108 protein-coding genes, 1 tRNA gene, 1 pseudogene and 1 riboswitch (2 of these 111 only partly in view) are annotated in these 113,351 nt (G+C 72.0%); of the genes and pseudogenes, 41 read left to right on the top strand and 69 right to left on the bottom strand.

What is annotated here, in order from left to right:
* The 6 genes from AC1DPN_RS08120 to AC1DPN_RS08095 form a co-directional block, all read right to left on the bottom strand.
* Positions 1 to 765, bottom strand: the start of a protein-coding gene (locus AC1DPN_RS08120) for a carboxypeptidase regulatory-like domain-containing protein (RefSeq protein WP_477084225.1). 5,337 nt of this gene lie to the left of the window's left edge; only the first 765 of its 6,102 coding nucleotides appear in the window; its start codon is at positions 763 to 765; its stop codon lies beyond the left edge, outside the window.
* An 88-nt stretch (positions 766 to 853) separates the two neighbouring features.
* Positions 854 to 3,382, bottom strand: a complete 2,529-nt coding sequence (locus AC1DPN_RS08115) for a carboxypeptidase regulatory-like domain-containing protein (protein WP_477084224.1) — start codon at positions 3,380 to 3,382, stop codon at positions 854 to 856.
* A 1-nt stretch (position 3,383) separates the two neighbouring features.
* Positions 3,384 to 5,609 (bottom strand): carboxypeptidase regulatory-like domain-containing protein, encoded by a 2,226-nt coding sequence (locus tag AC1DPN_RS08110; protein ID WP_477084223.1) that lies wholly within the window; start codon positions 5,607 to 5,609, stop codon positions 3,384 to 3,386.
* Positions 5,606 to 6,184, bottom strand: a complete 579-nt coding sequence (locus AC1DPN_RS08105; RefSeq protein ID WP_477084222.1) for a Pvc16 family protein — start codon at positions 6,182 to 6,184, stop codon at positions 5,606 to 5,608. The genes AC1DPN_RS08110 and AC1DPN_RS08105 overlap by 4 nt, the downstream gene beginning before the upstream one ends.
* 205 nt (positions 6,185 to 6,389) lie before the next feature.
* Positions 6,390 to 6,782 carry a DUF4280 domain-containing protein gene (locus tag AC1DPN_RS08100; protein WP_477084221.1) on the bottom strand — a complete coding sequence of 131 codons (393 nt, stop codon included), beginning with the start codon at positions 6,780 to 6,782 and terminating at the stop codon, positions 6,390 to 6,392.
* 24 nt (positions 6,783 to 6,806) lie between these two features.
* Entirely contained in the window at positions 6,807 to 7,298 is a 492-nt protein-coding gene (locus AC1DPN_RS08095; RefSeq protein ID WP_477084220.1) for a septum formation family protein, read from the bottom strand.
* 132 nt (positions 7,299 to 7,430) lie between these two features.
* Here AC1DPN_RS08095 and AC1DPN_RS08090 point away from each other — a divergent pair, with 132 nt between their 5' ends.
* Positions 7,431 to 7,907, top strand: a complete 477-nt coding sequence (locus AC1DPN_RS08090) for an OsmC family protein (RefSeq protein WP_477084219.1) — start codon at positions 7,431 to 7,433, stop codon at positions 7,905 to 7,907.
* Positions 7,908 to 7,911: 4 nt separating this feature from the next.
* The gene (locus tag AC1DPN_RS08085) at positions 7,912 to 8,703 is read left to right on the top strand and encodes a hypothetical protein (RefSeq protein WP_477084218.1); all 792 of its coding nucleotides are present in this window, start codon (positions 7,912 to 7,914) and stop codon (positions 8,701 to 8,703) included.
* A 1-nt stretch (position 8,704) separates the two neighbouring features.
* On the opposite strand, the gene AC1DPN_RS08080 is transcribed toward AC1DPN_RS08085, so the two are convergent.
* Complete coding sequence (locus AC1DPN_RS08080) at positions 8,705 to 9,700, bottom strand: aldo/keto reductase (RefSeq protein WP_477084217.1); 996 nt, start codon at positions 9,698 to 9,700, stop codon at positions 8,705 to 8,707.
* A 71-nt stretch (positions 9,701 to 9,771) separates the two neighbouring features.
* On the opposite strand from AC1DPN_RS08080, the gene AC1DPN_RS08075 reads away from it, so the two are divergent.
* The 3 genes from AC1DPN_RS08075 (at position 9,772) to rocD (ending at position 12,438) form a co-directional block, all read left to right on the top strand.
* Entirely contained in the window at positions 9,772 to 10,245 is a 474-nt protein-coding gene (locus AC1DPN_RS08075; protein WP_477084216.1) for an SRPBCC family protein, read from the top strand.
* A 112-nt stretch (positions 10,246 to 10,357) separates the two neighbouring features.
* Positions 10,358 to 11,191, top strand: a complete 834-nt coding sequence (gene ddaH / locus AC1DPN_RS08070; RefSeq protein ID WP_477084215.1) for a dimethylargininase — start codon at positions 10,358 to 10,360, stop codon at positions 11,189 to 11,191.
* A gap of 5 nt (positions 11,192 to 11,196) precedes the next feature.
* Positions 11,197 to 12,438: an ornithine--oxo-acid transaminase gene (gene rocD, locus AC1DPN_RS08065; RefSeq protein WP_477084590.1), complete on the top strand. Its 1,242-nt coding sequence runs from the start codon at positions 11,197 to 11,199 to the stop codon at positions 12,436 to 12,438.
* Between the two features lie 159 nt (positions 12,439 to 12,597).
* Here the strand turns inward: rocD and AC1DPN_RS08060 are convergent, their stop codons facing one another.
* A complete protein-coding gene (locus AC1DPN_RS08060) occupies positions 12,598 to 13,848 on the bottom strand; it encodes a CAP domain-containing protein (RefSeq protein WP_477084214.1) in 1,251 nt (416 codons plus the stop codon).
* 150 nt (positions 13,849 to 13,998) lie between these two features.
* Here AC1DPN_RS08060 and AC1DPN_RS08055 point away from each other — a divergent pair, with 150 nt between their 5' ends.
* A complete protein-coding gene (locus AC1DPN_RS08055) occupies positions 13,999 to 14,472 on the top strand; it encodes an Lrp/AsnC family transcriptional regulator (RefSeq protein WP_477084213.1) in 474 nt (157 codons plus the stop codon).
* Here the strand turns inward: AC1DPN_RS08055 and AC1DPN_RS08050 are convergent.
* The 4 genes from AC1DPN_RS08050 to AC1DPN_RS08035 form a co-directional block, all read right to left on the bottom strand.
* Positions 14,469 to 15,407, bottom strand: a complete 939-nt coding sequence (locus tag AC1DPN_RS08050; protein WP_477084212.1) for a universal stress protein — start codon at positions 15,405 to 15,407, stop codon at positions 14,469 to 14,471. The two genes, AC1DPN_RS08055 and AC1DPN_RS08050, sit on opposite strands and share 4 nt — an antisense overlap.
* 32 nt (positions 15,408 to 15,439) lie before the next feature.
* Positions 15,440 to 15,922 carry an HNH endonuclease gene (locus tag AC1DPN_RS08045; RefSeq protein ID WP_477084589.1) on the bottom strand — a complete coding sequence of 161 codons (483 nt, stop codon included), beginning with the start codon at positions 15,920 to 15,922 and terminating at the stop codon, positions 15,440 to 15,442.
* 306 nt (positions 15,923 to 16,228) lie between these two features.
* Positions 16,229 to 16,984, bottom strand: a complete 756-nt coding sequence (locus AC1DPN_RS08040) for a C40 family peptidase (RefSeq protein WP_477084211.1) — start codon at positions 16,982 to 16,984, stop codon at positions 16,229 to 16,231.
* A 2-nt stretch (positions 16,985 to 16,986) separates the two neighbouring features.
* A riboswitch (cyclic di-AMP (ydaO/yuaA leader) is annotated at positions 16,987 to 17,153 on the bottom strand.
* 312 nt (positions 17,154 to 17,465) lie between these two features.
* Positions 17,466 to 18,170 (bottom strand): iron-dependent transcriptional repressor DtxR, encoded by a 705-nt coding sequence (locus AC1DPN_RS08035; protein WP_477084210.1) that lies wholly within the window; start codon positions 18,168 to 18,170, stop codon positions 17,466 to 17,468.
* A gap of 93 nt (positions 18,171 to 18,263) precedes the next feature.
* Here AC1DPN_RS08035 and serC point away from each other — a divergent pair, with 93 nt between their 5' ends.
* Positions 18,264 to 19,400, top strand: a complete 1,137-nt coding sequence (gene serC / locus AC1DPN_RS08030; protein WP_477084209.1) for a phosphoserine transaminase — start codon at positions 18,264 to 18,266, stop codon at positions 19,398 to 19,400.
* A gap of 125 nt (positions 19,401 to 19,525) precedes the next feature.
* Here serC and AC1DPN_RS08025 read toward each other — a convergent pair whose 3' ends face one another.
* From AC1DPN_RS08025 to AC1DPN_RS08005, 5 genes are all read right to left on the bottom strand, one after another.
* On the bottom strand, positions 19,526 to 20,248 hold the full coding sequence (locus AC1DPN_RS08025; RefSeq protein ID WP_477084208.1) for a peptidase: 723 nt from the start codon (positions 20,246 to 20,248) through the stop codon (positions 19,526 to 19,528).
* 202 nt (positions 20,249 to 20,450) lie between these two features.
* Positions 20,451 to 22,280: a DUF4012 domain-containing protein gene (locus tag AC1DPN_RS08020; protein ID WP_477084207.1), complete on the bottom strand. Its 1,830-nt coding sequence runs from the start codon at positions 22,278 to 22,280 to the stop codon at positions 20,451 to 20,453.
* Positions 22,281 to 22,371: 91 nt separating this feature from the next.
* Positions 22,372 to 23,697, bottom strand: a complete 1,326-nt coding sequence (locus AC1DPN_RS08015; protein WP_477084206.1) for an MFS transporter — start codon at positions 23,695 to 23,697, stop codon at positions 22,372 to 22,374.
* A complete protein-coding gene (locus tag AC1DPN_RS08010; protein WP_477084205.1) occupies positions 23,694 to 24,116 on the bottom strand; it encodes a MarR family winged helix-turn-helix transcriptional regulator in 423 nt (140 codons plus the stop codon). The genes AC1DPN_RS08015 and AC1DPN_RS08010 overlap by 4 nt, the downstream gene beginning before the upstream one ends.
* Positions 24,117 to 24,395: 279 nt before the next feature.
* Complete coding sequence (locus AC1DPN_RS08005) at positions 24,396 to 25,721, bottom strand: UDP-glucose dehydrogenase family protein (RefSeq protein ID WP_477084204.1); 1,326 nt, start codon at positions 25,719 to 25,721, stop codon at positions 24,396 to 24,398.
* Between the two features lie 100 nt (positions 25,722 to 25,821).
* Between AC1DPN_RS08005 and AC1DPN_RS08000 the strand changes: the two genes are divergently transcribed.
* Together AC1DPN_RS08000 and AC1DPN_RS07995 are read left to right on the top strand one after the other, a co-directional pair.
* The gene (locus tag AC1DPN_RS08000) at positions 25,822 to 26,265 is read left to right on the top strand and encodes a VanZ family protein (RefSeq protein ID WP_477084203.1); all 444 of its coding nucleotides are present in this window, start codon (positions 25,822 to 25,824) and stop codon (positions 26,263 to 26,265) included.
* A gap of 63 nt (positions 26,266 to 26,328) precedes the next feature.
* Positions 26,329 to 26,946, top strand: a complete 618-nt coding sequence (locus tag AC1DPN_RS07995) for an arsenate reductase/protein-tyrosine-phosphatase family protein (RefSeq protein WP_477084202.1) — start codon at positions 26,329 to 26,331, stop codon at positions 26,944 to 26,946.
* Positions 26,947 to 26,961: 15 nt separating this feature from the next.
* On the opposite strand, the gene AC1DPN_RS07990 is transcribed toward AC1DPN_RS07995, so the two are convergent.
* Together AC1DPN_RS07990 and AC1DPN_RS07985 are read right to left on the bottom strand one after the other, a co-directional pair.
* Positions 26,962 to 28,437 (bottom strand): NCS2 family permease, encoded by a 1,476-nt coding sequence (locus AC1DPN_RS07990; RefSeq protein WP_477084201.1) that lies wholly within the window; start codon positions 28,435 to 28,437, stop codon positions 26,962 to 26,964.
* A gap of 189 nt (positions 28,438 to 28,626) precedes the next feature.
* Complete coding sequence (locus tag AC1DPN_RS07985) at positions 28,627 to 29,529, bottom strand: sigma-70 family RNA polymerase sigma factor (RefSeq protein ID WP_477084200.1); 903 nt, start codon at positions 29,527 to 29,529, stop codon at positions 28,627 to 28,629.
* A 385-nt stretch (positions 29,530 to 29,914) separates the two neighbouring features.
* On the opposite strand from AC1DPN_RS07985, the gene AC1DPN_RS07980 reads away from it, so the two are divergent.
* Entirely contained in the window at positions 29,915 to 30,076 is a 162-nt protein-coding gene (locus AC1DPN_RS07980) for a hypothetical protein (RefSeq protein WP_477084199.1), read from the top strand.
* A gap of 40 nt (positions 30,077 to 30,116) precedes the next feature.
* Positions 30,117 to 30,359: a DUF2530 domain-containing protein gene (locus AC1DPN_RS07975; RefSeq protein ID WP_477084198.1), complete on the top strand. Its 243-nt coding sequence runs from the start codon at positions 30,117 to 30,119 to the stop codon at positions 30,357 to 30,359.
* Positions 30,360 to 30,375: 16 nt separating this feature from the next.
* Here AC1DPN_RS07975 and AC1DPN_RS07970 read toward each other — a convergent pair whose 3' ends face one another.
* From AC1DPN_RS07970 to AC1DPN_RS07960, 3 genes are read right to left on the bottom strand one after another with little or no spacing between them, the layout of a single operon-like run.
* The gene (locus AC1DPN_RS07970; protein WP_477084197.1) at positions 30,376 to 33,621 is read right to left on the bottom strand and encodes a sacsin N-terminal ATP-binding-like domain-containing protein; all 3,246 of its coding nucleotides are present in this window, start codon (positions 33,619 to 33,621) and stop codon (positions 30,376 to 30,378) included.
* Positions 33,618 to 34,628 (bottom strand): DUF3027 domain-containing protein, encoded by a 1,011-nt coding sequence (locus AC1DPN_RS07965; protein WP_477084196.1) that lies wholly within the window; start codon positions 34,626 to 34,628, stop codon positions 33,618 to 33,620. The genes AC1DPN_RS07970 and AC1DPN_RS07965 overlap by 4 nt, the downstream gene beginning before the upstream one ends.
* A gap of 1 nt (position 34,629) precedes the next feature.
* Positions 34,630 to 35,013 (bottom strand): cold-shock protein, encoded by a 384-nt coding sequence (locus tag AC1DPN_RS07960; protein WP_477084195.1) that lies wholly within the window; start codon positions 35,011 to 35,013, stop codon positions 34,630 to 34,632.
* Positions 35,014 to 35,150: 137 nt separating this feature from the next.
* Between AC1DPN_RS07960 and AC1DPN_RS07955 the strand changes: the two genes are divergently transcribed.
* Genes AC1DPN_RS07955 through AC1DPN_RS07940 form a run of 4 tightly spaced genes read left to right on the top strand, consistent with a single transcriptional unit; the run spans position 35,151 to position 40,980 of the window.
* Entirely contained in the window at positions 35,151 to 35,501 is a 351-nt protein-coding gene (locus AC1DPN_RS07955; protein ID WP_477084194.1) for a TraR/DksA family transcriptional regulator, read from the top strand.
* A 46-nt stretch (positions 35,502 to 35,547) separates the two neighbouring features.
* Complete coding sequence (locus AC1DPN_RS07950) at positions 35,548 to 36,759, top strand: epoxide hydrolase family protein (RefSeq protein WP_477084193.1); 1,212 nt, start codon at positions 35,548 to 35,550, stop codon at positions 36,757 to 36,759.
* A gap of 40 nt (positions 36,760 to 36,799) precedes the next feature.
* Positions 36,800 to 39,325: a helicase-associated domain-containing protein gene (locus AC1DPN_RS07945; RefSeq protein ID WP_477084192.1), complete on the top strand. Its 2,526-nt coding sequence runs from the start codon at positions 36,800 to 36,802 to the stop codon at positions 39,323 to 39,325.
* Complete coding sequence (locus AC1DPN_RS07940; RefSeq protein WP_477084191.1) at positions 39,322 to 40,980, top strand: DNA repair helicase XPB; 1,659 nt, start codon at positions 39,322 to 39,324, stop codon at positions 40,978 to 40,980. Before AC1DPN_RS07945 ends, AC1DPN_RS07940 begins: the two co-directional genes overlap by 4 nt.
* Positions 40,981 to 41,043: 63 nt before the next feature.
* On the opposite strand, the gene AC1DPN_RS07935 is transcribed toward AC1DPN_RS07940, so the two are convergent.
* Entirely contained in the window at positions 41,044 to 41,811 is a 768-nt protein-coding gene (locus AC1DPN_RS07935) for a type 1 glutamine amidotransferase (protein WP_477084190.1), read from the bottom strand.
* Positions 41,812 to 41,991: 180 nt separating this feature from the next.
* On the opposite strand from AC1DPN_RS07935, the gene AC1DPN_RS07930 reads away from it, so the two are divergent.
* The 5 genes from AC1DPN_RS07930 to AC1DPN_RS07910 all read left to right on the top strand — a co-directional run bounded on the left by AC1DPN_RS07930 (position 41,992) and on the right by AC1DPN_RS07910 (position 45,962).
* Positions 41,992 to 42,753 (top strand): response regulator transcription factor, encoded by a 762-nt coding sequence (locus tag AC1DPN_RS07930; protein WP_477084189.1) that lies wholly within the window; start codon positions 41,992 to 41,994, stop codon positions 42,751 to 42,753.
* Positions 42,750 to 44,399 carry a sensor histidine kinase gene (locus AC1DPN_RS07925; RefSeq protein ID WP_477084188.1) on the top strand — a complete coding sequence of 550 codons (1,650 nt, stop codon included), beginning with the start codon at positions 42,750 to 42,752 and terminating at the stop codon, positions 44,397 to 44,399. The genes AC1DPN_RS07930 and AC1DPN_RS07925 overlap by 4 nt, the downstream gene beginning before the upstream one ends.
* A gap of 45 nt (positions 44,400 to 44,444) precedes the next feature.
* A complete protein-coding gene (locus tag AC1DPN_RS07920) occupies positions 44,445 to 45,179 on the top strand; it encodes an HD domain-containing protein (protein ID WP_477084588.1) in 735 nt (244 codons plus the stop codon).
* A 161-nt stretch (positions 45,180 to 45,340) separates the two neighbouring features.
* Positions 45,341 to 45,631 carry a WXG100 family type VII secretion target gene (locus AC1DPN_RS07915; RefSeq protein WP_477084187.1) on the top strand — a complete coding sequence of 97 codons (291 nt, stop codon included), beginning with the start codon at positions 45,341 to 45,343 and terminating at the stop codon, positions 45,629 to 45,631.
* A gap of 55 nt (positions 45,632 to 45,686) precedes the next feature.
* On the top strand, positions 45,687 to 45,962 hold the full coding sequence (locus AC1DPN_RS07910; RefSeq protein ID WP_477084186.1) for a DUF4031 domain-containing protein: 276 nt from the start codon (positions 45,687 to 45,689) through the stop codon (positions 45,960 to 45,962).
* 49 nt (positions 45,963 to 46,011) lie between these two features.
* Here AC1DPN_RS07910 and atzF read toward each other — a convergent pair whose 3' ends face one another.
* Together atzF and AC1DPN_RS07900 are read right to left on the bottom strand one after the other, a co-directional pair.
* Entirely contained in the window at positions 46,012 to 47,775 is a 1,764-nt protein-coding gene (gene atzF, locus AC1DPN_RS07905) for an allophanate hydrolase (RefSeq protein WP_477084185.1), read from the bottom strand.
* 174 nt (positions 47,776 to 47,949) lie between these two features.
* On the bottom strand, positions 47,950 to 48,708 hold the full coding sequence (locus AC1DPN_RS07900; RefSeq protein WP_477084184.1) for a GntR family transcriptional regulator: 759 nt from the start codon (positions 48,706 to 48,708) through the stop codon (positions 47,950 to 47,952).
* Between the two features lie 238 nt (positions 48,709 to 48,946).
* Between AC1DPN_RS07900 and AC1DPN_RS07895 the strand changes: the two genes are divergently transcribed.
* Positions 48,947 to 50,173: a pyridoxal phosphate-dependent aminotransferase gene (locus AC1DPN_RS07895; protein ID WP_477084183.1), complete on the top strand. Its 1,227-nt coding sequence runs from the start codon at positions 48,947 to 48,949 to the stop codon at positions 50,171 to 50,173.
* 108 nt (positions 50,174 to 50,281) lie between these two features.
* Here AC1DPN_RS07895 and groL read toward each other — a convergent pair whose 3' ends face one another.
* From groL to AC1DPN_RS07870, 5 genes are all read right to left on the bottom strand, one after another.
* Positions 50,282 to 51,910, bottom strand: a complete 1,629-nt coding sequence (gene groL / locus AC1DPN_RS07890) for a chaperonin GroEL (protein WP_477084182.1) — start codon at positions 51,908 to 51,910, stop codon at positions 50,282 to 50,284.
* A gap of 246 nt (positions 51,911 to 52,156) precedes the next feature.
* Entirely contained in the window at positions 52,157 to 53,641 is a 1,485-nt protein-coding gene (locus AC1DPN_RS07885; RefSeq protein WP_477084181.1) for a phytoene desaturase family protein, read from the bottom strand.
* A gap of 73 nt (positions 53,642 to 53,714) precedes the next feature.
* Positions 53,715 to 53,918, bottom strand: a complete 204-nt coding sequence (locus tag AC1DPN_RS07880) for a cold-shock protein (protein ID WP_477084180.1) — start codon at positions 53,916 to 53,918, stop codon at positions 53,715 to 53,717.
* A gap of 172 nt (positions 53,919 to 54,090) precedes the next feature.
* Positions 54,091 to 54,681, bottom strand: a complete 591-nt coding sequence (locus AC1DPN_RS07875) for a LytR C-terminal domain-containing protein (protein ID WP_477084179.1) — start codon at positions 54,679 to 54,681, stop codon at positions 54,091 to 54,093.
* Between the two features lie 103 nt (positions 54,682 to 54,784).
* Positions 54,785 to 55,096: a DUF3263 domain-containing protein gene (locus AC1DPN_RS07870; RefSeq protein WP_477084178.1), complete on the bottom strand. Its 312-nt coding sequence runs from the start codon at positions 55,094 to 55,096 to the stop codon at positions 54,785 to 54,787.
* A 190-nt stretch (positions 55,097 to 55,286) separates the two neighbouring features.
* Between AC1DPN_RS07870 and AC1DPN_RS07865 the strand changes: the two genes are divergently transcribed.
* Together AC1DPN_RS07865 and AC1DPN_RS07860 are read left to right on the top strand one after the other, a co-directional pair.
* Positions 55,287 to 55,964, top strand: coding sequence for a uracil-DNA glycosylase (locus AC1DPN_RS07865; protein ID WP_477084177.1), 678 nt, complete (start codon positions 55,287 to 55,289; stop codon positions 55,962 to 55,964).
* A gap of 52 nt (positions 55,965 to 56,016) precedes the next feature.
* Positions 56,017 to 56,832 (top strand): SGNH/GDSL hydrolase family protein, encoded by an 816-nt coding sequence (locus AC1DPN_RS07860; RefSeq protein ID WP_477084176.1) that lies wholly within the window; start codon positions 56,017 to 56,019, stop codon positions 56,830 to 56,832.
* 73 nt (positions 56,833 to 56,905) lie between these two features.
* Here AC1DPN_RS07860 and AC1DPN_RS07855 read toward each other — a convergent pair whose 3' ends face one another.
* The 4 genes from AC1DPN_RS07855 to AC1DPN_RS07840 all read right to left on the bottom strand — a co-directional run bounded on the left by AC1DPN_RS07855 (position 56,906) and on the right by AC1DPN_RS07840 (position 60,240).
* Entirely contained in the window at positions 56,906 to 57,757 is an 852-nt protein-coding gene (locus AC1DPN_RS07855; protein ID WP_477084175.1) for a hypothetical protein, read from the bottom strand.
* Positions 57,754 to 58,407 (bottom strand): signal peptidase I, encoded by a 654-nt coding sequence (locus AC1DPN_RS07850; RefSeq protein ID WP_477084174.1) that lies wholly within the window; start codon positions 58,405 to 58,407, stop codon positions 57,754 to 57,756. Before AC1DPN_RS07850 ends, AC1DPN_RS07855 begins: the two co-directional genes overlap by 4 nt.
* A gap of 25 nt (positions 58,408 to 58,432) precedes the next feature.
* The gene (locus AC1DPN_RS07845; protein WP_477084173.1) at positions 58,433 to 58,855 is read right to left on the bottom strand and encodes a hypothetical protein; all 423 of its coding nucleotides are present in this window, start codon (positions 58,853 to 58,855) and stop codon (positions 58,433 to 58,435) included.
* Between the two features lie 212 nt (positions 58,856 to 59,067).
* The gene (locus AC1DPN_RS07840) at positions 59,068 to 60,240 is read right to left on the bottom strand and encodes a sensor histidine kinase (protein WP_477084172.1); all 1,173 of its coding nucleotides are present in this window, start codon (positions 60,238 to 60,240) and stop codon (positions 59,068 to 59,070) included.
* A gap of 101 nt (positions 60,241 to 60,341) precedes the next feature.
* Between AC1DPN_RS07840 and AC1DPN_RS07835 the strand changes: the two genes are divergently transcribed.
* The 3 genes from AC1DPN_RS07835 (at position 60,342) to AC1DPN_RS07825 (ending at position 64,607) form a co-directional block, all read left to right on the top strand.
* Complete coding sequence (locus tag AC1DPN_RS07835; protein WP_477084171.1) at positions 60,342 to 61,013, top strand: response regulator; 672 nt, start codon at positions 60,342 to 60,344, stop codon at positions 61,011 to 61,013.
* A 29-nt stretch (positions 61,014 to 61,042) separates the two neighbouring features.
* Positions 61,043 to 61,663: a pentapeptide repeat-containing protein gene (locus AC1DPN_RS07830; RefSeq protein ID WP_477084170.1), complete on the top strand. Its 621-nt coding sequence runs from the start codon at positions 61,043 to 61,045 to the stop codon at positions 61,661 to 61,663.
* Positions 61,664 to 61,766: 103 nt separating this feature from the next.
* The gene (locus tag AC1DPN_RS07825; RefSeq protein ID WP_477084169.1) at positions 61,767 to 64,607 is read left to right on the top strand and encodes a hypothetical protein; all 2,841 of its coding nucleotides are present in this window, start codon (positions 61,767 to 61,769) and stop codon (positions 64,605 to 64,607) included.
* 11 nt (positions 64,608 to 64,618) lie between these two features.
* Here AC1DPN_RS07825 and AC1DPN_RS07820 read toward each other — a convergent pair whose 3' ends face one another.
* Entirely contained in the window at positions 64,619 to 65,461 is an 843-nt protein-coding gene (locus tag AC1DPN_RS07820; RefSeq protein ID WP_477084168.1) for an NmrA family NAD(P)-binding protein, read from the bottom strand.
* 114 nt (positions 65,462 to 65,575) lie between these two features.
* Between AC1DPN_RS07820 and AC1DPN_RS07815 the strand changes: the two genes are divergently transcribed.
* A complete protein-coding gene (locus AC1DPN_RS07815) occupies positions 65,576 to 66,577 on the top strand; it encodes an AraC family transcriptional regulator (protein WP_477084167.1) in 1,002 nt (333 codons plus the stop codon).
* Positions 66,578 to 66,694: 117 nt separating this feature from the next.
* Positions 66,695 to 67,432: an MIP/aquaporin family protein gene (locus AC1DPN_RS07810; protein WP_477084166.1), complete on the top strand. Its 738-nt coding sequence runs from the start codon at positions 66,695 to 66,697 to the stop codon at positions 67,430 to 67,432.
* Positions 67,433 to 67,573: 141 nt separating this feature from the next.
* Here AC1DPN_RS07810 and AC1DPN_RS07805 read toward each other — a convergent pair.
* The 6 genes from AC1DPN_RS07805 to AC1DPN_RS07780 all read right to left on the bottom strand — a co-directional run bounded on the left by AC1DPN_RS07805 (position 67,574) and on the right by AC1DPN_RS07780 (position 71,758).
* Positions 67,574 to 67,647 (bottom strand) — tRNA-Thr (locus tag AC1DPN_RS07805).
* A gap of 70 nt (positions 67,648 to 67,717) precedes the next feature.
* Positions 67,718 to 68,632, bottom strand: coding sequence for a DsbA family protein (locus AC1DPN_RS07800; protein ID WP_477084165.1), 915 nt, complete (start codon positions 68,630 to 68,632; stop codon positions 67,718 to 67,720).
* A 46-nt stretch (positions 68,633 to 68,678) separates the two neighbouring features.
* The gene (locus tag AC1DPN_RS07795; RefSeq protein WP_477084164.1) at positions 68,679 to 69,188 is read right to left on the bottom strand and encodes a hypothetical protein; all 510 of its coding nucleotides are present in this window, start codon (positions 69,186 to 69,188) and stop codon (positions 68,679 to 68,681) included.
* 57 nt (positions 69,189 to 69,245) lie between these two features.
* A complete protein-coding gene (locus AC1DPN_RS07790) occupies positions 69,246 to 69,659 on the bottom strand; it encodes a hypothetical protein (protein ID WP_477084163.1) in 414 nt (137 codons plus the stop codon).
* Positions 69,656 to 69,832 carry a hypothetical protein gene (locus AC1DPN_RS07785; protein ID WP_477084162.1) on the bottom strand — a complete coding sequence of 59 codons (177 nt, stop codon included), beginning with the start codon at positions 69,830 to 69,832 and terminating at the stop codon, positions 69,656 to 69,658. The genes AC1DPN_RS07790 and AC1DPN_RS07785 overlap by 4 nt, the downstream gene beginning before the upstream one ends.
* 156 nt (positions 69,833 to 69,988) lie before the next feature.
* Entirely contained in the window at positions 69,989 to 71,758 is a 1,770-nt protein-coding gene (locus AC1DPN_RS07780) for a protein kinase domain-containing protein (protein WP_477084161.1), read from the bottom strand.
* Between the two features lie 95 nt (positions 71,759 to 71,853).
* On the opposite strand from AC1DPN_RS07780, the gene AC1DPN_RS07775 reads away from it, so the two are divergent.
* The 6 genes from AC1DPN_RS07775 (at position 71,854) to AC1DPN_RS07750 (ending at position 79,881) form a co-directional block, all read left to right on the top strand.
* A complete protein-coding gene (locus AC1DPN_RS07775; RefSeq protein WP_477084160.1) occupies positions 71,854 to 73,287 on the top strand; it encodes an alpha,alpha-trehalose-phosphate synthase (UDP-forming) in 1,434 nt (477 codons plus the stop codon).
* Positions 73,284 to 74,060, top strand: a complete 777-nt coding sequence (otsB, locus tag AC1DPN_RS07770) for a trehalose-phosphatase (RefSeq protein WP_477084159.1) — start codon at positions 73,284 to 73,286, stop codon at positions 74,058 to 74,060. Before AC1DPN_RS07775 ends, otsB begins: the two co-directional genes overlap by 4 nt.
* A gap of 75 nt (positions 74,061 to 74,135) precedes the next feature.
* On the top strand, positions 74,136 to 75,695 hold the full coding sequence (locus AC1DPN_RS07765) for an outer membrane protein assembly factor BamB family protein (protein ID WP_477084158.1): 1,560 nt from the start codon (positions 74,136 to 74,138) through the stop codon (positions 75,693 to 75,695).
* Between the two features lie 10 nt (positions 75,696 to 75,705).
* Complete coding sequence (locus AC1DPN_RS07760; protein ID WP_477084157.1) at positions 75,706 to 77,187, top strand: outer membrane protein assembly factor BamB family protein; 1,482 nt, start codon at positions 75,706 to 75,708, stop codon at positions 77,185 to 77,187.
* Positions 77,188 to 77,378: 191 nt separating this feature from the next.
* Positions 77,379 to 78,506, top strand: coding sequence for an ABC transporter ATP-binding protein (locus AC1DPN_RS07755; RefSeq protein ID WP_477084156.1), 1,128 nt, complete (start codon positions 77,379 to 77,381; stop codon positions 78,504 to 78,506).
* A 94-nt stretch (positions 78,507 to 78,600) separates the two neighbouring features.
* Positions 78,601 to 79,881, top strand: a complete 1,281-nt coding sequence (locus tag AC1DPN_RS07750) for a DUF4032 domain-containing protein (protein ID WP_477084155.1) — start codon at positions 78,601 to 78,603, stop codon at positions 79,879 to 79,881.
* Between the two features lie 13 nt (positions 79,882 to 79,894).
* Here the strand turns inward: AC1DPN_RS07750 and rlmB are convergent, their stop codons facing one another.
* The 5 genes from rlmB to AC1DPN_RS07725 all read right to left on the bottom strand — a co-directional run bounded on the left by rlmB (position 79,895) and on the right by AC1DPN_RS07725 (position 85,588).
* Complete coding sequence (rlmB, locus tag AC1DPN_RS07745; protein WP_477084154.1) at positions 79,895 to 80,902, bottom strand: 23S rRNA (guanosine(2251)-2'-O)-methyltransferase RlmB; 1,008 nt, start codon at positions 80,900 to 80,902, stop codon at positions 79,895 to 79,897.
* A 101-nt stretch (positions 80,903 to 81,003) separates the two neighbouring features.
* On the bottom strand, positions 81,004 to 82,437 hold the full coding sequence (gene cysS, locus AC1DPN_RS07740; protein ID WP_477084153.1) for a cysteine--tRNA ligase: 1,434 nt from the start codon (positions 82,435 to 82,437) through the stop codon (positions 81,004 to 81,006).
* 78 nt (positions 82,438 to 82,515) lie between these two features.
* Complete coding sequence (locus tag AC1DPN_RS07735) at positions 82,516 to 83,700, bottom strand: alanine racemase (protein ID WP_477084152.1); 1,185 nt, start codon at positions 83,698 to 83,700, stop codon at positions 82,516 to 82,518.
* Positions 83,697 to 84,941, bottom strand: coding sequence for an MFS transporter (locus AC1DPN_RS07730; protein ID WP_477084151.1), 1,245 nt, complete (start codon positions 84,939 to 84,941; stop codon positions 83,697 to 83,699). Before AC1DPN_RS07730 ends, AC1DPN_RS07735 begins: the two co-directional genes overlap by 4 nt.
* A complete protein-coding gene (locus AC1DPN_RS07725; protein ID WP_477084150.1) occupies positions 84,938 to 85,588 on the bottom strand; it encodes a TetR/AcrR family transcriptional regulator in 651 nt (216 codons plus the stop codon). The genes AC1DPN_RS07730 and AC1DPN_RS07725 overlap by 4 nt, the downstream gene beginning before the upstream one ends.
* A gap of 158 nt (positions 85,589 to 85,746) precedes the next feature.
* Between AC1DPN_RS07725 and AC1DPN_RS07720 the strand changes: the two genes are divergently transcribed.
* Positions 85,747 to 87,081, top strand: a complete 1,335-nt coding sequence (locus tag AC1DPN_RS07720; RefSeq protein WP_477084149.1) for a D-arabinono-1,4-lactone oxidase — start codon at positions 85,747 to 85,749, stop codon at positions 87,079 to 87,081.
* Positions 87,082 to 87,139: 58 nt separating this feature from the next.
* Positions 87,140 to 88,090 carry an NADP-dependent oxidoreductase gene (locus tag AC1DPN_RS07715; RefSeq protein ID WP_477084148.1) on the top strand — a complete coding sequence of 317 codons (951 nt, stop codon included), beginning with the start codon at positions 87,140 to 87,142 and terminating at the stop codon, positions 88,088 to 88,090.
* A gap of 36 nt (positions 88,091 to 88,126) precedes the next feature.
* Here AC1DPN_RS07715 and AC1DPN_RS07710 read toward each other — a convergent pair whose 3' ends face one another.
* Both AC1DPN_RS07710 and AC1DPN_RS07705 read right to left on the bottom strand, forming a co-directional pair.
* Entirely contained in the window at positions 88,127 to 88,345 is a 219-nt protein-coding gene (locus AC1DPN_RS07710) for a hypothetical protein (RefSeq protein WP_477084147.1), read from the bottom strand.
* Between the two features lie 99 nt (positions 88,346 to 88,444).
* The gene (locus AC1DPN_RS07705) at positions 88,445 to 89,335 is read right to left on the bottom strand and encodes a LysR family transcriptional regulator (protein ID WP_477084146.1); all 891 of its coding nucleotides are present in this window, start codon (positions 89,333 to 89,335) and stop codon (positions 88,445 to 88,447) included.
* A gap of 72 nt (positions 89,336 to 89,407) precedes the next feature.
* Here AC1DPN_RS07705 and AC1DPN_RS07700 point away from each other — a divergent pair, with 72 nt between their 5' ends.
* Positions 89,408 to 90,463 carry an EamA family transporter gene (locus tag AC1DPN_RS07700; RefSeq protein ID WP_477084145.1) on the top strand — a complete coding sequence of 352 codons (1,056 nt, stop codon included), beginning with the start codon at positions 89,408 to 89,410 and terminating at the stop codon, positions 90,461 to 90,463.
* Here AC1DPN_RS07700 and AC1DPN_RS07695 read toward each other — a convergent pair.
* The 3 genes and pseudogenes from AC1DPN_RS07695 to AC1DPN_RS07685 all read right to left on the bottom strand — a co-directional run.
* Positions 90,385 to 90,774, bottom strand: a pseudogene (locus AC1DPN_RS07695) (2-C-methyl-D-erythritol 2,4-cyclodiphosphate synthase); the annotation flags it as partial. The gene AC1DPN_RS07700 and the pseudogene AC1DPN_RS07695 sit on opposite strands and share 79 nt — an antisense overlap.
* Before the next feature lie 69 nt (positions 90,775 to 90,843).
* Positions 90,844 to 91,572, bottom strand: coding sequence for a 2-C-methyl-D-erythritol 4-phosphate cytidylyltransferase (gene ispD / locus AC1DPN_RS07690; RefSeq protein WP_477084144.1), 729 nt, complete (start codon positions 91,570 to 91,572; stop codon positions 90,844 to 90,846).
* A 6-nt stretch (positions 91,573 to 91,578) separates the two neighbouring features.
* Positions 91,579 to 92,061 carry a CarD family transcriptional regulator gene (locus AC1DPN_RS07685; protein ID WP_028046210.1) on the bottom strand — a complete coding sequence of 161 codons (483 nt, stop codon included), beginning with the start codon at positions 92,059 to 92,061 and terminating at the stop codon, positions 91,579 to 91,581.
* 241 nt (positions 92,062 to 92,302) lie between these two features.
* Here AC1DPN_RS07685 and AC1DPN_RS07680 point away from each other — a divergent pair, with 241 nt between their 5' ends.
* Positions 92,303 to 92,815: a copper chaperone PCu(A)C gene (locus AC1DPN_RS07680; protein ID WP_477084143.1), complete on the top strand. Its 513-nt coding sequence runs from the start codon at positions 92,303 to 92,305 to the stop codon at positions 92,813 to 92,815.
* Between the two features lie 63 nt (positions 92,816 to 92,878).
* Here the strand turns inward: AC1DPN_RS07680 and pstB are convergent, their stop codons facing one another.
* The 8 genes from pstB to AC1DPN_RS07640 all read right to left on the bottom strand — a co-directional run bounded on the left by pstB (position 92,879) and on the right by AC1DPN_RS07640 (position 100,001).
* Entirely contained in the window at positions 92,879 to 93,658 is a 780-nt protein-coding gene (gene pstB / locus AC1DPN_RS07675) for a phosphate ABC transporter ATP-binding protein PstB (protein WP_477084142.1), read from the bottom strand.
* 21 nt (positions 93,659 to 93,679) lie between these two features.
* Positions 93,680 to 94,630: a phosphate ABC transporter permease PstA gene (gene pstA, locus AC1DPN_RS07670; RefSeq protein WP_477084141.1), complete on the bottom strand. Its 951-nt coding sequence runs from the start codon at positions 94,628 to 94,630 to the stop codon at positions 93,680 to 93,682.
* A gap of 1 nt (position 94,631) precedes the next feature.
* Entirely contained in the window at positions 94,632 to 95,621 is a 990-nt protein-coding gene (gene pstC / locus AC1DPN_RS07665; protein ID WP_477084140.1) for a phosphate ABC transporter permease subunit PstC, read from the bottom strand.
* Between the two features lie 100 nt (positions 95,622 to 95,721).
* Entirely contained in the window at positions 95,722 to 96,837 is a 1,116-nt protein-coding gene (locus tag AC1DPN_RS07660) for a phosphate ABC transporter substrate-binding protein PstS (protein WP_477084139.1), read from the bottom strand.
* Between the two features lie 215 nt (positions 96,838 to 97,052).
* A complete protein-coding gene (locus AC1DPN_RS07655; protein ID WP_477084138.1) occupies positions 97,053 to 97,784 on the bottom strand; it encodes a response regulator in 732 nt (243 codons plus the stop codon).
* Positions 97,781 to 98,968 (bottom strand): sensor histidine kinase, encoded by a 1,188-nt coding sequence (locus AC1DPN_RS07650; RefSeq protein ID WP_477084587.1) that lies wholly within the window; start codon positions 98,966 to 98,968, stop codon positions 97,781 to 97,783. The genes AC1DPN_RS07655 and AC1DPN_RS07650 overlap by 4 nt, the downstream gene beginning before the upstream one ends.
* Positions 98,969 to 99,081: 113 nt before the next feature.
* Complete coding sequence (locus AC1DPN_RS07645) at positions 99,082 to 99,564, bottom strand: DUF1269 domain-containing protein (protein ID WP_477084137.1); 483 nt, start codon at positions 99,562 to 99,564, stop codon at positions 99,082 to 99,084.
* 35 nt (positions 99,565 to 99,599) lie between these two features.
* On the bottom strand, positions 99,600 to 100,001 hold the full coding sequence (locus AC1DPN_RS07640; protein WP_477084136.1) for a DUF7144 family membrane protein: 402 nt from the start codon (positions 99,999 to 100,001) through the stop codon (positions 99,600 to 99,602).
* A 223-nt stretch (positions 100,002 to 100,224) separates the two neighbouring features.
* Between AC1DPN_RS07640 and phoU the strand changes: the two genes are divergently transcribed.
* Entirely contained in the window at positions 100,225 to 100,890 is a 666-nt protein-coding gene (gene phoU, locus AC1DPN_RS07635) for a phosphate signaling complex protein PhoU (protein WP_477084135.1), read from the top strand.
* Between the two features lie 244 nt (positions 100,891 to 101,134).
* Here phoU and AC1DPN_RS07630 read toward each other — a convergent pair whose 3' ends face one another.
* The 6 genes from AC1DPN_RS07630 to AC1DPN_RS07605 form a co-directional block, all read right to left on the bottom strand.
* Entirely contained in the window at positions 101,135 to 102,946 is a 1,812-nt protein-coding gene (locus tag AC1DPN_RS07630) for an alkyl/aryl-sulfatase (protein ID WP_477084134.1), read from the bottom strand.
* Between the two features lie 129 nt (positions 102,947 to 103,075).
* The gene (locus tag AC1DPN_RS07625; protein ID WP_477084133.1) at positions 103,076 to 103,816 is read right to left on the bottom strand and encodes a phosphoglyceromutase; all 741 of its coding nucleotides are present in this window, start codon (positions 103,814 to 103,816) and stop codon (positions 103,076 to 103,078) included.
* Between the two features lie 43 nt (positions 103,817 to 103,859).
* Positions 103,860 to 105,164: a glycosyltransferase gene (locus AC1DPN_RS07620; protein ID WP_477084586.1), complete on the bottom strand. Its 1,305-nt coding sequence runs from the start codon at positions 105,162 to 105,164 to the stop codon at positions 103,860 to 103,862.
* A 79-nt stretch (positions 105,165 to 105,243) separates the two neighbouring features.
* Positions 105,244 to 106,041, bottom strand: coding sequence for an Ig-like domain-containing protein (locus AC1DPN_RS07615; RefSeq protein ID WP_477084132.1), 798 nt, complete (start codon positions 106,039 to 106,041; stop codon positions 105,244 to 105,246).
* A gap of 127 nt (positions 106,042 to 106,168) precedes the next feature.
* Entirely contained in the window at positions 106,169 to 107,182 is a 1,014-nt protein-coding gene (locus AC1DPN_RS07610) for a lactonase family protein (protein WP_477084131.1), read from the bottom strand.
* 11 nt (positions 107,183 to 107,193) lie between these two features.
* Positions 107,194 to 108,321 (bottom strand): ROK family protein, encoded by a 1,128-nt coding sequence (locus AC1DPN_RS07605; protein WP_477084130.1) that lies wholly within the window; start codon positions 108,319 to 108,321, stop codon positions 107,194 to 107,196.
* Positions 108,322 to 108,388: 67 nt separating this feature from the next.
* Between AC1DPN_RS07605 and xylA the strand changes: the two genes are divergently transcribed.
* Together xylA and xylB are read left to right on the top strand one after the other, a co-directional pair.
* A complete protein-coding gene (gene xylA / locus AC1DPN_RS07600; RefSeq protein WP_477084129.1) occupies positions 108,389 to 109,576 on the top strand; it encodes a xylose isomerase in 1,188 nt (395 codons plus the stop codon).
* A 139-nt stretch (positions 109,577 to 109,715) separates the two neighbouring features.
* Positions 109,716 to 111,110, top strand: coding sequence for a xylulokinase (xylB, locus tag AC1DPN_RS07595; protein WP_477084128.1), 1,395 nt, complete (start codon positions 109,716 to 109,718; stop codon positions 111,108 to 111,110).
* A gap of 126 nt (positions 111,111 to 111,236) precedes the next feature.
* On the opposite strand, the gene AC1DPN_RS07590 is transcribed toward xylB, so the two are convergent.
* The 4 genes from AC1DPN_RS07590 to nadC form a co-directional block, all read right to left on the bottom strand.
* Positions 111,237 to 111,569 (bottom strand): histone-like nucleoid-structuring protein Lsr2, encoded by a 333-nt coding sequence (locus AC1DPN_RS07590; RefSeq protein WP_477084127.1) that lies wholly within the window; start codon positions 111,567 to 111,569, stop codon positions 111,237 to 111,239.
* Positions 111,570 to 111,635: 66 nt separating this feature from the next.
* Entirely contained in the window at positions 111,636 to 111,836 is a 201-nt protein-coding gene (locus tag AC1DPN_RS07585) for a hypothetical protein (RefSeq protein WP_477084126.1), read from the bottom strand.
* A gap of 1 nt (position 111,837) precedes the next feature.
* The gene (gene lysS / locus AC1DPN_RS07580) at positions 111,838 to 113,340 is read right to left on the bottom strand and encodes a lysine--tRNA ligase (protein ID WP_477084125.1); all 1,503 of its coding nucleotides are present in this window, start codon (positions 113,338 to 113,340) and stop codon (positions 111,838 to 111,840) included.
* Positions 113,341 to 113,349: 9 nt separating this feature from the next.
* Positions 113,350 to 113,351, bottom strand: a 2-nt sliver of a protein-coding gene (gene nadC, locus AC1DPN_RS07575) for a carboxylating nicotinate-nucleotide diphosphorylase (protein WP_477084124.1). Its footprint extends 901 nt past the window's final position; only 2 of the gene's 903 nt are visible here; its start codon lies beyond the right edge, outside the window; only part of the stop codon is in view: it crosses the right edge, with 2 bases visible at positions 113,350 to 113,351.

The following is a 113,351-nucleotide window of genomic DNA, read 5'->3' as shown; positions in this document are numbered from 1 at the left end:
CCAGGGCAGGACCGCGAGCACCCCGACCACCCAGAGCACCGCGACCATGGTGAGCGCGACGAACCGCAGGAGCGCAGGGGTGAACACGGCTCGCAGCGACACGGTTCCGTCGAACCGCTGCGGCGCCCGGGCCCCCGTCGCTGTGACGTGGAAGGCCGTCCGGCGCGCGTGGCCGACGATGCGCGGACGCGTCGCACGGAGGCTGCCCGGGATCCGCACCGTCTGGTGCGGACCCACGTCGAGGTCGCCGTCCTCGAGGTCGACCATGAGCTCGGAGTCGCCTGCCGCGTCCAGCCGGACCCGCACCGGCTGGTCGCCGGTGTTGGCCAGGACGACCTGGACCTTGCGGCGCCGGAGCGCCTGGGAGTCCGCGGGCTCGACCGTCAGCACGAGGTCGCTCACGCCGTCGATGCGCAGGCTGCCGTCGGCGATCGTGGTGGCGGGAGCGCCTGCCGTGGTGGAGGGCGCGGTGCTCGCCTCGACGGACACGACGAACGGGTAGTCGCCCGGCGCCGCCCCGACGGGAGGCATCAGGGTCAGCTCGAAGGTCGCCGTGGCGTCCGCAGGCACGCCCGGGACGGCGACAGGGGTGGGGAGCCACGAACCCTCGAGGCCGACGACGGACACCCGGAAGTCCTGGGCCTGCCCGGAGATGTTGCGGGCGTGCACCCGGAGGACGGCGTCCTGACCTGCGGACGCGTGCGAGCCAGGCTCGACGAGCACGCTCGGCGAGCCCTGCGCGGTGCGTTGCGGAGCGACGGCCACTGGTCCGGTCCTCTCAGGGGTTCTCTATGTAGTCGGTACGCCAAGGCCCATTGCTGAGCCGGGACGCGAGTTCGTCAGCAGCGTCACATCACCCCGGGCTGCCCGTCGTCAGGTTGACCTGCAGCTGCTCGCTCGCGGACAGGGACAACGGGTCGGAGACCACCATGACGGTGCCGTTGGGCGACGTGCGGACCTCGATCACGTAGTTCTCGGGCGCGTTGACGTCCTCGAGGATGTACGACCCGTCCGTCCCCGTGGTCGTCGTCTTGACCGCAAGTGCGCCGGTGCCGTACTCCGTGGCGAGGTACAGCGCCACGGTGCGGCCCTCCTCGGCCGCGTCGGTCTGGGACGTGACCGTTCCGTAGATCCGAGCCGGGGCGACGAGGACGGGGCTGAGGTCCTTGTCCTGCGCTGCCGCCAGGATCACGATCGTCGACGTGGGTCGCGTCCCGGGACGGGAAAACGTGACCGTGTAGGTGCCGGGCGGGAGCTGTTCGACGATGTAGCTGCCCACCTTCGACGCAGGCGTCGAGGCCGTGGTCACCGTGCGCTGCGTGACGCCCGAGCTGACGGTGACGGTGACGTTGCCGACCGGGACGGCCTCCCCCTGGGTCCCGGCCTGGCTGACGATCCCGGAGATGCTCGCCTCCGCCGCGCGCATCGTCACGTCGACCTGCGTCGCGCTCGGCGCCCCGGACGTCACGTTGCCGAACCCGTCGACGCCGACGGAGAGCACCTGCGACTCGAGGTCCACGCGCGAGAACGTCACCGTGTACGTGCTCGGGACCCGCAGACCGGTGACCTCCCAGTGCCCGACCGGGGCGGTCGACTGGGTCACCGTCTGGGCGGTGGCGGCGCCGTCCGTCACCGTCACCGTCACGCCCGCTGCGCTGCCGCCCGGCACCGTGACCAGCCCGGCCAGCGTCGCCTCGTCGCGTCCGAGCACGACGGACACCCCCGTGAGCTGCTGGGCCGCCGTGAGCGTGAGGTTCAGGGTCGCCGGCGAGTACCCGTCCGCCGACACGACGACCGTGTAGGTGCCGGGCGTCGGCAGCCCGCGCAGCACGAACGAGCCCACCGCGTCCTGGGTGAGCGAGACGGTCTCGACCGTGATCTGGCCGGTCGTCGCCACCACCGTCGCACCGCCGACGGGTCCGTTGAACCCGGACACCGACCCGGCGATCGACCCGTCGCCCGTGAGCAGCGACAGCTCGATGTCGGACCGGTCCTCCCCCGCCGCGACGTCGACGCGCTGCACCGTGCTGGCGAACCCTGACTTGGAGACGACAAGGTCGTAGATCGCCGGCGACGGCAGGCCTTCGACCTCGAACGTGCCGTCGGCACCGATCGGGACGGTACGGACCACCGCACCCGACCCGACGGGAGGCTCGGCCTCACCCGCCTCGGGCTGGACCTCACCGGCGAGGGGCGGGGTGTCGAGCGGCATCTCGACGGTGAGGACCGCACCGGCCACGTCGTCGCCCCGCACGGTTCCCGCGATCGTGGCAGGGACGCCGCCGACGACGACGGTCAGACCGGACGCCGTCTGGCCGGCCGTGACCGTGATCGCGGTCGCGTCGGCCTGGGTGGCGGCGGCCGCGTACCAGACCTCCGTCAGCCCGGCTCCCGTGACCCGCAGCGTGTACTCGCCGGCCGGGAGGCGGCTGATCGTGAACGTGCCCTGCTGGCCGGTCGCCGTGGTCACGAACGGGTCCGACGGGTCGTCGGCGGTGAACAGCGCGACGCTGACGTTCGGCACCGCCGCCCCGGTGGACAGGTCGACCACCGTGCCGCTGATCGCGCTCGTGCCGGTCTGCGCCGCGGCCTGCCGGGCCTGGGCGACCTGCAGGGCGAGGTCGCGGTCAGCGGCGGACCGCCCGACCACCGAGCTGAGGGCCAGCGTGATGATGACCGCGAACAGCGTGAGCGCCAGCAGCAGGCCCAGCAGGCCGAGCAGCCCCCGCGACAACCGGGACTTCTGGACGAACACGCCCGCTGCCGAGGGCGGGGTCTCGGCCGAGGCGGGCATCGCCGTGGTGTCGACGCGCAGCTCGAACGGACGCAGGATCGGGTCGCCCACCCACGGGCGCTTCGCCGCCGCCTGCAGCGCGACCGTCGTGCTCTCCCCGGGGGACAGGCTGAACGTGGGCGGCGCGAACGTGTAGGTGGTCTTCGCCTCGGCGTCGCCTGCGACCAGGCTGCCGTGCTGCACCGTGTTGCCCTCGTTGTGCACGAGGACGGAGAACGCGGCGGCCTTGCCGGCCGTCACGGTGGTCGGCTCGAGCTTCACCGACGTCCGAGGCTGCGCGGGGACGTCGAGGGTCACGTCCTCGATGGCGATCGCGGCCTCGTCCGTGACGTCGCGCACCTGGATCGCGACGCGACGCTCGCCGGCGGGCACCCCGACCGGAAGCGTGATCAGCACCGCGACCGACACGGACTCGCCCGGGAACAGGCGGGGCGACGGGTCCTCGATCTCGACCCACGTGGGGTCCGCACCCAGGACCCGCAGGACGTACCCGGCGATGAGGTCCGAGGCGTTGGTGACGACCACGCCCACCAGCGTCGGGACGCCAGGGGTCGCGGTCACCCGCTGCGGCTCGACCGTCAGGCGCACGTCACGAACCACCGATCGGCAGGTCCTGCGTCACGACGCCACCCGGCTGGATGGTGATGACGGCCGTCGCCAGCACCGGGCCACCGGTGTTCACCGAGATCGTGTACGTGCCGGCGGGCAGGTCGGCGAGCAGGAAGGTCCCGGCGCCCAGCGCCCCCGCGGCGGTCGACGTGGTGGTGCGGACGAGGACCCCGTCCGTCGCCTGGACGGTCGCACCGCCCACGCCCACGTTGTTCTGCAGGACCCGGCCCGTGACCGACCCCAGCGCCGAGCTCATCGTGACCGTCACCGGCGCGGTCGGGCCCGCGTCGGTGATCGTCACGGGCACGCTCGCTGACGTGAACCCGGGCTTGGTGAAGGTCAGCGTCACGGAGCCGGGGGTCAGTCCGGTCAGCGTGAAGCTGCCGACCGCTCCGGAGGTCAGGGTGGTGGTGCTGAGCGTCGTCGCCGACCCGCCGGCCGTCACCGTGACCCCGCCCAGGCCCGCGCCGGCCGGGTCGAGCACCGTCCCGGTCACCACACCGGCTCCCCCGGACATGACGATGCGGAGATCGCCGCGCACCTCCCCGGCGCGCAGGTCCACGACCACCGTGCGCGTGCTGAACCCGCTCTTGGCGAAGGTCAGGACGTACGTGGCCGGGGTCGGCAGGTTCGGGAGCACGAACGCTCCCACCTGGCCCACGGTCGGGGTGCCGACGACGAGCGCCTTCCCGCCCGAGGTCGTGCTCACCTTGACCCCGCCGAGCGGGGACGTGCCGTCGGTGACCGTGCCCGAGATCTGCCCCGTGCCCGCGCCCAGCCGCACGTCGAGCGCGAACCGGTTCTGCCCGCCGAGCACCCGTTCCGTCACGGTGGACGGCTGGTAACCCTCCGCGACGAAGCTCAGCTCGTAGGTCCCCGGTGCGGGCAGGCCCGCGAACGTGTAGGCGCCTGATGCGTCCGTGCTGGTCGTGTAGGCGGTCGCCGGGTCCGCGCCGTCCCACGCGGGCTTCGCCGTCACCGTCACGGCGACGACTCCCGGCGCCTCGCCGGTCTCCACGCTCCCGCTGATCGACGCCGGGAACCCCGTGATCGCCTGGTTCACGCCTGCCTTGACCTGCTGTGCGGGCGCGGCCACGAGGGTCGACGACTGCGGCGTCGTCCCGCCGCCGAGGTAGACCGTGTCGTAGCCGTCGGCGGTGAAACGGACGATGTAGCTGCCCGGGAACACACCGGCCATCGAGTACGTGCCGTCGGCCTGGGTGGCCGCCGACGAGACCACGACGAGCGTGCCGTCCTTCTTCTCCCGCAGGGCGTCGACCGTGATCCGCCCGACCCCCTGCTCGTCGGACGCTCCCGTGACGACGCCGGTGAGCGTCGCGCCGACGCCCGCGGGCACCGGCCCGTCCTTGGCCAGCGCGCCGGCCGGCGCACCGTTCGGGCTCTCGTCGGTCCCCGTCAGACCGTCCTCGCTGGGCGTCGCGGCGAAGAACGACGCGGGCGCGACCTTGGTGAACGGGTCGGTGCCGAACACCTGCTGCATCCCCAGCAGGAACGCGAGCGCCCAGGCGGCCAGGATCGCGAGCAGGATCAGCGCGGTGAGCAGGCCGCGGCTGATGGTCGAGCGCTGCCGCAGCACGAGGTCGACCTCGGCCTGCGTGTCGGTGGCCTGCGCGGCGACCTTGAGCGGACGGTCGCGGTCGGAGCCGAGGAGCTGGCGCGGGCCCTTGACCAGGACGGTGCTCGACCGCACGGCGCCCGTCGCGACGGAGAGCGTCGACGGTGTGAGCGACGTGCGCAGGGTCCGGTCGCTGTCGACCGCGCGCAGTGCGACGTCGAGCGGCACGTTGCCGTCGTTGCGGACCTCGACGACGAACGCGGCGCGCCCGCGCGTGCGCACCCGTGACGGTGTGGCCGTGAGCGCCAGGTGCGGATGGGGCGGCACGACGAGGTCGAGGTCGTGGAACGCCTCGCGCGCACCCGGAGCGCTGCCCGTGACGACGAGCGTCACCGGGTAGGTGCCGGCGGGGAACGCGGGCGGGAGCGCGAGGGTCATGGTCAGCGCGCCGGACGCCTCCGGGAAGAGCGCGAGCGCCGTGGGCTCGGACCGGAACAGCTCGTCCGGGAGCCCGATCACCCGCACCGACAGGGACTCGATGACCGACGAGGTGTTGATGACCTGGAGAGGCACGATGCCACTCCCGCCGGGCGGCACGTCGAGCCGCTCGACGGTGCTGCTGACTCTCACGGACGCGAGCCGGCCGGCATGGGGACCGCCGTGCCGACGACGGAGGTGACCTGCGGCGCCTCGGCCTCCCAGTCGTACGCGTCCGCTGCGACGGTCACCAGCAGCGTGAACGAGGCCTTGAGCGTGCCGCCGAGCCCACCCCAGACGTCGCGCGGGCGTACCTTCTCGTCGTCCGCGAGCGAGAGCTGGACCGACGACTGCAGGACGGGCGACGCGTGCTGCGCGGGCAGGACCTGGTGCGCGAGCAACCTCGCGAGCGCGTCACCGAGCAGCAGGTGCTCGTCGCGCGTGGAACCCGCCCACGCGCTGACCATGTACGACAGCTCGACCATCGGCAGGGCATGGCGCCGCTCGGCGACGCCCGCGGCGTTCGTCCGGACGGCTGGCCCACGGTTCGGCTGCCCGCTGCGGGAGACGCCGTACAGGAAGAGGTTCACGGTGAGCCGGTTGACCTGCGCCGACCACGTGTTGTTGGGCGAGTCGAACGAGATGTCACCCTGCTCGACCGGCAAGGGGAGCGTGCTGCGCAGGAGCTTCTCCAAGCCGTCCTCGACCGCGGGGATCAGCACGCTCACTGCCTCCTCATGCGATCGCGGGTGTCGTGCCGAGGTCGGCCCGGGGCCTCGTCACGCGCGCACTGCTCCACGCGGATCTCCCCGCGCGCGCGAACCTGGGCCGGGATACCGGCAGGACATCGGAAGGCTATGCAGGACCCTCTGTCCGGAGCATCGGTAATCGCTACCGATGTTGATCCTGTGGATCCCTCGGCACCCCGCCGCCTCAGCCCTCGAGCGTCTTCACCGCCCCCGGGTTGACGATCTGGATGACCCCGCCGAACGCGCACGTGCACATCGCGCCCATGGTCAGCGCGGGTATCCCGCCGATGATCGTCTTGGCGGCAGGCGGGCTCCACGGTGCGACGACCGTGGGCACGCAGGGCATCGGTGTCAGCACCCCGAGAGCCGCCGCGGTCGCGGCCGCGACAGTCGGGTTCGCGAGGCTCATGCACATGCCGAACGGCGGGATGTTGGCCCCCGGCAGGATGTCGGTGATCGTCGCCGCGGGCCTGCCCTCGATGACGACCTTGCTGATCGGGATGACGTTGAGCGTGGACGGTGCCATACCGAAGCTGCACTGCAGTGCTGCGGTCGAGACCGCGGCGGGCTTGCCCATGATTCCTCCTGACTGCACGCCGAGCTACATGCCGGTGCCGGCCACCGACTTGGTGAGCGTCTGACCGGTGGTCGTGACGAAGCAGATCACCGTGGTGTCGTCGTCCTGCTCCCAGCTGCGCGCCGACGGCACGAGATACGTGAAGTACAGGCTCGAGTCCCGGTAGTCGACGCCGACGTAGCCCTCGAACTCCTCCGCGCAGGTGCCGTCGGCGAAGGACTTCAGGGCCGCGTCGCCCGGGAAGGTCGTGGGTGTGTCGTCCGTGCCCGGGTCGGTGTACTTGGGCAGTGCGTACGACTCCTGCTGGTGCGGCGTCTCGCACGTCACGCGCGACAGCTCCGTGAGCTCGACGGTGATCTCGTCGGGCGCCAGGAAGCAGTCTCCGACCTTGGCCTCGAACACCGAGATCGACTCCGGCTTGTCGTCGTCGCGACCGAACCACGAGCACCCCGAGACCGCGAGCGCGACGACGACCCCGAGCGCGCCGAGACCCACCCAGCGCCTCACGATCGTCACCACCACGGACCTCCACCCGGGAAGCGGCCAGGGTCGACCGCGGCTGCAGCCTAACCAGCGGGCCTGGGCCACCCCATCCGTAGTCGCTGCGCAACTTCAGCCTGATCGTGCGTCGCGTGGCAGGATCGCCGGATGACGAAGGACGAAGCGGCAACCCTGGCGCCTCAGGAGGCGCCCGACGTGACGAGCAACGCCCAGGACACCCGGCTGTGGGTCGAGCGCACCGGCGTGCGCCGCTACACGGGTCGCAACTCGCGCGGCGCCGAGGTGCTGATCGGGAGCGTGGGCGACGAGAGCGCGTTCAGCCCCGGCGAGCTGCTGAAGATCGCCCTGGCCGGCTGCAGCGGGCTCGCGTCGGACTCGGCCCTGCGGCACCGGCTCGGCGACGACGTCGAGGTGACCATCGAGGTGTCGGGCATGAGCGACGACGAGCACGACCGTTACCCCGCGCTCCTCGAGGAGCTCGTCGTGGACCTCAGCTCGCTCGACCCGACCGCCCGCGAGCGCCTCCTGACCGTGGTGCACCGCGCGATCGACCAGCACTGCACGGTGGGCCGCACCCTCGAGGCCGGCGCGACCGTCCAGCTGACGGTCACCGGGGAGCGCTGAGCCCGTGGTCGCCGTCGTCGATGCGGCCCTCGCCAAGGCGGTGACGATCCCGTCGTCGACCATCCACGCGCACGTGGACGCGCTGCGACGACGCAACCCGGAGGCGAGCCCCGAGCAGATCGTGCGGCTGCTCGAGAAGGAGTACCTGCGGGTCGTCCAGAGCACGGGTGGCGCCGTCGGCGCTGTCGCGGCGGCCCCCGCGGTCGGCACCGGCGTCGCTCTGGCCCTCACGGCGAGCGACATCGCGACGTTCTTCGGTGCGTCCGCCGCCTTCTCGCTGGCGGTCGCCTCCGTGCACGGCATCGAGGTCGAGGACGCGGACCGGCGCACCGCCCTGCTCCTGGCGACGATCCTCGGCGAGAACAAGGCCATGATCGCCGCCGACGGTGCCGAGCTGACGTCGGTCAGCGTCGCACGCGCGCTGCTGACGCGGATGCCGATGGCGACCGTGCGCAAGGTCAACTCGACCATGACGCGTCGGCTCGTGCGGACGCAGGTGGGCAAGCAGACCGGGCTGGCGATCGGCCGCATCATCCCGTTCGGCATCGGCATCGTCATCGGAGTCGCGGGTGCGCGCTCGCTCGGACGCACCGTCATCGACGGCGCGCGCAAGGCGTTCGGCCCCGCGCCGACGTCGTTCCCGCGCGTCTTCGAGCTCGCGGGTGCCGACGACACCGTGCTGACCTTGCCGGCCCCGCCCCGTCGGCTGCCGTCAGGGCTGCGCGGGCGCAAGGCACGGCGTGCACTGACCTCCGTGCCCCACCAGGCTGCGCCCCCGCCTGCCGAGGACCTCTAGCTCACCAGCGCGCGTGAACGTGCGCGCGGATGCGTCCGTCGTACACCCCGCGCAGCCCGTCGAGCGTCTCCTCGTCGACCGGGGGCACCTGCGCGGCCGCCGCGTTCGCGCGCGCCTGCTCCGGCGTGCGTGCACCCGGGATCACCACCGAGACGCCGGGCTGGTCGACCACCCACCGCAGCGCGAGCTGCGCGGTCGTGGTGCCGGCGGGCGTCAGGGACGCGACCTCGCGCGCTGCCGCCACACCCACGTCGAACGGCACGCCCGCGAACGTCTCGCCCACGTCGAACGCCTCGCCGTGCCGGTTGTAGGTGCGGTGGTCGTCGTCGGCGAACCGCGTGCTCTCGTCGTACTTCCCGGACAGCAGGCCGCTGGCCAGGGGCACGCGCGCGATGATGCCGACCCCGTGCTCGCGCGCGGTGGGCAGCACCTCCTCGAGCGGCTTGCGGCGGAAGATGTTGAGGATGATCTGCACGGTGGCCACCCGGGGCCGGATGATCGCGTCGAGCGCCTCGTCGACCGTCTCCACCGAGACGCCGTACGCGGCGATCCGCCCCTCCTGCACCAGCGTGTCCAGGGCGTCGTACGTGGACTCGCGTCGGTACACCTCGCTCGGCGGGCAGTGCAGCTGGACGAGGTCGAGCGTGTCGACGCCGAGGTTCTGCCGGGAGCGGTCCGTCCAGGCGCGGAACGCGTCGAGCGTGTAGGCCTCCGCCGTGTGCGGGTCCGCGCGGCGGCCCATCTTCGTCGCGACGGTCAGACCGGTCCCCCCGGCGGCGGACCTCTCGACGAGGAACCGACCGATCAGCCGCTCCGAGCGCCCGTCGCCGTAGACGTCCGCGGTGTCCAGGAACGTCACGCCCGCATCGACCGCCGCACCCAACACCCCGAGGGCCACGTCGTCGTCGACCGAGCCCCAGTCCGCGCCGAGCTGCCAGCACCCCAGCCCGACCACGCCGACCGACCGACCCGTGCGTCCCAGCTGCCTGCTCTCCATGGGTGCGACGCTACCGGGCATCCGGCGTCCGCCGGGCTGTGCCCCGGGCCGGACAGGTCCACGATGGGTCCATGACCACCGACGCCGTCGTGCGCGCCTTCCCGGTCGACGCCGTCACCGCGTGGGCCCTCGTCGCCGACCCGCGCAACCACGACCGGTGGGTGCCGTTGACCCGGGTCGGACTGGACACCGACGAGCCCGACGTCGGCTCGGTGTTCACGGCGGTGTCCGGACCGTTCGCACGCCGGGGCGCTCCGGGGCTCGCCGACGTCATGCGCATCGACCGCTACGACCCGCCGACGCAGACCCGGACCGGCGTCGCGGAGCTCACGAAGATCGGGCACGTGCTCAAAGGGACGGCGAGCATCGTCGTCGTGCCGGCAGGCCCGTCGTCGTGCCGGGTGCTGTGGACCGAGCACGTCTGGCTGGCAGGCCCCCTGCCGCGTCGACTCACCGAGCTCGCCATGCGTCCGTTCCTCGGCGGCATGGTCCGGTATGCACTGTTGCGCGCCCAGAGCGAGGTCCGCGCAACGGATCACCGCTAGATCACGGTCCGACGCAACACATCGCGCCCCAGTGCGCAATCCGGGATGCGACCGCGGAACCCTACCGACTCGTACCCTCGTGGGAACGACACGCCACGAGGAGCCCACCCCCATGCCCCCCACCGCCCCCGGACGTACCGACCGCCACTACCTGATGTGCGAGCCCGTGCACTACACGGTCTCGTACGAGATCAACCCGTGGATGGACAAGACCAAGCACACCGACGCCGACCTCGCGGTCCAGCAGTGGCGGCGCCTGCGGGACACCTACGTCGACCTCGGCCACACGGTCGAGACGATCGACCCCATCGAGGGCCTCCCGGACATGGTCTACGCAGCCAACGGCGCGACCGTGCTCGACGGCGTCGTCTACTCGGCACGCTTCCGGTACGCCGAGCGCGCCGCCGAGGGCCCCGCGTACCAGAAGTGGTTCGCGGACCGCGGCTACGTGACGCACACCGCTGCCGAGACCAACGAGGGCGAGGGCGACCTGCTCGTCGTCGGCGACCTGATCCTGGCCGGCACGGGCTTCCGCACCGACCGGGCCGCGCACGCCGAGGCCCAGGAGCTGTTCGGCCGCCCGGTCGTCTCGCTCGAGCTGGTGTCCCCGCACTACTACCACCTCGACACCGCGCTGGCCGTCCTGTCGAGCTCGCCCGAGGACCCCCAGATCGCGTACTACCCGCCCGCGTTCTCCGCCGGGTCGCGCGCCGTCCTGGAGCAGCTGTTCCCCGACGCCGTGCACGCCACCTCCGAGGACGCCCGCGCCCTCGGACTGAACGCGGTGTCCGACGGGCACAACGTCGTCGTCGCCCCGGGCGCGGTGGACCTGGCAGCGGCCCTCACCGACCGCGGCTACAACCCCATCCCCGTGGACACGAGCGAGCTGCTCAAGGGCGGTGGCGGCGCCAAGTGCTGCACGCTCGAGATCCGCGCACGGCGATGACCCTCATGTCGGCCGTCGCGGCGCCTGCGCCCCTGTCGTCGTCCGAGGCGTCGGCGGTGCTCGCGCACAACTACCACCCGCTGCCCGTCACGCTCGTCGACGGGCTCGGGTCGTGGGTGACGGACACCGAGGGCAAGCGCTACCTCGACCTGCTGTCGGGGTACTCCGCGCTGAACTTCGGGCACCGCCACCCTGCGCTGACCGCAGCGGCGCACGCGCAGATCGACCGGCTCACGCTCACGTCCCGCGCGTTCGACCACGACCTGCTCGTCCCGTTCGCGGAGGCGCTCGCGGGGCTCGTCGGACCCCTCGTGGCCGGACCGCCGATGGTCCTGCCGATGAACACGGGCGCCGAGGCCGTCGAGACCGCCATCAAGGCCGCACGCAAGTGGGGCTACGACGTCAAGGGCGTACCCGACGGGCAGGCGACGATCGTCGTGGCCGACGGCAACTTCCACGGCCGCACGACGACGATCGTGTCCTTCTCGACCGACCCTGACGCCCGCCGCGGCTTCGGGCCCTACACGCCCGGGTTCCGGATCGTGCCGTACGGCGACGCCGAGGCGTTGGCCGCGGCGATCGACGAGACGACGGTCGCTGTCCTGATCGAGCCGATCCAGGGCGAGCAGGGCGTCGTCATCCCGCCCGCCACGTACCTGCCGGCGGTCCGGGCCGTGTGCACGGCCGCGGACGTCCTGCTGATCTGCGACGAGATCCAGTCGGGACTCGGTCGCACGGGCACGACGCTCGCCTCCGAGCTGTGGGGTGTGAGACCCGACCTGGTCACCCTCGGCAAGGCTCTCGGCGGCGGCGTGCTGCCGGTGTCCGCCGTGGTCGGCCGGTCCGACGTGCTCGGCGTGCTCACCGCGGGGACGCACGGCTCGACGTTCGGGGGCAACCCGCTCGCGTGCGCGGTCGGACTCGCGGTCGTCGACCTGCTCTCCGACGGTTCGTTGCAGGCGTCCGCCGCTGCCCTGGGAGCGGCCTGGGGCGTCCGGCTGGACGCTCTCGTCGACGACGGTCTGCTGGGCTCGGTGCGCCGCGCGGGGCTGTGGGCGGGCCTCGACGTGGCGCCTGGCCGCTCGTCGGGACCCGTGAGCGGCCGCGACCTGTGCGAGCGGCTCCTGAGCCTCGGCGTGCTGGCCAAGGACACCCACGGCTCGACGATCCGCCTGGCTCCCCCGCTGACGATCAGCACCGAGGACCTCGACCTGGCCACCGACCGCCTCGAGTCCGCCCTCCGCTGAGCTTTGAGGGCGGACTCCGACCGTCCGCGCCCGTGCGGCCCCTGACCCGTACGGGCGCGGACCTTGGCGCCTGGGCGCCTTCGTATCCGGCGCACCCGCAGTGACAGCAGACGTCCGCACCCGTGGGGCTACGGCCCCACGAGTGCGGACGTCGGCGGTTCAGTTGAACTTGACGGCGCCGAAGAGCCAGCCGCCGAGGCTCGCCCCGCCCACGCTCATGCTCGAGACGTCGGTGCGACGCATCTGCGCGTCGTGACCCGGCGAACGCGACCAGGCGCTGACCAGCGACGACGCGGAGCCGCTGCTGACGCACCCGACGATGTTGTCGCGGCCGCTGTGCCAGATCCCGCCCGTGTTCGCCATGGTGATGGCGTGCGAGGTCAGGCTGCCGCTCGTGGACACCGACAGCGCGGGCAGGCCGCGGCTCGCGCGGTAGCTGTTGATCGCACTCCCGATCGCGCCCGCACCGGACGCACTGGCACCCGATCCGCCGGAACCGGAGCAGACCTTGCCGCCGGCCGGAACGCCCGACGATGCTGCGACCGGCGCCTGGGCGCCGCCGCCCGAGCTGCCCGGCGCGTAGTAGCTGGTGCTCCGCCAGGAGCGAGTGGTACCTCCTGCGGCGGCCTGGGCAGCGGCGGCCTGCTCGGCGGCGATCCGTGCGTTCTCGGCAGCCTGCCAGGCCGCCTGAGCGTCGACGGCGGCCTTCTGCGGTGCAGCGACGCCGGCGGCCGCCTTGCGCAGCGACGCGGGGCTCGTCGCGGGAGCGGTGAGCGCGGAGGACACCTTGGTCGCCGCCGCCGCGAGGGCATCGCGGGACGCACCGGCATTGGGGGTTGCCGCGAGGGCCGCGGCCGCGTGGTCGACGACGCTCTGCGCCTGCGCAGCGGTGCGCGCACGGGCGCTCAGGTAGGTCGCGTTCACCATCGCGGCCTCGGCCGCGTCGGCGACAGCGGCGTCACGCCTGCCTGCGACGACCGACTCGCCGACACGAAGCGAGGCGGCGAGCGCGGCTTCCTTGGCCTCCAGCTTGCCGCGCTCGGAGGCGTAGACCGCACTGCCCGCGGCGAGGGCGACGACGAGAGCCGCGGCGGCGCCGACCCAGACCGCGCCGCGAACGCGGCGGACCGGGGCCTTGGCGGGAACGGGGGCGGCAGAGACGAGAGGCGACGGAGCGGCGGGCTGGGTGGGGACCTCGACCTCGCGCGGTGCCGTCGTCGTCGGCCGGAAGGCGGTGGGACCCCGGCGCGGCTTCTCGGTGGTCGTGTCACCGGCCGTCGCGGATCCCGCTGCTGCTGCCGCGCTCACGGACGCGAGCTCACCGACCGACACGCCGACGATGTCAGCGTCCGTCGTCGACGCGCGTGGCGTCGGTACGGTATCGATGCGGTTCTTCGTGTCTTTAGCCACGACGCCTCCTTCACGAACCTGGGACGCCCTGGACGGGGCACCTCTAGTCCTCTCGGCATGCCCGCTGTCCGACTTGAGGCCAGATGCGGCATTGGCATTCGGGGGAACGCTAGCCATTCCCTGCCCCCCGCGCTCGGCGAAGATGGACGGATGACGGACGACACCGGGCTGGATCCGCTCGACACCGCGATCCTGCACGCCCTCGGTCTGGACGCCCGCGCGACGTTCGCGCAGGTGGGCGAGAAGGTGTCGTTGTCGGCCCCAGCGGTCAAGCGACGCGTGGACCGGCTGCGCGAGCGCGGCGTGATCCGAGGCTTCACCGTCCGGCTGGACCCGGCCGCCATGGGCTGGCAGACGGAGGCGTTCGTCGAGCTGTTCTGCCAGGGGTCGACGAGCCCCGCCACGATGCAGGCCGCCGTCGAGCAGTACCCCGAGGTCGTCGCCGCGAGCACCGTGACCGGTGACGTCGACCTGATGGTCCAGGTGCGCGCGCGCGACATGCGCCACCTCGAGCGCGTGGTCGAGCGCCTGGCGTCCGAGCCGTTCGTCTCCCGGACGCGCTCCACCGTCGTCCTGTCACCGCTGGTCCGACGGCCCGACGTCCCACCGGGACCGGAGACCTAGCTCGCTTCAGCGGCGTCCTGCGCGCAGCGGTTGGTGACCACCATGACCGGGCAGTCGGCGTGGTGCAGCACGGCCTGGCTCGTGGAGCCGAGCAGCAGCCCGGCGAAACCGCCGCGCCCGCGTGAGCCGACGACGAGCAGGTCCGTCGCGACGGAGAACTCGGTGAGCAGCTCGGCGCCCGTGCCGTCGAGCGCGTGCCGCTTCACGGTCAGGCCGGGGTGGTCCGCCAGCGCCCGGTCGACGACGACGTGCAGACCCTCCTCGACGTCGCGCAGCACCTGTTCACGGTCCACCGCCGCGGGCAGCCACGCGAGCACACCGGTCATCGACCCGACCGGGACCCCCGCGACCGCGGTGAGCTCGGCACCCCACGCCTCCGCCTCGGCGATCGCGAACCGCAGCGCGTACTCCGCGGCGGGCGACCCGTCGACGCCGACCACGATGCGCCGCAACGGCCGCACGGGGGGCATCGCGACGTCGTCGGGCAGCGGCTTGCCACCCTTGCGCAACGGCACGACCACCGTCGGGCAGTACGCGTGCGCAGGGAGGGCGGACGAGACCGTGCCGAGCAGCCGGTCGGCGAAGCCGCCGCGTCCCCGGGTCCCGACCACGACGGCACGGACGGTGTGCGACATGTCGATCAGGACGCCCGCGGCGTCGCCCGTGACGACGCTGGCGCTGACCGCGAGCCCGTGGCCCGCGACGCGTGCCGTCGCCTCGGCCAGGACGGCCCGCGCGCCCTGCTGGATCGTGGTGTCGTCGAGCGCGGCGTACCCACCGTCGAGCGAGGCCGCCGTGAACGAGGGCAAGGAGTAGCTGCAGACCACGCGCAGGCCCCAGCCGTGCGTCCGCGCCTGCGCGGCCGCCCAGTCGAGCGCGTGCATGCTCGCCGACGACCCGTCGACCCCTACGAGGACCACATCGTCTCTCGTCATGGCGGACCTCCTGCCTCTACGTCCTCATGCCGCTACGCCCTGGCCCACATGTCCTCTGCCACCACGTACTGCGACCAGAGCGGCTCGGTGCGAACCGAGGTGGTCCCGAAGGCTACCGACCATCGGGGCGCCCGGGGGACGAACGGCAGCTCCCACCCGATCTCGTGCAGGAGCCGGTCTGCCTTGCGGTGGTTGCACCGGACGCACGCGGCCACGACGTTGGTCCACTCGTGCCGTCCTCCCCGGGAGCGCGGGTGCACGTGGTCGACGGTGTCCGCTCCCCCGCCGCAGTACGCGCACCGGTGGTTGTCCCGTTGCAGCACGGTGCGACGCGTGGGAGGCACCGGCCGTCGCACGGGCACGTGCACGTACCGCGTCAGGCACAGGACGACCGGCAGCGGTACAGCCACGTGCTCGGAGTGCAGCAGGCGCCCGTCCGACTCCAGCACGGTCGCCTTGCCCGTCATGACGAGCACGACGGCACGGCGCAGGCTCACGATGCAGAGGGGCTCCATGCTCGCGTTGAGCAGCAGGGTCCGGGCGGCGGAGCCGGCGAGTGGCGCGGGGCTCTCGGCACCGCCGGTCGTCTCGGCGGTCAGCGTGTCGGCGTTCACGAGCACGGCGTTCTCCCGACCTCGGGGGGTCGAACCGGCTGGCTGCCGGCCCGGCGAAGCGAAGCAACAGCGTGGTGCACGGCCAGACTACGCGCCGGTACGCACGTGCCGGGGCGCAACGGGACGCCACGCCCAACGCCGGGGCCGGACATGGCGAAGCCCCGATGACGTCGATGTCATCGGGGCTGCGTCGTGCGGGCGGCTAGGTCAGCCGACGCGGATGAAGACGGGCGAGCTCTGCCAGATGGCGCGGAACTGGATCGTCTTGCCCGGGCGGGGCGAGTCGATCTGCATGTTGCCACCGGCGTAGATGGCGACGTGTCCGGGGCTCCAGATGAGGTCACCGGGCAGCGCCTGGTCGCGGGAGACGACCGTGCCCGCGTACCGCTGGCCGCTCGACGTGCGGGGCAGCGAGATGCCGAGCTGGCGGAAGACGTACGACGTGAAGCCCGAGCAGTCGAAGCCGGCGGGGGTGCTGCCGCCGGAGACGTACGGCGTGCCGACGTACTGCGCGGCGATCTCGAGGACCGCGTTGCCGGAGACCGACTGCGGGATCGCGGCGTTCGACGTCGCCACGGCGGAACGCGCCGAGCTGCGCGAGGCGGCCTTGGCCTTCACCTTGACGGGCGGCGGGGGCGGCGGCGTCTCGGCCTTGACCGCGGGGATGTCGACGGTCCAGGTGGCGTCAGCCGGGGCCGTGACGATGGGGGCGGTGTCGAGCACGGCCCGCGCGGAGGCGGTCAGGGCTGCGGTGTCGACAGCGGGGAGCGCACCTGCATCACCGGCGGTGGCCGATGCGGGCGAGCCGAGCATCGAGACGACGAGTCCCGACGAGGCGGCCACGACGGCCGTCCGGCGGCCCACGGTGCCGATCTGGCCGGTGGCAGCTGCAGCCAGCTCGGTCAGTGGCGTCGAGGGACGCCGCGCCGCACGGTGGCGGGCGCGAGTAGTGCTCACGGTCACTCTGTGCCTCTCCTGAGGCCTACGAGGTCAGCTGTCGGGTTCGGATGGGAGAACACCCGGCCACATCCCCGGACCAGCCGGTTCAGCGACTTCACCCCAAGGACACCGAACTTCCGGTGCCCGCAATTGGGTCCCCCGCCCCTGCCGGCGGTTAGAGCGAACCTCGAAGCAGCGGCAGGGTTAGGCGTTCTGCTCGAGGGCTTCCTCAGAGGAGGGTTCTGGAGAAGCAGGACGAACGTACATGACGCCCGCAGCGATTGTCACGTTCTGGTCACGAGAAGTTTGCTCGTGTTGGACAGTCGTCCTGAATACCATCGATCGATGTCTGCGCTGACCAGCGAAGACGCAGGTCATCTGCGCCACGGGGACTGTGAAGTACGTCACTCCCCGGTTCCGCGAAGATCACGGAGCACGCGGACAGGCGCGCCAGCACGACCGTCCGACTGCTCGGGCGGATCCGATCGGGGTGGTGCGGGAGCGCTCAGAGGGCTCCGACGAAGATGTGCCGCGCGACGTCCTCGGGCAGGTCCAGCAGGACGTCCGACCCGGCCGTCGACACCGTCACGATGCCGTTGGAACGCTCGATCGAGATCTCCTTGTGGGGCCGCACGCCCGCCTCGGCCAGTCGCGTGAGCAGCTCGACGTCGACCTGCAGCGGCTCCGCGATGCGGGCGACGACAGCCCGCTCGACGCCGTCCGGACCGACCTCGCCCCGGAAGCCCACGAGCGACGTGACACCGTCGAGGAACGCCACGTGCGTGGTCTCCTCGCCGATCTCGCCCAGACCCGGGATGGGGTTGCCGTACGGGTCGAAGTGAGGGTGGTCGAGCAGAGCAGCCAGGCGCTTCTCGACGCGCTCGCTCATCACGTGCTCCCAGCGGCAGGCCTCCTCGTGCACGTAGGGCCACTCGAGGCCGATCACGTCCGTGAGGAGCCGCTCCGCCAGGCGGTGCTTGCGCATGACTCGCACCGCCTTGGCCGCGCCCGCACCGGTGAGCTCGAGGTGCCGGTCCCCGCTGACGACGACGAGTCCGTCCCGCTCCATGCGAGCGACGGTCTGGGAGACCGTGGGCCCGGAGTGCCCGAGCCGCTCGGCGATGCGTGCGCGCAGGGGGGTGATGCCTTCCTCGGTGAGCTCGTAGATCGTCTTGAGGTACATCTCCGTCGTGTCGATCAGGTCGCTCACTGCTGCAGCCTCCAACGTCGCGTCACCGTGCTGGTGCACAGGTTAGTTGGTCGCCACGACATCGGGGCCCCCCGACCGCCTATCCTCGGCCTCGTGCCCGACGATCACGCCGCTCTGACAATTCCCGCGCACCTGCTGCCCCGCGACGGCCGGTTCGGCTCCGGGCCGTCCAAGGTCCGCACCGCACAGCTCGAGGCGCTTGCGGGGCCGTCGGCGGCACTCATGGGGACCTCGCACCGGCAGGCCCCCGTACGGGCGCTCGTCGGCCGTGTCCGTGCGGGCCTGTCCGCACTGCTGGGGTTGCCCGACGACTACGAGATCGTCCTCGGCAACGGCGGGTCGTCGGCCTTCTGGGATGTCGCCACTCTCTGCCTGGTCGACGACGTCGCGGCGTTCGCGACCTTCGGAGAGTTCGGCGCGAAGTTCGCCGCGGCAGCGACCCGCGCACCCTTCCTCGGGGCGCCGGTGATCACCGTCGCCCCGCCCGGCGAGGTGTCCGTGCCCACGTTCGTCGACGGCGTCGACGCCTATGCCTGGCCGCACAACGAGACGTCGACCGGCGTCGCGGCCCCCGTGCGGCGCGTGGCAGGCTCCCGCGAGCAGGGCGCGCTCGTCCTCGTCGACGGCACCTCGGGCGCCGGCGGGCTCGCGGTCGACGTGAGCCAGACCGACGTCTACTACTTCGCCCCGCAGAAGTCGTTCGCCTCGGACGGCGGGCTCTGGCTCGCCGCCGCTTCCCCTGCCGCGATCGAACGCGCAGCGCGCATCGAGTCGAGCGGTCGGTGGGTGCCCGAGTTCCTCTCGTTCACCACGGCCGTCGCCAACTCGCGGCTCGACCAGACCCTGAACACCCCGGCCATCGCGACCCTGATCCTGCTCGCCGACCAGCTGGACTGGATCCTCGGCAACGGCGGACTGCCCTGGGCGGCCGAGCGGACCGCGACCTCGGCCGGACACCTCTACAGCTGGGCCGACTCGCGCGACTGGGCCACGCCGTTCGTCGTCGACCCGTCGATCCGGTCCAACGTCGTCGGGACCATCGACCTCGCACCGTCGATCGAGGCGCCGACCGTTGCTCGCGCGCTGCGCGATCACGGCGTGGTCGACGTCGAGCCCTACCGCAAGCTCGGCCGCAACCAGCTCCGCGTGGCGATGTACCCGGCCGTGGACCCCGACGACGTGCTCGCGCTCACGGCCTGCATCGACCACGTCGTCGACCAGCTCCTCTGAGCCCAGGCGAGCTCCTCCGGGCCTGAGCGCCTTCTCTCAGCCCACACAGCCTTCTCTGAGCCCGGACACGGCGACGCCCGCCCCCTGGTCAGCGAGGGAGCGGGCGTCGCGCGTGTCGTGCTAGGTCAGGCGTTCCGACGGCGCCGCGAGAGCGAGACGATCGTGACTGCCGCGCCACCGAGCACGATGAAGCCGATCGCAGCGGCGAGCAGCGGGGCGTCGTTGCTTCCCGTCGCGGACAGGACGGCATCGGCCGGGTCACCCTCGGCGAGCACCTCGCTGACCTCGGTCACGGTCGGGGACGGAGCCGGGGTCTCGACGAGCACCTCGGTGGTCGGCGGGTTGCAGGCGGCCGTCGCGCCGGGGTACATCGCCGTGGCATCGGCCTCGGGGTTGACCGCGAAGTGGATCGCCATGCCCGCGCGGACCCAGTTGAACTCGTCGCCCTTGGTCCATGTGCCGTCGTCGTTCAGCGTCCAGCCCGGCCAGTCGACGACCTTGCCGTTGGTGATGACGACGCCGGGGAACGTGAGCGTCCCGGTCAGCGGACGGTCGGCGAAGACGATGTCGGGACCGTTCGGGTTCTCGAAGGTGATGGTCACCTTGTCCTTGGTCGTTCCGACGGGCATCGCGTTGTACGTCAGCGTCGGGACGTCCTCCGAGCAGTACGTCGCAACCTCCACCGAGAGCAGGCAGGGTGCGGGGTAGTCGCCGTCGTCGTCGCAGCCGTTCTGCGAGACGGAGGGGCTGGGAGACGGGCTCACAGCGGCAGTGGCCGGCTGTGCTGCGGCAAAGCCCAGGAGGGCCACCACCAGCACGACGATCGCACCGCGAAGCGTTCTGACCATGATCACATCGCCCTTGCTCGAGAATCGGACATTTCAGACGCCCATCATCGCTCCCCGCCGCCCTGTTTCGGGAGGTCAGAACGGGTGAAGCGGGAGAAAACGGTCATATTCACCCATACTTCACCCCATGGGGTGAACAGGCGTCCAACTTCCGGAGGGCGTGCGCGGCGATTGCCCAGGTCAGGGCCGCAGCTCCAGGGCCTCAGGGGCAGCTGGCGGTGACAAATCCGGACTCGGTGAGCGTCGGGGTCGTCCAGACGCTGACGGTGCCGTCCTTGACCGGAACGCGCGTCCAGTAGGTCGCGCGCTCCCCCGGATGGAGGACCGACGTCACGATGTCGACGTCCCGACCGGACGCCGTCCCCGAGTGGCCGGCGACGAACCCGTCGTCCAGGCCGAGCGGACCGAGCGACCCGCCGACGACCGAGTAGACGCTCACGTTCGTCATCAGGCTGCCCAGCGGCAGCCCGCCCTGGCCGGACCCGGTCACGTACGCGGGGTACTGCGCGACGTCCGCCGGAGGGTCGTAGTCCAGGTCGAGCCGCACGGTGGCGGTCGGGGCAGGACCCGAGCACTGCAGGTCCTCGACCGTCACCTTGGTGGTGAGGTAGTAGTCGAGCTTGCCGCCGGTCCCGTCGTTGAGGAACACACCGGTGGCGTCGGGGTAGTCGCCGGAGAGGAAGGCACCGCCGATCGTCGTGCCCTCGAGCGTCGACTGCTCGTCGGGATCGGCGGCCCAGATGCGGATCCGTCCCTCGGAGCCGGCCTTGGTGAGCGCCGTGACCAGTCCGTGGGTGTCCCCCTGCCCGGACCCGACGGCGGCGAAGATCGCCGCGGCCACGTTGGCGTAGAACTGGTCGACCTGCGCGGGGTCCGCGATGTTCATGTACGCGTCGTGCAGCAGCACCCGGACGACGTCCGACGCGTTCACCGTCGTGCCGTCGACGTCGGTCACGGGTCCGGTGGCGTCCAGGAGGTAGCGGGCACCGACGGGGTCCGCGGCGACGACGCCGTCGACGTGCTGACCCATGTCCTGCTCCCAGCGGGCGGCGATCAGCTCCGCGGCGCGCGGGAAGTCGGGGGTGAGGACCGCGTCCTGCACCCAGCGACCGAGCCGGTCGGTGTCGACGTTCAGCTCCTCGTCCGTGAGCGGGAGGATCGACTCCGGGATCCCGGCGAGGTCGATCGTCGAGCGCTGGTCGACCAGCGTCACCGCGCCGTCCTGCGCCTGCAGCACCGCGAAGGCGCCGACGATGCCCCCGGCGCTGCGCAGCTCCGCCGAGTTCAGGGACACCATGAGATAGGTGCGAGGACCGTCCGCGCCGAGCATCGGCGGCAGCAGCGTGGCCACCTGCGCGCCCGCGTCGAGCGCTCCGGTGACCGTGCCGAGCGCCACGCCCACCTTCTCGACCGGTCCCGCGAGCTGCGAGACCAGGGCGCTCGTGTCGATCTGCGCCACGGCGTCCTGAGCCTCGTGCGCGCTGGCGGCCGCCGCGATGATCTGCGGTCCGGCGTCGACGAGCGGAGCGAGGTCCACCCGGCCGTCCGCGCCTCGCGCACCCTCGATGTTGATCACGGCGTTCAGCTTGCTCACGGCGGGCAGCGCGGTCGCGGTCACGTCCTCCAGCGACGTCGACACGATCCGCACGGCCTCGAGGTTGGGGCCGACGAGGGGCAGGTGCTCCGCCATGCGCCAGACGGGGTCGTTCGCGGCGCTGACAGCCCGCGCGAGGTCGTCCTGGACGGCCGGGAGCTGCTGCTCGATCTTGTCCGTGCCGCCGTCGGCGAGGTCCTTCTGCATCGCCACGAAGCCGTCCTGCGCCGAGTACAGCGCCTGCGACGCCTGGATGGCCCGGTACGCGAGCCACGCACCCAGGACGACCAGGACGACGAAAGCCCCGAGGAGCGACCAGACGATCACGCGGGTCCGACGCGAGGCGCCTGCGCCATGCGAGTGCTGCGGCTGGTCGGCGAACGGGAGCGCGTCGAACAGATCACCCGGCTCCGGGGGTCCCGCGACTCTGGCACTCACGGACAGATCGTCACATGCCGGGCACCGTGCCCGACACGGGACGGCGCCGATTCACCCTCGGTCTACCCGGACGGGCAGGGTCCGCGAGCGGTCAGGCGGCGGTCTGGCGGTCCGCGGCCTCGTGCGCGCCCAGCCGAGCGGCAGAGGCTTCGCGCAGGTCACGCGAGCTGACGACCTCGAGGTGAGGACGCGTGCGCACCCGGTACCGGACGCGCACGTCCCAGCGAGACCGCGCCCACAGGGCGGCTCCGGTCGCCACGAGGAGCGCGCTGATCGAGCCGACGCCGATCGCCCAGCGCGGGCCGTACGTCTGGCCGATCCAGCCGACGATCGGTGACCCGACCGGCGTCGCACCGAGGAACACCATCATGTACAGCGCCATGACCCGACCTCGTACGGCGGGGTCGGTCGTCATCTGGATGGTCGAGTTCGCGGCCGTCATCATCGTCAGGCTGGCGAGGCCGACCGGGATGCAGGCGATCACGTACGACGGATAGGTCGGCATGAGGGCCATGACGCCCGTCGCGATGCCGAACCCGAACGCCGAGCCGATGACCAGTCGCACGCGGGGGCGTTCCCGACGAGCCGCGAGCAGAGCGCCGGTCAGCGAGCCGATCGCGAGCACCGAGCCGAGGATGCCGTACTCCCCCGCGCCCCGTCCGAACTCGGTCCGCGCCATCATCGCGCTCGTCAGCTGGAAGTTCAGGCCGAACGTCGAGACGACGCCCACCACGACCATGATCACGAGGATGTCGCTGCGCCCGCGCACGTAGGCGATGCCCTCGCGCAGCTGCCCCTTGGCCCGCACCACGGTCGGCATGGGCCGCATCTCGGAGCGGCGCATCTTGGTCAGCGCGAAGATCGTCGCGGCGAACGTGGCGGCGTTGATGAGGAAGACCCAGCCCGTGCCGACCGCGGCGATCAGGAGGCCGGCGACGCCCGGGCCGATCAGGCGGGCGGCGTTGAACGACGCGCTGTTGAGGCCGACCGCGTTGGACAGCTTGGCGGCGGGCACGAGCTCGGCGACGAACGTCTGGCGCACGGGTCCGTCGATCGCCGTCACGCAGCCGAGCGCCAGCGCGAACAGGTACACCTGCCACAGCTGGGCGTGGCCGGACAGGACCAGCACCCCGAGCCCGGCCGCGAGGATGCCCTGGCCCACCTGGGTGGCGATCAGGAGCTTGCGGCGGTCGACGCGGTCGGCGAGCAACCCGGCCCACGGCGACAGCAGGAGCACCGGCGCGAACTGCAGCGCGGTCGTGATGCCGACCGCGATGCCCGACTCGTCGGTGAGCTCCGTGAGCACCAGCCAGTCCTGCGCGACCCGCTGCATCCAGGTACCGATGTTCGCGACGAGCGCCCCGGCGAACCAGAGGCGGTAGTTGCGGAACTGCAGCGAGGAGAACGTGGGACTCATGCCTGGGCGATCCTCCGGAGCAGCTCGGTGGCGTCGGTGAGCAGCTGCCGCTCCTCGGCCGTCATGGCCTCCAGCTGACCGGCCAGCCAGGTGTTCCGGCGGCGGCGGGTCTCCTCGACCTCGGCCTTGCCGGCGTCGGTCAGCGACACGACCACCTGCCGGCCGTCGGTCGGGTGCGGGTCCTTGGCCACGAGCCCGAGCTCGACCAGGCAGTTCACGGTGCGGGTCATCGACGGCGGCTGGATGCGCTCGAGCTCGGCCAGCTGGCCGGGCGTCAGCGGCCCACGCTTGTTCAGCCAGAGGAGCACCGTGTACTGCGGGTCTGCGAGACCTGCGCCGCCGCGCTCAGCCCGGATGCGTCGCGCCGCCTGGCCGATCGCGATGCGGAGATCGCCGGTCGGGTCAGGGGTCGTGGGCATGATCGTTAGCCTACGTCATTACCTTGCGTAACGAAAGTCGCCGACGATGCAGTGCTCTCACGCGACTCTCGTCGCGAAAAGAGGTCAGGGACGACCCAAGGCCCGGTACGTCCAGCCCGCCGCGCACTGTCCCGTCGCGACAGCAGAGGTTAGGGGCGACCCAGGGCCCGGTACGTCCAGCCCGCCGCGCACTGTCCCGTCGCGACAGCAGGCCTCAGGGACGACCCAGGGCCCTGTACGTCCAGCCCGCCGCACACTGTCCCGTCGCGACAGCAGGCCTCAGGGACGACCCAGGGCCCGGTACGTCCAGCCCGCCGCACGCCAGTGCGCCGGCTCCAGAACATTGCGCCCGTCCAGCATCCGCCGGTGCGCGACCACCTCGCCCAGGGCCTCCGGGTCGAGCGAGCGGTACTCGTCCCACTCGGTCGCGAGCAGCACGACGTCCGCCCCGGTGGCCGCCTCGAGCGCGGTGTCCGCGAAGTGCAGGTCCGGCCACTTCGAGCGCGCGTTGGCGATGGCCTGCGGGTCGGTCACGGTGACGTGGGCGCCCTGCAGCTGCATCTGCGCCGCCACCGACAGCGCCGGCGAGTCGCGGACGTCGTCGGAGTCGGGCTTGAACGCCGCGCCCAGCACCGCGATCCGGCGTCCGACGATCGAGCCGTCGCACACCTCACGGGCCAGGTCCACGACACGCACGCGGCGACGCATGTTGATCGAGTCGACCTCGCGCAGGAATCCCAGGGCGTCGCTCACCCCGAGCTCACCGGCACGAGCCATGAACGCACGGATGTCCTTCGGCAGGCAGCCGCCGCCGAACCCCAGCCCCGCGTTGAGGAATCGACGCCCGATGCGTGCGTCGTAGCCGATCGCGTCGGCGAGGCGCGTGACGTCCGCACCGGTCGACTCGCACAGCTCGGCCATCGCGTTGATGAAGGAGATCTTCGTGGCCAGGAACGAGTTGGCGGCGACCTTGACCAGCTGCGCCGTGGCGTAGTCCGTCACGACGAGCGGGGTGTCCTCGGAGAGCGGGGTCGCGTAGACCTCGTCGAGCGCCGCCTGCGCCTTGACGCCCTCGACGGTCGGCACGCCGTCGGCGTCCGTCGGCAGGCCGTAGACGAGCCGGTCAGGGTGCAGCGTGTCCTGGACGGCGAAGCCCTCCCGGAGGAACTCGGGGTTCCAGACGAGCACCGCGCCCGTGCCCTCGAGCACCTCGGCGATCGCCTCGGCCGTCCCCACCGGGACGGTCGACTTGCCCGCGACGACGTCGCCCGGACGCAGGTGCGGCCGCAGCGCGTCGATCGCCGAGTTCACATAGGTGAGGTCCGCGCGGAACTCACCGTGCACCTGCGGGGTACCCACGCAGACGAAGTGGACGTCCGCGCCGGCGGCGTCGGCGATGTCCGTGCTGAACGCCAGCCGGCCCGTCCCGCCGGCCTCCAGGAGCAGCTCGGGCAGCCCGGGCTCGTAGAACGGTGCCCGGCCCTGGCGGAGGGCGTCGATCTTCCGGTCGTCGACGTCGATACCGATGACGTCGTGTCCCAGCTTCGCCATGCTCGCGGCGTGCACAGCGCCGAGATACCCGCAGCCGATGACGGACAGTCTCACAAGTTGCTCCCTCGGGTTTGAATTTCTGACTGGAATCTACCCGGCCCGCGCACGTCCGTGAGCGCCTCGGACGGCTGAGGCCTCGGCTAGCGTTCGACGCGTGCCGCAGACCACGTCCCGGCGCGTGGTCACGACAGCGCTGGTCGTCTACCTCGCCCTCGTCGCACGCCTGACGCTGTGGCCGGCGCCCGCCCCCTCGTCCACGTTCGACGTCGTCCGCGCGGTCCTCGACTGGCTGTCCGGATGGGGGGTGCCCATCACCTACGCGGGACTCGAAGCCGGCGCGAACGTGGTCATGTTCCTCCCGTTCGGCGTCCTCGTCGGACTGCTCGTGCGACGGTCCTGGCTGGTGGTCGTGCTCGGGTTCGCGCTCTCGGCGACGATCGAGCTGGCCCAGCTGCTCTTCCTCCCGTCACGCGTGCCGACCGTGCAGGACGTGGTGCTGAACACCCTGGGCGCCGCGCTCGGAGTGCTCGGCCTGCGGCTCGTGCGGTCGGTCGCGGCTCGTCGTGAAGCCGCGGCGACGCGTGCCACCACAGGCTGATCTTTCTGCTCCGATCGGGTGCGAGTGGATGTCTGCGCGCCTGCGACCAGGGATCATGGGAAAATGACCCCCTCCGACGTGGCCGAGCCCCTGCGCGTCCTCGTCGTCTGCACAGGCAACATCTGCCGCTCCCCCGCGGTCGAGCGGCTGCTGTCCGCGCGCCTCGGTGCCGCGTTCCAGGGGCGCCCCGCGGTCGGCACGCTGATGCCGGCGATCGAGATCGGCTCGGCGGGCACGGGTGCCCTCGTCGGCCGCCCGATGACCCGTGCCATGGCGCAGCTGGTCGAGCTGAACGGCGGCGACCCCTCCGGGTTCGTGAGTCGCCAGCTCGAGGCGTCGATGATCCGGTCCGCCGACCTCGTCATCGCCCTGACCCGCAAGCACCGCGCCGCCGTCGTCGAGCTGGTGCCGGCGGCGGTCCGGCGCACGTTCGCCCTGCGGGAGCTCGCACGGCTCGCCGCCGACGTCGAGCCTGCCGCCCTCCCCGGCGCGAACGCCACCACCGCCGACCGCCTGCGCGCCCTGGTGCCGTTGGCCGGGCAGCGTCGCGGGCTCGCGTCGTTCCGGCCCGCCGACGACGACGTCATCGACCCGTTCCGGGGCGACGCCGCCCTCTACCAGCGGTCGGTGGACCAGCTGCTCCCGGCGGTCGAGACCTTGACCGCGGTCGTCCGCCGCTGACCCCGGGCTGGCCGGCTAGATGTTCAGCCAGGCCTTGATCGGGCCGAGCAGGAAGTAGACGACGAACAGCGCGGACGTGATCCACATGAAGGTGTGGATCTCGCGGACCTTGCCGACGGCCAGCTTGATCGCGACGAACATGATGATCCCCGCGCCGATGCCTACGGTGATCGAGTAGGTGAAGGGCATGAGGACGATCGTGAGGAAGGCCGGGATGGCCACCTCGTAGTCGCGCCAGTTGATGCCGGTGATCTGCGTGACCATCAGGAAGCCGACGACCACGAGGGCAGGGGTCGCCGCCTCGAACGGGACGAGCTCGACGAGAGGCGCGAGACAGGTGGCGACGAGGAACGCCAGTCCCGTGACGACGGAGGCGAGGCCCGTGCGTGCGCCGTCGCCGACGCCTGCGGCCGACTCGATGTAGGAGGTGTTCGACGACACGCTGCCGGCGCCGCCGGCCGCAGCGGCGATGGAGTCGACGACGAGGATGCGGGTGGTCGCGGGCGGGTTGCCGTCCTTGTCGAGCAGGCCGGCCTCGCTTCCGACGGCGACCATGGTCCCCATCGTGTCGAAGAAGTCGGCGAGCAGGAGCGAGAACACCAGCAGGATCACGGCGACGAGGCCGATCGACTTGATGGAGCCGAAGAGCGAGAACTGGCCGACGAGCGAGAAGTCCGGCGTCGCGAAGATGCCGCCGGACGGCCAGTGCGGCACCACGAGCCCCCATCCGGCGGGGTTGTCCGCGGACTTGGTGCCGAGGTCGCCGACCAGCTCGACGATCAGCGCGAGGACCGTCGCGGACACGATCGCGATGAGGATCGCGCCGTTGACCTTGCGCACCATCAAGATGACGGCGACGAACAGGCCGAAGACGAACACGAGCAGCGGCCAGCTGCCCAGCGACCCGCCGATGCCGAGCTCGACGGGCGTCGCCAGGCTCGCAGGGATCCGCACGAAGCCGGCGTCGACGAGCCCGATGAACGCGATGAACAGACCGATGCCGACGCTGATGGCCGTCTTCAGCTCGCGCGGGACCGCACGGAACACCGCCGTGCGCAGCCCGGTGAGCACGAGAACCAGGATGATCAGGCCCTCGAGCACGACGATGCCCATGGCGTCCTGCCACGACATGTCAGGCAGCGCCGCGATCGAGTACGCGACGACCGCGTTCAGCCCGAGGCCCGCGGCGAGCGCGAGCGGGAAGTTCGCGACGACGCCCATGAGGATCGACATCAGGCCCGCGACCAGCGCGGTCGTCGCGGCGACGGCGGCGAGGTTCGGCTCGCTGCCGCCGCCGAGGAACGCCCCGTCACCGGACTTGACGGTCCCGATGATCAGCGGGTTCAGCACGATGATGTAGCTCATCGTGAAGAACGTGACCAGGCCACCCCGCACCTCGGTGCCGAACGTGGAGCCCCGCTCAGAGATGCGGAAGTAGCGGTCGAGGGCGTTTGCTGGACGGGCGTCCTGCTTGGTGGAGGTCGAAGCCATGCGCGCAGTGTGCCAGAACCGCAGTCGAAGGCTCAGCCCGCAATCAGCGGCGGTCTCAGATGACGAGCAGCGAGAACTTCCCCGCGCCGTACCCGGCGGCCTCCGTGTCCAGTTCGGTGCGTCGCACGTACGCGAGGATCCATCGCGCGACGTCCCCGGCGAGAGACAGGCGTCGAGGCCCGTCGGCCGTCAGGCGGCGTACGCCTGGCCGCCGGCCTGCCGCGAGGCGAGCTCGCGCACAGACTCTCCGGCCGACGCGGCGTGCTGCGACGGGATGATGCCGCGGGGCGCCATCGATCCGATCGGGGCCATGGCGGCCCGCGCGGCGACGGCCGCGAAGTAGTTCTGCCGACGACGCTCGGCCACTCCGTCGGGGCGGTCCGCGACGGGAAGCAGGTCGGGGTCGAGACCGGCGTTCAGCCCGTCGCGCAGGAGGGACAGCGCTTCCGTGCGCAGCTGGCTGATGCGGGACTGGGTGACCCCCAGCTCGTCGGCGAGCTCGGCGACGGAACGATCCTGCAGGAAGATGCGGTCGACCACGACGCGCAGGCGCTCGGGAAGCGTGTGCACGGCCGCCCGGAGCCAGCGCAGGCGCTCGTCGGAGAGCAGGACCTCTTCGGGGTTCGGGCTGGCGTCGCGTACCAGCTCGGCGACCGGCGTCTCCGTCGAGTCGATGGAGAGGACCCGGCGGGCGGCGTCCTTGCTGGCGCGGTCGACGGCGGCCACGTCGGTGCCGAGGGCGCCGGCGAGCTCCTGGCGGCTCGGCGCGCGGCCCAGGTTCGCGGTGAGCCGCTCCGAGGTCGAGGCGAGCTCGCGCACCCGGGACCGTGCGCCACGCGTCGCCCAGTCCATCGAGCGCAGCTCGTCGACCAGCGCGCCACGGATCCGCAACGACGCGTAGCGGGCGAACGGGACACCCGTCGTCGGGTCGTAGGCGCGGGCCGCGAGGACGAGCGCGAGGCTCCCGGCGGAGACGAGCTCGTCGCAGGAAACCGACGGCGGAACCCGGTGCAGCAGCTCACTCACGGCGAACCCGACGAGGGGCATGTTTGCGACGACAAGGTCATCGACGGAGGGGGTCTGCGTGGTCACAAGGGAGTCGCTCGGCCCTCGCGACCGGGTCCTTGAGGGGTACTTCGAAGCCGATATCAATTGATGTCGAGTCATGGGACAGCCCTTTCCCATGACTACCCCGTGATCACGCGGAACTTCCGGGGTAGGTGTCTGCACCCCTCGCGAACCGTGTGATCAGCGTCACAGCGTTTGGGACTCCGAACTCCTTGTTCCGCGGAATCTTCACGGTCTGGCGCAGGGCAAGCGCTTGCTAAGTCGAGTCATAGGTTACGTCACCGAAAATCGGGCACACATGACACAAGTCGATATTCCAGAGCCATCACCATCGCGTAGTCACGATCCGATGGGTGGCTGCAGAGGAACACGAGCCCGACGGGATCGGGCCAGGAGAGGAGACCGGACCATGTCACTGGCGCAGCTGTCCGGCGTGCTGTGGCGCGAGCGGAACCTGCTGGGCATCGAGGCTGTCGCCGCGGGTCTCGAGCCCTGGGACGTCGCGCACGCCTACCTCGCCGCGGTCCCGTCCCTGGCCGTCGCGACCTCCACGGCCGGCTCGTCGCGCTGACCTCGTCCTACGGCCCCCGACCGCGGGCTACCCTCGTCCGGTGCCGTCCCGCTTCTCGATGCTCAACCCGCGTCGCACCCCGCCCCCGCCCGTCCCGGTCGACTTCGCCCGGGTCATGCGCATCGGCACGCTCGTCTGGGTCGCCGCGCTCGTCGTGACCCTCGTCCTCGCGGCGACCGGGGCGATCGCCTGGGACGCCGTGTGGGTGTGCGGTGTCGGCGCCCTGCTCGGGCTCCTCGGCCTGCGATGGGCCCGACGGCACCCACCGGTCGACGCCTCGTAGCGTCCGGCCCTTCCGATCAGTCGTCGAGGGCCGCGTCCAGCGCCAGCTCGGCAGCACGCTCGGGCGCGACGAGCACCGCCTCGACGGCGCTGCGGGCCCACCAACGTCCCGCCGCCTGCGCGAGCCCGGAGGCCAGTCCGGCCACGTGCACCGTCCGCACCACAGCGTTCCGGCCGCTGCCCGTCACCCACCAGTCCACCGGCGACCCGTCGACGGTGAGCTCCTCGTGCTCGACCCAGGTCGTCGGTGCGCCCGGCAGCAGCGCGGCCACGTCGAGCGGCACCGGCGTCACGACGCCGTCCTGCTCATGATCGACCACGCCGGCGGCCAGCTCGGCGACGAGCGGGACGTCGAGCATCCGGGCCAGCACCTCGGCGCGCGCCGGGGTCGACGGGACCATCGCCGCGACGTCGGTGCGCTGCCACCACATCGGCTGGTCGGCCACGGCCGCGTCGTCAGCGTGCACCATCGCCACCCTGCCCGCCGCGACGATCGCGGGGACCCGCTCCGGCCCGTCGTCGAGCCGCCCGGGACCGCCACCGGCCGCGGCGACCCGGACCGCGGTCGCGGAGATCCCCCGCCACAGCGCGACGGCCGTCGACGCGTCGATCGGCGTCCCCGCCGGGCCGAGCGCGTCGAGCAGCTGAGCCCACTCCTGCGGACCGAGGTCGTCGAGCGCGGCGATCCCGCCCAGGGCCACCTGGACGGCCGCGTCCAGCCCGCGCAGGACGTCCGGCACCGGTGGGAGCACGCGGCGCATCGGGGCGCCCTCGGCGCGACCGGCACCCGTGTCGTCGTCGTCCGGCGTGCTCTCGTCGTCCGGTGCGGTCTCGTCGTCCGGTGCGGTCTCGTCGTCCGGTGCGGTCTCGTCGACCGCGAAGATCCCGCCCAGCTCCTCGGGGCCGCGCTCACGCAGCCACCAGGCCGTGTACGACGGCGCCGTCGCGCCGCGCTCACCGCGCACGGGTTCGAGCAGCGCGCGCCGTAGGTCGGGAGCGCCGGCGACCCGGAGCAGCAGCTCGTGCCAACGGTCGGGGTCGACCGCGTCGAGGTCGGCCACGGCGACCGCGTCGCCCACGTACTCGCCAGGACCGAGCCGGGTCGAGAGGACCCCGAGGTACTCGGTCCAGCCGTCGAGCGACTGCGCGGCCAGGCTCGCGTCGTCGGTGCCGTCCGGATCGACGACGGCGGGCTCGGCCACGACATCGGTGAGGCGCACGAGGGCGAGGTCGTCGCGGACGCCTGCCGCGACGAGCGTCGCCGAGCCCCAGCGCTCGACCGCCTCGGCCGCGACGGGCGCGAGGACCCGCCCGTCGAGCAGCCGCGCCGCTGGTCCACCCGGCAGGACGAGCCCGTGCGCGGGCGTCGGCTCGCCGTCGGCGGCGGGCAGCGTGAGCAGCCCCAGCCACGGCGCGGCACCGGCGGCTGCCCCGGCCGCGTCGCGCGGATGGCTGTCACCGACGACCGCGCGCAGCACGGCCAGCACGGCGTCCGTGACCTCGTCGGCCAGCTGGAGGTCGTCGTCGTCGGCCTGCTCGAGCACCGCCGACCGCAGCGCGGGGTGCTGCAGCAGGCCGCGGGCATCGGGGGCGTCCGCGCCGAGCCGGGCCAGCACGGGGTGCGCAGCCGCGGGATCGACCACACGAAGCCCCCAGCGCCCCAGGTCAGCGAGCGCGTCCGGTCCGACGGCGTCCGCGACCTCGGCGTCCAGGAGCACGAGCCCCCGTGCGCCCCGGACCACCCGGCCGTCCGCGAGCGGGACCGGAAGTGCACCGAGCGCCTCACGGTCGCGCGGGTCGTCGGCGAGCGGAGCCAGGGCGTCGTACAGGGCCTCCCACCCGTCGTCGTCGACCGCGGGGATCTCCTCGACGACGTCGGCGAGCCCACGCACCTCGACACCCAGCACGCGAGCCTGCGCCTCCTGGCCCGCGGGGACCACGACCAGGCCTGCGATCCGGCGGCCCAGCGCCGCGACCGCGCGCAGCTCGTGACCGGCGGGGCCCGCGAGCATCACGGCACGCTGAGGCGCGACGAGCGCGCGGTTCGTCGCGGCGTCGTCGGCACCGACGGCATCGTCAGGGGTGGGGTCCAGCGACGACGCGCGCACCAGCAGCGGGGTGCGCGCCAGGCGGTCGACGAGCCGTTCCCGCAGCGCGCCGTCGAGGGCCCCGGCCGCGAGCGCCGTCGGAACGAGCGCCAGCGCACCCTCGGAGTCCCCCGCGAGCGCCCGGTCGTGCGCCAGCAGGGCGTAGGTGTCGGCCGCGTGGTCGAGGACGGCGTCGGCCAGTCGCCCGGGGGCGACGTGCCGGCGGCTCGGGTCGAGCGGCAGGGTCGCGACGAGGAGCGCGGGGACGCTGCAGGGCTCGTCGGTCGGGGTCGGCGCGTGGACCACCCGCGTCCAACCGGCGACGGTCCGCGGCACGGCCCACGTCACACGCCAGGTCCGGGCGGCACGCTCCTCGACCGGCCGGTCGCTCAGCAGGTCCAGCGGCAGCTCGCCCTGCGCCGACCGGACGAGCCAACGCTCCTGCACGTTCGCGACCCGCCGAGGAGGGTCGTCCGACGTGTTGTCCTCGACCAGGATCTCGACCAGACCCGGGAGCGCGAGCAGCAGCGGGTCTCCGACGTCGCGCAACAGCCCGCGCACCTCGTCGGCAGCGACCTCGTCGCGCAGCTCCAGCACGACCGCGGTGTCGTACCCCGCCGGGGGTCGGCCCTCGGCCGGGAACGGCAGTCGCAGAGCGGGCAGCGACCCGTCGCGACGTCGGACCTCGTCGTCGAGTCCGGCGTTGTCGGTGACCTCCGCGAGCAGCCCCGACGTGTCGCGGACCGAGAAGCGCACCCCGCCCGTCGTCGAGAGCAGCGAGATCTCGTCGGACACCGCCCGGACGGCCGCGAAGCCCACCCCGAACCGTCCGACGAGCCCCGCGTTGGTCGCGTCGCCGCGCTTGGCGGACGCGCGCATCGACGACAGGGACGCGACGCCGTCCGCCTCGAGCGGGTCGCCCGTGTTGGCGGCGACGAGGACGAGGGTCCCGTCGTCCGAGCGGTCGAGCCGAAGCAGCAGCCGCCCGGGTACCTCGGCACGCGTCGCGGCATCGGCGGCGTTCTGCGCGAGCTCGACCACCACGCGGTCGCGGTAGTAGCCGCGGGCGTGGTCCTCCTCGGTGTTGGCGTCCTCCCTCAGCCGTGCGGGAGAGGCGCGCCACGCCCCCAGGACGGCAGCTCGCAGGGCTGCCGTTCCGAAGGCGTCCGGGGTCACGACTCGGGTGGTGCCGAGGCGTCGAGCTCTGCGGAGCCGGCGTCCGGCTGGTCGATCGGCTCCTCGTCGCCGGTCGTCGTGTCCTCGGCGGCCGGGTCGACGGCCACGGCAACCTCGGAGTCCGGGTCGACCGTCACGGCGATCTCGGCGTCGGCGTCGGTGGGCAGGTCGACCGGGAGCTCGACGTCGCCGGGCACGTCCGCGGACGCGGACTCCTCCGGAGCGACAGCCGCCCCCGCCGGAACGGCAGCGTGGGCCACGGGCGGGACCAGCTCGAGCTTGAGCTCGTCGATGAGCGGGTCGGGCGCGGGCCAGTCGGTCGGCAGCGTCTCGGCATCGGTCTCGGAGTGCGCACCGCAGCCGTGGTCGAGGCTCACGACGGTGCCGTCGTCAGGAGACCACTCGTTCGCGCAGACACCGAAGACGGTGCCCAGCGAGCCCTGCAACGGCACGAGGAACCCGCAGCTGTAGCAGGCGGCGGCCGAGGCCACCGCACCGGCGCTCGTCGGACCGTGCGGGCCGCGGTACCAGCGTGCCGCGGCCTCGTCGCGACCCTGCGGGGCGAGAACCCGCACCCGGGCCAGCGCGAGCTCGTCGATGGCGACCGAGTCCAGCTCGGGGTCCCCGCTCGGCGTCCAACCCGGCTCGAGCCGGGGGTCGTCCGCGCGGAACGGCAGCACGTCGCCGGGTCCGATGTCGCCGGGACGGATGCGCTCCGACCACGGCAGCCAGGCCTGCCCGAGAACCGCGTCGGGCCCGGGCAGCAGCTCTGCCTCGCAGACCGTCGCGGTCCGGCTGCGCGGGATGCGCGCGACGGTGACGGTCCACTCCCACCCGCGGTAGCCGCGTGCGGTGGACGCGAACCGGTGCGAGACGAGGCGCTCGCCCTCGACGACCAGGCCGAGGTACTCACCGACGTCGGCCGGGTCCTCGGCGAGCTCGATGGCGACCTCGCGGGCCAGGTCGACCGCGGAGCCGAGGACGGCGTCCTTCGTCGCTGCGGGCATGTCAGGCCTCGATGTCGTCGGCGACGGCGCGCAGCAGGGTGGCGTACTGGGCGCCGCGGGCCTTCTCGGGGTAGCGGCCGCGACGCAGGTCGTTGCCGATCTTGTCGAGCACCTTGATCAGGTCCTCGATGATGACGGCCATGTCGTCGGCCGGCTTGCGCGCCGCCTTCGCGACGGACGGGACGGGGTCGAGCAGCTTGACCGAGAGGGCCTGCGGCCCGCGGCGACCGTCGGCGACACCGAAGTCCACCTTGGCGCCCGGCTTCGGCGCCGTGACACCTTCGGGCAGCGCGGAGGCGTGCAGGAAGACCTCGCCGCCGTCGTCGCTGGCGATGAACCCGAAGCCTCGCTCGGTGTCGAACCACTTGACCTTGCCGGTGGGCACGGTGAACCCCTGTCCTGAGTAAGAGACGTACTGTCCAAGGCTACCGGGCTGCGCACCCGACCGGCGCCGTCGCCCGTTCGGGTGCGGGAACGTGTGCTCGGGGGAGCGGCACGCGACTCCTCGCGGGACCCTGGAGCGTGACGACGCCTGACCCCCGCACCCGCACGCGGCTCGACGCCCTCCGCGACGCCGCGCAGGAGCGGCTCGCCGCCCTCCAGGACCTGCACGGCGCGGTCGTCGACGCCTCGCGGGACAGCAACGCCGACGACGAGCACGACCCGGAGGGTGCCACGATCGCTTTCGAGCGCGCCCAGGTCGACGCGCTGACCAAGGACACCGTCGCGCGCCTCACCGCCGTCGACGCGGCGTTCGCGCGGCTGGACGCCGGCACGTACGGCGTCTGCGCGGTGTGCGGTCGGCCGATCCCGGACGCCCGGCTCGAGGCGCTCCCCACCGCGACGACCTGCGTGACGTGCGTGGCGTCGTAGCCGCCGCCCCCGGAACGGCTCGACGGCCGCGCGTAGCGTGACGTCCATGTCGGAGATGTCGGACGCGCCGCCACGCCCTGAGCCGTTCACGCTGCCGGCGGACGACGCCGCGGTCGAGGACCTGCGCCGACGCCTGCGCGCGACGCGCTGGCCGGACGAGCCCGAGGACGCCGGCTGGTCGGCCGGCACGGACGTGGCCTACCTGCGCGAGCTCGTCGCGTACTGGGCCGACGAGTTCGACTGGCCGGCGCAGCGGGCGGCCCTGGAACGACACCCTCACTTCCGTGTCCGGCTCGGCGGCGTCGGGATCCACTACGTCCACGTCCGAGGCGCTGCGCCGACCACGCCGGGCGGTCCGCCGCCCGTGCCGCTGATCCTCAGCCACGGCTGGCCCGACTCGTTCTGGCGCTACTCGAAGGTCATCCCGCTCCTCACCGACCCTGCCGCGCACGGCGGCGACCCGGCGGACGCGTTCGACGTCGTCGTCCCCGACATCCCGGGCTTCGGGTACTCCGGCCACCAGGTCCTCGACTCGATCGGCGTCGCCGGCCTGTGGGCGCAGCTCATGGACGTCCTCGGTTACCCGCGGTTCGGCGCGGCGGGCGGTGACATCGGCAGCCACGTGAGCCGCTACCTCGCGCTCGACCACCCCGACCGAGTCGTCGCAGTCCATCGCACGGACGGCGGGCTGGCCACGGTGGGCATCGACCCCGCCGAGCTCGAGCCCGAGGAGCGCGACTGGTTCCAGGAGGTCGCCGCCTGGGTGGCGACCGAGGGCGCCTACGCGGTGATGCACCGCACGAAGCCGCAGACAGCCGCGGTCGGTCTGACCGACTCGCCGGCCGGGCTCGCCGCGTGGATCGTCGAGAAGCTGCGCGCCTGGAGCGACTGCGGGGGCGACGTCGAGCGGAGCTTCACCAAGGACGAGATCCTCACCAACGTGACGATCTACTGGCTCACGGGAACCATCGGGTCGTCGATGCGCATGTACCGCGCGAACGCGGCCATCGCACCGGCCCAGCTCACGCGCCGGGTCGAGGTGCCGTCAGGCTTCTCCCTCTTCGCGGGCGACGTCGTCCGACCACCCCGACGATGGCTCGAGCGCACCACCCACGCGGTCCGCGTGACCGAACCACCCCGCGGCGGCCACTTCGCGCCGTTCGAGGAGCCCGAGCTGTACGCGGAGGAGCTGCGGGAGTTCTTCCGGCCCTTCAGGCGGACGTGGCAATCGTTACCGCCCGGTAGCCAGATCGGCTGAACCGACCTGTCCTCGTCCCCACCCACGTATCGTTGTCCGGATGTCCTCCTTCACCGGCTACCTGCGCGCGCGCACCGACGACGAGCTCGTCGCCCTCCTGCGCAGCCGGCCGGACCTGGCCTCCCCGTCGCCCGCCACCCTCTCGTCGCTCGCCGTGCGTGCGACCAGCCGGTCGAGTCTCGAACGAGCGCTCGCCGCAACCGACGCGAGCGTCCTCCAGGTGCTCGAGGCCGTGACCGCCCTGAGCGACGGCGGCACCGTGCGCGCGGCTGACCTTCCGGCTGCGGTCGGTGCGATCGACGCCGCGCAGGTCGCGGTCGTCGAGCGTGCCCTGCGCCTCGCGCTGGTCGCCACCCTGGTCTATCCGAGCGACGGCGACGACGACTCCACCGGGACCGCGCCGACGGCATCGGCATCGGCTGACGCTCCCTTGCTCCCGTCCCCGGGGCTCGCCGAGATCCTCGGCCCGTACCCGGCCGGCCTCGCGTCCGCGGACGCAGGGAACCGGCGCGCAGCCGTCGCGCCGATGGAGCAGCCGACCGCCGACGAGATCCCCGGCCTCCTGGAGGCCGCCCCGACCGGTGCCCGACCGGTACTCGACGCCCTCCTGTGGGGCCCACCGATCGGGCTGGCCCCCTCGAACAACACCGCCGCCGCGGCCGCGGTCGACTGGCTCCTGCGCCGACGCCTGCTCGCGCCCGGTGACGCCAGGCACGTCGTCCTCCCGCGTTCCGTCGCACTCACGCTCCGAGGCGGCCGCACGCACGTCTCGCCGGCGGTGCCCCCACTCGTGCCGAGCAGCGCGCCGCACCGTCCGACCGCGCTCGTCGCCGCCGAGTCCGCGTCGGCGGGTGAGCGCGCGGTCCTGCTCGTCGCCCGCCTCGTGCGGCTCTGGGAGCAGAACCCGCCGAGCGTCCTGCGCGGCGGAGGCCTCGGCGTGCGCGAGCTGCGTCGAGCCGCCCAGCTGCTCGAGGTCGACGAGACGGAGGTCGCCTTCGTCATCGAGCTCGCCGGCGCGGCGGGCTTCCTCGCGGACGACGGCGAGGACGCGCCGTCGTTCGCGCCGACCGTCGCGGTCGACGAGTGGTCGGCGCGCGACCTCCCGGACCGTTGGGCGACCCTGGCGCGCACGTGGACGTCGATGCTTCGCACCCCCTGGCTCGTCGGCGGTCGCGACGAGCGTGGCGGGGTCCGCGCGGCGCTCGACCCCGAGCTCCAGCGCACGTGGGCGCCGCGGCTGCGCAGGTCCGTGCTCGACGCGCTCGCCGAGACCGCTCCGGGGACCGCGCTGGACGCACCGAGCGTGCACGCGATCCTGCGCTGGCGCACCCCGCGCTCGGTGCCGCCGGTCGCCGCGGTCTCGGCGGTCCTGCTCGAGGCGGGTCGGCTCGGCATCATCGGCGCCGGCGCGTTGTCCGACGCGGGACGAGCGCTGCTCGCCGAGTCGGCGCCCGTCGTCGGTCCCGCGACCGAGGACGCTGGTGCGCCCGACCCGGCGGAAGCGCTCGCGGCCGCGCTGCCGCCCGCGGTCGACGAGATCCTGCTGCAGGGCGACCTCACAGGTGTCGTGCCCGGCCGCCCGAGCCCCGAGCTGGAGGACCTGCTCGACCGGAGCACGCACGTGGAGTCGCGCGGCGGTGCCCTCACGGTCCGGTTCACGCCCGAGTCGGTCCGACGAGCACTCGACGCGGGTGCGACGGCCGACGGGCTGCTGACCGAGCTCGCCGCGCACTCGCGCGGTCCGGTCCCCCAGCCGCTGGAGTACCTGGTCCGGGACGCCGCTCGTCGGCACGGTCGCCTGCGCACGGGTTCGGCGTCGAGCTACCTGCGCGCCGACGACCCCTCGCTCCTGGCCGGGCTGGCCGAGGACAACCGGCTGTCGTCGCTGGGCCTCGTGCGCCTCGCACCGACCGTCCTGGCGTCCCAGGCGCCCGTGCGCGAGCTGGTCGACGCACTCCGGGCGCACGGCCTGGCTCCCGTCGTCGAGAGCCCGGACGGCCAGGTGCTGCACGTCGTCGCCGCCGTCCGTCGGGTCGGTCGTCGAGGTGCCGTGGCTGCGCGTCGTCGCGAGTCTCCCCCCGCGCGCGAGCAGGTCTCCGACGAGCGCCTGCTGGCCCTGGTCCCGCAGCTCCGGCGCGCGGAGGAGGAGCGGCGCGTGGACGCCTCCGAGCGGCTGCCCGCGGGCCTGCTCCCGAGCGGGCGGCTCGTCGCGCCCGACGACGTCCGCGAGGCGCCGGACGACGGGTCGCTCACGGCTTCCGAGGCTGCCGGTGCGGCCGAGCTCGCCGGCGTCGCCACGGCGCCCGACTCCCCCGCGGGAACAGCCGATCCCGTCGACGCGTTGGTGCTCCTGCGCGAGGCAGCCGCCGCGAAGGTCGCGGTCTGGGTCGAGCTCGTCGGATCGCACGGCGTGCCCGACCGTCGTCTCCTGCGGCCCCTGCGCGTCGAGGGCGGGCGGCTGCGGGCCATCGACCCTGCCCGCGAGTCCGAGCTCACCGTCGCGGTGCACCGCATCGCGTCGGTGACTCCCGAGACGCCGCAACCCGCAATCGAGGAGACCACGTGACCGACGGCCCGCTGATCGTCCAGAGCGACAAGACGCTGCTGCTCGAGGTCGACCACGACCAGGCCGAGGCATGTCGCCGTGCGATCGCGCCGTTCGCCGAGCTCGAGCGTGCACCGGAGCACGTCCACACCTACCGGCTGACGCCGCTGGGCCTGTGGAACGCGCGCGCCGCGGGTCACGACGCCGAGCAGGTGGTCGACGTCCTGCTCGAGTACTCGCGCTACCCGGTCCCGCACGCGCTGCTCGTCGACGTCGCCGACATCATGTCCCGCTACGGCCGCCTGCAGCTGATCCAGGACCCGGTGCACGGCCTCGTCCTGCACGCGCTCGACCCGGCGGTCCTGGTCGAGGTCGTCCGTTCCAAGCGCACGGCGGGGCTGCTCGGCGCCCGCATCGACTCGACCGACGTCCTCGTCCACCCCTCGGAGCGCGGGCATCTCAAGCAGGTGCTGCTCAAGCTCGGGTGGCCGGCCGAGGACCTGGCGGGCTACGTCGACGGCGAGGCCCACCAGATCGACCTGCTCGAGGACGGCTGGCACCTGCGGCCGTACCAGAAGCAGGCCGTCGACGGCTTCTTCCACGGTGGCTCGGGCGTCGTCGTCCTACCCTGCGGCGCGGGCAAGACCCTGGTCGGCGCGGGCGCGATGGCCCGTTCGTCGACGACGACCCTGATCCTGGTGACCAACACGGTCAGCGCCCGGCAGTGGCGCGACGAGCTGATCAAGCGGACGTCCCTGACCGAGGACGAGATCGGCGAGTACTCGGGCGCCCGCAAGGAGGTCCGCCCGGTCACCATCGCGACCTACCAGGTCCTCACGACGAAGCGGAAGGGCGTCTACACGCACCTCGAGCTGCTCGACGCCCGGGACTGGGGCCTCGTGGTCTACGACGAGGTCCACCTGCTCCCGGCCCCGATCTTCCGCATGACGGCCGACCTGCAGGCCCGCCGTCGACTCGGGCTGACGGCCACGCTCGTCCGCGAGGACGGCCGCGAGGACGAGGTGTTCAGCCTCATCGGACCCAAGCGGTTCGACGCCCCGTGGAAGGACATCGAGGCGCAGGGCTACATCGCCCCGGCCGACTGCGTGGAGGTGCGCCTGACGCTTCCCGACGCCGACCGCATGGCCTACGCGACCGCTGAGCCGGAGGAGAAGTACCGCCTCGCCGCGACCGCCAAGGGCAAGAACAAGATCGTCGAGCAGCTCGTCGCCAAGCACGAGGGTGAGCCGACCCTGATCATCGGCCAGTACCTCGACCAGCTGCACCTGCTGTCCGAGCACCTGGACGCCGACCTGATCACCGGCGAGACCCGCGTCAGCGAGCGGCAGCGGCTGTTCGACGCGTTCCGGTCGGGCGAGATCACCAAGCTCGTGGTGAGCAAGGTCGCCAACTTCTCGATCGACCTGCCCGAAGCGGCCGTCGCCATCCAGGTGTCGGGGTCGTTCGGCTCCCGCCAGGAGGAGGCGCAGCGGCTCGGCCGGATCATGCGCCCCAAGGCCGACGGCCGTACCGCCCACTTCTACACGGTGGTTGCGCGAGACACGGTCGACCAGGACTTCGCGGCGCACCGCCAGCGCTTCCTGGCCGAGCAGGGCTACGCCTACTCGATCGTCGACGCGGAGGACCTGGGTCTCGACCCGGCCGACCTCGACTGAGCCCGACGTGCGAAGACCCCCGGAGCGGCTGCGCGCAGCTCCGGGGGTCTTCGTCGTCAGGGATCAGACGCCAGCGGGCTCCTGCGCCACGGCGCGGACGTGCGCGGCGAACGACTCGGCCAGCGTCCGGCCGACCGCCGTCACGTCGTCGGCGTGCGCCGCGTAGGACGCCAGCACGGCCTCGGTGTCGACGTCCTCGTACCCGTCGGCCCACGCGCGGAGCGTCTCGACGCTCGCCTCGGGGTGGAACTGCACGCCCCACGCCGACCCGATCCGGAACGCCTGGTACGGGTACATCGGCGACGAGGCGAGCCACACGGCGCCGCGCGGCAGGTCGACGACCGCGTCCGCGTGCATGCTCGGCTGCAGCGTGTTGTTCCGCTCGTCGGCCAGGGCCAGGACCGGACCGACGACCGCGTCGCCGACGGCCTCGGGACGCCAGCGCACGGCCGCGAGACCGGCCTCGCGTCCGGGGGGTGCCGCGACCTGGACGCGTCCGCCGCGGGCGACCGCGAGGAGCTGGGCTCCGAGGCAGATCCCGAACGTCGGGACGCCGGTCGTGCTCGCGTCGGCCAGCAGGGCGCGGACCTCGGGCAGCCAGGGGGCGACGGCGTCGGAGTGCGCCGACATGTGGCCGCCGAGCACCACGAGGCCGTCACCGACCTCGTCGGCCAGAGGCACGGACTCACCGGCGAAGGCCGCGACGATGCGCAGCTCGATGTCGCCGTCGGCGCCGGCGAGCCAGCCGGCGAAGCGGTCGAGGTGGACGTCCGGAGAGCTCTGGATCACCGTGACGACCGGGCGGGGGGCTCCGATGGAGGGGTATGTCACGCGGAGACGGTACCTCCCCAGTGGCGTGAACATGCAAGGCGGTGCGCCCCTCGCGTCCGCTTCGTGGACGATCGTCCATATCCGTCCCCGTGGCGCTCGGCGCAGCGGGCTCCGGCACCCGTGTCTCGACATTCGGCCTACATCCAGCGAACTCCCAGCGTCGCGCGCCAGACTCGACCTATGCGTGCTGACTCCACCCCCCACTCCGCGGCACGGTCGGGGGCCCAGGCGACGCCCGAGGCGCGCCTGCTCGTCGTCGACGACGAGCCGAACATCCGCGAGCTGCTGGCGACCTCTCTGCGGTTCGCCGGCTTCGAGGTGTTCGCGGCCGCCGACGGAGGCTCCGCGCTGCGCCTGGCCCGCGAGGTCGAACCCGACCTCGTCGTGCTCGACGTGATGCTCCCCGACATGGACGGGTTCACCGTGACCCGCCGCCTGCGCGAGAAGGGCCAGCACGTCCCGGTGCTGTTCCTCACCGCACGCGACGACACCGTCGACAAGGTGCAGGGCCTGACGGTCGGCGGCGACGACTACGTGACCAAGCCGTTCAGCCTGGAGGAGGTCGTCGCGCGGATCCGCGCCGTGCTCCGGCGGACCCGTCCGGGCCTCGACGACGACACGTCGGTGCTGCGCTACGCGGACCTGGAGCTCGACGAGGACTCGCACGAGGTGTTCCGGTCGGGCCACCCGATCGACCTGTCGCCCACCGAGTTCAAGCTCCTGCGGTACCTGATGCTGAACCCCGGACGGGTTCTGTCGAAGTCGCAGATTCTCGACCACGTCTGGCAGTACGACTGGGGCGGCGACGCGAACATCGTCGAGTCCTACATCTCCTACCTGCGGCGCAAGGTCGACCAGCTCGACGGCCCCGACGGCACCCGCCTGCCCCCGCTGATCCACACCAAGCGGGGCGTCGGGTACCTGCTGCGTGAGTCGTCGTGACGGCTGACGTCATGGTCGAGCAGCCCGCCGAGAGCGCGTCCGAAGCTGCGGCCCCGCCTCGTGCGCGCCGCTTCGGCGGGCTGCGGGACCGGTGGGCGGCCACGACCCTGGTCTCGCGACTCGTCGGCATCCTCACGGTCCTGCTCGCGGTCGGCCTCGTCCTCGCGGGCGCCACGAGCGCGGCGTTGCTCGAGGGGACGCTCGTCGGGCAGGTCGACAACAAGCTCCGCAGCGGTGGCGAGGCCCTGGCCCAGAGCACCGTCGCGTCCCTGAGCCGCGGGTTCGGGAGCGAGATGGCCCCCACCGACTACTACGTCCGCGTCCAGCTCGACGACGTCGAGAACCTGAACGGCGAGAACATCTCGCGGTCCGTGGTCTCGGAGTACGGCATCCCGAAGGTCCCCGACCTGACCGGTGAGCAGGCCGAGGCCGACCCCGGCGAGCCGTACACCGTCAGCTCGACGCAGCCGGGCTCGCCCTGGCGCGTCGTCGCGTACCCGGTGTACACCGCGGACGGCACCGTCGCCGGGTCGGTGGTCGTCGCGCTCCCGCTCGGCGACATCGAGAGCACGGTCCGGCACATGAGCCTGGTCCTCCTGCTCTCCGGGCTCGGGATCGTCCTGCTCGGAGCGGTCGCCGGCGCCTGGGCCGTCCGCCGGTCGCTGCGGCCGCTGCGCGAGATCGAGACCACCGCGGCCGCCATCGCCGCGGGCGACCTCTCCCAGCGCGTGCCCGCGGCGTCCGAGCACACCGAGGTCGGCCGACTGAGCGCCGCGCTGAACGGCATGCTCACCCAGATCGAGCGCGCCTTCGCCGTCCAGACGGCGTCCGAGGCCCGCATGCGCCGTTTCGTCGCGGACGCCTCGCACGAGCTGCGCACCCCGTTGGCCACCATCCGCGGGTACGGCGAGCTGTACCGGATGGGCGCACTGACGACGACCGACCAGGTCGACGACACCATGGTGCGGATCGAGTCGTCGGCCACCCGCATGGGCGCGCTCGTCGAGGACCTGCTCGCGCTCGCCCGCATGGACGACGGACGCCCGATGCGGCTCGGGCCCGTCGACCTGACCGTGCTGGCCGCCGACGCCGTGAGCGACCTGCACGCCCTCGACCCGTCGCGGCCCGTCCGGCTCGAACCGCTGCGCGCCGGCGAGCCCGGAGGTGTCTGCGAGGTGCTGGGCGAGGAGTCGCGGCTGCGTCAGGTGCTCGCCAACCTCGTCGGCAACGCCGTGACCCACACCCCGGCCGGCACCGCGGTGGAGATCGCCGTGGGCGTGTCCGGGCGGTCGGGCGTCATCGAGGTGCGCGACCACGGGCCCGGCATCGACCCCGAGCACGCCGCGCGCGTGTTCGAGCGGTTCTACCGGGTCGACGCCTCGCGCGGCCGGGACTCCGGCGGCGCGGGCCTGGGCATGGCGATCGTCGCGGCCATCGTCGACGCCCACCACGGCAGCGTCAGCCTGGAGCAGACGGTGGGCGGAGGGACGACGGTGCGGGTCACGCTCCCGGTCCCCGACCCGGACGGGAGCGACCCGCAACCGCCCGACGCCACGGCCGTCCGCCCGCTCCTGGGGTCCTCCGTGCAGCCCTCCGCGCAGGCCTCCGTGCAGGACACGGCTTCGGGCCGCGACGCTCAGGTCTGAGGGCTACCATGGCGGGTTCCTACCGTCGGCGTGAGGCTGGACTTCATGGGCGTCCATGACGCACCGCAGTGGCTGTTGTCCGCGTATGTACGCAGTGTCGTCGGAGTCGGCGCGACTGCGTCGACCGAGCAGATCCGGGACGCTGGACAGGCGCTCGTGGAGCGCTGGGGCTCCCCCGGCCGCTCGTTCCACAACCTGAAGCACCTGGTCGACGTGCTGGTGCGCGTCGACGAGCTGGTCGAGGAGACCCACGAGCCCGACCTCGTCCGGCTCGCCGCCTGGTACCACGGCGCGATCTTCGACTCGGCCGACCGGAAGGCCTACGCCAACCGCGGCGGCGAGGACGAGATCGCGTCGGCCAGCCTGGCGCGGACCGAGCTGCTGGCGCTGGGCGTCTCGGAGGCCCGCGCGCAACGTGTCCACGACCTCGTGGTCGCTCTCGTCCGGCACGCGCCCAACCCGACCGACTTCGACTGCGCGGTGCTCTGCGACGCCGACCTCGCGATGCTCGCCGCGGAGCCGCAGAAGTACAAGTCCTACCTGCAGGACGTCCGCGCCGAGTACGCGCACCTGCCGATCGAGGACTACCTGCGCGCCCGGGTCCGCATCCTGCACAAGCTGCTCGCCCGGCCGTCGTTGTTCGTCAGCCCGCTCGGTGCCGCGTGGGAGGAACCCGCGCGGCAGAACCTGTCCGGCGAGCTGCAGCGGCTGGAGAAGGAGCTCAAGACCCTCGAGGCCGCGGCCAGCACCGAGTCGGCCCAGTCCGCCGACGCCGTCTGACGCACGGCGAGCGCGGGCGAGGCGTCCCCAGCCCTGCTGCGCCCGACCGGCCGCTCCGGCCCCGTCCGGGCACCGTTCGCGTCCGTAGCGTCGTCGCCAGTCGACCGCACTGCGGCGCCCGCCCGGGCGTGGCGGACGGTCGCCCGACGGCGGAGGTTCCCATGACCCGGTTCGAGGTCGACAGCACCCAGGTGTCCCAGGCGGCGGCAGGAGTGCAGGCCCGCGCCGCGACGATCCGCTCGGAGGTCGCGGCCATGCACCGCCAGCTCACCGAGCTGCAGGGGTCGTGGCGAGGCGGGGCCGCGACGGCGTTCGCCGGGGTGCTCGCCGACTGGTCCACCACCGAGGCTCGGCTTGAGGCGTCCCTGGACCAGATCGTGGCGGCCATGCACACCGCTGCCCGCGCCTACGCGGACGCCGAGACCCAGGCGTCGCGCCTGTTCACCACCTGAGGCGGAGGGCGCGGCGCCGGAGCAGGTACGCCGGGGTCGCGCCTACTCTCGGGCCATGACCGTGCTCGTCGACCCACCGATGTGGCCCAACCACGGCATGCTCTGGGGCCATCTGGTGAGCGACTCGTCGCTGGCGGAGCTCCATGCGTTCGCCGCCCGGGCGGGCATCCCGGAACGCGGCTTCGACCTCGACCACTACGACGTGCCCGACCAGCGGATCGACGAGCTGGTGGCCCTGGGCGCAGAGCTCGTCAGCGCGAAAGAGCTCATTCGACGGCTCCGCTCCTCGGGCCTGCGGGTGCCCGCCCGCGACCGCCGACAGCACGGCTGACGCCTGCGCGGATCGCGTCACACGGGCACGGTCGCGATGACCGGCCGTCTCACAGACCCGAGGCGAGCGCGGCGACCCAGCCGCCGGAGGCGGTGATGTCCGTCCCCGCGGCGCCGGCCTCGACCGTGCACCCGAAGCCCACCACGCGGGTGCCGTCGGACAGCTCCACCTGGCCGAGGCTCATGGGTTCGGGCAGCTCGGCAAGGAACCTGCCGAGCGCGCCTGCCGACATCCGCCAGACCTCCCCGGCGATCGGCGCGCCCGCGCCGGGGCCGACCCGCAGCAGGCCCGGCTTCTTCGGGCGCGTCGTCAGGGCGACGAGCCGGTACGCGTCGGACGTGCGGACCGACCGCTCGAACCTCGCACCCAGCGCCTCGAGCTGCCCGTTCAGCGGCTGCCCGCGCAGGTGGGCGCCCACGACGAGGACCTCGACGCCCCCGTCGACCAGCAGGGCGCCGGCCGTCCCCAGCAGTCGTGCTGCCAGGTCTACCGCGAGCTGGTCGTCGAACGCGCGGGCCAGGACCGTCACGCCGAACGGTCCCCCGTCGGCCTCGCCGGCGGGAATCGCGACCGCTGCCAGGTCGAGCAGGTTGACGAAGTTCGTGTACGTGCCCAGACGGCGGTTGATCGTCAGCGGATCGGCCTGGACCGCGGCGATGGTCGGGTGCTCGGTCGTCGTGGGCAGCAGGAGCAGGTCGCAGTCCTCGAGCACGGCCATCGCCTCGACGCGAGCGGCCGCCAGCTGCGCACGGTCGGCGACGTAGGCGTCGGCGGTGATGTCTCGGCCGGCCGCGATGATCGTCGCGACGGTCGGGTCGGCGTCGACCGCACCCTCGAGGAAGGAGCCGATGGCCTCGTACCGCTCGGCGACGATCGCACCGTCGTAGAGCAGCCGAGCGGCGGCGAGCATCCCCGAGATGTCGACCGTGCGGGTCTGCGCACCGGTCGCTCGGACGGCGTCGACCGCACGCTCGAACGCCGCCCGCCAGCTCGGTGACAGCGGCGCCAGGTCCTCGTCGCGCGGCACCGCGACCAGGGGCGCGGCCCCCAGGCCGAGCCGCACGTCCACGGGCCACGCGCGACGTGCCGGGTCGAGAGGGTCGACGCCCGTCATCAGGCGGGTCGCCAGCACACCGAGCTCGAGGTCCCGCGTGAAGGTCGTGACGACGTCGTAGCTGCGACATGCCGGAACGACGCCGACCGTGGGCACCAGCCCGAGCGACGTCTTGATGCCGACCAGCCCGCCGAACGCTGCAGGCACCCTCCCGGACCCGGCGGTGTCGGTACCGATGCCGATGTCGGCGATGCCCAGCGCCACGGCAACCGCCGAGCCAGAGCTCGAGCCACCGGAGATCCGGTCGGGGAGCGTGGCGTGCCGGACCACACCGAACGGGCTGCGGACACCGACGAGCCCGGTCGCGAACTGGTCGAGGTTGGTCTTGCCGAGCACGACCGCGCCCGCGTCGACGAGCGCCTGGACGGCGGGCGCGCTCGCCTTCGCCGGACCGGGGCGCCCTCGAGGGTCGGTCGCGAACGACGGGCACGCGGCCGTCGTCGGCAGCCCACGGACGTCGACGTTGTCCTTCACGGCGAGCGTGAGCCCCGCGAGCGGCAGCTCCGCACCGGCCGCGACCCGCGCATCCACCGCCCGGGCGACAGCAAGCACCTCGTCGACGGGCAGCAGCTCGATCCACACCTCGGGCCGCTCCACCTCGGCGATCCGCGCATAGGCGGAGCGGACGCGTGCCTCAGCGGGCCCCGCTGCCAGGTCAGGTTCGGCCACGAGCGAGGTGTCGAGCACGGTGTCCCCCACGATCGGCCTGAGCCGAGCAACCGCTCGACACCGATGTGTATACACCTCGGTATCCACACGCTAGGCAGACTGTGTTTCCCAGTCGCCGCCGTCGGGTAAACGACGCGTTACGCGGCTGCGGTGAGTGTCAGCCCGCAGCAACGTCGCCGACGAGCGGCGCGCACCGGCCGGCGTTCAGCCGGCCAGGGCCATGCGCGTCATCGCCTTGGTGGCACGGTCCATGACCACCTCGAGCGACTCGCCGACGTGCTTGTGCAGGGCCGCGAGCGCCTCGGGCAGCTCACGGGCGAGAACCAGGCGCAGGATCTCCGTGTGCTCGTCGATGGTCGCGATGATGCGGTCCTCCTCGACGAAGTCGTGCATGCGCACCGCGCGGATCTTCTGGTTCACCGTGACGAGCGCTCCGGTCAGCTGCGTGTTCCCCGAGGACCTCGACAGGACCTGGTGGAACCCCTCGTCGAGGATCACGAAGCTGGGGTCGGGGTCCGGCGGCGCGTCCCGCATCGGCACCCACGTCGCCAGCTCGTCGCTCAGGAGCGCCTTGTCGTGCACGACCTCGGGGTTCTCGATGGCGCGCGCGATGCCGCGCAGCTCGAGCGTGATGCGCAGCTCGTAGAGGTTGCGCAGGTCCTCCAGCGAGGGCACGACGACCGCGTAGCCGAAGTCCGTCCGCTCGACGAGCCCGTCGGACAGCAACCGCGACAGCGCCTCGCGCACCGGCGTCCGAGACACCCCGAACGTCTTGCCCAGCTTCGGCTCGGTGAGGCGCTCACGCGGGGAGACCCGGCCGTTGAGGATGTCGTCGCGCAGCTGGTGGTAGACGACCTCGCGAAGCGACCGGTCCCCCGAGGCGGGGCTGTCGTCCGCGCTGGTCGACGGACTCGGCAGCGCCGAGGGCACGTCGTTGGTGCTCGTCGGCCCGCCCGTGCTCATGGTCACTGAGCGTAGCCCTCCAGCCGGGCCTCGCCGTGCGCTGTGTCCCGCGCGGTATACATCGCTGTGCCCATAGGGGACGAACCTAGGCACACGGTGTTTCCACTACCGCCTGCACCCGTAAACGGTCTGTTTCGCCGGGCCCCGTGCGGGCCCGTACCCGATCCGACGCGCGCCTCGGCGCCCGTCCGACGACACGGGCACGCAGGTCAGCGCAGGCTCGGTCTACGCTCGACAGATGCCTCACCTGCGCAAGCTGGACCAGTCCTCGAAGCTGCGGAACGTGCTCTACGAGATCCGCGGGTCGGCCCTGGACGAGGCCGCGCGGCTCGAGGCCGAGGGCTACACGGTCCTCAAGCTCCACACCGGGAACCCGGCGGCGTTCGGGTTCGAGGCACCGCACCAGATCGTCCGCGACGTCATCGCGGCGATCCCCCACGCCCACGGCTACACCGACTCCCGCGGCATCCTGAGCGCCCGCCGGGCCGTCGTGACCCGGTACGAGACCGAGCCCGGCTTCCCGCTCATCGACGTCGACGACGTCTACCTCGGCAACGGCGTCTCCGAGCTCATCACGATGGTGATGCAGGCGCTGCTCGACGAGGGCGACGAGGTGCTCATCCCCTCGCCGGACTACCCCCTGTGGACCGCGATGACCTCGCTGTCCGACGGCGTGCCGGTGCACTACCGCTGCAACGAGGACAACCGCTGGGAACCCGACCTCGAGCACCTGGAGTCGCTGGTCACGCCGCGCACCAAGGCGATCGTCGTCATCAACCCGAACAACCCGACCGGCGCCGTGTACTCGCGCGAGGTGCTCGAGGGCATCGCGCGGATCGCGCGCGAGCACTCGCTGCTCGTGCTGTCCGACGAGATCTACGACCGCATCCTGTTCGACGGCGCCCGCCACATCCCGATGGCGAGCGTGGCACCCGACCTGTTGTGCCTGACGTTCAACGGGTTGTCCAAGACGTACCGCGTCGCGGGCTACCGGTCGGGCTGGATGGTCGTGACCGGACCGCGCGACCACGCCAAGGGGTTCCTGGAGGGCATCACGCTGCTCGCCTCGACGCGCTTGTGCCCCAACGTCCCCGCGCAGCACGCTGTGCAGGCGGCCCTCGGTGGCGTGCAGAGCATCGACGCGCTCATCGCGCCGGGCGGGCGGCTGCACGAGCAGCGCGACGTCGCCTACAAGGGGCTGACGTCGATCCCTGGCATCACCTGCGTCCGCCCCGACGGGGCCTTGTACCTCTTCCCGCGCCTCGATCCGGAGGTGCACGAGATCCACGACGACTCGAAGCTCGTCTACGACCTGCTGGTGAGCGAGCACATCCTGCTGGTGCAGGGCACGGGCTTCAACTGGCCGACGCCCGACCACCTGCGCATCGTCACGCTCCCCGAGGCGCGGGTGCTGGCCGAGGCCGTCGAGCGCATGGGCAACTTCCTGGCCAGCTACCGGCAGTAGGCCGGGCCTCACGCTCGGCGCTCCGACGACGGGCCGCACGTACAGAACGGGCCGGCCACCCGAAGGTGACCGGCCCGCTCTGGTGTAGATCAGAGGTACTTCAGCGGATCAGAAACCGCCGCCGAAGTCGTCCCCGCCGCCACCACCGGCCGGCGCGGCGTTGCGCTCCGGCTTGTCGGCCACGACGGCCTCGGTGGTGAGGAAGAGCGCGGCGATCGAGGCCGCGTTCTGCAGGGCGGAGCGCGTGACCTTCACCGGGTCGTTGACGCCCGCGGCCAGCAGGTCCTCGTAGGTGTTGGTCGCGGCGTTGAGGCCGTGACCCACCGGGAGGTTGCGGACCTTCTCCACGACGACGCCACCCTCGAGACCGGCGTTGATCGCGATCTGCTTGAGCGGAGCCTCGATGGCGAGCTTCACGATCTGGGCACCGGTCGCCTCGTCGCCCTCGAGCTTGAGGCCCTCGAACGCCGTCTTGCCGGCCTGGATCAGCGCAACGCCACCACCGGCGACGATGCCCTCCTCGACGGCAGCCTTCGCGTTGCGAACGGCGTCCTCGATGCGGTGCTTGCGCTCCTTGAGCTCGACCTCGGTGGCCGCGCCCGCCTTGATGACGGCGACGCCGCCGGCGAGCTTGGCGAGGCGCTCCTGGAGCTTCTCACGGTCGTAATCCGAGTCCGAGTTCTCGATCTCGGCACGGATCTGCGTGACGCGGCCCGTGATCTGGGCAGCGTCGCCGCCACCCTCGACGACCGTGGTCTCGTCCTTGGTCACGACGATCTTGCGCGCCGTGCCGAGGACCTCGAGGCCCACCGTGTCGAGCTTGAGACCGACGGTCTCCGAGACGACCTGACCACCCGTGAGGATGGCGATGTCCTGGAGGATCGCCTTGCGGCGGTCGCCGAAGCCGGGGGCCTTGACGGCGACCGACTTGAACGTGCCACGGATCTTGTTGACGACGAGCGTGGCCAGGGCCTCGCCCTCGACGTCCTCGGCGACGATGAACAGCGGCTTGCCGGACTGGATGACCTTCTCCAGGAGCGGCAGCAGGTCCTTGACGTTCGAGATCTTGCCCTCGACGAGCAGGACGTAGCCATCCTCGAGGACGGCCTCCTGACGCTCGGGGTCGGTCACGAAGTACGCCGACAGGAAGCCCTTGTCGAAGCGCATGCCCTCGGTGAGCTCGAGCTCGAGGCCCAGCGCGCTGGACTCCTCGACGGTGATGACGCCTTCCTTGCCGACCTTGTCGAGCGCCTCGGCGATCAGGTCGCCGATCGCCTGGTCGCCGGCGGAGATGGCGGCCGTGGCGGCAATCTCTTCCTTGGTCTCGACGTCCTTCGCCTGCGCGAGCAGGGCGACCGTGACGGCCTCGACGGCCTTCTCGATGCCCTTCTTCAGCGCGATCGGGTTGGCGCCGGCCGCGACGTTGCGCAGGCCCTCGCGCACGAGCGCCTGGGCCAGGACGGTGGCGGTGGTGGTGCCGTCGCCAGCGACGTCGTCCGTCTTCTTGGCGACCTCCTTGACGAGCTCGGCACCGATCTTCTCGAAGGGGTCCTCGAGGTCGATCTCCTTGGCGATGGAGACGCCGTCGTTGGTGATCGTGGGGGCGCCCCACTTCTTGTCCAGGACGACGTTGCGGCCCTTCGGGCCGAGGGTGACCTTGACGGTGTCGGCGAGGATGTTGAGTCCCCGCTCGATGCCGCGGCGGGCCTCCTCGTTGAAGGCAATGATCTTGGCCATGGGGCTGTGATCCTTCACTGGGTTCGGTTCGGCCGTAGGTGCCCGCGACGGACGAGCACGCCGTGCGCGGTCTTGTCCCGCGCTCGACGGCCCTCACCGGACGGCCGTGGTGATTCTGTCACTCTCCACCGGAGAGTGCTAACTCCAATGGTTAGCACTCGACCCCCGAGAGTGCAAGCAGCGTTCGCCCAGAGCGGTGCCTCTGATCCCGTGCTCGCACGCCCCTGGCGGCCGCTGCCGCAGTGCTCAGCCGCCCGGCGCGAGCGAGACGTCCGAGCGAATGCCGAACCCGTCGCGCAGCGCCCGTCTCGCCGCGTACCAGCCCGACAGTCCGTGCACTCCAGGGCCGGGCGGGGTCGACGACGAGCAGAGCCAGGCTCCCGCAGCCCCGGGTGACGGTGCCAGCAGGGCATAGGGGTCCCACGCCGGCCGGGGCCGGGCGAACATCCGGTACACCGATACGGCGCCACCGGAGATGTCCCCGCCGACGAGGTTGGCGTCGTGGTCGGCGAGCCGGGCAGCCGGGACGCAGCGCGAGGCGACGACCAGGTCACGGAAATCGGGCGCGAACCGCTCGACCTGGGCGATCACGTCTGCCGTGACGTCGCGGGTCGAGCCGGCCGGCACGTGTGCGTACGCCCAGAACGGACGCAGCCCCGCCGAGCTGACCCGGGTGCCGTCGACGACGGCCGGGTCGCTCACCAGGACCGTCGGCCGCTCGGCGTGCCTGCCGGACGCGACCGCGCCCTCCGCTGCTGCCACCTGCAGGCGGCTCCCGCCGAGGTGAACGGTGCCCGCGAGCGCGACCTCCGGATGCGTCCACGGCACCGGCCCGGACAGGACGAGGTCGACCTTGGCGGCCGCGCCGCGGCTGCGCGGGAAGGCCACCAGCCCGCGCGTCACACGGTCCGGGATCCGCCCCTCGAGCACCCGGACCGCGGTGCGCGGTGACGTGTCGAACAGGTAGGCGCGGGCGGGTGGCAGGTCCGCGGCCCGTCCCACGAGAACCCCGGTTGCCACCGATCCGCCGTGGGCCTCCAGATCGGCGAGAAGAGCCGCGACGACGGCCCCGCTGCCCCCGCGCGGGATCGGCCAGCCACCGGCGTGCGCCAAGGGTGCGAGCAGCAGCGCGGTGCCGGCAGCACTCAACGACGGCAGTCGGGTGATCGCGTGCGCCCCGACGCCCGTGAGCAGCGCTGCCGCCTCCTCGTCGCGAAACCGCGCGCCCCAGGCAGCCGTCCCCTGCTCGAGCAGCCGCGCCGCGAAGGCGACGGCCGTGCCCAGCTGCCGAGGGACGCGCCGATGGTCACCGAGCACGGCGGCGACGAGTCCGTCCGGGTCGCCGACGAGCGGCCCGAGCAGCGCCCGCCATGCCGGTCCGTCGACGCCGAGCCCGTCAGCCGTCCGGTCGAGCGACCGATACGCGAGCGCGGCACGACCGCCGTCGAGCGGGTGGGCGTAGGCGACCTCGGGCTGCAGCAGCTCGACGCCTCGGGCCGGCAGGTCGAACGCGCGCAGGAAGGGCGACGCGACAGCCATCGGGTGCACGGCGGAGCAGATGTCGTGCACGACACCGTCGGCCAGCCCGAGGTCCGCGGTGCGCGCGCCGCCGCCGGCCTCGTCCTGCGCCTCGAGCACCTGCACCGACAGACCTGCTCGCGCGAGGGTGACGGCCGCGGCGAGCCCGTTGGGCCCCGACCCGACGACGACCGCGTCGAGCACGCTCACCACGCCGTCAGGCAGCGGACGCGACGACGGGCCGTCCACCTGCAGGTGGACGGCCCGTCAGCGAGCTGGTGCGCGATCAGAGCCCTCGGACCTGCTCGGCCTGAGGTCCCTTGGTGCCCTGTCCGACCTCGAACTCGACGTCCTGGCCCTCCTCGAGGGAGCGGTAGCCGTCGGACTGGATCGCGCTGAAGTGCACGAAGAGGTCCTGACCTCCGCTCGCCGGAGTGATGAACCCGTAGCCCTTCTCCGCGTTGAACCACTTCACCGTGCCCTGAGCCATCTGTACTCCTCGATGCTGCTCGATGCCCCGCGCGGGGACGGACGCTCCGCCGGCGTCCGGTTCGGGTGAGCCTAGTGGGGACGACGAGGCCGCCACCAGGGTCGACGGACGTCCGCGCAGGGGCAGGTCCGGGCCCGGGTCGGGCGTCGCCGAGGCTGCGAGCGGACGCGCGTCAGGCGGAGGGGTCGCTGGTCAGGACCACGGTGATGCCCGCGCCTGCGTCCGTCGCCGAGAGCGTGACGGTCGTGAGGCCGAGCGTCGACGCCACGAGCTGGGCGGTCGTCACGAGGTCCTCGCTGGCGTAGTAGACGGTCGAGTCCGGCGGGGCGGTACCGCTGAAGTTGCCGCTCGTCACCGCGGTGAACCCGGCAGCTGTGAGCTTGTCCGCCTGCTCCCCCGCGAGGCCTGAGATCTGGGCACCGTTGAGCACCTCGATCGCTGCCGCCATGTTGGCCGGCGGCGGCGCGGGGGCCTCCTCGGCAGGCGTCTCGCTCGCACCGTCGGTGGCACCGTCGGCCGGCGCCGTCGCCGCGTCCGACGTCTCCGGGTCCGCTGCCTGCGAGCTCCCGGTCGTCGGGGTCTCGCCCGGCCCCGAGACGAAGATCACGAGGCCGTAGGCGATGAGCGGCGCGATGACCAGCACCGCCAGGAACGGCCACCAGCGACTCCACGCCGAGCGCGGGGCCCTGTGCACACCACGGGCGGCGTCGGGATTGGGGACGTCGAACTCGTCCTCGGGATAGTGGGTCTCGGCCTTGCTCACGCCGGACAGGCTAACGGCTCGAACCATGCGCTGGGCGCCAAGCGGGGCGCGCCGTGCCCAGGCTCTCCTCGCGACGGCGAGTCAGGCCCACGCAAGCCGAGGGTCAGGCGTCGCCGAGGCGGCGGGCCGACGTACGAGCGCGCTGGCGCGAGGAGCGCATGCGACGCAGCCGCTTGATGAGCATCGGGTCGTGCTCGAGGGCGGCCTGGTCGTCGATCAGGGCGTTGAGGACCTGGTAGTAGCGGGTCGCCGACATGTCGAACAGCTCGCGGATGGCCTGCTCCTTGGCGCCCGCGTACTTCCACCACTGCCGCTCGAAGGCGAGGACCTGCTCGTCACGCTCCGAGAGCCGGCCCGGTGCGCCCGCGCCGTGGACGGACGGGTACGAGTCGACCGAGATCGTCGCGGCGTCCATGCGTCCTCCTGTGGAACGGGGGTGCGTGCTCATCGTCGGCGGGACCGACCTCGTCATCGTAGGACGTAATGACACCCGTGTCATTCCTGCCCGCGCGTCCGGCGACGACACGCGGGAACCTGACCCGGACGCCGGTCGGACCCTGCTGATGCACATCGGCGCACCGTGCAGCGGTCGTATTCTCGCCGTCGTGACCGCCGCGCCCCTGGACCAGCTCGTCGCACCCGACTGGGCCGTGGCGCTCGCGCCCGTCGAGCCGCAGATCCGCGCGGCGGGGCAGTTCCTGCGGGACGAGGTCGCTGCCGGGCACGGCTACCTCCCGGCCGGTGACGACGTGCTGCGGGCCTTCCGTCGACCGCTGGCGCAGGTGCGCGTGCTCGTCGTCGGCCAGGACCCGTACCCGACACCCGGCCATGCGATGGGGCTGTCGTTCTCGGTGCAACCGGACGTGCGCCCGCTGCCCAGGTCGCTGAGCAACATCTTCGCGGAGCTCGTCGCCGACGTCGGCGTCGCCCCACCCGTGAACGGGGACCTCAGCCCGTGGGCGGACCAGGGCGTGATGCTCCTGAACAGGGTGCTGACCGTGCGGCCGGGCGCTCCGGCGTCACACCGGCGCAAGGGCTGGGAGCAGGTGACGGACCAGGCGATCTCGGCTCTCGTCGAGCGCGGCGGGCCGCTCGTCGCCCTGCTGTGGGGTCGGGACGCGCAGGCGCTCAAGCCCGCCCTGGGCTCCGTCCCGACCGTCGAGAGCGTCCACCCGAGCCCGTTGTCGGCCAGCCGGGGCTTCTTCGGTTCTCGCCCGTTCTCGCGAGTGAACGCCCTGCTCGTGGCCCAGGGCGCCGAGCCGGTGGACTGGTCGCTGACCTGACCGGAGCGCGATCGGTTGCCCGGGATACCGGGTCGCGGGGCAGACTGTCGTCGTGAACGAGCACTCCCGCACGCAGCCCCCCACGCCGCCCTGGTCCCGGTACGTCGCCATCGGCGACTCGTTCACGGAAGGTCTCTGGGACGCACCGGACGGCATGGAGGCTCCCCAGCGCGGGTGGGCGGACCTGCTCGCCTCGCACCTGTCCGAGCGTCGCAAGGCGGCCGGCGAGCCCACGCTCCAGTACGCGAACCTGGCGATCCGCGGCAAGAAGCTGCGTTCGATCCTCGTCGACCAGGTGCCCGTGGCCCTGTCCATGCAGCCCGACCTGGTGAGCATGATCGGCGGCGGGAACGACATCCTGCGACCGTCCACCGACATCGACCGCCTGGCACGCAACCTCGAGGCACGCGTGGTCCGGCTGCGCGAGGCCGGGATCGACGTGCTGCTCGGCACGGGGTACGACGCGTCCGGCAGCCCGCTGGTGAACGCCACCCGGAGCCGCGTCGGCATCTACAACTCGCTGATCTGGTCGATGGCGCGTCGGCACGGCGCGTACGTGCTCGACGCCTGGGGCATGCGCTCGCTGGGCGACTGGCGCATGTGGGCGGAGGACCGCATCCACCTCACGAGCGAGGGGCACGCCCGGGTCGCGCAAGCGGCACTCGTCGGACTCGGGCTCGAGCCCGACGACCCGGCCTGGGACGACCCGCTGACGCCCCTCCCGCCGATCCCCCGTCTGGTCCGCGCCCGCCAGGACGCCCAGTGGGTCCGCGTGCACGTCTACCCGTGGGCTACGCGGCGGCTCCGTGGGCAGTCGAGTGGCGACCTGCGCGTGCCGAAGCGCCCCCAGCTCAGCCCCTTGGACTGAGGTCGGCAAGGACCGGCGACCTGCGCGTGCCGAAGCGCCCCCAGCTCAGCCCCTTGGACTGAGGTCGGCGAGGTCACGGGCATACGTAGAGGTTGTCACCCGTGTCTGCGGTGGCGTGGCCGTTGAGGAACACGTCGACCGTCTTGTTGCCGCCGACGAGCGCGGTTCCGGGACCGGCCTGACCGGTGAGCACGAGAGTCGGCAGCTGCGCGCAGGTCCACCCGGCCCCGAGCTGCGACGCGTTGTTGTTGCGCATCGACCGCGCCACGAACGGGAGCGACGAGCTCGCCAGGTTGATCGTGATCTGCCACTGGACGTTCGCCGTCGTCGACGGGCTCGACACGGTGAAGTAGGCGTTGTAGTCCGAGTAGGGGGTGCCCCACTTGTCCAGGCGGGACAGCGTCGCGCTGCAGGTCAGGGACGGGTTGTTGAGCGCGATGCAGGTGACCAGCGGAGCGGTGCTCGGGTTGCTGTAGGTCCACGTGCCGGGGATCGGCCAGCCGCCCACGGTGACGTAGACCTTCTGCGACGAGGTCGGCGTGAAGGTCGCCGTCGACGTCAGGGTCATCGTCGTCGCGTTGATCGACCCGGTGACCTCGAACTTCTTGGCCGCGGACCACGTGGTGAGGGTGGGGTCGTACACCGCGACCACGACCGCCTTGCCGCCGCACCCGGAGCTGTCGAGGTTGGTGACCGTCACGGAGGTGGCGGTCCCCGACGTGGCAGGCGTGGTGACCGCCACCGCCTGCGAGGTGCACCGGCTCGGGGTCTGCCCCCGCGGGGCACTGCCTGCGGTGAGCGTCAGCGCGGACGCGCTGGAGACGGTCATTCCGGCGAAGGCCAGCGCGAGTGCCGTGAGAAGTGCGACCACGGCGCCGCGATGGCGGCGCGTGAGCGACCGGCGCACCGGCGTGCGCGCGTTCACGGGAGCGAGCCCGTGCGCTCGGGCTGCACCCGTTCGGGACCCGCGAAGAGGTCGTCGAGAGTCAGCTCGGACGAGGTCGGCCCGTCGGCACCCTCGTCGGCAGGCTCCACCGCGTTCTCGGCCTCTGCCTCGGTCCCGTCGGCTCCGTCGTCGTCCTCGTCGCGCGGCCACAGGAAGAGAGCGAACGCGACGAGCAGGATCGAGGCCCAGACGATCGGCGACGACAGCACGGTCGTGACGAGCCCGATGCGCGGCAGGTGGAACTGGGCGATGCCGACGACCGCGTCGTCGGTCGGCGTGAACGGGTCACGCCAGTCGTTGTTGTCTCCCTGCACCTGCCAGCCGTCGGTCCCGTTGCCGCCGACGAGCCGGTGGATCACGTGACCGTCCATGCCCTCGGGCTGGTAGACGACGACGTCGCCGAGCTTCGGCTCCCCGCAGCGCGCGACCACGAGGTCCCCGGTGCTGTAGGTGGGGTCCATCGAGTGACCCGAGACGACGATCAACGACGTGCAGCCGCCGAGGTTGGTCGGCCACAGGAGGACCGCGGCAACGACGGCGAAGGACCAGAACAGGACCGCGACGACAGCGCGCCGCACCCGACGCCCGGTGGGGGCGTCGGGTGCGGCGTGCAGGGCCGTCTCGCTCACGACGTCAGGTCCGTCTGGGGATCGATCAGTTGTAGATCGTGACCGCGACGCGCGTGATGGCGTCGGCCGTCTGGCCGGCGCCCAGGGTGAGCGTCAGGGGAACCGAGGGGGACGTCGCGGGGACCGTGCCCGTGAAGGCCGTGCCGAGCAGCACGTTGCCCGCACCCAGCAGCGCGACCTTGTAGGTCGAGCCGGCGCAGGTGGCGTCGATCTTGTCCAGCGTCACGGCGTTCGAGGTGTAGGCGCCGCTGACGAGGGTCGGGGCGGCGAACGACACCGCGATCGAGCTGGTCTGGCACCCGGCGACGTCCTTGACGCCAGCCTGGAGCTGCGGGGTGCCCGTCAGGTTCAGCGCGGACGCGGAGGCGAGCGAGAGGCCCGCGACGCCGAGGATGGCCAGGCCGATGGCGAGGCCCTTGCGGGACTTCTTGGACTTGATGGAAGCCATGAGTGATCTCCTGAGTCGAGGAAAGCGGCCGGGCGTCGGCGCTTCACCGATACCCCGTTCACAGACGACCGTTGGACGGTTGTCTGGGAACGTAGATCTCTTCGGCAACTTCACTCGTTCGGCCCTAGGTGGCAGCACCCGGGACGCCAGGCCAGCCGTTCTTTTCACCCCGGGCGATTCGGGTGAATACGACAAGTCAGGCTCAGGAATTGCTAAAGAGTGCCGTTTCCGAGCGGCAACCATGCGTCCAGGCGGGCGCCTCTATCGGTTCCGGGTCCCAATTCCAGGCGTCCTCCGACCAGGGACAACCTCGTGTCGAGCCGGGCCGTACCCGACGCGGCGCCCGCGGAAGCAGGGTCGTACAGCTCGCCGTCGTTCTCGATGCCCACGTGCAGGACGCCGTCGTCCGCGTCGACGACGACGCGAACCGACGCAGCCGGTCCGTGCTTGAGCGAGTTGGTGATCCCCTCCTCGACCACCCGGACCACGAGCAGCCGCTCGCTGACCGAGAGCGTGCCGGCCGCCGGGTCGTCGAGCGCCCGGATGGCGTCGCTGACCACGAGCTGGGTCGCGATGCTCGCGGGGATCCTGCCGAGCAGCGCACGCAACGCCGGCACCAGTCCCAGCTCGAGGCGGTCCGGGTAGAGCAGCCGGCTCATCTCGCGGACGTCGGTCTCGCGCGCCTCGTCGAGCTCCGCACGGATCCACTCGACCGTGCTGCGACTCTCCTCGTCCAGCGCGTCCTCGTCGTGGCGTCCGAGCAGCGACGCCAGGCGCGCGTCGACGAGCACCAGCTTCGACTGGAGCGTCCCGTGCAACCCCTCGGCGACGGCGCGGCGTACCCGGATCTCCTCTTGTTCGAGCGCCCGGACCGCGACCTCGACGTGCACGGCGTCGCGCGCGCCTGCCAGGATCCTGGTGCGCATCGCGCGGCGGGACACCATGGCCCACATGCCGATCAGGCCCGAGATCGTGCCCATGAGAAACCCGCTGAAGAGCTCCGCGTCGCGGACGGACTGGTTGGGTGCGTCGTAGATGCCCAGCAGGATCTGGGCACCGAAGCGGGCCGCAGCAGCGACGACCGCCGCGAGGACGACGGCGCCGGCCATCCACGCGAACGTGCGGGCACGGTAGGCCTGGGTCGCCGCGAGCGTGCCGACGAGTACGGCCACTCCCACGACGTTCGCCCCGATCCGGGACCACACGGGTGCGATGGTCCAGCTGGTGACGTAGACGGAGTAGACGTAGGTGGCCTGCAGTGCTGCACCGATGCCGTAGCCGAGTGCGATCCCTGCGGTGCCGCGCAGGAGGGTGGTGCGGTCCCGGTGGAGCCCGTCCCGACGAGCCGCGATCGTGGCCGCCGAGTCCGGGGACGCCGTCGTCATCGCTCACTCCTCAGCACAGCCACACCTGATCCGCCCACTCGTCCGGCTCCGACCGGCGCGTAACCACGCGGCGGGCTTGTCCGCCGACGATACTGGGGGCGATGAGTACTCCCAGCACCGAACCGATCCGCGTCGCGGTCGTCGAGGACCAGCCGTTGTTCCGCTCGATGCTCGAGCACACGCTCGCGTCGACTCTCGGTCTCGACGTCGTCGTCGCCGTGGCCACGGCGACCGAGGCAGCCCGGATGATCCGGCCCGGTCTCGTCGACGTCGTGATCCTCGACATCGACCTCCCCGACGGCAACGGCATCGCGCTCGGCGTCACGCTGCGCCGGCGCATGCCCGGCCTGGGCATCCTGCTGCTCTCCGCGCACGACGCGATGGACCTGCTCCTCGACCTGCCGCCGGACGTCGGCCAGGGCTGGTGCTACCTGTCCAAGAACTCCTCGACGAGCGAGGAGGTCCTCGTCGGCGCGGTCAGGGCCGCCGCCATCGGGGAGACGGTGCTCGACCCTGCCCTGCTCGCCCGCATGACACCCCGGGCGGGCTCGGCGGTGGCTCGCCTGACGGATCGCCAGTACGAGGTGCTGCGGCTCCTGGCAGCGGGCCTGTCGAACGCGGGCATCGGCGATCGGCTGGGCATCACCGAGAAGTCGGTACAGAACCATGTCAACGGGATGTACGCGACCCTCGGGATCGACAGCGATCCGAAGCGCAACCCTCGGGTCAGCGCCGCCCTTCGTCTGCTGGAGCAGACGGGCCCTGCGAACTAGAGCAGCGGCGGCTGGGCCATGATCGACCCATGGCCGAGCACCGCCGCACCGAGACCGCACCTCTGACCACCAGCACCGTGCGGGGCGAGGACTGGTACGCCCGTGACCTGACCGGGCAGTCCTTCTCGCACGTGGAGCTCGTCGACGTCGACATGACCGAGACGTTCGGTGACGGCGTGCTGTTCGAGCACTGCACGTTCCGCCACGTCAAGCTCAACGCCTCGGTGCACACCGAGGGCGCGTTCGTGAACTGCACGTTCTCGCGCTCGAACTTCTTCGACGTGCGGTTCGAGCGGTGCAAGCTCGTCGGCTCGACGTTCGACGGCTGCACGTTCGACATCACCACGGTCGACGGAGGCGACTGGTCGTTCGTCGCACTCGCCCGCGCGGACCTCCACTCGGCGACGTTCCGGGATGTACGGCTGCGCGAGGCCGACCTCACGGGCGTCAAGGCAGCCGGAGGGACGCTGCGCGGGTGCGACCTGTCCGGCGCCTGGTTGCAGCAGGCGGACCTCTCGGGCTGCGACCTGCGCGGGAGCCAGCTTTCCGGGATAGAGCCGTCGACCGTGAATCTCGAGCGCGCGATCATCACGTTGGAGCAGGCCGTCGTGATTGTCGAGGCGATGGGCCTGGACCTGCGCGCGGAATGAATTCTCGGTCTGGGTGAAATGCGCAATCGGGACATTCCCACCGCGGGTCGCCCGCCGCTAGCGTCGAGCAGGGCCGTCCGGCCCGTCCGACGAGGGGACAGCCATGCGCCTGCCCGCGCTGCTGCGTCGCAACCACCCGACCACCGAGCCGCCGCTGCCTGATCAGGGGCCGGCCGTCCTCGAGCTGCGCATCCACGGGATCTCCAACACCCCGCCCGCGGGAATGCTCGGTCTGACGCCCGGACAGGTCGAGCAGGTGGACGGCGACGAGCTCGGCAGCTTCTGGGCGCCCACGGAGGCCGCGTCGGCTGCCGTCGCCAGGCTCCCCTCGACGGATCACCGCCGGGTGCCTCCGAACGTGCGCCGGGAGGCCTACTCGTGGGGTGCGATGGCACGCCTCGCGAGCGTTCCCGGGCTCGGCGCCGTCAGCGGCATCGTGAACGGCGTGATCCGCGCGCTCTGGGTGGTGATCATCCCGTTCGGGTTCACGAACGTCGCCTACTGGTCGGTCGACATCGAGGAGCCTCTGGGCAGGCGCCGCGGGTCGGCGGCGGGCGCCCTGGTCCGCCTGTTCGGTCTCGGGCTCACGCTCCTCTGGGTCGCCACGGCCGCGACGATCATGCTCTGGACGCTGGCCGCGCAGTGCTACGGGCCGGTCGTCCCCGATCCCGTCCCCCACGTCCAGGTGTGCTCGGCGCTACCGACGTTCCTCGACTCGTGGGCGCGCTGGGAGGCCGGACCGCGCACCGCCGTCTTCGCGCTCGTCGCGGCGCTGGCCGTCCTGGCGCTCGGGGCCATCGGGTCGACGGGCAACGTGAAGTACGAGACGCGTCGCTCCATCACCGCCGCGTTGGGTGGCACGAACGACCTGACCGAGAAGGCGAACGTCGGCCGGTGGCCTGTCCTGGCACGGCACGGCTTCTGGTCGCACTCCAAGCGCTCCAGCGTGCTCGGGCTGAGCCACCTGACGGCGGCCTTCGCGCTCCTGACGCTCGTCCTGAGCTGGCACTATCTCTACTACTCCACCCCGAGCTGCTGGTTCGGCCCGGAGTTCGGGTCCAACGGCTGTCTGCAACCGAGCACGTGGCAGACCGGTCCGGACTCGACCCGGTGGGCGGTCCTGCTCTCGCTGTCCGGCCTGCTGCTGCTCGGGTCCGCGGTGCGCGTGGCCCTGCTCCGGATCGACCCCGCGATGCTCAAGCCGAGCGCCACGCACACCGAGCCTCCGCCGATCCGTCGGCTCCCGGACGTGATCGGGCTGCTCGTCGCCCTGGGGGTGTTCGTGGCGTGCGAGCTCGCCGTCGCCGACACCGGTGACCTGCCGGTCCGACCGAACCTGCCCGCCGACCAGCTGCCGTCGACAGGCAGCGTCCCGTTCGTCGGGCTCGACGCGGTGCCGACCGTCCTGGTCGGCATGCTCGTCCTGCTCTGCCTGTGCGCGATCGGCTTGCGTGGTCACCTGCCCGCGTTCGTCTGGGGCTCGCTCACCGCGCTCGCGGCGGCCGCGTCCGTCGTGGCCGTCTGGTGGGAGGGCACGACGACCGCGACGGTCCTCTGGGTGGTGACCGGCGCGGCCGCGCTCGCCGTCGTCGTCGCCTCGTTCGCGGCCAACCTCCGCCAGCGCGACCGCCGGTTCGAGGGGTGGCGCGGCCACGCGCCGTTCGTGTTCCTCAGCATCGCTGCCGGAGCGGCCATGGTGCTCAGCGCCGCGCTGGTCGCCGGGGTGACCGCCTGGCTCGAGCGGCCCGGCGCTCCGGAGAACGTGGCGCTCCCGTCCGAGGCGCAGGCCGCGCTCGACTCCGCCGACTCGCTGCGACGCCCGGTGCAGATCACGCTGACCGATCCCGTCCATCTGACCCCGTCCAGCGCCTACCGGGACTTCGCGATCGTGAGCGTGCTCGGCCTGCTCGCCCTGGCCCTCTTCATCCTCGTGATGCTGCTCCGCTCCGGCTACCTGCGGCGACGGCCCGTCCCCGACGTGCCCGGCGGGACGAGCACGGCGGGCCCGGCGCTCCAGCCGAACCGGCACAACGCGGCACTGGCCCATCGCGCGGAACGCGTCGTCGGCGCACTGGCCACGATCTTCTTCCTCGCGCTCGCCGCTTCGCTCCTGCTACGAGGCATGCGCGAGACGCTGGACGAGCGCGACGGCGCGGTGTGGAACGTCATGACCGACTGGGCGGGACCGGCCATCGGCCTTGCCGCGGGCCTGCTGTTCACCAGCGTCGTGCTCGCCGGGTCCAAGAAGTCCCTGACCCGCCCGTGGGGGCTCCTGTGGGACCTCATGTGCTTCCTGCCGCGCGCCGCCCACCCGTTCGCGCCACCCTGCTACGCGGAACGGGCAGTTCCGGAGCTCCGGTCCCGCATCGACAGCTGGCTCGACGGCCTCGACGTGGAGGAGGGCGACCGCCCGAACCTCCCCCGGCGCACGGTCGTCCTGTCGGCGCACAGCCTCGGCGCGGTGCTCGCGGTCGGCGCGTTGTTCTCCCGGTGGGACGCCGCGGACGGTTCGGGTCCGACGGACCCGCGCATCGGGCTCCTCACCTACGGCACCCAGCTGCGCGCGTTCTTCGGGCGGTTCTTCCCCGAGCTCTTCGGACCGGGCGTGCTGGGCACGCACGCGGCCCTCGCCGCGCGCCCCTGGGCCGACGACCCGTGGACCCTGGCGCCCACGACACCACCGCCGACAGGCCTGACGGTCGTGAGCGCCCTCACCACCCACGGCACTGGCGAGCTGCGCTGGCGGGGCCTGTGGCGGCGCACCGACTTCATCGGCTTCCCCGTCGACGACTACGTCGACTCCCCCATCGACCGCCGCGCGCAAGAGGAGGACACCACGACCTACCTGTTCTCCGTGGCGACCCACAGCGACTACCCGCGTGCACCGCAGTACCGCGAGGAGCTCGACGGCCTGATCGCGATGCTGGACCGCGCGGGCGAGTGACTCCTGCGCCCCTAGCCACGGGGCGCGGCAGCGCTGACCACGTCGGCCCGCTCGTCCGCGGCCGCCGCGACGACGTCGGCGAACTCGCGCGGGGGGCGTCCGAGCGCCTCCTCGACGCCATGGCCGAGCGACTCGTTGCGGCCGTCGAACACCTCGTCGCACAGGTCGGTGAGCATCGCGGCCATCTCGGGACCGGCGATCTCGGTCATGGCTGTGCGGAACTCCTCCGAGGACACGGGCAGGTAGGCCACGGGGTGGCCGGTGGCGGCCGAGAGGACGGTCGCCACCTCGGCGAACGTCAGCAGTCGAGGTCCGGTGACCTCGTAGAGCCGGCCGACGTGCCGGTCCTCGGTGAGTGCGGCGACCGCGACGTCGGCGATGTCGTCGACGTCGACGAAGGGCTCCCCGACGTCGCCGGCGGGCATCGCGACGACCCCCTCCTGCACCGACTCGGCGAGCATGCCCTCGGTGAAGTTCTGCGCGAACCAGCTCGCGCGCACGATCGTGTGCTCCAGGCCGGAGCCGGTGACGATCTGCTCGCACGCCTCGGCGCCGTGCTCGCCGCGGCCGGAGAGCAGGACGAGCCGCTCCACCCCGGCGTCGACAGCGGCACGGGTGAACGCCGCGATGACGTCCTGCGCGCCCGGGGCGGCGAGATCGGGGACATAGGTGACGTAGGCGCGGTCGACACCGCGCAGGGCCTCGGCCCAGGTGGTGTCGTCCTCCCAGTCGAACCTGGGCTGCGACCCGCGGGACAGGGCCCGCACGGTGTGGCCGCCCTCGAGGAGGCGGCGGGTGACGCGGCGGCCGGTCTTGCCGGTGGCGCCGATGACGAGATACGTAGGTGTGTTCATGCGATCCACCTTGCTGGCGCTCCGCAGGACGAACAATGATCCTGGATCCGTGATTCATGACCATTCGTCCGAGATCGTTGGACTGTCTGCCGCACCGGCTGCGACGATCGGTAGGTGACCGAGCCGCGGAGCGTCCCACCCCCGAACGACCACCTCGGGGAGGCGCTGCACCTGCTGCAGATCACCGGCACGCTCTACTGCCGCACCGAGCTCACCGCCCCGTGGGGCATCGACCTGCCCCCGCTCGAGAGCCTGATGATGTTCCATGTGGTGACCGCGGGGCGGTGCTGGCTGGAGGTCGAGGGCCACGCACCACGGCTGCTGCAGCCGGGCAGTCTCGCCCTCCTCCCGCACAGCACTGCCCACCGCCTGCGCAGCGACCTCGACGCCCCCAGCGAGCCCCTGTTCGACATCCCCGTGGAGCTCGTGAGCGAGCGCTACGAGATCATGCGGTACGGCGGCGGGGGCGAGCCGGCCCAGGTGACCTGCGTGGTCGTCGAGCCCGACCAGGAGAGCGCGCGGCGACTCGTCGCCCAGCTCCCTGACGTCCTGGTGGTCGACGCGTGGGACGACGGCGACGCGAGCTGGCTGCACAGCACGTTGCGGTTGATGACCCGGGAGGCCGGCGCGCTGCGGCCGGGCGGCGAGATGGTGCTCACGCGGCTCGCGGACGTCCTCGTGGTGCAGGCGGTGCGCGCGTGGCTCGAGTCCGCACCCGAGGCGCGCGTCGGCTGGCTCGCGGCGCTCCGCGACGAGCAGGTCGGCCGGGCGCTCATCGCGATCCACCGCTCCCCGGAGACGGCCTGGGGCGTCGACGCGCTCGCGCGCGAGGTCGGGATGTCCCGGTCGGCGTTCTCCGCGCGGTTCACCGACCTCGTCGGCGACTCCGTGATGCGCTACGTCGCCGACTGGCGTCTCCAGCTGGCGCGTACGCACCTGCAGACGTCGGCCGAGCCCCTGTCCGCCGTGGCCCACCGGTTCGGCTACCAGTCGGAGGCCGCGTTCTCGCGTGCGTTCACGCGCCGGTTCGGCGTCCGGCCGGGCTCCGCTCGTCGTCCACCCGCGTCCGTCGACCCTCGCCGGAGCCCGGTGCTCGGGGTGGCCGCCGTCGGCTGATCCGGCGGGCTCCAGCTCCCGGGCCCACGGACGCCGGCCCGGCGGGCACCGAGCGCTCGTGCGGCCGCGACCAGCTGTGCCACGCTGACGCCCAGGGAACCGACGAGCGGAGAACCGATGGACCCGTCGTACAGCCTGCCCGTCCGGCTCGCGTGCGAGTTCATCGGCACCGCCATCCTCATCATCATCGGGAACGGCACGGTCGCGAACGTCCACCTCAAGGGGTCCAAGGGCTACCGCGGCGGCTGGTCGCTCATCGCCATGGGCTACGGGTTCGGCGTGATGATCCCCGCGATCATGTTCGGCGGCATCAGCGGCAACCTCATCAACCCTGCCTTCACCGTCGGCCTCGCGACCTGGGGGCTCTTCCCGTGGTCAGAGGTCGCGCCGTACGTCGCCGCGCAGATGGCCGGTGCCATCGCGGGCCAGGTCGCGATCGTCGTGACGCACAAGCCGTACTACGACCAGACGACCGACGCCGAGGACATCCTCGCCACGTTCGCGACGATCAACTCCGCGCACTCCCGCCTCAACGGGTTCCTGTCCGAGCTGCTCGGCTCCGTCGTCCTGTTCTCGTGCGCGCTCGCGATCGTGAACTCCCCGCTGACCGCCAACGAGCCGGCCGTCGCACACCTCGCGCTCGGCTTCCTGGTCTGGGGTCTCGTCGCGGGCCTCGGCGGCCCCACCGGCCCGGCCCTCAACCCCGCACGAGACCTCGGCCCCCGGCTCGTGCACGCGGCGCTGCCACTCAAGAACAAGGGTTCGTCCGAGTGGTCCTACGCCTGGGTGCCGGTCGTGGCGCCGACCCTCGGCGGCATCATCGGCGTCGGCGGCTGGTACCTGCTCCTGGGCTGAGTCTGGTGCGGCGCGGTCACGTGCTCTGCAGGGGATGGAGCCTCTGCGGGTGGTCCTTGACTGCTACGACGAGCCTCGGTTCGGCCCGAACGACGAACCGCCCGCCAGCCTACGTCTGCAGGTGGCGCGCGGTTCCTTCGGAGCCCCCTATCGGATTCGAACCGATGACCCCCTGTTTACAAGACAGGTGCTCTGGCCAACTGAGCTAAGGAGGCGTGCGACGTCCAAGACTACGAGATGCGCGGGCGCGCCCCCTGACGGAGACGCGCCCGCGATCACCCGAGGTCAGGACTTGGCGGCGTTGACCGCGTCGAGCAGGGCACCGGGCTCGCGCCAGCCGGTGAACGGCTCACCGTCGATGAGAACCGTCGGCGTCGAGATCGGCAGGCCGTCGAGCGACATCTGGTTGGTCGCGGCAACGACCCAGGGCGAGAACGTGCGCCACGTGCCGTCGTTCGAGGTCGGGTCGTCGGTCGAGCCGGTCTCGTAGGTGCCGTCGACCGTGTCCGTGAACGAGTCGGCGACGTCGGAGGGGACGCCCAGGTCGGTGGCGATCTTGGCGATCTCCGCGTCGGTCCGGCCGGAGGAGCCCTCGGCGGGCTGGTCGACGTACATGGCGCTCACGAAGTCGGCGAAGTGCTCCGGCGACCGGTCGGCCACGATCGCGGCGGCGTTGGCGGCCCGCGTCGAGTAGCTGGTGCCCGACGAGTTGGAGTCGAGGAACGAGATCGGGTGGTACTCGACCGTCGTCCCGCCGTCGGCCAGCAGGGTGTCGATGTCCGCGCCGTTGATCGACTCGAACTGGCCGCAGATCGGGCACATGAAGTCGAAGTAGATCGACAGGACGACGTCGCCGTCGCCCGTGGTGCCGACCGCGTCAGCGCCCTCGCCGCTGACCGGGATGCCGCCGTTGTCGCCCGCGGGGGCGGGCGCGCTGACGTCGGCGATCGCGGGCGGGATCAGGTCAGCGGCGTCGCCGCCGTAGACGACGTCGGAGTTGGCGGCCGCGTTGGCGTTGCTGTCGGACACGATCTTGTAGCCGACGAAGCCGAGCACGAGGACGGCGACGACGAGGACGGCGATACCGACGAGGCGATTCCGCTTGGCCTTGCGTTCCTGCTCCTTGCGCATCTGTGCGGCCTTGGCGCGAGCCTCGTCGCGCCGCACCGCCTTCGTCGGACGTGGTTCGTTGGTGGGCATGGTTGCTCCTGGGTCTTCGGTGCTGCTGGTCAGGGGGAGGTCGGCGTCACGCGGTGACAGGCGGACCGCGGAGCGCGACGCTCCCGACGAGCACCCGCGGTCGCGGCACGGACGGACGCCCGTCGGCGACCAGCGACACGGGCTCGACCGGGGCCTGGGTCGCGTCGAGACGCAGGTGGGGAAACACGGACCGGAGCAACGTGCGCGCCTGGCGCGCGGTGCGGACGAGGAGCGCCGACAGGCCCACACCGCAGGCGGTGAGCAACACGTAGCCGACGAGCACGGGGAGCGCGACGCTGAGCAGCAGGACCGCACCGCGCGAGACTCCGCCGAGCCCGTAGGTGCCGTCGGGGCAGTCCGCGGCGTCCTGGAGCACGGCAAGGTTCAGGCCGAGGGACCCGAACCTGGCGCCCGGGCTCACGCAGTCGTGCAGGACGACGCGGCCCTGGGCCACGACCCCCACGGTGAACATCGCGATCGCGACGACGGCGAGCACCGGAAGGGCCGGTCGGCGGGCGTGCGCGAGCGCGAGCATCACTCGTCGTCGCGCCGTCATGCCGCACAGCGTAGGGCGTCTGCCTGTCGACGTGTTCCGGCGCGTGACCGGCAGCCGTCAGGCACGCTGGTGCCGGACGACTTCGATGTCGAACCCGAACGACTGCTTCCACTCCCGCGCCAGACGGTGGCCGGCGTACCGGACGACACCCCGCAGCCACCACTCGTCGACGTCGATGCCGCGGTGCGCGTGCTCGACGAGCAACGGCCGGAAGCGGGCGTCGAGCTCCGCGACGCGCGCCCGCAGCAGCGCCGTCTCGGGGAACGCCGCGAGGGACGGCTCCTGCAGGGCGGCCTCGAGCGTGGTCCGCGACATCACCTCGTTGGCGTACGCGAACTCGTCGTCGCGGTAGCCGTGCTCGCACTCCTCGACGAAGCTCGACCACCGCTCGAGGACCGCGTCAGGCGTGTCGTCGCGCCACAGTCCACGGCCACGCACGAAGTCGGTGAAGGCAGCGCCGAACGAGGTCACTTGGCCACCTCACGCCGGAAGAACTCGTAGCCCTCGTCGGGTCGGAACCAGGCGATGATCACGTCGCCGCGGTGCACGCCGAGCGTCCCGGTGCGGTGGTCGTACCGGACGACGTCACCGTTGCTCCGGGTGCGTTCCTCGACGTCGACGGCCCTGAACTCGTCCTGCGCCACCCATGCTCCCGTCCGTGAGGCCCCCGGTCAGGGGTTCACCCAAGGCGGTTGCGAGACCGAACGCCAGGCCGGTCCCGCATGGCGAGACGGTCGGAGCGCTTCCCGCGCACGCCGTCCGGGTCGCAGCTCTCGTGAAGAGGCCGCTGAACCACGTGGTCAGGGCATCGTCGGCTCGGGCAGGGGGGCCCACACGATCTCGGTTCCCGTGAGGATCATCGTGACGAAGATCGCCGTCACGGCGAGGAGCCCGACCGTGGCGATCGCCGCCCCCCGCCGACCGGGCGCGACGACCGCGAGCACACGCCGCGCCCCGAGCCTGGTCATCCGCGACAGCGGCCCCCACCAGACGATGCAGACCCCGACCATGAGGATGGCCGCGACGAGCAGCGTCGCGGTGACACCCCGCGGCGAGTAGCCGGACGGTGACCCGGAGATGGTCCAGCGGCCCTCGCCGATCAGCCACCAGGCGATGCCGAGCAGGATGACGACGACGCTGCTGGCGACGAGGAGCGACGGGATCAGCCCGAGGAGCGACCGCACGAGGTGCCACGGCCCGGTCGCGACCGCACGCGCATGGTCGGAGCGACGCACGCCGGCCCGTTCGCGGTGCGAGTACATCGACTCGACCGTCGACCCGATCGTCCGGATCACGATGACGACCACCAGGAACGCGATGAGCGTGATGCCCGGGTAGATCGCCCCGGCCGCCCCGGTCAGCGCGGCGAACGCCAGGAGCGTCCCCCAGCGGCGCCTGGCCGGTGGACGCACGTACCCGGATCCCTCGGGACCGTCGCCCTCGGACGCGTCGAGGTCCTCCTCGATCCAGTCGACGCCGTCCTCGTCGAGCTCCTCGTCGTCGAGACCCTCGTCGTCGGACGCCCCGGCAGCGGCCGGCACGACGGCCGGGTCGAACGGGCGCGTCAGGCCGTCGTGCTCGGGAGGTGCCGTGGAGACGACGGATCCCGCGGGCGCGCCGTTCGACGTACCTGCCGCGGCACCCGCCACGACGACCGTCGGCGCTCCGGCGGCCAGCACGGCGGTCCCGACCACGTCCTGCGGCCCGAGAACGGTGGTCTCGGAGTCGGCATCGCCGTCCGTGTCCTCCGCCAGCGGCTCACCCTCGGCTACCACGACCGTCAGAGCGGCGACCACGTCCGCCGGGTCGAGCCGCTCGCCCGGGACCGGAGCCAGTGCGCGGCGCAGCGCTCCCGAGGTCAGGGGGCCGACGCCGTCGAGGTCCACCTCTCCGGATCGTGCACGGGCGAGCACCGCCTCGAGCGGACGGGTCCCGAACGGGGGACGCCCGGTGACAGCGAAGGCGAGCACCGCCGCCCAGCCCCAGAAGTCGGACGCCGCCGAGGGCTCGTCGCCGTCGAGCAGCTCGGGTGCGAGGTAGCCCGGGGTGCCGATGACCAGCCCGGTTGACGTCATGCGGGACTCGTCGGCCGCCTGGGCGATCCCGAAGTCGATGAGCACGGGGCCGTCGTCGGTGACCAGGACGTTGGACGGTTTGAGGTCCCGGTGGATCACGCCCGCGCCGTGCACGGCCTCGAGGGCGTCACGCAGGCCTTCGGCGAGGTCCAGCAGCTCGTCCGCGTCGAGCGGTCCGCGCTCGCGCACGTGCTCCTCGAGGTTGTCGCCCTGGACGAGCTCGGTGACCAGGAAGGCCTCGGTCGAGTCGGCCTCGGCGTCGAGGATCGCGGCGACGCCGGGGTGCCGGAGCTTCTGCAGCGCGGCCACCTCGCGGCGCAGGCGCGCCCGCGCCGCCGCGTCGGTGCCGATCTGCGTGTGCAGCAGCTTCAGCGCGACCGCGTCGCCACCACCGTCGACCGCCCGGTAGACCGTCCCCATGCCACCTTGACCGAGCGGTGCGACGACGGTGTATCCGCCGATCTCCGACCCCGGTGTCAGTCCGATCCGCTCCATCCGTGCACCGTACGGCGAGCAAGACCCGTGGGCATTGCGGCGCGCAGCGCTGACCTGCCCGATAGGGTCGATCGACATCCCGAGGAGTTGATCAGGTGCCTTCCGACGTGCCCGGCTACGACTTCGTCGTGGTCGCGAACCGGCTCCCGGTCGACGTGACGCTCGGCGAGGACGGCCAACCGACGTGGACGCGGTCCCCGGGCGGACTCGTGACGGCGCTCGCGCCGGTGATGGCCAGCACGGCCGGCGCCTGGGTGGGCTGGGGCGGGGCACCGGGCCTCGAGCTGGACCCGTTCGACGTCGACGGCACCGAGCTCATCCCGGTGACGCTCTCGGAGGACGACCTGGAGAAGTTCTACGAGGGCTTCTCCAACGACTCGCTCTGGCCGCTCTACCACGACGTCATCGCTCCACCCGCGTTCCACAGGCCGTGGTGGGACTCCTACCAGCGGGTCAACCGCCGGTTCGCGCAGGCCGCCGCCGACCAGGCGGCGCACGGCGCGACGGTCTGGGTGCACGACTACCAGCTCCAGCTCGTGCCGCGCATGCTGCGCGAGCTGCGCCCCGACCTGCGGATCGGCTACTTCCACCACATCCCGTTCCCCCCGCTCGAGATCTTCGCCCAGCTCCCCTGGCGCAAGCAGGTCGTCGAGGGTCTGCTCGGCGCCGACCTCGTCGGCTTCCAGCGCAACGGCGACGCCGCCAACTTCGTGCGCGTGGTCCGCCGGTTCACCGACCTGACGACGCGCGGCCAGGTCATCACGCTCACCGACGGCGACGGCCGCGTCGACCGGCACGTGCGCGCGGCCGCGTTCCCGATCTCGATCGACTCGCACGCCTTCGACGACCTCGCACGGACCGACGAGGTCCGCGAGCGCGCGAAGCAGATCCGGCGTGAGCTGGGTGACCCGGAGTTCCTGCTCCTGGGCGTCGACCGGCTCGACTACACCAAGGGCATCCGGCACCGGATCAAGGCCTACGGCGAGCTCCTGCAGGAGGAGCGCCTGTCGCCGCAGAGCACGACGCTCGTGCAGGTGGCCAGCCCGAGCCGGGAGAACGTGGGCGCCTACCAGCAGCTGCGCGACGACGTGGAGCTGCTGGTCGGACGCATCAACGGTGACTACGGGCAGGTCGGCCACGCACCCGTCCAGTACCTGCACCAGTCGTTCCCGATGGAGGAGATGGCCGCGCTGTACCTGGCCGCCGACGTCATGCTGGTCACGGCTCTGCGCGACGGCATGAACCTCGTCGCCAAGGAGTACGTGGCCGCGCGGTCCGACGACCGCGGCGCCCTGGTGCTCTCGGAGTTCACGGGAGCGGCCGACGAGCTGAGCGGTGCCGTGCTGGTCAACCCGCACGACATCGACGGCATGAAGGACGCCATCTGGTACGCGGTGCACATGGACGTGCGCGACTCGCGCAAGCGGATGCGCAGCCTGCGCCGCCGTGTGCTGGGCCACGACGTCGTGGCGTGGTCGCAGGACTTCCTGGCCGCCCTGAACGCCGTTCCCATCGGAGGACCCTCATGACGGGAGTGACGCTCGACGAGGGCCTCGCTGCCCTGGCCGCCGACGTCGGGCGTCGCCCCGTGCTCGTCGCGCTCGACTTCGACGGCACGCTCGCCCCGCTGCAGGACGACCCGTCGGCGTCCCGGATCCTGCCCGCCGGCGTCGAGGTCCTGGCCCGGCTCGCCGCGACGGACGGGGTGTGGCTCGCGCTCGTCTCCGGCCGGTCCATGAACGACCTGCACACGCTCGCGGAGGTTCCCGCGGGCACGCTCCTGATCGGCAGCCACGGCGCCGAGCGGGCGCGCGTCACGACGTTCGGGCTCGACCGCGACGTCGTGCAGCTCTCCGACGAGCAGGCGGATCGTCTCGCGACGCTCGGGGCGCGCGCTCTGCGGATCGCGCGTGGTCGCGACGGCGTCTGGGTCGAGACCAAGCCGACCGCCGTCGTCGTGCACACCAGGCTCGCCGAGCACGACGTCGCCCGGCCGGCCGAGGACGAGGCGATCCTTCTCGGCGGCGAGCTCGGTTCCGGCGTGCTGCACGGCAAGGACGTCGTCGAGATCTCGGTGCTGCGCGCGAGCAAGGGCGAGGCTCTTGTCGCGCTGCGCGACGAGCTCGGCACCGCCTGCGTCCTCTACGCGGGCGACGACGTGACGGACGAGCACGCGTTCGAGGCTCTGAGCGCCGACGACGTGACGATCAAGGTCGGCGACGGCGAGACGGTGGCGCGCTTCCGGGTCGACTCCGCCGAGGCTCTCGTCGCCGCGCTCGTCCGGTTCACCGACGCCCTCTGAGGCGGGGGCGTCTTCCGGAGCCCGCCGCGCCCCGACCACTGGCCGCTGACAGGACCGAGGCGTACCGTCCGCCCCATGGCCGGCCACATGCGCGAGGTCGAGCTCATCGACGAGAGTGTCGAGGTCGACGAGCGGGTCACCCCAGCGCGCGACGGAGATCCGGACGACGCTCGGTACGGCGGTGCGCGGCGCTCCGGGAATCCGTGGGTCCGTCGGCACGCGGTGTGGCTCGGGGCGACTGCCGCGGTCGTCGCCGCCGGCCTCCTCACGACCCAGGCGGTGTTCGACGCACGCGAGCGGAGCAGGGTCGCCGCACTGGCGCAGATCCCGGGAGTCGTGCCCCCCGCGGGTCCCGACATCGGGGTGATCTGGCGCGCTCCCCCCGAGCTCGCCACGGTCATGCAGGGCGGTGCGATGGTCGACGGGCTGATGGTCGGCGGCGCCGCCGACGAGCGCGGCGACGTCCGGATCGTCGCGCTGGACCCGGACACGGGCGAGACCCGATGGACGACACCGGTCGCCCTGCCGGTGACCAACCCTCAGGTGGACGGCCAGGTGCCCGGCACGTGGGTCGGCTGCGTCGGGATTCCGCACGACGGACAGCCGCTCGCGGCCTGCATGTCCCAGCAGTACGGCGAGAACATCGTCGGTCTGCCCGACTCGACCATCTGGGTGCTCGACCCGACGGACGGCCACGTGCTGTCCACCCGGTCCGTCCCCGGGACCTCGGGGGTCACGGTCACGGAGAACGCGATCGTCCTCGCGACCCGGGTCGACGACGACGGCGGTCCGGCCCGCGCCGACGCGAGCGCGGTCCGGTGGAGGGTGACGGCGGCGGACGCACTGTCGGACGCCCCGCTCTGGGACTACACGACGCCGAGCGTCGACGTGCTCGGCCGCGAGGACGGGCCCGCTGCTGCGAACGCCTCCGGCGGCGCCACGATGCAGACGTTCGAGGACCAGGTCGTGCTGGCCGTCGACAACCACGCCTGGATCCTCGACGAGGACGGTGAGCTCGTGCGCTCGCTCCCCCTCGAGCCCGGGTCGTGGGTCCAGGGTGCGCGCGCCGGGGCGTACGTGAAGAGCTCGTACTCCTCCGACACCCGGTCCTCCGCCACGCTGTTGCTCGCGAGCGGTCGCGAGGTGCCCATGAACCAGTCCGCCGCGTGGCTTCCCGTGGACGACGGCTCCGCGCCCGACACCGTGCTGACGATCGGCGCCGGTCCGGACGGGATCCTGGGTGTCAGCGGGCGCGACTCCACGACCGGCGAGGTCCTGTGGCACCGTCCCGACGCGGTCACGACGGCCCTGCTGCTCGACGGCGTGGTGTACGTCGCGGCGTTCAGCGAGATCAGCGCGCTGGACGCCCGCACGGGCGAGGAGCGCTGGACGGCCAAGCTCGACAACCAGCCCCAGCAGCTCTCGACCGACGGGCGGTACCTGCTGGTGCCGGGCACGGGCATCTCCCTGGAGGCTCTCTCGCTCGCCGACGGGCACCGGGAGTGGGCCGTGGACCTCAAGGACGCCGTGACCGGAGGCGAGCCGACACAGATCGCCCAGGGGTTCCAGTCGAGCGGCCGGGACCCGAGGCTGTTCGTGTGGATGGCCGACGGCGCGGTCGCCGTCCTGGGATGACAGCCGCGCGATGAGCGACAGCGCGCGGACCGGCGGTCACCGGCAGATCCTCGCGATCGACGAGGGCGACGACGGCGAGCCGTCGGACGCGGTCGCCGTCCCGCGGGCGTGGATCCGCCGGCGCGCACCCGTGCTGGTCGTCGCCGCCGTGCTCGCGGTCACCGCGCTGCTCGGCGCCCAGGCGCTCTTCGACGCACGCGAGCGTGACCGCCTCGCCTACCTGGCAGACATCCCCGGAGTGCTGCAGCCGGTGCCGAACGACGTGGCGGCCCTGTGGCGGTGGTCGCCCGCCGAGACCTCCTCGCTCGTCGCCGACGACACCGCGGAGCGTTGGACGATCGGCACCCACTACCAGCGGAGGGACGTCGACCTGCGCGGGATCGACCCGGACACCGGCGCAGTCCGGTGGACCGCCCCGTTCCCCGTCGACGACGCCCTGCCCGCCGACGCGCGTGACACGTTCCCGACGGTCTGGGTGCGGTGTGTGTCGGCGTCGACCACCCCGCGCCCGCGAGCCGTCTGCGGAGCGGACCTCGGCGGCGTCGGCCGGCCCGCCGGGACGCCGCTGCTCGTGCTCGACCCCACCGACGGCACGGTGCTCGAGCGTCAGGTCCTCGACGTGGGGACGCTCTGGGCTGTGAGCGCCGGGAGGCTCGTCGTGGCCCGGCCGATCGCGGACGACGAGACGCACCTGCACTGGGACCTCCGCGCCACCGACCCGAGCACGGGCGACCTGGTGTGGCACGACCGCACGCCGCCGGTACGGGCCACCGGCACGGTGCGCACGGGTGACACCCCGATCGACTCGGAGGCAACGCTGACGAGCGACACCGACCGCGTCCTGCTGAGCGCGAACGGCCAGGCGTGGCTCTGGTCTTCCGACGGCGAGTCCCGGCCCGGGGCGATCTTCGGGGCTGCCGGGACGACCCAGCTCGGGCGCTCGCAGACCCTGGTGTGGTCCCCGTCCCAGATCGTCTCCGCCCTTGCCGGTCTTCTCATCACCGAGGGCGGTGACCAGGTGGCGGTCGACGGGGTGCGGGCGGACCTCGCGGTCGACGACGGCAGTGCGCGTGGTGTCGTCCTGCTCCGCACCGGGCCGGCCGGGACCACGCTGGTCGCGCACGACGCGGGCTCGGGCGACGAGCTGTGGCGCGCGACCGTGAGCCCGGGCGACGTCCTGGTGCTGGACGGGGCCGTCGTGACCGCGGGCGCGTCGTCGGTCGTCGCCCGAGACGCCCGCACGGGGGACGAACGCTGGACCGCGCGCCTCGACGCCGTGCCGTCCTACGTGGGTGCGGACCCGCTGCACGTGGTGGTCCTGACCGACGATCTTCGGCTGCGCGCGCTGGACCTGGCCGACGGACGGACGGCCATGTCGGCGTCCGTCGGGACGCTCGTCGGCGACGAGGTGGGCCAGCTCGACAACGCCCACGAGAATGCCGGCCGGCTGCTGCTCACGTTCCGCGACGGTTCGGTCGTAGCACTCGGGTGAACCGAGCTCCGGGGTCACCCGAGCGCGTGACCAACGTCACGATCCGGTAGGAGGTTCCGGTCCGGTGTGGCAAGATGACCGCGGGCCGCCGATGCAAACCCTGCGTTCGGCCCGTGTCATCGAAGACACCTTTGACACTCTTCACAACGGATCGTCCGGCACGTACCTGCCGGTGGAGGGATTGATCAGCCATGGCAACGGTCACATTCGACAAGGCCACCCGGATCTACCCGGGCACAGAGCGCCCCGCAGTCGACGCGCTCGACCTGCACATCGAGGACGGCGAGTTCCTCGTCCTCGTCGGCCCCTCGGGCTGTGGAAAGTCCACCTCGCTCCGCATGCTCGCGGGCCTCGAGGACGTCAACGCCGGCCGCATCCTCATCGGCGACCGCGACGTCACGGACGTCCAGCCCAAGGACCGCGACATCGCGATGGTCTTCCAGAACTACGCGCTGTACCCGCACATGACGGTGGCCGACAACATGGGCTTCGCGCTCAAGATCGCCGGCACCCCGAAGGCGGAGATCCGCCAGCGCGTCGAGGAGGCTGCCAAGATCCTCGACCTCTCGCAGTACCTCGACCGCAAGCCGAAGGCCCTCTCCGGTGGCCAGCGTCAGCGCGTCGCCATGGGCCGCGCGATCGTGCGTTCGCCCCAGGTGTTCCTCATGGACGAGCCGCTGTCGAACCTCGACGCCAAGCTCCGCGTCCAGACCCGCACGCAGATCGCGTCGCTGCAGCGTCGTCTCGGTGTCACCACCGTCTACGTCACGCACGACCAGACCGAGGCCCTGACCATGGGCGACCGCATCGCGGTGCTCAAGGACGGTCTCCTGCAGCAGGTCGGCACGCCGCGCGACATGTACGACACCCCGAACAACGTGTTCGTCGCCGGCTTCATCGGCTCCCCGGCCATGAACATCGGCACGTTCCCGGTGCTCGACGGCAACGCGAACCTCGGCCGTGCCCGTGTCGCCGTCCCGCGCGACGCCATCGGCCAGTTCACCGAGGACGACAAGAACCACGTCACGGTCGGCTTCCGTCCCGAGTCCGTCGACGTCGTCCCGCCCAGCACGGCCGACGGCATCCCGGTCGTCGTGAACATCGTCGAGGAGCTCGGCTCCGACGCGTTCGTCTACGGCTCGCTGACGAACGAGTTCGGCCACGCCGCCGACGTGCACTCCGGTGCGGGCGACGCGCAGGTCATCGTGCGGGTCGACCCGCGCCAGGTGCCCGCCAAGGGCGAGACGATCTACATCAAGGTCCGCGAGGGCGAGACGCACCTCTTCCACGCGGGCTCGGGCGACCGCATTACCGTCTGAACTTCCTGATCGCAGAGGGGCGGTCCTGGCACCTGCCAGGGCCGCCCCTTCGCCGTTGGCGCACGGCCGAGGAATGGCTGGGAGAATGTCTCTCATGAACGCGCTCCAGATCACCGCGGCCTCGCCGGACCCGGCGCTGCTGGACCTTCCCTGGGACATCCCGTTGGAGGACTGGCCGGAAGAGACCCTCGCGGCCCTGCCCCGCGGCATCTCGCGCCACATCGTGCGGTTCGTCAAGATGTCGGGGCGCGTCATCGCGGTCAAGGAGATCGGCGAGACGGTCGCGTACCGCGAGTACGAGCTGCTGCGGCAGCTGCGGCGCCTCGACGTCCCCGGTGTCGAGCCGGTCGGCGTCATCACGGGCCGGTCCGACGCGAACGGGGAGCGCCTCGAGGCGGTGCTCATCACCCAGCACCTGTCGTTCTCGCTGCCGTACCGCGCGCTGTTCAGCCAGGTCCTGCAGCCCGACACCGCCACGCGGTTGATCGACGCCCTGGCCGTGCTGCTCGTCCGGCTGCACCTCGTCGGCTTCTACTGGGGCGACGTGTCGCTGTCCAACACGCTCTTCCGACGAGACGCGGAGACGTTCGCCGCGTACCTCGTGGACGCCGAGACGGGCGACCTGCACGACAGGCTCACCGACGGCCAGCGCGGCTACGACCTCGAGATCGCGCGCGTGAACATCATCGGCGAGCTCATGGACCTGCAGGCCGGTGAGTTCCTCGAGGAGGACGTCGACGCGGTGGCCATCGGTGACGCCCTGGCCGAGCGGTACGCCGAGCTGTGGCGTGCCCTGACAGAGCCCGAGACCTTCGGCTACGGCGACCGGTGGCGGGTCCAGGCCCGCATCGACCGGCTCAACGACCTCGGGTTCGACGTGGGCGAGCTCGACATCACGACCGACGTCGACGGCACGCGCGTGGTCATCCAGCCGAAGGTCGTCGACGCCGGGCACCACTCCCGCCGCCTCATGCGTCTCACCGGCCTGGACGTCCAGGAGAACCAGGCGCGACGCATGCTCAACGACCTCGACGAGTACCGCGCTGCGACCGACCGGCAGCGGGAGGACGAGTCCTTCGTCGCGCACGACTGGCTCACCGAGATCTTCGAGCCTGCCGTCCGGGCGGTCCCGCGCGACCTGCGCGGCAAGCTCGAGCCCGCGCAGATCTACCACGAGCTGCTCGACCACCGCTGGTTCCTGTCCGAGCAGGCCGGCCACGACGTGTCGATGAAGAAGGCCGTCAAGAGCTACCTCAAGGACATCCTGCCGAACCGGCCCGACGAGCAGTCGATCCTCGGCGTGCAGGCGGGAGAGATCCCCGAGACCGGCGCGATCCCCGAGGTCGACGACCCGGACGACATCCTGCTCGGCTGAGCGCCCGGAGACGTCAGACCGCGCGCTGGCGTGCAACCTCGTAGAGCGCGATGCCCGCGGCGACGCCGGCGTTGAGCGACTCGACCGACGACGTGATCGGGATCGACGCGATGGCGTCGCACTGCTCGCGCACCAGCCGCGACAGGCCCTTGCCCTCGGAGCCGACGACGAGCACGAGCGGGTCGGTCGCGTAGGGCAGCTCGGTGATCGTGGTGTCGCCGCCGCCGTCGAGGCCGACGACGAACACGCCCGCCTGCTTGAGGCCCTGCAAGGTGCGCACCAGGTTGGTGACGCGGGCGACGGGCACGCGGGCGGCCGCACCTGCGGAGACCTTCCAGGCGGACGCCGTGACGCCGGCGGCACGCCGCTCGGGCACCAGGACGCCGTGCGCACCGAACGCGCCGGCGCTGCGCAGGACCGCACCGAGGTTGCGGGGGTCGGTCACGCCGTCGAGCGCCACGATCAGCGCCGCACGGTCCGACTCCGCGGCCGCGTCGAGCAGGTCGTCGTCGTCCGCGTACTCGTACGGCGGGACCTGGATGGCGACGCCCTGGTGCACCGACCCGTCGGTGAGCCGGTCCAGCTCGCTGCGGCTGACCTCGAGCAGCGGGTAGTTCGAGTTGCCCGCCGCCGCGATGATCTCGCGCGTGCGGTCGTCCGCCTCGAGCCGCGACGCGATGTACACCGTCGACACCGGGATGCCCGCACGGAGCGCCTCGACCACGCTGTTGCGGCCGGACACGATCTCGTGGGTCGAGCTCTTGCGGCCACCCTTGGAGCCGGCAGCGCTGCGGGACGCGCCCGCGGACTGCCTGCCGGACGTCCCGCGAGTACCTGCGACGGCGCGGCGCTCGGCTGCGACCTTCGCCTTGTGCGCGGGGTGGTACTCGCGGTCCTCGGCCTTGGGCGTCGGGCCGCGACCCTCGAGCGAGCGACGGTTCTTGCCGCCGGTGCCCGCGGACGCGACCTTCTTGGACCCTGCCTTGCGGGTGGCCCCGCGGCGGGAGGAGTTGCCAGCCATATGTTCTTTCCCTTGTTCCTGTGCTTGTTTGTCGGGCTGTTCCTACGCTCCGTTGCGGGCGTGTGCCGCTCCGCGACCCACACCCTCCACTGCGCTCCGGATCAGCCCTCCGATCGCGCCGCCAGAGTCCAGCGCGCTCCGCTGGACGAGTCCTCGACCACGACGCCGGCCGCCGCGAGGCGGTCCCGGATCGCGTCGGACGTGGTGAAGTCGCGCGCGGCGCGGGCCTGCGCACGGGCCTCGAGCTCCGAGGCGACGACCGACTCGAGCGCGCGGACGTAGCGTTCGTCGCCCGTCGTCGCTCGCCAGTGCTCGCCCGCGGGGTCGAGCCCGAGGACGTCGAGCATCGCGCGCAGCACGACCATCGAGTCGCGGGCCTCGGCGGCGTCGCCCCGCGCGAGCGCCGAGTTCCCGGTGCGCAGGTGCTCGTGCACGACCGCGAGCGCGGCGGGCACGTTGAGGTCGTCGTCCATCGCCGCGACGAAGTCGTCGGGCAGCTCGACCGTGGCGACCTCGCGGTCGTCGGCGGCGCCGACCTTCTCGACGGCCCGCTCGACGAATCCCGCGAGCCGGTCCCAGGTGGCCTCGGCCTCGCGCAGCGTGTCGTCGGACCACTCGAGCATCGACCGGTACTGCACCGCGGTCATCGCGTACCGCAGGACGGACGGGCGCTCCTTGGCCAGCACCGCCGTGACCAGCAGGCCGTTGCCGAGCGACTTGCTCATCTTGGCGCCGCCCTGCGTGACCCAGCCGTTGTGCAGCCAGTACTGCGCGAACCCGTACCCGGCGGCGCGCGACTGTGCCTGCTCGTTCTCGTGGTGCGGGAACCGCAGGTCGAGGCCGCCCCCGTGGATGTCGAACGTCTCGCCGAGGTACCGCTGCGCCATCGCCGAGCACTCCAGGTGCCAGCCCGGCCTCCCGCGCCCGAACGGGGTGTCCCAGCTCGCCGTCTCGGGCTCCCCCGGCTTGGCGGCCTTCCAGAGCGCGAAGTCGCGCGGGTCCCGCTTCGCGTCGTCGTCGACCGTGCCGTCGGGTGCCGGGATCATGTCCTCGACCCGCTGGTTGGTGAGCGCGCCGTACTCGTCGTAGCTGCGGACGTCGAACCACACGTCGCCCGGGCTCGTCGTGTAGGCGTGGCCCTTCTCGACCAGCCGCGTCATGAGCTCGATCATCGCGGGCACGTGGCCCGTTGCCCGCGGCTCGTAGCTGGGCGGCAGCACGCCGAGCGCGTCGTACGCCTCGGAGAACGCGCGCTCGTTGAGCATCGCCCACGCCCACCACGGCTCGCCCGCGTCGGCGGCCTTGGCCAGGATCTTGTCGTCGATGTCCGTGACGTTGCGGATCAGCGTGACCTTGCTGCCCGACCGGCGCAGCCAGCGCACCAGCACGTCGAACGCGACGCCCGACCGCAGGTGCCCGATGTGCGGCGGTGACTGCACCGTGGCGCCGCACAGGTACACGCCGACCTCGCCGGGAACGAGCGGCACGAAGTCACGTACCGTCCGGGTCGCGGAGTCGAAGAGGCGCAGGGTCACCCGGCAAGGCTACCGGCGCAGCACGCCACCCGGCGCCGGGACGCCGGGACGCCGTCGCCCGCCGGTGCGGGTGCCGGGTCAGCCGAAGTTGTGGGACTCACCGCGGTACGTCGGGACCGTCGCCTCGATCGTGGTGCCGCGGACCAGGTGCACCGAGTCGAAGCGCTCCATGACCTCGCCCGCCTTGGCGTGCCGGAACCAGACGCGGTCGCCGACGCGCAGGTCGGCGCCACCCGACAGGCGCAGCGGCGTCTGCACCTCGCCGGCGCCCTCACGGTTGGTCAGGGACAGCCCACCGGGCCAGGCCGGACGCGGCTGACGTGACTTCGTCGCCGGTCCGGAGGCGATGTAGCCGCCGCCGAACACGGTCGCGAAGCCCGCTGCGGGGATCCGCACCACGTCGAGCCCGAAGAACGCGGCAGGCCGGGGCGTGAACGAGCGGTAGTCGTCGAACAGCGTGGGCACGAACAGGCCCGAGCCGGCCGTGACCTCCGAGACGGTGGGGTCGGCGGCGCTCGACGCCACGGAGCCGGAGCCGCCGGAGTTCACGATCGAGAGGGGATGACCGACCGCGTCCTGCACGGCCGCGACGACGGCGGCGCGGCGCGTCGCCAGGTCGGCGATCGACAGGCGCTTGACCGCCCGGATCGCACTGCTGGAGTCGGGCAGGCCTGCCACCTGGGCCTCGTAGAACATGACGCCGACGACGTCGACACCCGGCCTGGCGGCGATCGCGGCGGCCAGCGCGCCGGCGTCGGCCGCCGAGTGCACGGGCGAGCGGCGCACGCCGAGGTGGGCGGCGAGCGGACCGAGCCGGAACTTGAGCGAGGCGTCGACGTCCAGGCACAGGCGGATCGTGAGGCCGCGGCCCTCGGCTGCGCGGGCGGCCAGGTCGACCTGAGCGAGGTCGTCGACCATGAGCGTGACGGCGGCGGCCGCCGCGGGGTCGGCCGCGAGCTTCTCCAGCGCGCCGGTGTCGACCGTCGGGTAGCCCATCAGGACGTCGTCGACACCCTGCGCGACCAGCCAGAGCGCCTCCCGCAGCGAGTACGCCATGACGCCGTGGAACCCGTCGCGGGCCAGCACGCGCTGCAGGACCGCCCGCACGCGCACCGACTTGCTGGCGACGCGGATCGGGGTGCCCGACGCGCGCCTGACCAGGTCGGTCGCGTTCGCGTCGACGGCGTCGAGGTCCACCACCGCCAGGGGGGCGGGAAGGCCTTGGGTCGCCTGGTCCAGTCGCGCACCGATCGTCGTGGTCATGCACCGGCTCCTGCCGAGAGAGGGGACTTCGCGTGCTTGACGACGCCGAACCGGCCCGCCAGCACAGCGACCGCGAGAACGAGGACGACGGGGACGAGGAAGCCCCAGCGCAGGCTGGACGCCGTGCCGATGAACCCGACGAACACGCCACCGAGGACCGCGCCGAGGTAGTTGAACCCGTTGAGCCGCGCGATGACTGCGTCGGCGTGCCCGGGGGCGAGCAGACCCGCCGACGAGAAGCACAGCGGCGCGATCAGGCCGAGGCCGGCCCCCGCGACCGCGAATCCGAGGACCGCCTGCCCAGGACCCGCCGCGGTGAGGACGAGAACGAGACCCGCCGCACCGACGAGCGACGCCACCCGCACCACCCGGACGCGGCCCCAGCGGCGGACGCACGGGTCGCCCGCGAGCCGGGAGACCAGCGTCATCGCGAGGTAGGCCGCGTAGCCGAGCTTGGTCAGCGTGCCGGACTCGCCCAGGACCTCGTGCATGAAGATCGGGCTCCAGGTCGAGATCGCCTGGTCGTTGACGTAGTACGCGACGATGCCGAGCCCGAGGATCAGGAGCGGGCCCCAGGGGATGACCGGCTTCCCGGGCGCCTCGTCCTCCACCGCGAGCGTCGTGGCGTCGAGCGAGACGGGAACGATCGTGTCCGCCGCGGGCTCACGCCAGGCCGAGCGGCGCACGGTGAACGACGCCGCGAGCGCCACGATCGTCCCGACGAGGAGCGTCCACCCCACCGGCTCGACGGGCACGCGGTCGGTGGCGACGGCGACCATGACGGTGCCGAGGATGCCTCCAGCGGACCAGGAGGCGTAGAACCCGGTCAGCAGCGACCGCCCGTAGACGCGCTGGATCGACACGGCCTGCATGTTGGTGCCCGAGTCGACCATGCCGACGCCGACGCCGAACACGGCGAACCCGAGGGCGAGGACGGGGAAGGACGGGGAGACGGCGACGATGGCCACCGCCGTCGCGACGACCACCAGGCCGCGCAGCAGGACGACCCTGCTGCCGCCGACGGTGCGGGCGATGCGGTCCGCGAGGACCGTGCCGGCCCCGGCCATGATGCACACGCCGAGGATGACGAGCGTGATGGTGCCGTCGTCGATGCCGTAGCGCTGCTTGAAGACGTCGAGGCTCGTCAGGATCATCGCGAAGACGAACCCTTGTGCTGCGAAGCCGAGGGAGACGGCTACGCGCGCCCGACGTGCGGGCGTAGACGGGAGAGCGTCGTTCACGCGGGCAGAGCCTCGTCCCCGTCGGTCAGCACGTCGTCGAGCGCGCCGGACGGGCTGGGGACGGTCATCTGGTGCAGGAACGTGCCGAAGCCGCGCACGCCGTCGCGTGCCCGCTGCTCGTCACCGTCGACGAGCCAGGCCAGGGAGTAGCCGTCGACGACGGCGACGACCGTGCGAGCGAGGACCTCGAGCGGGATCGTGAACGACACGCCCGCGGCGACCTCGATGCCGCGCAGGACCTGCTCGGCGGCGGCCCACTGGCCGCGGTACTGCTCGATGGCCACCTGGTTGAGCTCCGGGTGTCGCAGCGAGGACGTCGTGAGCTCGTAGCTGAGCAGCTGCGCTCCCCGGGAGTCCCTGATGCCGTCCCAGAGCGCGTCGATCGTGCCGTCGATGACCTGCTCGACGCTCGCGCCGGCCGGCAGCTCGCCGAGGCTGCGCTCGAGGTTGGCCGCCGTGATGGCGTGCGCCATCGCACGCAGCAGCTCGTCCTTGTCCTGGAAGCAGTAATGGACGACGCCCAGCGAGACGCCGGCCTCGGCCGCGACCGCACGCACGGTGGCGGCGTCGATGCCGTCGCGGCTCGCGACGGCGAGCGCCGCCTCGATCAGCTGCTCGCGTCTTTCAGCGACTGGCAAGCGATTCACGAAGGTCCCCTCCCTCGATGGGCGGCCCCACCGGCCGGTCGGTACCGGGATGCGTGAGGTCAACCCTTCCCCAGTGCACAGTTCAATGTCCTTCGTGACGATAGTCAAGGACCAGACGCACTTGACTTGGACAGATGACCAGTAAGAGTCTGTATTCCATGGGAGACCCGTCCGCCTCCGCGCCGTGGCGCAACTGGTCGCGCACAGCCGCCGCCACGCCGCAGCGAGTGGCGTATCCCGCTGACCAGGACGAACTCTCCGAAATCGTACGAACCGGGGCGAGCGACGGGCTCCAGGTCCGTGCCGTGGGCGCTGGACACTCATTCACCCCCGTGGCAGCGTCCGAGGGCGTCCACCTGCACCTCGATCGGCTGAACGCGTTCGAGCGTGTCGCCCCCCAGTCGGACGGCACGACGCACGTGACGGTCGGTGCGGGCATCCGGCTCGGCGCGCTGAACGCCCAGCTGGCGGACCTTGGGCTCGGCATGCGGAACCTCGGGGACATCGACAAGCAGTCGATCGCCGGTGCCATCTCGACCGGCACGCACGGCACCGGCGCGCGCCTCGGGGGGCTCGCCACGCAGGTCGTGGGCGCCCAGATCGTGACCGCCAAGGGCGACGTCGTCGAGACCTGCCCCGAGACCAACCCGGAGCTGTTCGAGCTGGCCCGCCTCGGCCTGGGCACGGTCGGCGTGCTGTCCGCCGTGACCCTCGAGGTCGTGCCGGCGTTCCGGCTCGAGGCCGTCGAGGAGCCCTGGGACCTCGACCGCGTGCTCGAAGGGCTCGACGGGCCTGACGGTCTGGTCGAGGGCAACGACCACTTCGAGTTCTACTGGTTCCCGCACACGCGCCGCGCACTGACCAAGCGGAACAACCGGGTACCCGACGACGTCGAGCGCCCGCTCCCCCGGATCCGTGGCTGGATCGACGACGAGCTGCTGTCCAACGGCGTCTTCGCCGCGACGAACACCATCGCGACGATCGCGCCCAGGACGACCGCCCGCATCAACGGCCTGGCCGCTCGCGCGCTCAGCTCGCGCCGGTTCGTCGCGCCCGCGCCCGAGGTCTTCGTCTCGCCGAGACGCGTCCGCTTCCGCGAGATGGAGTACGCGGTCCCCCGCGACCAGCTCGTCCCGGTCCTCGCCGAGATCGACCGCTGGATCGAGTCGTCCGGTGAGCACGTGCCGTTCCCGGTCGAGGTGCGCTTCGCGGCCGCCGACGACCTGTGGCTGTCCACGGCGCACGGTCGCGAGACCGCGTACATCGCCGTGCACCAGTACATCCGGATGCCGTTCGCGCGCTACTTCCGGGCCGTCGAGCAGATCGTCGCCGCCGTCGGCGGGCGTCCGCACTGGGGCAAGATGCACTGGCTCGAGGCCGAGCGCCTCGGGGAGCTCTACCCCCGGTTCGCCGACGCCCAGCGCGTCCGCCAGCAGGCCGACCCCGACGGCGTGTTCAGCAGCCCGTACCTCGCGAAGCTGTTCGGCTCGTAAGCACGCCCACAGGGTCCATGCACTGGTCAACGGCCGCACACGGGTGCACTCTGAGCCCGTGGCACTCAGCAGCCGAGCCGTCGTCGCGACCGCGTACGGCGGACCCGACGTACTCCGCGTGGTCGATGTGGACGTCCCAGAGCCGGGACCGGGCACGGTCCTGATCGACGTCCGGGCGGCGGGGGTCAACCCGACCGACTGGAAGCAGTACTCGGGCACGACGAAGGCGGACCCCGGGCGGCTGCCGATGCGGCTGGGGTACGAGGTGTCCGGCGTCGTGACCGCGGTCGGACCGTCGGTGCGGTGGCTCTCGCCCGGCGACGAGGTCATCGCGTGGCGGGTCAGCGGCGGCTACGCCGACCGGATCGTCGCCTCCGAGCAGGTGACCGTCCGCCGGCCCGCCAACCTCGACTGGGCCGCCGCGTCCGGCCTGCTGCTGACCGGCGCCACCGCGGTGCACACTCTGTCCGCGACCGGCACGCACGACGGTGACGTCGTCCTGGTCCACGGCGGGTCCGGGGGTGTGGGGCGGATGGTCGTCCAGCTGGCCGTCCTGCGGGGCGCCCGGGTCATCGCCACCGCGTCACCCCGACACCACGACGACCTGCGCGCCCTCGGTGCGCTCCCGGTGGCCTACGGCGACGGCCTCGTCGACCGACTCCACGACGCCGTGCGCACCACCGGGCCCATCACGGTCGCGATCGACACCGTCGGCTCGGACGACGCGCTCGACACCTCGGTCGCCGTCGTGGCCGACCGCCAGCGCATCGCGACGATCGCCGGGTTCCGACGGGCGGGCGAGCTGGGCATCCGGGCGCTCGGCGGGGGCCCGGGCGCGGACCCGGGGACGCTCGTCCGCGAGGCCGCGCGGGCGCAGCTGGCCGAGCTCGCCTCCGACGGCAGCCTGCACGTCCAGGTCGCACAGACGTACTCGCTCGAGGACGCCGCCAAGGCCCACGCCGCGTCGATCGGCGGCCACGCCAACGGCAAGCTGGTCCTGGTGCCCTGACCTTCTGCAGCGGTCGGGACGCTCCGACCGCAGCGGTCAGGCCAGTCCGAACGTGCGGCTGAGCACCGGGACCGGCGGCGTCGCGCCAGTGATCTGGCGAGGAGCGTCCTCGAGGCCCACCAGACCCGCGCGGGTCGCCTCCAGCACGTGCAGCGGCACGCCCGCACGAGGGTCCTCGAGTCGCTGGACGCCGGACACGCCCGCGGCCCGGACGGCGGGGATCTGCTGCGTCGGGGCGTCCGCTGTCTGAGTCACGGCAGGACCGTACCTGGCGCCAGATTCGGACGCCAGCCCTCAAACCCGGACATCACCCTCATGGTCACCCGGACGGGTCCTCGCACGAACCGCCGGGCGTCAGGCGACCCGGCCGATGGCGCCGGCAAGCGTCTGGAGCTCGTGCAGGACGCGTCGCACGACGAGCCGTTCCGCACGGTCCCGCCGCAGCAACGCGTCGATCCGACGCCCCGCGCGCACACCCTCCAAGGGGATGAGACGCATCCGGGAGCTGCCGCCGAACGTGTACCGCGGCAGCAGCGAGATCCCGTGCCCCGCGCCCACCAGCGCCTCGGTCACGTGGAAGTCGTTGACCCGGTGCACGATCCGCGGCGTCGGGCCGGCGACCTCCGTCACGAGCGACGCGACCGGGAAGCCGACCCGCACGGAGATCCACGACTCGTCGACCAGGTCGGCCGGTCGGACCGCGGTACGCGCTGCGAGCGGATGGTCCAGCGGCACCGCGACGTCGAGCGGCTCGCGCAGCAGCGGCACCACACGGACGTCGGCCCAGTCCGGCGCATCCTCGGGCCGGTGCGCGACGACGATGTCCATGCGGTCGGTCAGAGCTGCGAAGTCCTCCTGCGCCACGTCCTCGTCGGCGCACTCGAGCGTGATGCCGTCGACGGCAGAGACGCGTGTCAGCAGACCCGGCAGGAGGAGCTCTGCGCCGCTCTGGAACGCCGAGACCCGCACGACGCCCTCCGGACGCTCCAGGAACGCGTCACAGGCCGCCTGAGCGCGCTCCATGGCCACGGCGACGTCGAGCGCGGCATCCGCGAGGGCCTCGCCGGCGGGCGTCAGTCGCAGCCCGCGCCCGACGCGCTCGGTGAGCGGGACGCCTGCCTCGCGCTGCAGGACGGCGAGCTGCTGCGAGACCGCCGACGGCGTCAGGTGCAGCACCACCGCCGCTGCCGTCACGCCACCCTGCGAACCGACCGTCCGGAGCGTCTCCAGCGCGCGAGGATCCATGTAGGAACGCTACATCGTCAATCAATGATCTTTCGATTGTGCTGAATGCACGCGTGCCAGCACACTCGACGCATGAGCACCCGGGACCGCCTCCTCGCAGCACTGGTCGCCGTCCTGTGGGGCCTCAACTTCACGGCCATCCACCTGTCGCTCGAGCAGTTCCCGCCGTTCTTCCTCGTGGCGCTGCGCTTCGCGCTGCTTGCCGTCCCGACCCTTCTGCTGGTTCCCCGCCCGAGCGCGCCGTGGCGGTGGATCCTGCTGTACGGCTTCGGGTTCGGGGTCCTGCAGTTCGTCTTCCTCTACCTCGCGATGGCGAACGGCATGCCCACGGGGCTCGCGTCGCTGGTCCTGCAGTCGTCGGCACCCTTCACGGTCGTGCTCGCCGCGACGTTCCTGCGCGAGCGCGTCACCGGACGGCAGGGGCTCGGCATCGTTCTCGCGGTCGCGGGCCTCGGCGGCATCGCGGCGCACCGGGCCGGCCTGGACGGCGGCGCGACGCTCGTCCCGGTCCTGCTGACGCTCGCGGGCGGTCTCGGCTGGGCGATCGGCAACCTCGGCAGCCGCAGGGCCATGCAGGCGAGCCCGAACGAGCCTGTCCGACTGCTCCTGTGGATGTCCGTCGTCCCGCCGCTGCCGATGCTGACTCTGTCCCTGCTGACCGAGGGTCCGGAGCAGATCGCGGACTCCTTCACGGGGCTGACGAGCACGCAGGGGCTGCTCGCGATCGCCGGGCTGGCGTACACCGTGCTCGTGGCGACCCTGTGCGGCGGCATGCTCTGGACCGGCCTCATGGGACGGCACCCGTCGAGCACCGTCGCCCCCTTCTCGATGCTCGTGCCCGTGGTCGGTATCGGCGCCTCGTGGTTCCTGCTCCGCGAGCGCACCAGCCTGACCGAGCTCGCCTGGGGCGCCCTGGTGGTCGGCGGCGTCCTGCTGGGCAGCACGCGCGCTCGGACCAAGGCGGTCGCGACCGCCCGTCAGTCCGCCGCGACGACCAGCGCCGTCGCGATCGCGGCCACGCCCTCGCCGCGACCGGTCAGCCCGAGCCCGTCGGTGGTCGTCGCGGAGACGCTGACCGGTGCACCGGCGGCCGCCGAGAGCGCCGCCTCGGCCTCGGCACGCCGCTGACCGAGTCGCGGCCGGTTCCCGATCACCTGCACGGCGACGTTCCCGACGACGAACCCGGCAGCCCGCACGCGCGAGGCGGCCTCCGCCAGGAGGACGGCGCCGGCGGCCCCCGCCCACTGCGGCTCGGACGTGCCGAAGTTCGACCCGAGGTCACCGAGGCCGGCCGCGGACAGGAGCGCGTCGGCACAGGCGTGCGCCGCGACGTCGGCGTCGGAGTGGCCGTCCAGGGGCCGCTCACCGGGCCACGCCAGTCCGGCCAGGTGCAGCACGTCGTCGGGAGAGGGCGTCGCGGCGTACGCGTGCACGTCCATCCCGATACCGGTACGGGGCAGTGCGCTCATCGCTCGGCTCTCATCTGTCGGAACATCCTGTCGACGCGCTCATCGGTCGGACTCCAGCAGCAGCGTCGCCACCGCGAGGTCGCGGGGCGTGGTGATCTTGGCGGCCCGCTCGTCGCCCGCGACGACCCAGACGGGTTCTCCGAGACGCTCGATCAGGCCCGCGTCGTCCGACGCGGCGGTCGACTCGTCCTCGGCCCCCGCCGCGAACACCGCGTGCGCACGTCGTAGGAGCTCGAGCGTGAAGCCCTGCGGCGTCTGTACCGCCCGCAGGTCGGCGCGCGGGACCGTCGCCAGCACGCGCTCGACCGCTCCGCCGGGCACGACCTGCTTGATCGTGTCCGTCACCGGCAGCCCCGGGACGACGGCGCCGTGGCCGTCGAGCACCGCGTCGATCACGCGGGCGACCAGCGCCGGCGGGGCGAGCGGCCGGGCGGCGTCGTGCACGAGCACCACGTCGTCGGCCGCGCCCAGGTCAGCGAGCTCCGCGAGGCCCGCGGCGACCGACGCCTGCCTCGTCGGACCGCCAGGAACCACGCGCAGGTCGACGTCGAGGCCCTGGAGGGCGTCGCGCAGGACGGAGACGTGCTCCGCAGGCGCGGTGACCACCAGGACCCGGACATGCTGATCGCCCGCCGCACGCGCCGCCAGCAGGTTCCGGGCGGCGTGCACGACGAGCGACTGATCCCCCAACGGCACCAGTGCCTTCGGGAGGGAGTGACCCAACCTGCTACCGCTCCCAGCGGCAGTCAGGACAGCAGCGACGGTCACCTGGCGTCAGGACGCCAGGACCTCGTCGAGGATCGCTTCGGCCTTCTCCTCCTCGGTGTGCTCGGCAAGTGCGAGCTCCGAGACGAGGATCTGGCGGGCCTTGGCGAGCATGCGCTTCTCGCCCGCGGACAGGCCACGGTCGGCGTCCCGGCGGGACAGGTCGCGGACGACCTCTGCCACCTTGATGACGTCGCCCGACGCGAGCTTCTCGAGGTTTGCCTTGTAGCGGCGGGACCAGTTGGTCGGCTCCTCGGTGTACGGGGCGCGGAGCACCTCGAACACGCGGTCCAGACCTTCCTGACCGACGACGTCACGTACGCCCACCAGATCGACGTTCTCAGCAGGAACCTCGATGGTGAGGTCTCCCTGAGCGACCTTGAGCTTGAGGTAGAGCTTGTCCTCTCCGCGGATGGTCCTGGTCTTGATCTCTTCGATCAATGCCGCACCGTGGTGCGGGTAGACAACGGTCTCCCCAACAGTGAAAGTCATCTGCAGGTGTCCCCTTTCGCAGAGGGGTATCTTATCACGCCCAAAATGGACACTCGCCGCGCCGATGACCTCGTCACCGCAGGTCACGCGCCCGTCGATGACCTCCCTCACAGGTCGGACCCAGCGGGGGCACGTCGACGCGCGGAGCCGCCTGGAGCCGCCTCCCGGGCTATCCTTGCGCCACCACCGCCTGAGCCCACGGGCCTGCAGAACGCAGTCTCGACGCCCCCCAGGAGTCATCGTGACCACGCCCCGCCTTCGTACCCGCCAGCCTCGCGCAGCGACCGGTCTGGCCGTCGCAGGCCTCGCTGCCGCCCTGACGCTCACGGGATGCTCGGCCACCAACCAGATCACGACGGAGATGGAGTACAACTCCTCCGACGGCACCGGCGCCAGGATCGGCGACATCAAGGCCATCAACTTCCTCATCGTCTCGGAGGGCAAGGGCGAGCCCGGCACGCTGATCGGTGCGCTCGAGAACAAGGGCTCCGACGACGAGGCGGTGAAGATCGCGCTCGACACCGACACCGCTGCGGTGTCGGTTCCCGCCGGTGAGACCGTCCTGCTCAGCGCCCCCGGCGGCAACAGCGACGAGGACGAGGACATCGTGTTCGAGTCCATCCCCGAGCCTCCGGGCGCCGTCGTCCCCGTGACCGTCACGACGCGCGACGCCGGCACCGTCACACTCCAGGTGCCCGTGCTCGACGGCACGCTGCCGGAGTACGCCGACTCGGTGCCGTCGCCGCAGGACTGACAGCACGCACGAAGAGGGCCGGCCCCCCTCGGGCCGGCCCTCTTCGTGGATCTGGGGCTGATCTCAGCCGAAGCGGCCCGAGATGTAGTCCTCCGTGGCCTGCTCGCGCGGCGAGGAGAAGATCGTCGACGTCTCGTCGATCTCGACCAGACGGCCAGGCTGCCCGGTGGCCTTCAGGTTGAAGAATGCCGTCCGGTCAGACACGCGAGCGGCCTGCTGCATGTTGTGCGTGACGATGACGATCGTGTAGTCGTTCTTCAGCTCGGAGATCAGGTCCTCGATGGCGAGGGTCGAGATCGGGTCGAGAGCCGAGCACGGCTCATCCATGAGCAGCACCTGCGGCTTGACCGCGATGGCGCGGGCGATGCAGAGCCGCTGCTGCTGACCACCGGACAGCCCGGAGCCGGGCCGGTTGAGCCGGTCCTTGACCTCGTTCCAGAGGTTGGACTTGCGCAGGGACTCCTCGACGACGTCGGCCGCGTCGCTCTTCGAGATGCGCTTGTTGTTCAGCTTGATGCCGGCCAGCACGTTGTCCGCGATGGACATCGTCGGGAACGGGTTGGGGCGCTGGAACACCATGCCCACCTGCCGGCGGACCGCGACCGGGTCGACGTCGGTGCCGTACAGGTCGATGCCGTCCATGGCCACCGAACCCTCCACGTGCGCGCCCGGGATCACCTCGTGCATGCGGTTGAGCGTGCGCAGGAAGGTCGACTTCCCGCAGCCCGACGGTCCGATGAAGGCGGTGACGGAGCGCGGCTCCACGGACATCTCGACGCCTGCGACAGCGAGGAAGTCGCTGTAGTAGATGTTGAGGTCCTTGACGTCAATTCTCTGTGCCATGGCGAGATCTCCTTGTGGTGCTCAGGCGCGGGTCTTGGGCGCGAACCAACGGCTCACGCCGCGCGCCAGAAGGTTGAGCAGCATGACGAACAGGATCAGCACGAGTGCTGCGCTCCATGCTCGGTCGTAGTTGATCGTCGGGATGCAGTCTTCGGCACCGGGTGCACAGGGCACCAGTCCCGCCGCGTACTGCCGGTAGACGTACACGGGCAGCGTCATCATGTTGCCGTGGAAGGGGTCGCGGTTGATCGAGTCCGTGGCGCCGACCGTGATGAGCAGCGGCGCCGTCTCACCGATCACGCGGGCGATCGCGATCATCACGCCGGTCGTGATGCCGGCCACCGCGGTGCGGAGCACGACGCGGATGATCGTCAGCCACTTCGGGACACCCAGGGCGAACGACGCCTCACGCAGCTCGTTCGGGACGAGCCGCAGCATCTCCTCGGTCGAGCGGATGACCACGGGGATCATCAGCACCGAGAGGGCCACGGCGCCGACGAGCCCGCTCATCGACTGCGGCCCGACGACCAGGTAGAAGAACGCGAACGCGAACAGACCGGCGACGATCGACGGGATGCCGGTCATGACGTCGACGAAGAACGTCACGGAACGCGCCAGGGCACCCGACCCGTACTCGACCAGGTAGACGGCCGTGATGATGCCGATCGGCACCGAGATGATCACCGTCAGCGCCGTGATGAGGATGGTGCCGAGCAGGGCGTGGTAGACGCCGCCCGCGTCCATGCCGCCGTACACGTTGCGCATCGAGTGCGTCAGGAAGTAGAGGTCGAACCGGCCGAGACCGTTCGTGAGCACGCTCCAGATGAGCGAGATCAGCGGGATGACCGCGAGCCCGAAGGCGCCGTAGATCAGCCACTGCATGAACTTGTCCTTGCGCCGGCGCGAGCCGTCGACCCGGGTCAGGGCCTCGCGCAGCGACGCTGCCTCAGGGGTGAGCTGTGCGGTGGTCACGTCAGTTCGCTCCCGAGAATTCCTTGTGGCGCGCGATGATCCCGCGGGCGGCCAGGTTGACGAGCAACGTGATGACGAAGAGCGCCAGGCCGGTCGCGATCAGGGTCGAGCGGCCGATGTCGTTGGCGTCGTTGAACCTCGCGGCGATGTTGCCGGCGATCGTCTGCTGCTGGCTCGCGACGAGCAGCTTGAACGAGTAGAGCAGTCCGGGCGACAGGATCATCAGGACGGCCATCGTCTCGCCGAGCGCGCGGCCCAGGCCGAGCATCGCGGCGGACGTCACGCCCGAGCGCCCGAACGGCAGGACCGCCATGCGGACGAGCTCCCAGCGCGTCGCACCCAGGGCGAGCGCGGCCTCCTCGTGCAGTCGCGGCGTCTGCAGGAACACCTCGCGACTCACGGCCGTGATGATCGGCAGGATCATCACGGCGAGCACGATCGACGTCGTCATCAGCACGCGGGGCGGGTTCGACGCATTACCCTGGGCGTCGCCGGCGAACAGCGGGATCCAGCCGAGGTAGTCGACCAGGAACTGCCAGACCGGCTGCACCTTGGGCGCCAGGACGAGCACGCCCCACAGGCCGTAGACGACCGAGGGGATCGCGGCGAGCAGGTCCACCACGTAGCCCAGCACCGACGCCATCCGGCGGGGTGCGTAGTGCGAGATGAAGAGGGCGACGCCGACCGCGATCGGCACCGCGATCACGAGCGAGACGATGGCGGCGAGGATCGTGCCGAAGATCAGCGGGCCGACGACGGACCAGAGGTTGCCACCGTCCGGGATCCAGGCCACCTCGGCGGCCAGGTCCGGGTTCTTCAGCGCGGGCAAGGCCTCGATGATCAGGAAGATCGCGACCGAGGCGAGCACGGCGAGGATGAGGATCCCCGACCAGACCGCGAGGTACCGGAACCCGCGGTCGAGACCACGGTCGGTGGTCTTCCTCCGGCGCTTTGGTCTCGGCGCGCTTCCCGGCGCGACCGGGGGGGTCATCGCTGTCGTGGGCGAAGCCAACGGATGTCTCCTGTCTGAGAGCGCCACCGTCCGGCGGCCGCKGGGCGGCCGCCGGACGAGGACGTTGCGAGCTGAGCGACTACTTGACGGCGATCGCGTCGATCGAGGCGAGGACGTCCGTGCGCAGCGTGTCGGAGATGGCCGCCGAGCCGGCCGCGGAGGCAGCCTGGTCCTGGCCCTCGGCGCTGGCGACGTAGTTCGCGTAGCCCTTGATCAGGTCAACCTTCTCCTGGGAGTCGTAGGTGTTGCAGACGACCAGGTACGACACGAGGATCGCCGGGTAGGCGCCCGCGGCGGTCGTGGTGCGGTCGACGCTGATGACGATGTCGCCGTCCGCGCGGTCCTCGGCGCGAGGCGAGGCGTCCACGGTCGCTGCGGCACCCGCGGCGGTCGGGGCGTTGAACTCGTCACCGACACCGAGCGAGACCTTGCCGAGCGAGCCGACGGCCGAGGCGTCCGCGTAGCCGATCGTGCCGGGGGCGGCCTGGATCGTCTGGACGACGCCCGAGGTTCCGTTCGCGCCCTGGCCGACGGCCACCGGCCACGTGTTCGAGACCTCCGACGTCCAGACGTCCGGAGCGGTCTTGGACAGGTAGTCCTGGAAGTTCTTGGACGTACCCGAGTCGTCCGAGCGGTACACGACCGTGATCGGGCCGGAGAGCGTGGCGTCAGGGTTGAGTGCGGTGATCGCCGCGTCGTCCCAGGTGGTGATCGCGCCGGAGAAGATCTTGGCGACGACGTCCGCCGACAGGTTCAGCTCGGTGACGCCGTCGATGTTGAACGCGACGGCGATCGGGCTGATGTAGACGGGGAGATCGATGCCCGCGCCGCCGTAGCAGCGGTCGACCGAGGCGGCGAGCTCCTCGTCGTCCAGCGCGCCGTCGGAGCCGGCGTAGTCGAGCGAGGCGTCCAGGAAGCCCTTGCGGCCGGCGCCCGAGTCGGAGGTCGTGTAGTTGACGGTGACGTCAGGGTTTGCCGTCTGGAAGCCGGCGACCCAGGCCTGCTGAGCCTTCTCCTGCGCGCTGGAGCCGCCGCCGGACAGCGTGCCGGACAGGGTCGAGGCGGGGGCCTCGGAACCGTCGCCCGAGGCGGCGGGAGTGTCGGCGGCGTTGTCCGATCCGCAGGCCGACAGCGTGAGGGCAAGGGTGCCGGCAAGGGCAACCGCCCCGATGCGGCCGAGGAGGGGAAGCTTCACTGTGGTCCGTCCTGTCGATCTCGTGCGCACCGATGTGTGCGCAGCGAGGCTGACGGTAGGAAGTGGACGTGACCGTCGGCTTGGGATCGGGTGAACCCCAGGTGAACGGTGGCCGACGAGTGCCTCCGGCCCCGCTCCGCCGTGCGCACTCCGGACGCACGACTGCCCACGTCCCGCGGGGGCGGGCGTGGGCAGCCGGGTGGCGAGCGCGCGCGCTACGCCTCGACGTCGTCCGCGAACTTGTAGCCCAGGCCCCGCACCGTGAGCACGAGAGCGGGGTTGCCAGGGTCGATCTCGATGCGCGCGCGGATGCGCTTGACGTGCACGTCGAGGGTCTTGGTGTCGCCGACGTAGTCCGAGCCCCAGATGCGGTCGATCAGCTGCCCGCGGGTGAGCACCCGGCCGGCGTTGCGCAGCAGCATCTCGAGCAGCTCGAACTCCTTGAGCGGGAAGGCCACCAGCTCGCCGCGGACCCGGACCGTGTGCCGTTCGACGTCCATCTGCACGGGCCCCGCGACCAGCAGCTCCTCGTCCTCGAGGTCGGACAGCGACCCGCCGGCGGGCCCACCGACAGCCACCGTCGCAGCCTCTCGGCGGCGCAGGACGGCACGCACACGGGCCAGCAGCTCGCGCGACGAGTACGGCTTGGTGACGTAGTCGTCGGCACCCAGCTCGAGGCCGACCACCTTGTCGATCTCGTCGTCCTTGGCCGTGAGCATGATGACCGGCACGTCGCTGACGAGCCGTAGCCGCCGGCACACCTCGGTCCCGGGCATGCCGGGCAGCATGAGGTCGAGCAGGACGAGGTCCGCACCAGACTCCTCGAAGCGCAGGAGCGCGTCCGGGCCGGTGGCGGCTGTGATCACGTCGAAGCCTTCGCGCTCCAGCTGGTAGGTCAGCGGATCGCGGTAGGACTCCTCGTCCTCGACGACCAGGATCCGGGTCATGACGCACTCCGGCGCACAGATGCTCCTTCGGGGCGGGTGGGCTGTTCAGGGATGGCGGCGACGGCGGTGGGGGCACCCTCGGCGCGCGGCAGGCGCAGCGTGAACGTCGACCCGCGGCCCGGGCGCGACCACACGGTGACGTCGCCCCCGTGGTCGGCGGCGACGTGCTTGACGATGGACAGGCCGAGGCCGGTGCCGCCGGTGTCGCGCGAGCGGGCCTGGTCGACGCGGTAGAACCGCTCGAAGACACGCTCCTGCTCGGCCTGGCTGATCCCGATGCCTTCGTCGACCACCGCGATCTCGACCAGGTCGTCGGCGATCCGCACACCGACCCCGACGTGCGCGGCCTCGCCCGAGTACGCGACCGCGTTGTCCAGCAGGTTGCGGACCGCGGTGACCAGCAGGTCGTGCTGCCCGAGCACCCACGTGCCGTGCACGCCGCCGATCTCGAGCCTGACGTGCTTCGCCTCCGCCGTGGTCCGGGCGCGGTCGACCGCCTCGGTCAGGACCTTGTCGACGTCGACCAGACCGACCTGGCCGAGCGCGCCGGCGACCTGCAGACGCGACAGCTCGATGATCTCGTGCACGAGCGCGGACAACCGCGTCGCCTCCGCCTGCATCCGCCCGGCGAACCGTCGCACGGCCTCGGGGTCGTCGGCGGCGTCCTGCACGGTCTCCGCCAGGAGGGAGAGGGCGCCGACGGGCGTCTTCAGCTCGTGCGAGACGTTGACGACGAAGTCGCGGCGGATGGCCTCGAGCCGACGAGCCTGGGTGAGGTCCTCGACCAGCACGACGAGGTGCTGCGCGCTGACCTGCGCGACGCGGACCTGCACCAGCAGCACACCGGGCCCGACGGGTCCGCGGGGCACCTCGAGCTCCTCGTCGCGGATCACGCCGTCCCGGCGCACCGCCGCGACGAGGTCACGGATCGCGGCCGGGGCGATCCGGCCGTCGCGCACGATGCCGAGAGCGTGGGCCGGGGCGCTCGCTCGAACCACACCGTCGCCCTCGTCGAGCACGACGGCCGCGGATCGCAGGACAGAGAGCGTGCGCACCAAGCCCTCGTCGAGCTCCGGCCCCGGGCCCGCTACCGGCGCACCCTTCTGCACCCGCTCGCTGTAGCGGAACGCCAGGGTCGCCACGACACCCACCAGCAGGCCCAGCCCGCCGGCGAGCAGCAACATCCCGTCATTCACGTTCACACGGCCAACCCTAGGGTCGGTTCGGGGATGCACCAGGCCGAGAACGCGCCCCCCGGGCCAGCCGCCGCCCAGCGTTCATCGAGCGTTCATGCTCGTCAGCCGAATGTCTCCATCAGGACGGAGCGCTCCGCCTCGGTGAGGTTCGTCGCGACGAGCGTGGAGTGCAGCCCGTGGAACCGCTCGCCCAGCCGGTCCAGGTCGCCGCTGTCGGTCACCGCGCACAGCAGCGACGTCCCGGGCGTGATCTGCTCGCGGATGGTGTCGAGCTGCGCGTCGTCGATGCCCACCGCGGAGACCGACTTGGAGATCGCGCCTGCCGCCGCACCGACCGCCGCACCGAGCAGCGGGACGAAGAACAGGCCGCCGAAGAGGATGCCCCAGAACGCGCCCCAGCCCGTGCCGCGCAGCTTGTCGTCGTGCGAGTGGTGCATCTCCGGCTTGGTCGCGCCGTCGGGCCAGCTGATCACGGCGTGGTCGACGATCTTGACCAGCTTGTCCCGGGCCGCGCCCTCCAGCGCCGATGCGGCCTTCTGCGCGCCGTCCGGCGAATCGAACTTCCATGCGGTGAATGTCGTCATCGTTCTCGCCTCTCTGCCTTCCGCTTCTCTCGCAACTACCGGACAGCCCGCTCGACCTCGTTGCCGTGCACTGTCAGCGCCCACAGGATCACCAGGTCCACCACGATGATCACGAGCGACCAGAAGGGCGTCACCTGCAGCGAGACGAACTGCGCGATCAGGTTCAGCACCACGAGCACGATCGCCACCAGACGCGCCCAGGCCGCGCCGGAGAACAGGGCGAAGCCCGCGGCGACGAGCAGGACGCCGAGGATCATGTGCACCCAGCCCCACGTCGAGACGTCCACGACCGCGACCCCGTCGTTCGTCCACGACAGGACGTTGTTCGGGGAGAACGCGGCGGCAAGGCCGGCGACGATGTTGAACAGGCCGACCGCAAGGATCGCGAACGCGGCGAACCAGACCCAGCCGACCCAGGCAGTGACGTTGCGAGACATGCGCGACCTTCTCCTTCTCAGCGATTCTGTGACAGCGTGGTCCGTGTGCTTCGGACTCCACAGCCGACGCTAGTGGGTCCTGGGACGGATCGGATGCGGTTCGTGCCGCAGTTCCCACGCAACGGCCGCTGTCCGTTCACCTGGGGACGACCGTTCGTTCACCTGCCGATGCGAACCTGACGGTCGCGAGCGGCACGTGCCGTCGTGGCACGAGAGGGAGCACATGCGGGACATCTTCGACGCCGAGCTGCACCAGCTGGGCGAGGACCTGGCAGCAATGAGCGGCAAGGTCGAGCACGCCATCACGAACGCGGGCATCGCCCTCCTCACCGCCGACCTCGCGCTGGCGGAGACGGTCATCGCCGACGACCTCGACATCGACGCCATGGAGCGCGACCTCGACGAGCGTTGCGTGCTGCTGCTCGCGCAGCAGCAGCCCGTCGCCACCGACCTGCGGATCATCGTGTCCGCCCTGCGCATGAGCGCCTCGCTCGAGCGCATGGGCGACCTGGCTCGTCACGTCGCCCAGGTCGCCCGGGGACGGTACCCGCGGCACGCGGTGCCGCACGCGCTCTCCGGCACCTTCGCCGAGATGCACGACGCCGCGGTCCGGGTCGCCCGTCGCACCACGACCCTGCTGACCAACCGCGACGTCCAGCTGGCCGAGAGCATCGAGCAGGACGACGACCTCCTCGACGAGCTGCACGAGGACACGTTTGCCGCGCTGCTGGGCGGCGCCTGGGCCGGAACCACGCAGGAGACCATCGACGTCACCCTGCTCGGCCGGTACTACGAGCGGTTCGGCGACCACGGTGTCGCCGTCGCCCGACGGGTGACGTACCTGGTCACCGGCATCGCCCGCCAGGAGATCGACAGCACCGTCAGCTGACTCACCTCCGGTCGGTCCGCGTGGGGGTACGCGCGGGCCGATCGGTCGCCCGACCGCTTCGCGCGCTCGGGATCTCTCACGACGCGCACGAGACCGGCAGTTCAGAACGAGTCCGGCACTGTGAACTGCCGGTCTCGTTCTGAAGTGCCGGTCTCGGCGTCTTGGGGATGGGACAGCGCGCCACGGGCGGTCCCATCGGGCACAGAACGGCCGCCGTCCGAGGGGCGGCGGCCGTTCGCGTGCTCTACGGGGTGACGATCGGGAACGTGTTCGAGGTGGAGTCGACGTAGGACAGGAGCCGGCCGAGGGTCGCCTGGTCGCCGTCGAAGCCGATGCCCTCCGTGCTCTGCGTGAACAGCAGGCGGATCAGCAGGGCCTTGGTGAGCGTCACCGTGAGGTCCGGCGCACCCGCGCGCGCACCCTTCACCGCGTGGATGAGCGCCCCGTTGGAGAGCTCGGCGCGGTACGTGTAGCCCTCGTCGGTGAGCACCCAGTCGATGGCCAGCCTCTCGGAGCCGGCGCGCGGGCCGTCGATGCGGACGCCGATCGAGTCGAACAACTGGGTGACCGTGAGACCGCTCAGGGTCGACGGGGTCGACAGGTCCGGCGGCGGCGCTGCGATGCCGCCGAGCAGCTCCTCCGCACCGCGCAGGTAGAAGTTGCGCCACGTCGCGTTCTCGGAGCCGTAGCCGAGCGTGGTGAGCGCCTGGGCCAGCAGCCCGCGGGCGCGGGCGTCGTCCCCACCGCCGAAGACGACGTGGCTGGCGAGCGTCGTCGCCCAGCGCAGGTCGTCGGTGTCACCCGAGGCCAGCAGCGACTCCACCGTGTCGAGCGCCTTGTCGGCGCCTCCCGCGAGCGCGATGATCCGCGCGCCCTCCTTCTCCGGCGGGAGCTCCCACAGGTGCGCGGGGTTGCCGTCGAACCAGCCGAGGTAGCGCTGGTAGATCGCCTTGACGTTGTGGCTCACCGAGCCGTAGTAGCCGCGCACGTTCCACGCCCGCTCGAGTCCCGGTGAGAGCTCGAAGTTCTCCGCGATCTCGATGCCGGTCAGCCCGTGGTTGATCTGCCGCAGCGTCTGGTCGTGCAGGTACTGGTACATGTCGCGCTGCGTCGACAGGAAGCTGGTGATCCGCTCGGAGCCCCAGACCGGCCAGTGGTGCGACGCGAACACGACGTCGGCCTCGTCGCCCCACAGCTCGAGCGCCTCGTGCAGGAACCGGGACCAGCCGCGGGGGTCACGCACCTCGGCGCCGCGCAGCGTCAGCAGGTTGTGCAGCGTGTGGGTCGCGTTCTCGGCCATGCAGAGCGCCTTCTGGTTCGGGAACCAGATGTTCATCTCGGCCGGGGCCTCGGTGCCGGGCGTGAACTGGAAGACCATGCGGACGCCGTCGACCGTGGCCTCGAACCCGGTCTCGGAGACGGTGACCGTCGGGGCGCCGAGCGAGAGCGAGCCGTTCGACGTCGCCATGCCCAGGCCGCCGCCCATCTGCCCGGTCGGGCCGGCCGGCAGGTCCGCCGCGTACATGTAGACCGCGCGACGGGACATCGCCGGCCCGGCGTAGACGTTCTCGGAGACCGTGTGCGCGAGAAAGCCCTCGGGCGCGAACACCGGGATGTCGTCACCGACGACCGCGAGCATCCCGCCGTAGTGGTCCGCGTGCGAGTGCGTGATGACCACGCCCGTCACGGGCCGCTCGCCGCGGTGCTCTCGGTACAGCGCGAGCGCCGCCGACGCGGTCTCGGTCGACATGAGCGTGTCGACGATGATGACGCCCGTGTCGCCCTCGACGAAGGACATGTTCGAGAGGTCGTACTGCCGCACCTGGTACACCCCGTCGACGACCTCGAAGAGACCGCCCACCGCCGCGAGCTGCGCCTGGCGCCAGAGGCTCGGGCTCACGGTGTCCGGTGCGTCGCCCGTGAGGAAGTCGTAGCGCGCCGGGTCCCAGATCAGGTGGCCGTCGTCGCCCAGCAGCGGCGCGGACGGGATGTCGGCGATCTTGCCGCGAGCGGCATCGTCGAAGTCGGACGTGTCCTCGGACGGGGGAAATGTCACGCGCCCCATGCAATCACGGCGCTGGTGAACGGCAACCGAACGCACGACGTCTGCACTGGTCAGGCAGACGACGACGTCCGCACTCGTGGGTTCATGGCCCCGCGAGTGCGGACGTCGGCGAGGAGAAGGTCAGCGGCCCTGGTTCGCCACTGCCTTGATGGCCTCTGCGGCCGCCTCCGGGTCGAGGTACGTGCCGCCCGGGTTGGTGGGCTTGAGCGTCGCCTCGTCCAGCGTGTAGAGCAGCGGGATGCCGGTCGGGATGTTGATCCCGGCGATCGTGCCGCTGTCGACGTCGTCCAGGTGCTTGACCAGGGCGCGGATCGAGTTTCCGTGCGCCGCGACGAGGACCGTCTTGCCGGTCTTCAGGTCAGGGACGATGTCCGACTCCCAGTACGGCAGGGCGCGCGTCAGGACCTGGTCGAGCGCCTCGGCGCGCGGGATCGGCTCACCCGCGTAGCGCGGGTCGCTGTCCTGCGAGAACTCCGAGCCCAGCTCGATGTCCGGCGGCGGGAAGTCGTAGGAGCGACGCCAGAGCATGAACTGCTCCTCGCCGTACTCGTCGAGGGTCTGCTTCTTGTCCTTGCCCTGCAGAGCGCCGTAGTGCCGCTCGTTCAGGCGCCACGAGCGCTTGACGGGGATCCAGTGGCGGTCGGCCGCGTCGAGCGCGAGGTTGGCGGTCGTGATGGCGCGGCGCAGGAGCGACGTGTGCACGACGTCCGGAAGCACGCCGGCGTCGGTGAGCAGCGTCCCGCCGCGCTTCGCCTCCTCGATGCCCTTCTCGGAGAGGGCCACATCGACCCAGCCGGTGAACAGGTTCTTGGCGTTCCACTCGCTCTCGCCGTGGCGGAGCAGCACGAGGGTGTAGGTCATGGTGGCCATCCTGCCGCAGAGCCTTCGGGCATGAGCAGGGCTATCAGACCCTGGACGCCCGGATCTCGGACGCGACCGAGTAGACCTTGAGCATCTGGTCGGCGGTCGTCGACCAGCCGAACCGCTCGGCGACGCGACGGGCGCCGACGGCATAGGTGGTGCGCAGCGCCTCGGAGGCGAGCACCTCGGAGAGCACGTCGGCCCACACGGCCGGGTCGTGCCCGCGGACCAGCCGGCCGGAGACGTCGTGGTCGACGATCGTGCGCAGGCCACCGACGCACGCGGCGACGACGGGGATGCCGCTGGCCTGCGCCTCGGCGGCGACCAGCCCGAACGACTCGCTGCGCGACGGCATCGCCACCACGTCGGCCGCGTGGTACCAGCGGGCGAGCGTGTCGCGGTCGGCGGGCGGGTGCACGATCACGTCGTCGGCCACCCCGGTCATCGACGCGAGCGCGAGCAGCTCCCGGACGGCTGACGTCCTGCCCGACGGGCCTCCGAGCACGACGAGCAGCGGGACGGGCCGACCGGTGGCCCTCAGCACCCCGAGCGCGCTGACCAGCACATCCGGTGCCTTGAGCGCCTGCACGCGACCCGCGAAGAGGACGATCTGGCGGTCCTGCGGCAGGCCGAGCAGCCGCCGCGCAGCGGCGCGGTCGCCCGGCACGAAACGGTCCAGGTCGACGCCGGGCTCGACGACGTGCACGCGGTCGGGGTCGGCGCCGTAGAGCTCGACCAGCTCCTCGGCCTCCACGGGCGTGCTCGCCACGAGCGCGTGCGCGTCGGCCACCACCTGCTCCTCGCCGATCACACGCACGTTCGGCTCGGCGACGTCACCGGGTGCGAGCGACGCGTTCTTCACGCGTGCCAGGGTGTGCGCGGTGTGCACGAGGGGGACCTCCCAGCGGTCGGCCGCGATCGCGCCCACCTGCCCGGACAGCCAGTAGTGCGAGTGGACGACGTCGTACCAGCCGGGCTGGCGCGCGGACTCGGAACGCAGGACGCCGGCGGCCATCCCGCACAGGACGCCGGGCAGGTCGTTCTTGTCCAGCCGCTCGAACGGGCCGGCAGGGACGTGGTGCACGAGGACCGGAGGCGTGATGCCTGCGTCGACGTCGTCCGCGAGAAGCACGTCGCGCTCGTCCGACGCCGACAGTGGGCGGCCCTCGGCGTCGGAACCCGGGAGCACGACCGTCTCCGCCTGGTCAGACGACGTGGCACGCGTGAAGATCTCGACGCGCGCACCGCGTGCCGCCAGCGCTCGGGACAGCTCGAGCACGTAGACGTTCATGCCGCCCGCGTCTCCGGTGCCCGGCTGCTCGAGCGGTGACGTGTGCACCGAGAGCATGGCGACGCGCGGTGCGAGGGTCACGGGGGCTCCTGTCGGCGGACTTGACTGCCCCCATTCTCGCTGACGATGACCCGAGTCACCTCACGATCAGCAACCGAGGTGACGCGATCCACGGCAGATAGGTCTCGTCACCGCGGTACGTGACGACGACGAGCGCGGTCCGCGTCGAGGATGCGAGGTTCACGACGGCCTCGCCCGACGGGTCGAGCGTCGCCGAACCCGCGCGCGAACCGTTCACCCAGACCTCGACCTTGCCCGTCGGTTCGACGCCCGCGGCGCCCAGCACCTGGATACGGATCACCTTCGGGTCGACGCGCCTCACCGACCAGTCGGTGCCGTCGACGCGCACGCTCGGGAGGGTCTGGGTGACGGTGAGCGTGCGCTCGCCGGACGACGAGGACAGGAGGGGCGGATCAGTGCCCGTCGCGCCGGCGAAGGCCGCCGTGACCACGTGCCTGCCGACGGCCACCGACGCCGGCAGCGGCACCCGCACGGTGCCGTCCGTACCGACGTCGCCACTGGCCACGGCCTGCCCGTCGAGGAGCACCTGCACGCTGCCGGTCGGCGTCCCGCCAGGTACGACGAGCGTGATCTTCGCCGTCACCGCGTGCCCGAACACGGCGATCCCGGAGGTCAGCGCCAGCGTGGTGGTCGACGCGACGGGTTCCGCGACGGACTCCCACGGCATCGTGTCCAGCGGCTCGATCGAACCGGCCCCTTCCTCGGCCTCGAGAGGGGCGGCCAGGTCGCTGGCCGACAGGTCCGGCGGAGCCGTGACGGCCGACGGCGCCAGCCCGACCAGCGAGGCCGGCACCACCAGCGCGAGCGCGGCGATGCTCGCCGACAGCCGGTGGGGTCGGTCGGAACGGCGCACGGTCACTCCCTCGTGACGTGGCCGGGCTCCGTCGCGCAGCCACTCGCCGCTCGGATGGTCCGGACGAGGCCTCGCTGCCCCGCCGCGCGAGCGATCGAGCGGCTCTCGTCAGGTAATCACACGACGGTCAATCCCGCATAAGGACGACGCAGGCGGGCGAGGGCAGCGCCAGCGTGCTCCGGAGGACGCCCGCCGCGTCCAGCACCGCGAGGGTGCTCGACACCTGCTCGGCCACGACGGTGTACCCGTCGACCACCTCGAAGTGGCGGGGCCACGCGCCGGGCAGCGCGTGGTCGGCGACGTGCTCGAGCAGGCCGTCGTCGCCCACCGCGAGCTCGGCGGCCACGTCGGCCGCCCGGGTCCCGACGAGGAGCCGGCTCCCGTCGAGCAGCACGTGCGACGGCAGGGCACCCTCCACCGTGTCGACGATCGCCGGCAGGCTCTGGACCAGGGTGCCCGTCCCGGTGACGGCGTCCCAGGACAGGACGCGCACGGTGACGTCGAGCTCGCCGACGACGTAGGCGAACCGGCCGTCGTCCGAGAACGCGAGGTGGCGCGGGCCCGTGCCGGGCGCGAACGTGAACGCGATCCCGTCGTCGACCAGGCCGTCCGGACCGACGCGGTAGCGGCGCAGCTGGTCCGTCCCCAGGTCCACCACGAGCACCCAGCCGCCCGGAGCGTGCGCCACGAAGTGGGCGTGCGGGCTCTCCTGCCGCTGCGCGTTCGGGCCGCTCCCGACGTGCCCGAGCACCTGGGCGTCGCCGAAGAAACCGCCGGTCTCGTCGAGCGGCAGGACCGCCAGCGTGCCGCTGCTGTAGTTGGCGACGAGCAAGGAGCGCCCGTCGGGGTCGAGCAGCAGGTGGCACGGGTCGGCACCCCCGCTGGACACCGTGGCCCGCAGGACGAGCCCGTCGCCGACCACGTCGAACGCGCTGACCGTGCCGTCCGTCTGCTCGTTGGCCGCGTACAGCACCGCGCGGGTGGGGTGCAGCGCGAGGAACGACGGCGACGGCGTCTCGACGACCTGCCGTGCGTCCCGCAGGCCGCCGTCGACCAGGTCGACGCGCCAGATGCCCTCGCCGAGGCCCACGGGGGTGCCGGCGCCGGCGACGGGATAGGTACCGATCCAGAGGCTGCTCACGGGCGACGAGCCTACGGCCGACGGCCTCGGAGCCACGCCGCCGGGTCGGCGAGCACGGTGCTGAGGACCGCGAGCGCCGCGCCGGTCATGGCCGGCTGTGCACCGGCCCTGGCGCGCGAGACGGTCAGAGGCGCCCAGGGCGCGAAGATCACCGAGGCGTCGAGCCGCTCCTGGACGGCGACGTGCACGTGGTCGAAGAGCTCGCCGAACGTGCCGCCGAGGACGACCTCACCGACGTCGACCACGTTCACCGCAGCGGCGAGCGCGTCGCCGAGCGCTCGTCCGGCCTGCGTGACCGCGGCCGACGCGCGCTGGTCGCCCGCGGCGAGCGCGTCGAGCAGCACCTCGAGCCGGGCCGCGGGATCGAGGCCGGCGTTGCGGAGCACGGCGTCCTGGCCAGCCTGCTCCTCGAGTGGGACCCCGTTCACCAGGATGTGCCCGATCTCGCCGCTCCAGCCGCGGCGGCCCGGGAAGATCTCGCCATCGAGCACGATCGCGCCACCGATGCCGATCTCGCCCGAGACGTACACGAACGAGCCGCCGCCGCGCGTGTGCGCCTCGGCTCGTGCGGCAAGGTTGGCCTCGTTGGCGAGCCGGGGTCCGTCGCCGCCGAGGAGCGCGACCACGTCGATGTCGTGCCAGCCCAGGCGCGGGGCCGCGCGCAGCGGTCCGGTCACGCGGTCGACGAGCCCGGGCAGGGCCAGCACCGCGCCCGCGACGGGCACGTCGTCCACCGTCGCGACGACCTCGTCGGCCAGCGCGCCGAGCCGGCCGAGCACGTCCGCGGGGTCGGAGCCGCGCAGGTCGTGGACGTCGACGCGCTCGGCGAGCACGTCTCCTGAGAGGTCGAGGACCAGGACCCCGAGGTAGTCGACGTTGACCTCCATGCCGAGACCCGCGACGGTCCCCCGCTGCGCCACCAGTGGCACCGCAGGCCGGCCGGCGCGCAGCGTCTGCGTCGGCTCGAGCTCCCGCACGAGTCCACCCTCGACCAGCTGGTCGACCAGCCCTGTGACCGTGCCGCGAGCCAGCCCGGCATGCGCGGCCACCTGGGCGCGTGAGAGAGGCGTGACCGCGTCGACGATGGTCCGCAACGTCACGGCGAGGTTCTGGTCGCGCATCTGCTCCTGGCGGGCCATGGCTTGACCTTAGCGGTCATCGGCGATAAATTCGTCGCGTAAACCAATCTCGATGAGGAGAAGTGCCATGGCAGCGCAGCCCACACCGCAGGACAAGTTCTCGTTCGGTCTGTGGACGATCGGCTGGAACGCGCAGGACCAGTTCGGTGGCGCCTCGCGCCCGTGGCTCGACCCCGTCGAGTCGGTGCACCGCCTCGCCGAGCTCGGCGCCGCGCACGTCACGTTCCACGACGACGACGTGGTCCCCTTCGGCTCGTCGGCCAGCGAGCGCGACAAGATCCTCGCCGAGTTCCAGACGGCCCTCGACGAGACGGGCATCACCGTCGAGATGGTCACCACCAACACGTTCAGCCACCCGATCTTCAAGGACGGCGCGTTCACGTCGAACGACCGTCGCGTCCGCCGCTACGGGCTGCGCAAGGTGATCCGCAACGTCGACCTCGCTGCGTCGCTCGGCGCCAGCACGTTCGTGATGTGGGGCGGCCGCGAGGGCGCCGAGTACGACTCCGCGAAGGACCTCTACGCCGCGCACGAGCGGTACGCCGAGGGCATCGACACGGTCGCGTCGTACATCAAGGAGAAGGGCTACTCGCTGAAGATCGCGCTCGAGCCCAAGCCCAACGAGCCCCGCGGCGACATCCTGCTCCCGACGATCGGCCACGCGCTCGCCCTCATCGCCAAGCTCGAGCACGGCGACATCGTCGGCCTGAACCCCGAGGTCGGGCACGAGCAGATGGCCGGCCTGAACTACACGCAGGGCATCGGCCAGGCGCTGTGGGCCGAGAAGCTGTTCCACATCGACCTGAACGGCCAGAAGTCCATCAAGTACGACCAGGACCTCGTGTTCGGGCACGGCGACCTGTTCTCGGCGTTCGCCACGGTCGACCTGATCGAGAACGGCTTCCCGTCCGGTGGCCCGACGTACGACGGCCCGCGGCACTTCGACTACAAGCCGTCGCGCACCGAGGACGCCAAGGGCGTCTGGGACTCCGCGGCCGCCAACATGTCGACCTACCTCCTGCTCAAGGAGCGGGCGCAGGCGTTCCGCGCCGACCCCGAGGTGCAGGCGGCGCTCGAGGAGTCCGGCGTGTTCGAGCTCGCGCAGCCGACGCTGGCCCCCGGCGAGACCCTCGCCGACCTGCTGGCCGACCCGTCCGCCTACGAGGACCTCGACGTCGAGGCGGTCGCCGCGCACGGCTTCGGGTTCGTCCGCCTGAACCAGCTCGCGCTCGAGCACGCCCTCGGCGCCCGCTGACGTGGCACGCGCCTGGCTTTAGGCGCTCGTCACCTCGCAAGACCGCGACGTCCGCACTCGCGGGGCCCCTGACCCCGACGAGTGCGGACTTTGCGGAACACCACCGGCTCCTGCTGCAGAGCTGCACGAAGGGAATGTCATGACGCTCGTCGCCGGGGTGGACTCCTCGACGCAGTCCTGCAAGGTCGTCATCCGCGACGCCGACACCGGAGCGCTCGTGCGCTCCGGGCGCGCGCCGCACCCCGAGGGGACGTCCGTCGACCCGCGGCACTGGTGGGACGCCCTGCAGGCCGCGATCGCCCAGGCGGGCGGTCTCGACGACGTCGAGGCGATCTCGGTCGGCGGCCAGCAGCACGGGCTCGTCGCGCTCGACTCGTCCGGGTCGGTCATCCGCGACGCACTGCTCTGGAACGACACCCGCTCGGCGGGCGCCGCAGCGGACCTGACCGAGGAGCTCGGTGCCCAGCAGTGGGCGTCCGCCGTCGGGTCCGTCCCGGTCGCCTCGCTGACCGTGACGAAGCTGCGCTGGCTGCGCGACGCCGAGCCTGCGTCCGCGGAGCGCGTCGCAGCAGTGGCGCTCCCCCACGACTGGCTCACCTGGCAGCTCTCGGGTGCGGTCGGCCTGGACACCCTGGTCACCGACCGGTCCGACGCGTCCGGCACGGGCTACTGGTCACCCGCGACCGGGGAGTACCGGCACGACCTGCTCGAGCTGGCCCTCGGGCACGACGCACTGCTCCCCCGGGTGCTCGGACCGGCCGACGCGGGCTACCGCGCGCTCGGCGGGCAGGTGCTCGGACCGGGTGCCGGCGACAACGCCGCGGCAGCGCTCGCGCTCGACCTCAAGCACGGTGACGTCGTCGTCTCCATCGGCACGTCGGGCGTCGTCTCGGCCATCGCCAGCGAGCCCACCGCCGACGCCTCCGGCCTGGTCAACGGGTTCGCCGACGCCAGCGGGGCGTTCCTGCCCCTCGCGTGCACCCTGAACGCCTCGCGGGTCCTCGACGCCGCGGCACGCATGCTCGGCGTCGACCACCGGGGGCTGTCCGAGCTGGCCCTGAGCGCCCCCGCCGGGGCGGACGGGCTCGTCCTGGTCCCCTACCTCGAGGGCGAGCGCACGCCGAACAAGCCCGACGCGACCGGTGCGCTGCACGGGATCCGGCTGGCCAACACGACGCCCGCGCACCTCGCCCGGGCCGCCGTCGAGGGCATGCTCTGCGGGCTGGCCGACGGCATCGACGCGCTGCGGGCCCAGGGCGTGCCCGTGGAACGCCTGTTCCTCGTCGGCGGCGGCGCCCAGTCCGCCGCCGTCCGCGCGCTCGCGCCGACCGTCCTCGGGCTCGACGTGCAGGTCCCGACCCCCGGCGAGTACGTCGCCGACGGAGCCGCCCGGCAGGCCGTCTGGGTGCTCACCGGCACGGCGCCGACCTGGAGCGCCTCGTCGGAGGCCACGGTCAGCAGCGCGCCGCCCGAGCCGCGCGTCCGTGCGCAGTACGCCGCGGTGCGGGAGCTGACGACTGACCGGCCTTCCTGACCGGCCCTCCTGACCGGTGTTCCCGAGCACCGGCGAAGCACGAGAGCCCGGCACGGGGGTGCCGGGCTCTCGTGACACCGTCCCGCCTTGTTCAGCGGCAGGCCGGCAGATGTTCCCTGATGAGCGTCAGTGCGACGCGTCGTACGCGGCCTTGACCTCGGCGGAGATGCGCCCGCGCTCGGACACCTGGTGCCCGTGCTCCTTGGCCCACTCACGAATGGCCTGCGCGTCACCCGACGACGAACGACGACCGCGGGGGGCGGCCGACTTGCTGGTCGTACGGCCACCGATCTTGCGCGCGTGCCCGACCCACTGGGCAAGGGCGTCGCGCAGCTCGGTCGCGTGTGCGGCGGTGAGGTCGATCTCGTAGGTGACGCCGTCGAGCCCGAACGTCACGGTTTCATCGGCGGAACCACCGTCGATGTCGTCGACGAGGAGTACCTGGACCTTCTGTGCCATTGTTTGCTCCGTGTGACTGGTCTTGCCGTGCTGACGCGGTCACTATCGCATCGTGCGATTACCGGGTCAAACGCTGGAGGGCGTTTCGCCATTCGTGTTTCGGTCCGCGTTCGCGGCTTCTGCGATGCGTTCCTCGGCATCCATTCTTGCCAATGCCTGTCGTTCTGTTCGATCGGCATTGACGAGCGCGCGTATGGCGAACCAGAACAGCAGGCCCACTCCAATGGAGGGCAGAAGTGCCGCCAAGGCTGTGAGCAGCGGATTCATCTCAGACCTGAGGCTTCACTAGGGGAAACAGGATGGTCTCGCGGATGCCGAGGCCAGTCAGCGTCATGAGCAGACGGTCGATGCCGAGCCCGATACCACCGGTCGGCGGCAAGGCGTACTCGACGGCCGTGAGGAAATCCTCATCGACGCGCATCGCCTCGTCGTCCCCGGCCGCCGCGAGCAACGCCTGCGCCTCGAAGCGTTGCCTCTGGATCACCGGGTCGACAAGCTCGGAATAGCCCGTCGCCAGCTCGACGCCGCGCACATACAGGTCCCACTTCTCGACGACACCTGGAATCGTGCGGTGCTGACGAACGAGCGGGCTCGTCTCGACCGGGAAATCGCGTACGAATGTCGGCGCGACCAGCTCGTCACCCACGCGGTGCTCCCACAACAGCTCGATGAGCTTGCCGTGATTGCTCTTCTTGGGGTCCGCGTCGATGCCGAACTTCTCGGCCAGGACGGTGAGTTCTTCGAGCGACGTCTGCGGGGTGATCGCGATGCCCAGGGATTCGGCCAACGAGTCGTACATGGACAGCTGCGCCCATTCGCCGCCCAGCTCGTAGGTGGCGCCGTCCGGGAGCGTGACCGTCGTCGTGCCGAGCACGTCGAGCGCGGCCTGCTGCACGAGGTCGCGGGTCAGGTCCGCCATCGTGTCGTAGTCGCCGTAGGCCTCGTACGCCTCGAGCATCGCGAACTCCGGCGAGTGCGTGGAGTCGGCGCCCTCGTTGCGGAAGTTGCGGTTGATCTCGAACACCCGCTCGATGCCCCCGACCAGAGCGCGCTTGAGGAACAGCTCGGGCGCGATCCGCATGTAGAGCTCGATGTCGAACGCGTTCATGTGCGTGACGAACGGACGGGCCGCTGCGCCGCCTGGCTGCGTCTGCAGCATCGGCGTCTCGACCTCGATGAAGTCGCGGGCGTGGAAGTTGTCCCGCAGCGAGCGGATCATCGCCGGGCGCAGGCGAGCCGTCTCGCGCGCCGCAGGGCGCACGATGAGGTCGACGTAGCGCTGCCGGACGCGAGCCTCCTCGGACAGCTCCACGCCCTCGTACAGGTTGGGCAGCGGGCGCAGCGACTTCGCGGCGATCAGCCAGGAGTCCGCGAGCACGGACAGCTCACCGCGTCGCGACGAGATGACCTTCCCGTGCACGAAGAGGTGGTCGCCCAGGTCGACGTCCGTCTTGAACGCCGCGAGGCGCTCCTCGCCCACCGCGTCGAGGCTGAACATCGCCTGCAGGCGGTTGCCCTCGCCGTCCTGCAACGTGGCGAAGCAGAGCTTGCCTCCGATGCGGACGAACACCACGCGGCCGGCCACGCCGACCTCGTCCTCGGTCTCGGCGCCGGCCTCGAGGTCGGGGTAGGAGGCACGGACCTGCGCGATCGTGTGCGTGCGCGGGACGCCGACGGGGTAGGCCTCCTGGCCCGACGCGAGGAGTCGTTCGCGCTTCTCCCGCCGGACGCGGATCTGCTCGGGGGCGTCGTCGGACGGCGTCTCAGTCACCGGGCAATCCT

The sequence above is a fragment of the Cellulomonas sp. P4_H4 genome, assembly GCF_056400865.1.
The sequence above is the reverse complement of the archived record's forward strand: the minus strand, read 5'-3'. Positions and strand labels throughout refer to the sequence as shown.

Excerpts from the sequence above, each read along its gene's own strand:
- AC1DPN_RS08100 (WP_477084221.1), bottom strand. The coding sequence starts at position 6,782 with ATGGGCAAGCCCGCCGCGGTCTCGACCGCAGCACTGCAGTGCAGCTTC.
- AC1DPN_RS08090 (WP_477084219.1), top strand. The coding sequence starts at position 7,431 with ATGACGAAGGACGAAGCGGCAACCCTGGCGCCTCAGGAGGCGCCCGAC.
- AC1DPN_RS08080 (WP_477084217.1), bottom strand. The coding sequence starts at position 9,700 with ATGGAGAGCAGGCAGCTGGGACGCACGGGTCGGTCGGTCGGCGTGGTC.
- AC1DPN_RS08075 (WP_477084216.1), top strand. The coding sequence starts at position 9,772 with ATGACCACCGACGCCGTCGTGCGCGCCTTCCCGGTCGACGCCGTCACC.
- ddaH (WP_477084215.1), top strand. The coding sequence starts at position 10,358 with ATGCCCCCCACCGCCCCCGGACGTACCGACCGCCACTACCTGATGTGC.
- rocD (WP_477084590.1), top strand. The coding sequence starts at position 11,197 with ATGTCGGCCGTCGCGGCGCCTGCGCCCCTGTCGTCGTCCGAGGCGTCG.
- AC1DPN_RS08055 (WP_477084213.1), top strand. The coding sequence starts at position 13,999 with ATGACGGACGACACCGGGCTGGATCCGCTCGACACCGCGATCCTGCAC.
- AC1DPN_RS08050 (WP_477084212.1), bottom strand. The coding sequence starts at position 15,407 with ATGACGAGAGACGATGTGGTCCTCGTAGGGGTCGACGGGTCGTCGGCG.
- AC1DPN_RS08045 (WP_477084589.1), bottom strand. The coding sequence starts at position 15,922 with ATGGAGCCCCTCTGCATCGTGAGCCTGCGCCGTGCCGTCGTGCTCGTC.
- AC1DPN_RS08025 (WP_477084208.1), bottom strand. The coding sequence starts at position 20,248 with ATGGTCAGAACGCTTCGCGGTGCGATCGTCGTGCTGGTGGTGGCCCTC.
- AC1DPN_RS08015 (WP_477084206.1), bottom strand. The coding sequence starts at position 23,697 with ATGAGTCCCACGTTCTCCTCGCTGCAGTTCCGCAACTACCGCCTCTGG.
- AC1DPN_RS08010 (WP_477084205.1), bottom strand. The coding sequence starts at position 24,116 with ATGCCCACGACCCCTGACCCGACCGGCGATCTCCGCATCGCGATCGGC.
- AC1DPN_RS07995 (WP_477084202.1), top strand. The coding sequence starts at position 26,329 with ATGACCCCCTCCGACGTGGCCGAGCCCCTGCGCGTCCTCGTCGTCTGC.
- AC1DPN_RS07990 (WP_477084201.1), bottom strand. The coding sequence starts at position 28,437 with ATGGCTTCGACCTCCACCAAGCAGGACGCCCGTCCAGCAAACGCCCTC.
- AC1DPN_RS07980 (WP_477084199.1), top strand. The coding sequence starts at position 29,915 with ATGTCACTGGCGCAGCTGTCCGGCGTGCTGTGGCGCGAGCGGAACCTG.
- AC1DPN_RS07965 (WP_477084196.1), bottom strand. The coding sequence starts at position 34,628 with ATGCCCGCAGCGACGAAGGACGCCGTCCTCGGCTCCGCGGTCGACCTG.
- AC1DPN_RS07950 (WP_477084193.1), top strand. The coding sequence starts at position 35,548 with ATGTCGGAGATGTCGGACGCGCCGCCACGCCCTGAGCCGTTCACGCTG.
- AC1DPN_RS07945 (WP_477084192.1), top strand. The coding sequence starts at position 36,800 with ATGTCCTCCTTCACCGGCTACCTGCGCGCGCGCACCGACGACGAGCTC.
- AC1DPN_RS07930 (WP_477084189.1), top strand. The coding sequence starts at position 41,992 with ATGCGTGCTGACTCCACCCCCCACTCCGCGGCACGGTCGGGGGCCCAG.
- AC1DPN_RS07920 (WP_477084588.1), top strand. The coding sequence starts at position 44,445 with ATGGGCGTCCATGACGCACCGCAGTGGCTGTTGTCCGCGTATGTACGC.
- AC1DPN_RS07915 (WP_477084187.1), top strand. The coding sequence starts at position 45,341 with ATGACCCGGTTCGAGGTCGACAGCACCCAGGTGTCCCAGGCGGCGGCA.
- AC1DPN_RS07910 (WP_477084186.1), top strand. The coding sequence starts at position 45,687 with ATGACCGTGCTCGTCGACCCACCGATGTGGCCCAACCACGGCATGCTC.
- AC1DPN_RS07900 (WP_477084184.1), bottom strand. The coding sequence starts at position 48,708 with ATGAGCACGGGCGGGCCGACGAGCACCAACGACGTGCCCTCGGCGCTG.
- AC1DPN_RS07895 (WP_477084183.1), top strand. The coding sequence starts at position 48,947 with ATGCCTCACCTGCGCAAGCTGGACCAGTCCTCGAAGCTGCGGAACGTG.
- groL (WP_477084182.1), bottom strand. The coding sequence starts at position 51,910 with ATGGCCAAGATCATTGCCTTCAACGAGGAGGCCCGCCGCGGCATCGAG.
- AC1DPN_RS07880 (WP_477084180.1), bottom strand. The coding sequence starts at position 53,918 with ATGGCTCAGGGCACGGTGAAGTGGTTCAACGCGGAGAAGGGCTACGGG.
- AC1DPN_RS07870 (WP_477084178.1), bottom strand. The coding sequence starts at position 55,096 with ATGGACGCCGCGACGATCTCGGTCGACTCGTACCCGTCCGTCCACGGC.
- AC1DPN_RS07845 (WP_477084173.1), bottom strand. The coding sequence starts at position 58,855 with ATGGCTTCCATCAAGTCCAAGAAGTCCCGCAAGGGCCTCGCCATCGGC.
- AC1DPN_RS07840 (WP_477084172.1), bottom strand. The coding sequence starts at position 60,240 with ATGACGACGGCGTCCCCGGACTCGGCGGCCACGATCGCGGCTCGTCGG.
- AC1DPN_RS07835 (WP_477084171.1), top strand. The coding sequence starts at position 60,342 with ATGAGTACTCCCAGCACCGAACCGATCCGCGTCGCGGTCGTCGAGGAC.
- AC1DPN_RS07830 (WP_477084170.1), top strand. The coding sequence starts at position 61,043 with ATGGCCGAGCACCGCCGCACCGAGACCGCACCTCTGACCACCAGCACC.
- AC1DPN_RS07825 (WP_477084169.1), top strand. The coding sequence starts at position 61,767 with ATGCGCCTGCCCGCGCTGCTGCGTCGCAACCACCCGACCACCGAGCCG.
- AC1DPN_RS07820 (WP_477084168.1), bottom strand. The coding sequence starts at position 65,461 with ATGAACACACCTACGTATCTCGTCATCGGCGCCACCGGCAAGACCGGC.
- AC1DPN_RS07810 (WP_477084166.1), top strand. The coding sequence starts at position 66,695 with ATGGACCCGTCGTACAGCCTGCCCGTCCGGCTCGCGTGCGAGTTCATC.
- AC1DPN_RS07800 (WP_477084165.1), bottom strand. The coding sequence starts at position 68,632 with ATGCCCACCAACGAACCACGTCCGACGAAGGCGGTGCGGCGCGACGAG.
- AC1DPN_RS07795 (WP_477084164.1), bottom strand. The coding sequence starts at position 69,188 with ATGACGGCGCGACGACGAGTGATGCTCGCGCTCGCGCACGCCCGCCGA.
- AC1DPN_RS07780 (WP_477084161.1), bottom strand. The coding sequence starts at position 71,758 with ATGGAGCGGATCGGACTGACACCGGGGTCGGAGATCGGCGGATACACC.
- otsB (WP_477084159.1), top strand. The coding sequence starts at position 73,284 with ATGACGGGAGTGACGCTCGACGAGGGCCTCGCTGCCCTGGCCGCCGAC.
- AC1DPN_RS07765 (WP_477084158.1), top strand. The coding sequence starts at position 74,136 with ATGGCCGGCCACATGCGCGAGGTCGAGCTCATCGACGAGAGTGTCGAG.
- AC1DPN_RS07760 (WP_477084157.1), top strand. The coding sequence starts at position 75,706 with ATGAGCGACAGCGCGCGGACCGGCGGTCACCGGCAGATCCTCGCGATC.
- AC1DPN_RS07755 (WP_477084156.1), top strand. The coding sequence starts at position 77,379 with ATGGCAACGGTCACATTCGACAAGGCCACCCGGATCTACCCGGGCACA.
- AC1DPN_RS07750 (WP_477084155.1), top strand. The coding sequence starts at position 78,601 with ATGAACGCGCTCCAGATCACCGCGGCCTCGCCGGACCCGGCGCTGCTG.
- rlmB (WP_477084154.1), bottom strand. The coding sequence starts at position 80,902 with ATGGCTGGCAACTCCTCCCGCCGCGGGGCCACCCGCAAGGCAGGGTCC.
- AC1DPN_RS07735 (WP_477084152.1), bottom strand. The coding sequence starts at position 83,700 with ATGACCACGACGATCGGTGCGCGACTGGACCAGGCGACCCAAGGCCTT.
- AC1DPN_RS07720 (WP_477084149.1), top strand. The coding sequence starts at position 85,747 with ATGGGAGACCCGTCCGCCTCCGCGCCGTGGCGCAACTGGTCGCGCACA.
- AC1DPN_RS07705 (WP_477084146.1), bottom strand. The coding sequence starts at position 89,335 with ATGGATCCTCGCGCGCTGGAGACGCTCCGGACGGTCGGTTCGCAGGGT.
- AC1DPN_RS07700 (WP_477084145.1), top strand. The coding sequence starts at position 89,408 with ATGAGCACCCGGGACCGCCTCCTCGCAGCACTGGTCGCCGTCCTGTGG.
- AC1DPN_RS07685 (WP_028046210.1), bottom strand. The coding sequence starts at position 92,061 with ATGACTTTCACTGTTGGGGAGACCGTTGTCTACCCGCACCACGGTGCG.
- pstB (WP_477084142.1), bottom strand. The coding sequence starts at position 93,658 with ATGGCACAGAGAATTGACGTCAAGGACCTCAACATCTACTACAGCGAC.
- pstC (WP_477084140.1), bottom strand. The coding sequence starts at position 95,621 with ATGACCCCCCCGGTCGCGCCGGGAAGCGCGCCGAGACCAAAGCGCCGG.
- AC1DPN_RS07655 (WP_477084138.1), bottom strand. The coding sequence starts at position 97,784 with ATGACCCGGATCCTGGTCGTCGAGGACGAGGAGTCCTACCGCGATCCG.
- AC1DPN_RS07650 (WP_477084587.1), bottom strand. The coding sequence starts at position 98,968 with ATGTTGCTGCTCGCCGGCGGGCTGGGCCTGCTGGTGGGTGTCGTGGCG.
- AC1DPN_RS07645 (WP_477084137.1), bottom strand. The coding sequence starts at position 99,564 with ATGACGACATTCACCGCATGGAAGTTCGATTCGCCGGACGGCGCGCAG.
- AC1DPN_RS07640 (WP_477084136.1), bottom strand. The coding sequence starts at position 100,001 with ATGTCTCGCAACGTCACTGCCTGGGTCGGCTGGGTCTGGTTCGCCGCG.
- phoU (WP_477084135.1), top strand. The coding sequence starts at position 100,225 with ATGCGGGACATCTTCGACGCCGAGCTGCACCAGCTGGGCGAGGACCTG.
- AC1DPN_RS07625 (WP_477084133.1), bottom strand. The coding sequence starts at position 103,816 with ATGACCTACACCCTCGTGCTGCTCCGCCACGGCGAGAGCGAGTGGAAC.
- AC1DPN_RS07620 (WP_477084586.1), bottom strand. The coding sequence starts at position 105,164 with ATGCTCTCGGTGCACACGTCACCGCTCGAGCAGCCGGGCACCGGAGAC.
- AC1DPN_RS07605 (WP_477084130.1), bottom strand. The coding sequence starts at position 108,321 with ATGGCCCGCCAGGAGCAGATGCGCGACCAGAACCTCGCCGTGACGTTG.
- xylA (WP_477084129.1), top strand. The coding sequence starts at position 108,389 with ATGGCAGCGCAGCCCACACCGCAGGACAAGTTCTCGTTCGGTCTGTGG.
- xylB (WP_477084128.1), top strand. The coding sequence starts at position 109,716 with ATGACGCTCGTCGCCGGGGTGGACTCCTCGACGCAGTCCTGCAAGGTC.
- AC1DPN_RS07590 (WP_477084127.1), bottom strand. The coding sequence starts at position 111,569 with ATGGCACAGAAGGTCCAGGTACTCCTCGTCGACGACATCGACGGTGGT.
- AC1DPN_RS07585 (WP_477084126.1), bottom strand. The coding sequence starts at position 111,836 with ATGAATCCGCTGCTCACAGCCTTGGCGGCACTTCTGCCCTCCATTGGA.